The sequence below is a fragment of the Sphingorhabdus profundilacus genome, from assembly GCF_009769755.1.
Lineage (GTDB): Bacteria > Pseudomonadota > Alphaproteobacteria > Sphingomonadales > Sphingomonadaceae > Sphingorhabdus_B > Sphingorhabdus_B profundilacus.
The window spans coordinates 805,326-920,668 of the sequence record NZ_SDWJ01000001.1; the positions used below are offsets into that span (position 1 = coordinate 805,326).

General features: G+C 55.7%; 109 protein-coding genes and 1 tRNA gene (2 of these 110 cut by a window edge). 62 read left to right on the forward strand and 48 right to left on the reverse strand.

The annotated features are described in order from the left end of the window. Together EUU23_RS03690 and miaA are read right to left on the reverse strand one after the other, a co-directional pair. On the reverse strand, window positions 1–792 hold the beginning of the coding sequence (locus EUU23_RS03690) for an acetolactate synthase 3 large subunit (RefSeq protein ID WP_160352747.1). The gene continues 951 nt to the left of window position 1, outside the view; only the first 792 of its 1,743 coding nucleotides appear in the window; the start codon lies at window positions 790–792; the stop codon falls past the left edge of the window. Between the two features lie 122 nt (window positions 793–914). Then, complete coding sequence (miaA, locus tag EUU23_RS03695) at window positions 915–1,847, reverse strand: tRNA (adenosine(37)-N6)-dimethylallyltransferase MiaA (RefSeq protein WP_160352748.1); 933 nt, start codon at window positions 1,845–1,847, stop codon at window positions 915–917. On the opposite strand from miaA, the gene serB reads away from it, so the two are divergent. Next, window positions 1,840–2,733 carry a phosphoserine phosphatase SerB gene (gene serB, locus EUU23_RS03700; protein WP_160352749.1) on the forward strand — a complete coding sequence of 298 codons (894 nt, stop codon included), beginning with the start codon at window positions 1,840–1,842 and terminating at the stop codon, window positions 2,731–2,733. The genes miaA and serB overlap by 8 nt on opposite strands. 98 nt (window positions 2,734–2,831) lie before the next feature. Further along, entirely contained in the window at window positions 2,832–3,359 is a 528-nt protein-coding gene (locus EUU23_RS03705; RefSeq protein ID WP_160352750.1) for a superoxide dismutase family protein, read from the forward strand. Between the two features lie 196 nt (window positions 3,360–3,555). Here EUU23_RS03705 and EUU23_RS03710 read toward each other — a convergent pair whose 3' ends face one another. Further along, entirely contained in the window at window positions 3,556–4,188 is a 633-nt protein-coding gene (locus EUU23_RS03710) for a murein L,D-transpeptidase catalytic domain family protein (RefSeq protein WP_160352751.1), read from the reverse strand. A gap of 89 nt (window positions 4,189–4,277) precedes the next feature. Here EUU23_RS03710 and EUU23_RS03715 point away from each other — a divergent pair, with 89 nt between their 5' ends. The 4 genes from EUU23_RS03715 (at window position 4,278) to EUU23_RS03730 (ending at window position 7,905) form a co-directional block, all read left to right on the forward strand. After that, window positions 4,278–5,111, forward strand: a complete 834-nt coding sequence (locus EUU23_RS03715) for a L,D-transpeptidase family protein (protein WP_343032673.1) — start codon at window positions 4,278–4,280, stop codon at window positions 5,109–5,111. Between the two features lie 76 nt (window positions 5,112–5,187). Further along, window positions 5,188–5,640, forward strand: a complete 453-nt coding sequence (locus tag EUU23_RS03720; protein WP_160352752.1) for a MerR family transcriptional regulator — start codon at window positions 5,188–5,190, stop codon at window positions 5,638–5,640. A 33-nt stretch (window positions 5,641–5,673) separates the two neighbouring features. Then, complete coding sequence (locus EUU23_RS03725) at window positions 5,674–7,473, forward strand: acyl-CoA dehydrogenase C-terminal domain-containing protein (protein ID WP_160352753.1); 1,800 nt, start codon at window positions 5,674–5,676, stop codon at window positions 7,471–7,473. 147 nt (window positions 7,474–7,620) lie between these two features. Beyond that, entirely contained in the window at window positions 7,621–7,905 is a 285-nt protein-coding gene (locus tag EUU23_RS03730; protein WP_160352754.1) for a hypothetical protein, read from the forward strand. 71 nt (window positions 7,906–7,976) lie between these two features. Here the strand turns inward: EUU23_RS03730 and cysK are convergent, their stop codons facing one another. The 4 genes from cysK to EUU23_RS03750 form a co-directional block, all read right to left on the reverse strand. Further along, window positions 7,977–8,897: a cysteine synthase A gene (gene cysK, locus EUU23_RS03735; RefSeq protein ID WP_160352755.1), complete on the reverse strand. Its 921-nt coding sequence runs from the start codon at window positions 8,895–8,897 to the stop codon at window positions 7,977–7,979. Further along, window positions 8,894–10,216: an MFS transporter gene (locus EUU23_RS03740; protein ID WP_160352756.1), complete on the reverse strand. Its 1,323-nt coding sequence runs from the start codon at window positions 10,214–10,216 to the stop codon at window positions 8,894–8,896. Before EUU23_RS03740 ends, cysK begins: the two co-directional genes overlap by 4 nt. Before the next feature lie 360 nt (window positions 10,217–10,576). Next, on the reverse strand, window positions 10,577–11,848 hold the full coding sequence (locus EUU23_RS03745) for a cyclic di-GMP phosphodiesterase (RefSeq protein WP_160352757.1): 1,272 nt from the start codon (window positions 11,846–11,848) through the stop codon (window positions 10,577–10,579). Then, window positions 11,838–12,497: a PilZ domain-containing protein gene (locus EUU23_RS03750; RefSeq protein ID WP_160352758.1), complete on the reverse strand. Its 660-nt coding sequence runs from the start codon at window positions 12,495–12,497 to the stop codon at window positions 11,838–11,840. Before EUU23_RS03750 ends, EUU23_RS03745 begins: the two co-directional genes overlap by 11 nt. 137 nt (window positions 12,498–12,634) lie before the next feature. On the opposite strand from EUU23_RS03750, the gene EUU23_RS03755 reads away from it, so the two are divergent. Beyond that, window positions 12,635–13,096, forward strand: a complete 462-nt coding sequence (locus EUU23_RS03755; protein ID WP_160352759.1) for a globin family protein — start codon at window positions 12,635–12,637, stop codon at window positions 13,094–13,096. Here the strand turns inward: EUU23_RS03755 and EUU23_RS03760 are convergent. From EUU23_RS03760 to EUU23_RS03775, 4 genes are all read right to left on the reverse strand, one after another. Next, a complete protein-coding gene (locus EUU23_RS03760) occupies window positions 13,085–15,373 on the reverse strand; it encodes an ATP-dependent helicase (protein ID WP_160352760.1) in 2,289 nt (762 codons plus the stop codon). The two genes, EUU23_RS03755 and EUU23_RS03760, sit on opposite strands and share 12 nt — an antisense overlap. Window positions 15,374–15,383: 10 nt before the next feature. Then, complete coding sequence (locus tag EUU23_RS03765) at window positions 15,384–16,307, reverse strand: DMT family transporter (protein ID WP_160352761.1); 924 nt, start codon at window positions 16,305–16,307, stop codon at window positions 15,384–15,386. Further along, on the reverse strand, window positions 16,304–16,855 hold the full coding sequence (rsmD, locus tag EUU23_RS03770; RefSeq protein ID WP_160352762.1) for a 16S rRNA (guanine(966)-N(2))-methyltransferase RsmD: 552 nt from the start codon (window positions 16,853–16,855) through the stop codon (window positions 16,304–16,306). The genes EUU23_RS03765 and rsmD overlap by 4 nt, the downstream gene beginning before the upstream one ends. A 106-nt stretch (window positions 16,856–16,961) precedes the next feature. Then, entirely contained in the window at window positions 16,962–17,807 is an 846-nt protein-coding gene (locus EUU23_RS03775; RefSeq protein WP_160352763.1) for a pseudouridine synthase, read from the reverse strand. A gap of 127 nt (window positions 17,808–17,934) precedes the next feature. On the opposite strand from EUU23_RS03775, the gene EUU23_RS03780 reads away from it, so the two are divergent. Continuing rightward, window positions 17,935–19,503, forward strand: coding sequence for an AmpG family muropeptide MFS transporter (locus EUU23_RS03780; protein WP_160352764.1), 1,569 nt, complete (start codon window positions 17,935–17,937; stop codon window positions 19,501–19,503). A 358-nt stretch (window positions 19,504–19,861) separates the two neighbouring features. Here EUU23_RS03780 and EUU23_RS03785 read toward each other — a convergent pair whose 3' ends face one another. The 9 genes from EUU23_RS03785 to purB form a co-directional block, all read right to left on the reverse strand. Further along, window positions 19,862–21,199, reverse strand: coding sequence for a bifunctional folylpolyglutamate synthase/dihydrofolate synthase (locus EUU23_RS03785; protein WP_160352765.1), 1,338 nt, complete (start codon window positions 21,197–21,199; stop codon window positions 19,862–19,864). A gap of 143 nt (window positions 21,200–21,342) precedes the next feature. Further along, window positions 21,343–22,197, reverse strand: a complete 855-nt coding sequence (accD, locus tag EUU23_RS03790; RefSeq protein ID WP_160352766.1) for an acetyl-CoA carboxylase, carboxyltransferase subunit beta — start codon at window positions 22,195–22,197, stop codon at window positions 21,343–21,345. A gap of 2 nt (window positions 22,198–22,199) precedes the next feature. Next, window positions 22,200–22,985: a tryptophan synthase subunit alpha gene (gene trpA, locus EUU23_RS03795; protein ID WP_160352767.1), complete on the reverse strand. Its 786-nt coding sequence runs from the start codon at window positions 22,983–22,985 to the stop codon at window positions 22,200–22,202. Window positions 22,986–23,091: 106 nt separating this feature from the next. Further along, window positions 23,092–24,333: a tryptophan synthase subunit beta gene (trpB, locus tag EUU23_RS03800; RefSeq protein WP_160352768.1), complete on the reverse strand. Its 1,242-nt coding sequence runs from the start codon at window positions 24,331–24,333 to the stop codon at window positions 23,092–23,094. Next, complete coding sequence (locus tag EUU23_RS03805; RefSeq protein WP_160352769.1) at window positions 24,320–24,961, reverse strand: phosphoribosylanthranilate isomerase; 642 nt, start codon at window positions 24,959–24,961, stop codon at window positions 24,320–24,322. The genes trpB and EUU23_RS03805 overlap by 14 nt, the downstream gene beginning before the upstream one ends. 200 nt (window positions 24,962–25,161) lie before the next feature. After that, a complete protein-coding gene (locus tag EUU23_RS03810; RefSeq protein WP_160352770.1) occupies window positions 25,162–25,638 on the reverse strand; it encodes a GNAT family N-acetyltransferase in 477 nt (158 codons plus the stop codon). Between the two features lie 4 nt (window positions 25,639–25,642). Then, window positions 25,643–26,317 (reverse strand): orotidine-5'-phosphate decarboxylase, encoded by a 675-nt coding sequence (gene pyrF / locus EUU23_RS03815; protein WP_160352771.1) that lies wholly within the window; start codon window positions 26,315–26,317, stop codon window positions 25,643–25,645. After that, on the reverse strand, window positions 26,314–26,622 hold the full coding sequence (locus EUU23_RS03820) for a hypothetical protein (RefSeq protein ID WP_160352772.1): 309 nt from the start codon (window positions 26,620–26,622) through the stop codon (window positions 26,314–26,316). Before EUU23_RS03820 ends, pyrF begins: the two co-directional genes overlap by 4 nt. Window positions 26,623–26,916: 294 nt before the next feature. Next, on the reverse strand, window positions 26,917–28,227 hold the full coding sequence (purB, locus tag EUU23_RS03825) for an adenylosuccinate lyase (RefSeq protein ID WP_160352773.1): 1,311 nt from the start codon (window positions 28,225–28,227) through the stop codon (window positions 26,917–26,919). 126 nt (window positions 28,228–28,353) lie between these two features. Here purB and parC point away from each other — a divergent pair, with 126 nt between their 5' ends. Both parC and EUU23_RS03835 read left to right on the forward strand, forming a co-directional pair. Continuing rightward, window positions 28,354–30,678 (forward strand): DNA topoisomerase IV subunit A, encoded by a 2,325-nt coding sequence (gene parC, locus EUU23_RS03830; RefSeq protein WP_160352774.1) that lies wholly within the window; start codon window positions 28,354–28,356, stop codon window positions 30,676–30,678. A gap of 83 nt (window positions 30,679–30,761) precedes the next feature. Next, complete coding sequence (locus EUU23_RS03835; protein ID WP_246156073.1) at window positions 30,762–32,501, forward strand: putative bifunctional diguanylate cyclase/phosphodiesterase; 1,740 nt, start codon at window positions 30,762–30,764, stop codon at window positions 32,499–32,501. On the opposite strand, the gene EUU23_RS03840 is transcribed toward EUU23_RS03835, so the two are convergent. From EUU23_RS03840 to EUU23_RS03860, 5 genes are all read right to left on the reverse strand, one after another. Next, complete coding sequence (locus tag EUU23_RS03840; RefSeq protein WP_160352775.1) at window positions 32,459–33,685, reverse strand: CCA tRNA nucleotidyltransferase; 1,227 nt, start codon at window positions 33,683–33,685, stop codon at window positions 32,459–32,461. The genes EUU23_RS03835 and EUU23_RS03840 overlap by 43 nt on opposite strands. Then, window positions 33,682–34,254 (reverse strand): CoA pyrophosphatase, encoded by a 573-nt coding sequence (locus EUU23_RS03845; RefSeq protein WP_160352776.1) that lies wholly within the window; start codon window positions 34,252–34,254, stop codon window positions 33,682–33,684. The genes EUU23_RS03840 and EUU23_RS03845 overlap by 4 nt, the downstream gene beginning before the upstream one ends. Next, entirely contained in the window at window positions 34,251–34,817 is a 567-nt protein-coding gene (locus EUU23_RS03850) for a DUF1285 domain-containing protein (protein WP_160352777.1), read from the reverse strand. Before EUU23_RS03850 ends, EUU23_RS03845 begins: the two co-directional genes overlap by 4 nt. Before the next feature lie 162 nt (window positions 34,818–34,979). Continuing rightward, on the reverse strand, window positions 34,980–35,465 hold the full coding sequence (locus tag EUU23_RS03855) for a GNAT family N-acetyltransferase (protein ID WP_160352778.1): 486 nt from the start codon (window positions 35,463–35,465) through the stop codon (window positions 34,980–34,982). Window positions 35,466–35,467: 2 nt separating this feature from the next. After that, complete coding sequence (locus tag EUU23_RS03860; RefSeq protein ID WP_160352779.1) at window positions 35,468–36,703, reverse strand: TCR/Tet family MFS transporter; 1,236 nt, start codon at window positions 36,701–36,703, stop codon at window positions 35,468–35,470. A 135-nt stretch (window positions 36,704–36,838) separates the two neighbouring features. Here EUU23_RS03860 and EUU23_RS03865 point away from each other — a divergent pair, with 135 nt between their 5' ends. Further along, window positions 36,839–37,702: a DUF1499 domain-containing protein gene (locus EUU23_RS03865; protein WP_160352780.1), complete on the forward strand. Its 864-nt coding sequence runs from the start codon at window positions 36,839–36,841 to the stop codon at window positions 37,700–37,702. 20 nt (window positions 37,703–37,722) lie between these two features. Here EUU23_RS03865 and EUU23_RS03870 read toward each other — a convergent pair whose 3' ends face one another. Then, the gene (locus EUU23_RS03870) at window positions 37,723–38,862 is read right to left on the reverse strand and encodes a PQQ-dependent sugar dehydrogenase (RefSeq protein ID WP_160352781.1); all 1,140 of its coding nucleotides are present in this window, start codon (window positions 38,860–38,862) and stop codon (window positions 37,723–37,725) included. Window positions 38,863–39,048: 186 nt separating this feature from the next. Here EUU23_RS03870 and rimP point away from each other — a divergent pair, with 186 nt between their 5' ends. From rimP to phhA, 19 genes are all read left to right on the forward strand, one after another. Next, window positions 39,049–39,621: a ribosome maturation protein RimP gene (rimP, locus tag EUU23_RS03875; RefSeq protein ID WP_160352782.1), complete on the forward strand. Its 573-nt coding sequence runs from the start codon at window positions 39,049–39,051 to the stop codon at window positions 39,619–39,621. Next, window positions 39,614–41,224, forward strand: coding sequence for a transcription termination factor NusA (gene nusA / locus EUU23_RS03880; protein WP_160352783.1), 1,611 nt, complete (start codon window positions 39,614–39,616; stop codon window positions 41,222–41,224). The genes rimP and nusA overlap by 8 nt, the downstream gene beginning before the upstream one ends. Continuing rightward, entirely contained in the window at window positions 41,202–41,912 is a 711-nt protein-coding gene (locus EUU23_RS03885) for a DUF448 domain-containing protein (protein WP_246156075.1), read from the forward strand. The genes nusA and EUU23_RS03885 overlap by 23 nt, the downstream gene beginning before the upstream one ends. 21 nt (window positions 41,913–41,933) lie before the next feature. Beyond that, window positions 41,934–44,465: a translation initiation factor IF-2 gene (infB, locus tag EUU23_RS03890; RefSeq protein WP_160352785.1), complete on the forward strand. Its 2,532-nt coding sequence runs from the start codon at window positions 41,934–41,936 to the stop codon at window positions 44,463–44,465. Between the two features lie 28 nt (window positions 44,466–44,493). After that, complete coding sequence (rbfA, locus tag EUU23_RS03895; protein WP_160352786.1) at window positions 44,494–44,895, forward strand: 30S ribosome-binding factor RbfA; 402 nt, start codon at window positions 44,494–44,496, stop codon at window positions 44,893–44,895. A gap of 31 nt (window positions 44,896–44,926) precedes the next feature. After that, entirely contained in the window at window positions 44,927–45,211 is a 285-nt protein-coding gene (locus tag EUU23_RS03900) for an AbrB/MazE/SpoVT family DNA-binding domain-containing protein (RefSeq protein ID WP_160352787.1), read from the forward strand. Continuing rightward, a complete protein-coding gene (locus EUU23_RS03905; RefSeq protein WP_160352788.1) occupies window positions 45,208–45,606 on the forward strand; it encodes a PIN domain-containing protein in 399 nt (132 codons plus the stop codon). The genes EUU23_RS03900 and EUU23_RS03905 overlap by 4 nt, the downstream gene beginning before the upstream one ends. Window positions 45,607–45,609: 3 nt before the next feature. Further along, complete coding sequence (locus EUU23_RS03910; RefSeq protein ID WP_160352789.1) at window positions 45,610–46,188, forward strand: thymidine kinase; 579 nt, start codon at window positions 45,610–45,612, stop codon at window positions 46,186–46,188. Window positions 46,189–46,234: 46 nt separating this feature from the next. Next, a complete protein-coding gene (locus EUU23_RS03915) occupies window positions 46,235–46,663 on the forward strand; it encodes a DUF6491 family protein (RefSeq protein WP_246156077.1) in 429 nt (142 codons plus the stop codon). Window positions 46,664–46,693: 30 nt separating this feature from the next. After that, on the forward strand, window positions 46,694–47,647 hold the full coding sequence (truB, locus tag EUU23_RS03920; RefSeq protein WP_160352790.1) for a tRNA pseudouridine(55) synthase TruB: 954 nt from the start codon (window positions 46,694–46,696) through the stop codon (window positions 47,645–47,647). A gap of 24 nt (window positions 47,648–47,671) precedes the next feature. Then, window positions 47,672–47,941, forward strand: coding sequence for a 30S ribosomal protein S15 (rpsO, locus tag EUU23_RS03925; RefSeq protein WP_160352791.1), 270 nt, complete (start codon window positions 47,672–47,674; stop codon window positions 47,939–47,941). Between the two features lie 169 nt (window positions 47,942–48,110). Beyond that, window positions 48,111–50,447, forward strand: coding sequence for a polyribonucleotide nucleotidyltransferase (gene pnp / locus EUU23_RS03930; protein ID WP_160352792.1), 2,337 nt, complete (start codon window positions 48,111–48,113; stop codon window positions 50,445–50,447). A gap of 194 nt (window positions 50,448–50,641) precedes the next feature. After that, the gene (locus EUU23_RS03935) at window positions 50,642–52,858 is read left to right on the forward strand and encodes a M20/M25/M40 family metallo-hydrolase (RefSeq protein WP_160352793.1); all 2,217 of its coding nucleotides are present in this window, start codon (window positions 50,642–50,644) and stop codon (window positions 52,856–52,858) included. Between the two features lie 97 nt (window positions 52,859–52,955). Beyond that, window positions 52,956–53,750, forward strand: a complete 795-nt coding sequence (locus tag EUU23_RS03940) for an outer membrane protein assembly factor BamD (RefSeq protein ID WP_160352794.1) — start codon at window positions 52,956–52,958, stop codon at window positions 53,748–53,750. A 37-nt stretch (window positions 53,751–53,787) separates the two neighbouring features. Further along, window positions 53,788–54,015, forward strand: a complete 228-nt coding sequence (locus EUU23_RS03945; protein WP_160352795.1) for a hypothetical protein — start codon at window positions 53,788–53,790, stop codon at window positions 54,013–54,015. Window positions 54,016–54,019: 4 nt separating this feature from the next. Continuing rightward, window positions 54,020–55,675, forward strand: coding sequence for a DNA repair protein RecN (gene recN, locus EUU23_RS03950; protein WP_160352796.1), 1,656 nt, complete (start codon window positions 54,020–54,022; stop codon window positions 55,673–55,675). A gap of 35 nt (window positions 55,676–55,710) precedes the next feature. Further along, window positions 55,711–57,726 carry an NAD-dependent DNA ligase LigA gene (ligA, locus tag EUU23_RS03955; RefSeq protein ID WP_160353523.1) on the forward strand — a complete coding sequence of 672 codons (2,016 nt, stop codon included), beginning with the start codon at window positions 55,711–55,713 and terminating at the stop codon, window positions 57,724–57,726. A 209-nt stretch (window positions 57,727–57,935) separates the two neighbouring features. Then, window positions 57,936–58,634: a Crp/Fnr family transcriptional regulator gene (locus EUU23_RS03960; protein WP_160352797.1), complete on the forward strand. Its 699-nt coding sequence runs from the start codon at window positions 57,936–57,938 to the stop codon at window positions 58,632–58,634. Between the two features lie 120 nt (window positions 58,635–58,754). Beyond that, window positions 58,755–59,624: a phenylalanine 4-monooxygenase gene (gene phhA / locus EUU23_RS03965; RefSeq protein WP_160352798.1), complete on the forward strand. Its 870-nt coding sequence runs from the start codon at window positions 58,755–58,757 to the stop codon at window positions 59,622–59,624. Window positions 59,625–59,666: 42 nt separating this feature from the next. Here phhA and EUU23_RS03970 read toward each other — a convergent pair whose 3' ends face one another. The 7 genes from EUU23_RS03970 to EUU23_RS04000 form a co-directional block, all read right to left on the reverse strand. Next, entirely contained in the window at window positions 59,667–60,236 is a 570-nt protein-coding gene (locus EUU23_RS03970) for a fasciclin domain-containing protein (protein WP_160352799.1), read from the reverse strand. 98 nt (window positions 60,237–60,334) lie between these two features. After that, window positions 60,335–61,021, reverse strand: coding sequence for an anti-sigma factor domain-containing protein (locus tag EUU23_RS03975; protein WP_160352800.1), 687 nt, complete (start codon window positions 61,019–61,021; stop codon window positions 60,335–60,337). Then, window positions 61,018–61,602 carry a sigma-70 family RNA polymerase sigma factor gene (locus EUU23_RS03980; protein ID WP_160352801.1) on the reverse strand — a complete coding sequence of 195 codons (585 nt, stop codon included), beginning with the start codon at window positions 61,600–61,602 and terminating at the stop codon, window positions 61,018–61,020. Before EUU23_RS03980 ends, EUU23_RS03975 begins: the two co-directional genes overlap by 4 nt. 49 nt (window positions 61,603–61,651) lie before the next feature. Then, window positions 61,652–62,626, reverse strand: a complete 975-nt coding sequence (locus tag EUU23_RS03985; protein ID WP_160352802.1) for a 50S ribosomal protein L11 methyltransferase — start codon at window positions 62,624–62,626, stop codon at window positions 61,652–61,654. Continuing rightward, window positions 62,623–63,525: a subclass B3 metallo-beta-lactamase gene (bla, locus tag EUU23_RS03990; protein ID WP_246156079.1), complete on the reverse strand. Its 903-nt coding sequence runs from the start codon at window positions 63,523–63,525 to the stop codon at window positions 62,623–62,625. The genes EUU23_RS03985 and bla overlap by 4 nt, the downstream gene beginning before the upstream one ends. Continuing rightward, entirely contained in the window at window positions 63,515–64,207 is a 693-nt protein-coding gene (locus EUU23_RS03995) for an SDR family NAD(P)-dependent oxidoreductase (RefSeq protein WP_160352803.1), read from the reverse strand. The genes bla and EUU23_RS03995 overlap by 11 nt, the downstream gene beginning before the upstream one ends. 67 nt (window positions 64,208–64,274) lie before the next feature. After that, on the reverse strand, window positions 64,275–65,384 hold the full coding sequence (locus EUU23_RS04000; protein WP_160352804.1) for a methyl-accepting chemotaxis protein: 1,110 nt from the start codon (window positions 65,382–65,384) through the stop codon (window positions 64,275–64,277). A 437-nt stretch (window positions 65,385–65,821) separates the two neighbouring features. On the opposite strand from EUU23_RS04000, the gene sdhC reads away from it, so the two are divergent. The 3 genes from sdhC to sdhA are packed head-to-tail and all read left to right on the forward strand — an operon-like array spanning window position 65,822 to window position 68,457. Further along, entirely contained in the window at window positions 65,822–66,262 is a 441-nt protein-coding gene (gene sdhC, locus EUU23_RS04005; protein ID WP_160352805.1) for a succinate dehydrogenase, cytochrome b556 subunit, read from the forward strand. A gap of 3 nt (window positions 66,263–66,265) precedes the next feature. Continuing rightward, the gene (gene sdhD, locus EUU23_RS04010) at window positions 66,266–66,655 is read left to right on the forward strand and encodes a succinate dehydrogenase, hydrophobic membrane anchor protein (RefSeq protein WP_160352806.1); all 390 of its coding nucleotides are present in this window, start codon (window positions 66,266–66,268) and stop codon (window positions 66,653–66,655) included. Beyond that, window positions 66,655–68,457 (forward strand): succinate dehydrogenase flavoprotein subunit, encoded by a 1,803-nt coding sequence (sdhA, locus tag EUU23_RS04015; protein ID WP_160352807.1) that lies wholly within the window; start codon window positions 66,655–66,657, stop codon window positions 68,455–68,457. The genes sdhD and sdhA overlap by 1 nt, the downstream gene beginning before the upstream one ends. Window positions 68,458–68,484: 27 nt before the next feature. On the opposite strand, the gene EUU23_RS04020 is transcribed toward sdhA, so the two are convergent. Further along, the gene (locus EUU23_RS04020) at window positions 68,485–69,471 is read right to left on the reverse strand and encodes an LLM class flavin-dependent oxidoreductase (protein ID WP_160352808.1); all 987 of its coding nucleotides are present in this window, start codon (window positions 69,469–69,471) and stop codon (window positions 68,485–68,487) included. 109 nt (window positions 69,472–69,580) lie between these two features. Here EUU23_RS04020 and EUU23_RS04025 point away from each other — a divergent pair, with 109 nt between their 5' ends. Further along, window positions 69,581–70,162, forward strand: a complete 582-nt coding sequence (locus EUU23_RS04025) for a LysE family translocator (RefSeq protein ID WP_218939496.1) — start codon at window positions 69,581–69,583, stop codon at window positions 70,160–70,162. Window positions 70,163–70,278: 116 nt separating this feature from the next. Next, complete coding sequence (gene creD, locus EUU23_RS04030; protein WP_160352810.1) at window positions 70,279–71,685, forward strand: cell envelope integrity protein CreD; 1,407 nt, start codon at window positions 70,279–70,281, stop codon at window positions 71,683–71,685. On the opposite strand, the gene EUU23_RS04035 is transcribed toward creD, so the two are convergent. Together EUU23_RS04035 and ypfJ are read right to left on the reverse strand one after the other, a co-directional pair. Beyond that, the gene (locus tag EUU23_RS04035; RefSeq protein ID WP_160352811.1) at window positions 71,666–72,814 is read right to left on the reverse strand and encodes an alpha-hydroxy acid oxidase; all 1,149 of its coding nucleotides are present in this window, start codon (window positions 72,812–72,814) and stop codon (window positions 71,666–71,668) included. The two genes, creD and EUU23_RS04035, sit on opposite strands and share 20 nt — an antisense overlap. 5 nt (window positions 72,815–72,819) lie before the next feature. Then, window positions 72,820–73,707 carry a KPN_02809 family neutral zinc metallopeptidase gene (gene ypfJ / locus EUU23_RS04040; RefSeq protein WP_160352812.1) on the reverse strand — a complete coding sequence of 296 codons (888 nt, stop codon included), beginning with the start codon at window positions 73,705–73,707 and terminating at the stop codon, window positions 72,820–72,822. Between the two features lie 88 nt (window positions 73,708–73,795). On the opposite strand from ypfJ, the gene EUU23_RS04045 reads away from it, so the two are divergent. Further along, entirely contained in the window at window positions 73,796–74,581 is a 786-nt protein-coding gene (locus EUU23_RS04045) for a 3-hydroxybutyrate dehydrogenase (protein ID WP_160352813.1), read from the forward strand. A gap of 40 nt (window positions 74,582–74,621) precedes the next feature. On the opposite strand, the gene EUU23_RS04050 is transcribed toward EUU23_RS04045, so the two are convergent. The 3 genes from EUU23_RS04050 to EUU23_RS04055 form a co-directional block, all read right to left on the reverse strand. Then, entirely contained in the window at window positions 74,622–75,047 is a 426-nt protein-coding gene (locus EUU23_RS04050) for a hypothetical protein (protein WP_160352814.1), read from the reverse strand. Between the two features lie 146 nt (window positions 75,048–75,193). Beyond that, on the reverse strand, window positions 75,194–75,352 hold the full coding sequence (locus EUU23_RS13960; RefSeq protein WP_179956505.1) for a hypothetical protein: 159 nt from the start codon (window positions 75,350–75,352) through the stop codon (window positions 75,194–75,196). A gap of 16 nt (window positions 75,353–75,368) precedes the next feature. After that, entirely contained in the window at window positions 75,369–76,970 is a 1,602-nt protein-coding gene (locus EUU23_RS04055; RefSeq protein WP_160352815.1) for an isocitrate lyase, read from the reverse strand. A 154-nt stretch (window positions 76,971–77,124) separates the two neighbouring features. On the opposite strand from EUU23_RS04055, the gene EUU23_RS04060 reads away from it, so the two are divergent. Beyond that, window positions 77,125–78,543 (forward strand): helix-turn-helix domain-containing protein, encoded by a 1,419-nt coding sequence (locus EUU23_RS04060; protein WP_160352816.1) that lies wholly within the window; start codon window positions 77,125–77,127, stop codon window positions 78,541–78,543. 594 nt (window positions 78,544–79,137) lie between these two features. Here EUU23_RS04060 and EUU23_RS04065 read toward each other — a convergent pair. Next, window positions 79,138–80,412, reverse strand: a complete 1,275-nt coding sequence (locus tag EUU23_RS04065) for a bifunctional AfsR/SARP family transcriptional regulator/alpha/beta hydrolase (RefSeq protein WP_160352817.1) — start codon at window positions 80,410–80,412, stop codon at window positions 79,138–79,140. A gap of 228 nt (window positions 80,413–80,640) precedes the next feature. On the opposite strand from EUU23_RS04065, the gene EUU23_RS04070 reads away from it, so the two are divergent. Next, window positions 80,641–81,123 (forward strand): class I SAM-dependent methyltransferase, encoded by a 483-nt coding sequence (locus EUU23_RS04070; protein ID WP_160352818.1) that lies wholly within the window; start codon window positions 80,641–80,643, stop codon window positions 81,121–81,123. A 173-nt stretch (window positions 81,124–81,296) separates the two neighbouring features. Here EUU23_RS04070 and EUU23_RS04075 read toward each other — a convergent pair whose 3' ends face one another. Then, the gene (locus EUU23_RS04075; RefSeq protein WP_425505097.1) at window positions 81,297–82,331 is read right to left on the reverse strand and encodes a mannose-1-phosphate guanylyltransferase; all 1,035 of its coding nucleotides are present in this window, start codon (window positions 82,329–82,331) and stop codon (window positions 81,297–81,299) included. Between the two features lie 154 nt (window positions 82,332–82,485). Here EUU23_RS04075 and EUU23_RS04080 point away from each other — a divergent pair, with 154 nt between their 5' ends. Genes EUU23_RS04080 through EUU23_RS04095 form a run of 4 tightly spaced genes read left to right on the forward strand, consistent with a single transcriptional unit; the run spans window position 82,486 to window position 89,309 of the window. Next, window positions 82,486–83,874: a TIGR03013 family XrtA/PEP-CTERM system glycosyltransferase gene (locus tag EUU23_RS04080; protein WP_160352820.1), complete on the forward strand. Its 1,389-nt coding sequence runs from the start codon at window positions 82,486–82,488 to the stop codon at window positions 83,872–83,874. Next, entirely contained in the window at window positions 83,874–85,967 is a 2,094-nt protein-coding gene (gene prsK, locus EUU23_RS04085; protein ID WP_160352821.1) for an XrtA/PEP-CTERM system histidine kinase PrsK, read from the forward strand. The genes EUU23_RS04080 and prsK overlap by 1 nt, the downstream gene beginning before the upstream one ends. A 2-nt stretch (window positions 85,968–85,969) precedes the next feature. Beyond that, window positions 85,970–87,331: a PEP-CTERM-box response regulator transcription factor gene (prsR, locus tag EUU23_RS04090; protein WP_160353525.1), complete on the forward strand. Its 1,362-nt coding sequence runs from the start codon at window positions 85,970–85,972 to the stop codon at window positions 87,329–87,331. 55 nt (window positions 87,332–87,386) lie between these two features. After that, the gene (locus EUU23_RS04095; protein WP_160352822.1) at window positions 87,387–89,309 is read left to right on the forward strand and encodes a tetratricopeptide repeat protein; all 1,923 of its coding nucleotides are present in this window, start codon (window positions 87,387–87,389) and stop codon (window positions 89,307–89,309) included. Here EUU23_RS04095 and EUU23_RS04100 read toward each other — a convergent pair. Then, a complete protein-coding gene (locus EUU23_RS04100) occupies window positions 89,292–89,633 on the reverse strand; it encodes a GntR family transcriptional regulator (RefSeq protein WP_160352823.1) in 342 nt (113 codons plus the stop codon). The genes EUU23_RS04095 and EUU23_RS04100 overlap by 18 nt on opposite strands. 46 nt (window positions 89,634–89,679) lie before the next feature. Then, complete coding sequence (locus EUU23_RS04105) at window positions 89,680–90,249, reverse strand: nitroreductase family protein (protein WP_160352824.1); 570 nt, start codon at window positions 90,247–90,249, stop codon at window positions 89,680–89,682. Window positions 90,250–90,377: 128 nt separating this feature from the next. Here EUU23_RS04105 and EUU23_RS04110 point away from each other — a divergent pair, with 128 nt between their 5' ends. Genes EUU23_RS04110 through EUU23_RS04125 form a run of 4 tightly spaced genes read left to right on the forward strand, consistent with a single transcriptional unit; the run spans window position 90,378 to window position 95,596 of the window. After that, complete coding sequence (locus tag EUU23_RS04110; RefSeq protein WP_246156087.1) at window positions 90,378–92,183, forward strand: peptide MFS transporter; 1,806 nt, start codon at window positions 90,378–90,380, stop codon at window positions 92,181–92,183. Then, entirely contained in the window at window positions 92,183–93,580 is a 1,398-nt protein-coding gene (locus EUU23_RS04115) for an amidohydrolase (RefSeq protein ID WP_425505101.1), read from the forward strand. Before EUU23_RS04110 ends, EUU23_RS04115 begins: the two co-directional genes overlap by 1 nt. Next, window positions 93,577–94,869: an amidohydrolase family protein gene (locus tag EUU23_RS04120; protein WP_160352827.1), complete on the forward strand. Its 1,293-nt coding sequence runs from the start codon at window positions 93,577–93,579 to the stop codon at window positions 94,867–94,869. Before EUU23_RS04115 ends, EUU23_RS04120 begins: the two co-directional genes overlap by 4 nt. A 49-nt stretch (window positions 94,870–94,918) precedes the next feature. Beyond that, the gene (locus EUU23_RS04125; RefSeq protein WP_160352828.1) at window positions 94,919–95,596 is read left to right on the forward strand and encodes an NnrU family protein; all 678 of its coding nucleotides are present in this window, start codon (window positions 94,919–94,921) and stop codon (window positions 95,594–95,596) included. A 541-nt stretch (window positions 95,597–96,137) separates the two neighbouring features. Here the strand turns inward: EUU23_RS04125 and EUU23_RS04130 are convergent. Both EUU23_RS04130 and EUU23_RS04135 read right to left on the reverse strand, forming a co-directional pair. Then, window positions 96,138–97,133: an aldo/keto reductase gene (locus EUU23_RS04130; protein WP_160352829.1), complete on the reverse strand. Its 996-nt coding sequence runs from the start codon at window positions 97,131–97,133 to the stop codon at window positions 96,138–96,140. After that, a complete protein-coding gene (locus EUU23_RS04135; protein WP_160352830.1) occupies window positions 97,111–98,364 on the reverse strand; it encodes a dicarboxylate/amino acid:cation symporter in 1,254 nt (417 codons plus the stop codon). Before EUU23_RS04135 ends, EUU23_RS04130 begins: the two co-directional genes overlap by 23 nt. Window positions 98,365–98,460: 96 nt before the next feature. On the opposite strand from EUU23_RS04135, the gene glmM reads away from it, so the two are divergent. The 6 genes from glmM (at window position 98,461) to EUU23_RS04165 (ending at window position 104,435) form a co-directional block, all read left to right on the forward strand. Further along, a complete protein-coding gene (gene glmM, locus EUU23_RS04140; protein ID WP_160352831.1) occupies window positions 98,461–99,801 on the forward strand; it encodes a phosphoglucosamine mutase in 1,341 nt (446 codons plus the stop codon). Beyond that, window positions 99,798–100,943 carry a bifunctional hydroxymethylpyrimidine kinase/phosphomethylpyrimidine kinase gene (gene thiD, locus EUU23_RS04145; protein WP_160352832.1) on the forward strand — a complete coding sequence of 382 codons (1,146 nt, stop codon included), beginning with the start codon at window positions 99,798–99,800 and terminating at the stop codon, window positions 100,941–100,943. The genes glmM and thiD overlap by 4 nt, the downstream gene beginning before the upstream one ends. Then, window positions 100,940–101,494 (forward strand): ribonuclease HII, encoded by a 555-nt coding sequence (locus tag EUU23_RS04150; RefSeq protein ID WP_160352833.1) that lies wholly within the window; start codon window positions 100,940–100,942, stop codon window positions 101,492–101,494. The genes thiD and EUU23_RS04150 overlap by 4 nt, the downstream gene beginning before the upstream one ends. A gap of 220 nt (window positions 101,495–101,714) precedes the next feature. Beyond that, window positions 101,715–102,845, forward strand: coding sequence for a site-specific DNA-methyltransferase (locus tag EUU23_RS04155; protein WP_160352834.1), 1,131 nt, complete (start codon window positions 101,715–101,717; stop codon window positions 102,843–102,845). Next, window positions 102,842–103,933: a dihydropteroate synthase gene (folP, locus tag EUU23_RS04160; RefSeq protein WP_343032675.1), complete on the forward strand. Its 1,092-nt coding sequence runs from the start codon at window positions 102,842–102,844 to the stop codon at window positions 103,931–103,933. The genes EUU23_RS04155 and folP overlap by 4 nt, the downstream gene beginning before the upstream one ends. A gap of 85 nt (window positions 103,934–104,018) precedes the next feature. After that, window positions 104,019–104,435: a DUF2177 family protein gene (locus tag EUU23_RS04165; protein ID WP_160352835.1), complete on the forward strand. Its 417-nt coding sequence runs from the start codon at window positions 104,019–104,021 to the stop codon at window positions 104,433–104,435. A gap of 403 nt (window positions 104,436–104,838) precedes the next feature. Here EUU23_RS04165 and EUU23_RS04170 read toward each other — a convergent pair whose 3' ends face one another. Continuing rightward, window positions 104,839–106,266, reverse strand: a complete 1,428-nt coding sequence (locus EUU23_RS04170) for a sigma-54-dependent transcriptional regulator (protein ID WP_160352836.1) — start codon at window positions 106,264–106,266, stop codon at window positions 104,839–104,841. Window positions 106,267–106,420: 154 nt separating this feature from the next. On the opposite strand from EUU23_RS04170, the gene EUU23_RS14265 reads away from it, so the two are divergent. The 7 genes from EUU23_RS14265 to EUU23_RS04200 all read left to right on the forward strand — a co-directional run bounded on the left by EUU23_RS14265 (window position 106,421) and on the right by EUU23_RS04200 (window position 112,486). Beyond that, window positions 106,421–106,555 carry a hypothetical protein gene (locus EUU23_RS14265; RefSeq protein ID WP_281346868.1) on the forward strand — a complete coding sequence of 45 codons (135 nt, stop codon included), beginning with the start codon at window positions 106,421–106,423 and terminating at the stop codon, window positions 106,553–106,555. 1 nt (window position 106,556) lies between these two features. Then, complete coding sequence (locus EUU23_RS04175) at window positions 106,557–107,687, forward strand: Rossmann-fold NAD(P)-binding domain-containing protein (RefSeq protein WP_160352837.1); 1,131 nt, start codon at window positions 106,557–106,559, stop codon at window positions 107,685–107,687. A 10-nt stretch (window positions 107,688–107,697) separates the two neighbouring features. Then, on the forward strand, window positions 107,698–107,979 hold the full coding sequence (locus EUU23_RS04180) for an NAD(P) transhydrogenase subunit alpha part 2 (RefSeq protein ID WP_143775446.1): 282 nt from the start codon (window positions 107,698–107,700) through the stop codon (window positions 107,977–107,979). A 3-nt stretch (window positions 107,980–107,982) separates the two neighbouring features. Then, on the forward strand, window positions 107,983–109,395 hold the full coding sequence (locus EUU23_RS04185; RefSeq protein ID WP_160352838.1) for an NAD(P)(+) transhydrogenase (Re/Si-specific) subunit beta: 1,413 nt from the start codon (window positions 107,983–107,985) through the stop codon (window positions 109,393–109,395). Between the two features lie 82 nt (window positions 109,396–109,477). Further along, complete coding sequence (locus EUU23_RS04190; protein WP_160352839.1) at window positions 109,478–110,185, forward strand: aspartate/glutamate racemase family protein; 708 nt, start codon at window positions 109,478–109,480, stop codon at window positions 110,183–110,185. A gap of 76 nt (window positions 110,186–110,261) precedes the next feature. Then, complete coding sequence (locus EUU23_RS04195; protein WP_160352840.1) at window positions 110,262–111,467, forward strand: parallel beta-helix domain-containing protein; 1,206 nt, start codon at window positions 110,262–110,264, stop codon at window positions 111,465–111,467. Beyond that, on the forward strand, window positions 111,464–112,486 hold the full coding sequence (locus EUU23_RS04200) for an SO2930 family diheme c-type cytochrome (RefSeq protein WP_160352841.1): 1,023 nt from the start codon (window positions 111,464–111,466) through the stop codon (window positions 112,484–112,486). The genes EUU23_RS04195 and EUU23_RS04200 overlap by 4 nt, the downstream gene beginning before the upstream one ends. Here the strand turns inward: EUU23_RS04200 and hspQ are convergent. Continuing rightward, complete coding sequence (gene hspQ, locus EUU23_RS04205) at window positions 112,480–112,830, reverse strand: heat shock protein HspQ (RefSeq protein ID WP_246156090.1); 351 nt, start codon at window positions 112,828–112,830, stop codon at window positions 112,480–112,482. The genes EUU23_RS04200 and hspQ overlap by 7 nt on opposite strands. 131 nt (window positions 112,831–112,961) lie before the next feature. On the opposite strand from hspQ, the gene EUU23_RS04210 reads away from it, so the two are divergent. The 3 genes from EUU23_RS04210 to EUU23_RS04220 all read left to right on the forward strand — a co-directional run bounded on the left by EUU23_RS04210 (window position 112,962) and on the right by EUU23_RS04220 (window position 114,955). After that, a tRNA-Ser gene (locus tag EUU23_RS04210) sits at window positions 112,962–113,051 on the forward strand. Between the two features lie 160 nt (window positions 113,052–113,211). Then, complete coding sequence (locus EUU23_RS04215) at window positions 113,212–113,862, forward strand: polysaccharide biosynthesis/export family protein (RefSeq protein WP_343032691.1); 651 nt, start codon at window positions 113,212–113,214, stop codon at window positions 113,860–113,862. Window positions 113,863–114,016: 154 nt separating this feature from the next. Continuing rightward, window positions 114,017–114,955 carry a crotonase/enoyl-CoA hydratase family protein gene (locus tag EUU23_RS04220; RefSeq protein WP_160352844.1) on the forward strand — a complete coding sequence of 313 codons (939 nt, stop codon included), beginning with the start codon at window positions 114,017–114,019 and terminating at the stop codon, window positions 114,953–114,955. A gap of 4 nt (window positions 114,956–114,959) precedes the next feature. On the opposite strand, the gene EUU23_RS04225 is transcribed toward EUU23_RS04220, so the two are convergent. Then, a protein-coding gene (locus EUU23_RS04225) for an ATP-binding protein (RefSeq protein ID WP_160352845.1) crosses the window boundary here: on the reverse strand, window positions 114,960–115,343 show its 3' portion. It continues 2,130 nt past the right edge of the window; the window shows 384 of its 2,514 coding nt (coding positions 2,131–2,514); the start codon falls outside the window, past its right edge — the gene reads right to left on this strand; it ends in the stop codon at window positions 114,960–114,962.

Genomic DNA, 115,343 nt, shown 5'->3' on the forward strand with positions numbered 1-115,343 from the left:
TTCATAAGTACCGTGCATCCCCAGCATCCCCAGCCATGCGTCGCCAGAGGCAGGATAGGCGCCCAGACCCATCAGTGTCGAGGTAACGGGCGCACCGCACAATTCGGCCAGTTCGCGTAAAGCGGCGCTGGCATGTGGGCCGGAATTGATAATGCCGCCGCCGGTGTAGAAAATCGGGGCCTTGGCATTGGCGAGCAGATCCACAGCCTTGTTGATCGCGACATAGTCCGCTTCACCTGCTGCATGGAAACGATTGGGAACATTGCTTTTGATGTCCGTCCGCGCGGTGGCGACCTGCACATTTTTGGGAATGTCGATGACCACCGGACCGGGACGGCCCTTGGTCGCAATCATGAACGCCTCCCGCACTGTGGCGGCAAGGTCGGCGGGGTCTTTCACCAGATAATTATGTTTTGAACAATGGCGGGTGATGCCGACCGTATCTGCTTCCTGAAAGGCATCGGTGCCGATCAGGGTGGTGGCAACCTGACCGGTAAGGACGATCATCGGTATCGAATCCAGAAAAGCATCGGCGATACCCGTTACTGCATTGGTTGCGCCGGGGCCGGACGTCACCAAAACAACGCCGGGTTTGCCGGTGGAACGCGCATAACCCTCCGCCGCGTGGGCGGCGCCCGCTTCGTGCCGGACCAGTACATGCTTGATCTTTTTCTGTTGGAACAAGGCGTCGTAAATCGGCAAAACCGCCCCGCCTGGATATCCGAATACGGTATCCACCCCCTGTTCAACGAGGCAGTCGATCAATATTTCCGCACCGGATTTTTCGGGCACTTTGTTGTCCTGTTCGATAATGTTCACATCACGGCTTGGCCTATATTTTCGCCATGCTGCGCTGCAATAGATTTAGCAAGAGGGGTGCCACTAGTTATTAGAATATATTGTGTCAACCATTATTATTGTAATAATATTTCAATTTCATCGCTATATTTGCCACTTAAAATATCATTCCGCCTTGCCCATGCCGCTGGTGACTGGTTTCTGAACCAGGTATATTGCCGTTTGGCATATTGCCGTGTCGCTATTTTGCCCAGCGCCACGGCGTCATCCTGCGACAATTGGCCAGACAGAAAGTCGGATATCTCACGAACGCCGATGGCGCGCATCACCGGGGCATCGCCGGGAATCCGCCGCGCCAGCAATGCCGAAACTTCTGCCACCGCACCTGCATCCATCATCGCGTCAAAGCGCCGATCGCACCGCTGATACAGCCAGTCACGCGGCGGCAGTAATATCAGGGGGCGCAATTCCACGGCATCACTTATGCCCCCCACTTTGTCCCGCCGCCAGTCGGCAATGCTGCGCCCCGTTGCCCTAAAAACCTCCAGCGCGCGGGCGATCCGGCTGCTGTCGGATGGTGCCAGCATCGCGGCCATTTGAGGGTCCAGGGACCGCAATTCGGCAAAAGCGGCGGCCACATCTAGGCTGCGGATTTCTGCGCGCAACATAGGGTCGATATCCGGAATTGGCGCGATACCATCCAGCAAGGTTCGCACGTAAAGCCCGGTGCCCCCGACCAGCACCGGCAAAGCGCCCGATTGATGGGCGCGGGTGATTTCCGTTTTTGCATCAGCCGCCCATTGCGCCGCAGAGCAGGTTTTGGTCCCATCCAGATAGCCAAATAGACGATGCGGCGCGCTCGTGAGTTCGTGGGGTGAAGGTTGCGCGCTCAATATCGGTAAATCGGAATATACTTGCGCGCTGTCGGCGTTGATAATCACAATATTACGCTTTTTTGCCAGATGCAGCGCGAGTGCGGTCTTGCCGCTGGCGGTTGGACCCGCAATAAGCGCCAACTTCGGCTTAGTTTCAGGATTCGATATGCCCATCGCCACGTTAATAGCAGCAGATTTGACCGAAAGCGGAGTAATTTCCGAAGCCTGTGACCGTCTGGCGCAGGCAGGCTGCATCCCGGCGGAGATCGAATGGATCGACACCGGCAAAGCCCTGGACATCGGCTTTACCGGAGACATAGCGTCCGCACGACGGGCGCTGTCCCCGCTTGAGGCGGATTTTGACATCATCTGCCAATCCGGCCTCCATCGCCGCAAGATGTTGCTGGTGTCCGATATGGATAGCACGATGATCACCGTCGAATGTATCGACGAACTGGCCGACTATGCCGGGATAAAGGTCGAAATTGCCGCGATCACCGAGCGCGCGATGGCAGGCGAGCTGGATTTTGCCGAGGCATTGACGGCGCGGGTCGCCTTGTTGGCGGGGCTAGATGAAAAAATCATTGCCCGATGCCTTGAAGAACGTGTGCGTCCAATGCCGGGGGCCGGGACTTTGGTAAAGACAATGGCCAATTGGGGCGCGCATCGGGTGCTGGTGTCGGGCGGATTTACGCGCTTTGCCGATGAGGTCGCGCACAATCTGGGTTTTGCCGAGGTTCACGCCAATATATTGGAAATTGTTGATGGCAATCTGACCGGTGCCTTGATCGGGTCGATTGTCGACGCGGCAACCAAGCGCGCGGTTCTGGAGGCTGCGGCGGCCAGACAGGGCATTTTGATGGAGGGGGCATTGGCGGTTGGCGATGGTGCAAACGACCTGCCCATGATCGCCGCTGCGGTTACAGGCGGGGGGATCGGTGCCGGTTTTCGCCCACGACCGGTTTTGGCGACGGCTTCCAATTTTGGGATCCGGCACAATGACCTGACCGCATTGCTCTATGCCCAAGGTGTCGGGCGCGGCGATTGGGCAGATTTTTAGACGATGATGGGAACCCTAAACGGTTTGAACTGGTTAGTGTTTCTGATACCAATGCCAACGTGGCCCTCGGGTCCAATGTGCGAAAATAGGAAAACAGCATGCGTTCATTTTTAACGATGTGTATCCTTCCCCTTGTGGCGGGATGTTCGACAATGGCCTCACCCCCGAACAGTGCGGCAACCGAGATCATATCTGCGGATTTAATAACCGCTGATGGCGTGTCGGTTGGCGTTGCTTCGCTGACAAAACAAAATGACGGGCTATATCTTGCGGTCAGCGCTCAGGCATCGACATCCGGGACATTCGGCATGCATCTGCACAGTATCGGCAAATGTGAAGGCCCTGATTTCGCCACCGCCGGGGGCCATTGGAACCCTGGAATGAAACAACATGGACGCGACAACCCGATGGGCGCGCATGGCGGCGACCTTCCCAATGCGATTGTTGGCGCGGATAACAAGGTGTTGTTGGTATTCCGGATACCCGATATAGTTTTAAAAGGCGAAGGCGGTTTGCTTGATGCAGACGGCGCGGCGCTGATCATTCATGAAAAGCAGGATGATTATAAAACCGATCCAACGGGAAATAGCGGTAAACGCGTGATATGCGGCGTGTTTAAGGGATGATATCTGGGCAGAAGGTGTTGGGAAATTGCTCCTAACGCCCTCTTTTGACGGAGCCGTTGTGAATATTTTTCGTCAGAAGGAATAAGAAAAAAAGGAAGAAGAGGCGCAATTTTTTAAATCACGCCGCCGTTACTTTTTCCTTATTATTCTTTTTCCTTCTGACGAAAAAAACCGGCGCCGCGGGTTAGACCAGAGCCTAAGCCTTGTCGGCGAACAATAACGTCCCCGGAGCGACCTGCTGGAGTATCTGTCCGATATCATTTTGGTCAAAGGCGAAGCAGCCTTGGCTTCTGCCGATTTTGCCCTGTTCCTGAATGAGCGACCTGTTCACATACCAGGCCGGATGAATGACAATCGCCCGCGCTTCCGCCTGGTCATTTTGCGGTTCGAGGCCAAGCAGGCGGCGGGATTCGCCATATTGGCCGAAATAGGTTTCGCCGACCATATAGGCACCCGCCGAGGTCGCTTCTGACCCATGGCTGTTGGAAAAGCTTTGGACCCAACCGCTGTGCGAAGGATCAGAGCCTTTGCCATGGGCGACAAGGAATGAGGTCGCTTTCCCGCTTTTAAGATCAACGATATAAAAACGCGGGTCGCGTGATGGTTTTGAAAAATCGGCAATGGCCAACCGGTCGGTCACATGGATGCGGGACCGGTGCGTGTCCAGGGCGGCCTTGGCCCGTGCGAGCAAAATCGGCGAGGGGCCGTCACCTGCCGGTGTTCCGGTGCCCGACTGGAAAATGACATCGTGCGCGAAACCGGGCGCGGCGAAGGCTGCGGCACCGATGATGGCCGAATGGAAAAACTGTCTGCGCCCAAAATTGATCATGATAGGAGAGATAGTGACTGGCAAGCGTTGCTAAAAGCCTTACATCCGGCATTTGGCCGCAAATTGCGGACGGTTAGGCTCGATTATTTTTGCTGCCACGCGAAAATCCGGTCGAAAGCATCGTCGGCAATTGCTATATGGGCAGAATAACGCAGGTCGCAAAAAGCGTATCCATCTTCATTCGGGGCATTTTCATGCAGTTCCTTGCGATCATTCGCAATTTGTCGGCCAGCCTGATGCTGGTAATCACCGCGCCTGCCTTGGCGCAGGTGGCAGGGGAGGGCGCTGCGACGCAGCAACTGCCGCCGCCGCCTGTTGCGCCGCCAATGCAGCAGGCGGAAACGCCCCCGCCGTCGTTAACGCCCCCGCCGCCCGCCCCAAAACCGGTCCGCAAGAAGGGACCTGTCGACGCGCTCAAACCGGGTCAATTTGTTTGGGAAACGCGGGAAAGTTATGAAGGGCCGATGAAAATTGTGGTCGTGCTCGATATCCAGCGGATCTATGTTTTCCAGAATGACAAGCTGCTGGGTTTCAGCACGATTTCCTCCGGTAAAAAGGGGAAGGAAACGCCGACTGGCTATTTCAATATTCTGCAAAAGAATATCGATCATAAGTCAAATCTCTACAGCAACGCGCCCATGCCCTATATGCAGCGGCTGACCTGGGACGGCATCGCCATGCATGGCGGCCAATTGCCCGGCTATCCCGCTTCCCATGGGTGCATCCGCCTGCCGCATCCTTTTGCAAAGGCCCTGTTTGATGCAACGCAGATGAATCAGGAAGTGGTCGTGCTGCAAAATATTTCGACCCCTGTGAAGCGGCCCGAGCCCAAGGTGGAGCCTGTGGCTGAACCAGCGGTGGAAACGGGGGTCCCTGTTAATCAGCCCGGACCCATAGCACCAATCGCGGTGCCCGGTACCTGAAGGGCGAAAATCCCGATTGACGTTTACGCTAACGTAAAGTAGTGACGTTAGTGCAACGAAGAGGGATAACGTCGCTATGGATCATCTGTCACGAAATGAACGGCATGCCGATGCCACAATTGACACGCCTGATGTATTCAATCGCGATTCCTTTACAATTTCCGATTTGTCGACCGAATTTGACGTCACCGCCCGTGCATTGCGCTTTTATGAGGATCAAGGGCTTATTTCGCCGGAACGACTTGGTCTGGCGCGTATCTATTCGAAGCGGGACCGGGCGAGGTTGGCGTGGATATTAAGGGCGAAGCGCGTCGGGTTCAGCCTTGCGGAAATTCGCGAGATGATCGACCTGTATGACCTGAATGATGGCCGCAATATCCAGCGCCGCGTGACAATCGAAAAATGCCGGGACCGTATCAATTTATTAAAGGCGCAACGTGATGATATCGAAAGCGCGATCAACGAACTGACCGACTTTGTAGCCATGGTCGAACAGGTCGAAGAATCCGAAAAATCGGCTGCGGCCTGAAACTTTTTATCTTTACCCGTCGAAGGACATATCATGCCAAATTATCAAGCTCCCGTTCGTGACACCCAATTTGTTATCAACGAAGTTTTGGGTATTGAACGCTTCGCCAACCTTCCCGGTTTTGAAAATGCCAGCGCCGACATGATCGAGGCGATTTTGGGCGAGGGTGCGAAATTTGTCGAGGGCGTGCTGTTCCCGCTTAATCAGGTTGGTGATTTGCAGGGCTGCACCCGGCACGAAGATGGCAGCGTGACGACCCCTGACGGGTTTAAGGAAGCGTATAAGCAATATTGCGATGCCGGCTGGGGCACCTTGTCCGCGCCTGCCGAATTTGGCGGTCAGGGCATGCCGCACATCGTGTCGATGGCGTTTGAAGAATATATGGCCAGTTCCAACATGGCATTTGCCATGTATCCCGGCCTGACCCACGGCGCGGTATCGGCGATACTGGTCAAAGGCAGCGAAGAGCAAAAGGCCAAATATGCCCCGAACATGATCTCGGGCAAATGGGGTGGAACCATGAACCTGACGGAGCCGCATTGCGGCACCGATCTGGGCCTGATCCGCACCAAGGCGGTTCCCAATGGCGATGGGTCACATTCCATTACCGGCATGAAAATCTTCATTTCATCCGGCGAGCATGACTTGACCGAAAATATCATTCATCTGGTGCTGGCAAAGACACCCGATGCGCCGGACAATGTGAAGGGCATCTCGCTGTTCATCGTGCCCAAATTTCTGGTCAATGATGATGGAACGCTGGGCGCACGCAATGCACTTTCTTGTGGATCGATCGAACATAAAATGGGCATTCACGGCAATTCGACCTGCGTGATGAACTATGACGGCGCGACCGGTTATCTGGTGGGCGAAGAAAATAAGGGCCTTGCCGCGATGTTTATCATGATGAATATCGCGCGCCTTGGCGTGGGGCAGCAAGGTTTGGGCATTGCCGAAGTGGCGTATCAAAACGCGGTGCATTACGCACAGGACCGGCGTCAGGGACGGGCGCTTACCGGCCCGAAGGACCTTGACCAGAAAGCCGACACCCTGTTCGTCCACCCCGATGTCCGCCGGATGTTGATGGATGCCAAAGCCTTTACCGAAGCAATGCGCGCCTTATGTCTGTGGGGCGCATTGCAGGCCGATTTGCTGCATCACGCACAGACCGAGGAAGAACGGCAGATGGCCGATGACCTGCTGTCATTGCTGACGCCGGTTATCAAAGGATATGGCACCGACAAGGGCTATGAAATCGCGACCAACGCGCAACAGGTTTATGGCGGACATGGCTATATTGGCGAATGGGGCATGGAACAATATGTCCGCGATGCGCGGATCGCCATGATCTATGAAGGCACCAATGGCGTGCAGGCGATGGACCTGGTTGGCCGCAAGCTGGCGCAAAATGGCGGCCGTGCGGTTCAGGCCTTTTTTAAGGTTGTCGATGACGAATGCGCTTCGGCAAAATCGGGTGCGCTCGCCGACCTTGCCGGTCGTCTGGAAAAAGCCAATGGCGAATTGAAGGCGGCGACCATGTGGTTCATGCAAAATGGCATGGCGAACCCGGACAATGTCGGGGCAGGCGCACATCATTATATGCATATCATGGGCATTATCGCGCTCGGGCTGCAATGGTTGCGTATGGCCGAAGCGGCGCAGCGGGCGCTTGATGCGGGAACCGGAAACGCGGCTTTTTACGAAACAAAGCTCGTTACGGCGCGCTATTTTGCGGAACGATTCTTGCCCGATTGCGGTTCGCTGCGTCGCAAGATTGAAGCCGGAAGCGAGGCGATTATGGCGCTATCACCCGCGATGTTTGCCGTCGCCTGACGGTCAACGGGGCGTGAATTGCGATGGGAAGAGGCGGGTTTTCGGCCAGCCTCTTTCCCGCCACTTACCGACGCATGATGCTGGCGTGCGGACCATATTTGGCCGATGTTCGGCTTTGACAGGGGGTTGGCTTTTAAGGAGCAACCAATGTCTCAAAAACAAAAATGGGTCGCGAGCACTGTCGTATCGGCAATCGCAGCTTTAACTTTCCACAGCGCGGCTGTCGCGCAAACGGCACCTGCGCCCGAAGGGGCGGTGCCACCACCGACAATCGATTCCAACGAAGATGGCAAACCCGACGCATGGGATCGTGATGGGAATGGTGTGCCCGATGCGTGGGATGTGAATGGAGACGGCAAACCGGACCGATTCGATAATGATGGCGACGGCAAGCCCGACGACCCGATGGAGAAGAAATCCAAAGCTGAATAAGAGCGCCTTCGGGTCGCAAGGGGCGCTCATCAAAGCGGAGCCGGGGCACGATCTGCCCCGGCCCGTTTCATTCATTCCACTGGCAGGAAGTCGGGCACCGACAGATAGCGTTCGCCGGTGTCATAGTTGAAGCCCAAGATTCTGCTTCCGCTAGGCAGATCGGGCAACTTCTGCGCGATAGCGGCCAGTGTCGCACCTGATGAGATGCCGACCAGCATGCCTTCTTCACGCGCTGCACGGCGGGCCATTTCCTTTGCGCTTTCGGGATCAACCTGAATAACGCCGTCGAGCAACGCCGTATGCAAATTGGCAGGGATGAAGCCTGCGCCTATGCCTTGGATGGCATGTGGCCCCGGTTGGCCGCCGCTGATGACGGGGGACAATGTGGGTTCAACTGCAAAAATCTTGATGGCGGGCCACGCCTTTTTCAACACTTCGGCGCACCCGGTAATATGTCCGCCGGTGCCAACACCGGTTATCATGGCGTCAATGGGCGTGTCCGCGAAATCGGCCAATATTTCCTGAGCGGTCGTGTGGACATGTACATCGATATTGGCGGGGTTTTCAAATTGTTGCGGCATCCAGGAATTGGGCGTTCCGGCCACCAGCTCCATCGCGCGTTCGATGGCGCCCTTCATACCCTTTTCACGGGGTGTCAGGTCAAATGTCGCCCCATAAGCAAGCATCAGGCGGCGGCGTTCGAGCGACATGGATTCGGGCATGACAAGGATCAGCCGATATCCCTTGACCGCCGCCACCATGGCCAGCCCGACGCCGGTATTCCCCGAAGTCGGCTCTATAATCGTTCCGCCGGGCTTCAGGCTTCCGTCCTTTTCCGCAGCTTCGATCATGGCAAGGCCGATCCGGTCCTTGATCGATCCGCCGGGGTTTGATCGCTCCGACTTCACCCACACTTCGGCGCCTGCAAACATCCGGCCAAGGCGGATATGCGGGCTGTTGCCGATGGTTTCGAGGATGGATTGCGCTTTCATGGACTTTTTCCTCTATATTGCGGTTCGAATGTGCGGGCATTTTTTAGTTCAGGGAACAGCCATGCCCATAGGCCTGTTACCATTATGGCACCGGCGCCGCCAAAAACAACCGCGCCGACAGGACCAAGCAAAGCGGCAGCCACCCCGGATTGCAGTTCGCCCAGCTCATTGGAGGCCGAAATGGCGAGGCCGGACACGGAACTGACCCGCCCGCGCATGTCATCGGGCGTGTTCAATTGAACAAGTGAGGATCGCACATAGACCGAAAGCATATCGGATGCACCAAGGATGACCAGCATCACCAATGCCACCGCCATGCCAGCGCCCATGTTCAGCCAGTCGATCCGGCCATTGCCAAAGACCCGCGCCCCGATTTCATGGCTGAACCCGAAACCGATGGTCGCCAGACCGAATATGACCACCGCCCAGAGCATCTTGCTGCCCACATTATGGCGCAAGGGGCGCAGGGTCAGGAGTAAGGCAACCAGCGAAGCCCCAACCGCCGGGGCAGCCCGCAATTGCCCCAGCCCATCGGGCCCAACCTGCAAAATGTCGCGCGCATATACCGGCAACAATGCCGTCGCCCCGGCCAGCAGCACGGCAAATAAATCCAGCGTAATCGCGCCCAGTAAAAACCGTTCGCTCCATGTGTATTTGATGCCATCGATCATTTGCCTGACGGGATGTATTTTACGCTCCATAGGCGGCGGAAACACCGGTTTGACGAAGCTGAGGCTGATGGTTGCAAGCAGCAACAGGCCAGCCGACACCCAATATGGCGATGATGGATTGCCCGCAAACAGCAACCCGCCGCTTGCGGGGCCTATGACCGACCCGACTTGCCAGGCAATGGAACTTAACGCGATGGCGCGGGGCAGGGATGCGGCGGGCACGATATTGGGTGCAATGGCCGACATTGCCGGCCCGACAAACACCCGCGCCACCCCGTGCAACGCGGCAAAGCCAAAAAGCAGTGGTAGGGTCAACATATCATGCAAGGTGAACCACCCCAGCGTCAATGCGACCAGCATATCGATGCAGTTGGCCACCCTTGCCACTGTCCGGCGTTCCCACCGGTCCGCGGCCCATCCGGCAACCGGGGTCAGCAATGCTAGCGGGATGAACTGGAATAACCCCAATAGTCCCAGTTGCAGAGATGCTTCGCGGATCGACATCCCATAGTCACTGCGCGCAATGTCATAGGCCTGATATCCAATGACGACGACCATGCCCATGGTCGCCAGGACCGCCATGAACCGGCTGAGCCAAAAATAGCGGTAATCGGGGATGGAGAGCGGATGGACTTCGGCTGCGGTCATCCTTTGTCTCACTATGGACGAATGCGAAGATGTGCAATCAAGTTGATCGGTTATCTTCACCACGAATTCAATCGAATAACAACCCGCGCCCTTTTCTCCGCTTTGTCACCCTGAACTTGGTTCACCTTCGGTGACTGCGTTCCAGGGTCCATCTATCGGTTCATTTCTGTCGTCACTGCGGCAACCCGCAGCGCGACGCGCGGTTGCGCTGCGCTTTGCACCGAGAAGAAATCTGCGGGATGGACCCTGAACCAAGTTCAGGGTGACGGGGGAGGAAAGTATCAGGGTGGCGGGAGTGAGGTATCAGGGTAGCGGGAGTGAGGTATCAGGGTGAGAGGTATCAGCCTGACGGGGTGAGAGCTAACGCGACGTGGCTCTTGCTTTTTCCGCCAACTCCGGCGTCAGGTCATATATGATCTCATGAATCTGCACGGTGCCTTCTATTCTGGAAATGCGGATGTCCTTGGGTACACATGAAACCGGATTTTCAGGATCATGGAATGTCCTGACAATCGGTTGCGAAAAATCTCCCGGGTTTTCGCCGATTACCGTTGCGAATGTACCATCGGTGAGCTGGACCACGGTTCCAATTGGCGAAATGCCGAGGCTTTCAATAAAAATACGGAGCAGCGATTGGTCAAAATGACCTTTCCAGCTTAACATTTTTGATAACGCAACCGCGCCGGACAGCGGCGCATTGTAACTGCGCTGCGACGTGATCGCGTCGTAGACATCGCAGATTGCGGCCATTCGTGCGGCCAGACTTAAATCCTCACCCTTGATTTTATGGGGATAACCTGTGCCGTCCATTTTTTCGTGATGGTGCAGGCACACATCCAATGCGGTTTCGGTCCCGCATTTTGCCGACGATAATATGGCATGGCCTTTTTCCGGATGACTGCGGACAATGCGCCATTCGTCTTCATCCAATTTGGCCGGCTTGTTCAAAATCACATCAGGGATCGCCATTTTCCCAAGATCGTGGAGCATTCCGGCCATGCCCAGATCCTGCACGACAACCTCATCCAGCCCCAGCTTTCGTGCCAGATTTATCATCAAGGCGCAGACTGAAACTGAATGCAGGAACGTATATTCATCCTTTGTTTTCAGCCGTGCGATATTCAGGATTATGGTCGGATCTTTGTTGACGCTGTCCGAAATCTGCGCGACCAGATTTGTTAGCTTGCGCGTCGATATGGCTTTCCCCATGCGCGCATTGCCGAAAAGGGTCATCACCTCGGTCTTGGATCGGTGCAACATTTTTGAAGCGCGCTGCATTTCGGCTTCGCGCGCCGCACCAACCAAGGGTATCGGTTTGCTATTGGGACCATGTGGCGCAGGTGTTGTCGGCACGGGACTGGATTTTACCAGGACCGCTTCGTGGGCGATATCGCCCGGCGGAGCTGGAATGCTGACGACATCAGGAACAGGGTCATGCCTGGGCTGCGGGGCGAGCCCTTTGCTATCATCAATGACAATCACGCGGGTTCCCAACGCCAAAAGCGTCGACAAATCCGCTTCATTATTTATCAGGAATCGCCGCCGCCAAAACGGATGATTGTACCAGGACAGGTCAAGTGAATGGACATACATTCCGACCCGAAGTTGCTCGGCCTCTATTTCAATTAGCATGGCGTTCCGCGTCTGAACGTCCCTCTTGACGAAGTAACCAGGATTCAAGCTCACTATATTTATACGCGTTGACGAGCTTCAATCCGGCCGAATTGGCATTGCACCAGATGACGACGGCGCGGTGGCGGGGCAGTCCATCCGCTTCGATCATTACGGTCGCGCCACTTGGAACGTTTAATAGGTCAATAACGCGTAATCCTGACGCTGAAATATCTATAATCTGGCAAAGCTGGTTGCCGTCTGCGGTTTCAATCGTTGCCGGAGCAAAGCAACAAAAGCGGGGCGGTCTTGGCTTGATCCGCATGATGCTGACTTCGGTCCGTTTCCAGATTTCATTGAGGTCAATTGCGTTTTGAAATTCCACACCCGCCTGCGATTTTCGGACCCAGCGAACAATGCCATGCAGTTTCAGGTTCGAACGAAACTCTATTTCGATCGGCTGCCCGACTTGCAGCTCGATCAGCGTCTCGATGTTCGCGCCTTTGACCGAAATGTTCAGGATACGGCATGGCTGTTGCCGCCCGCCAGCCTCCAGCTTGGCGGTAAGCATCACCGAAACCTGGCGTTCACCCGCACGCCGGTCGCTCACCGGTTGGGCATCGTCCGATATTGGGGTTGAAACTATGTTCAACGAAGGGTTCAGTTCCATGAAATGGTCCATTTCTCTGGCGCGTAAACATTCGCCACTGGTATTTCATGGTTTTACGGCGGTTTGGTGCGGATCTTTAGGGGCGGAACGATATATTTTCCTTTGAACAGGCGTTATTGTGTGAGAGCGTGGAGGACATGATATCGTCCGACGCTGAACTCATGGAAAAGAGCCTGATTGCGGGGGCCAACGCAGGGGTAGAGCTGCGATTTGCCCTGTTCGACAAATTTTTTGCGGCTTGGCCCGAACGGCGTTCCGATTTTCTGAACCTTGATGCTGCGTCCCGGCGCATGACCGATGAAACGCTGGAAATGATGATGGGATTGGCGAGGGGCGAGGAACAATGGGTCTGGCCACTGGTTGCCGAACTGGCCTTCACCCACCGCAATTTCGGGCAATTACCGTGGGTTGAATATGAAAGCTGGATCGCTTTGACCATTGAAACGGTCGCAGAAGCGGCCGGCACGGACTGGAATAGCGAAACCGAAGCAGCGTGGATCCGTCAAGGGGACCGGTTGAAGGCATTCATCGCAGAAGCGCGCACCGGGTGGGATGACGTCATGCCGGGCCATGTCGCTGGCCGCATTTCACCCCGTTGATACGAAACTGTCCATCACCCGTTTACGCCCGGCAGTTTCAAAGTCGATTTCCAGCTTGTTGCCCTCAATTTCCGCGATGCTGCCATAGCCGAATTTTTCGTGGAAAACGCGCATTCCGATTGAAAGGTCGCTGCGGCCTTTATTGCCTAAACTTACCGCGCTCTTTGTATTTTCGGCGATGCGCTGTGGTCTGGGGTTAAATCCACCGCTGGTCGCGGCCCGTTGCCAGCCGGGGCCGCGTGCATTGCTGCGTCCCTGATTGGCGGCGGCGAGATGGGCAAAGGGGTCGGATTGTTCGGACCAGTTTGCCCGCCACAGCGATGCTCCGCCCGTCATCGTCTGTTCGGCCTCGATATGATCTAGCGGCAATTCTTCGATGAAGCGACTTGGAATGCTTGACGTCCATTGGCCATAGATGCGGCGGTTGGCGGCGTGGATGATGGTGCATTTGCGCCGCGCACGGGTAATCGCGACATAGGCGAGGCGACGTTCTTCCTCCAGTGAGGCGAGGCCGCCTTCATCCAGGGCACGCTGCGACGGGAAAATGCCGTCTTCCCATCCTACAAGAAATATATTATTATATTCCAATCCTTTGGCGGCATGAATTGTCATGATGGTGACGCTGGCGCCTGTGTCGCCCCGGTCATTGTCCATGACCAGACTGACATGTTCCAGAAACTCGCCCAATGTTTCATATTCTTCCATCGCGCGCGCAAGTTCGTTCAGGTTTTCGAGCCGTCCCGATGCCTCAACACTGCGTTCGGCCTGTAACACAGCGGTATAGCCGCTTTCGTCCAAGATCAGCCGCGTCAGATCAGCAGGCGTCATGCGCGACGCCTCGTCCCGCCAGCGGGCGATGTCGACGACAAGGTCGGCAAGCGACTTGCGCGCTTTGCCGGAAAGTTCGTCGGTACCCACCAACCGGGCGGCGGCAACGCTGAGCGGGGCTTGGTCGGCGCGGGCAAGGATGTGGATCTTTTCCACAGCCTTATCCCCAATGCCGCGTTTTGGGACATTGACGATGCGTTCAAAGGCGAGGTCATCGGCGGGTTGGTTGACAATCCGCAAATAGGCAATCGCATCGCGGATTTCGGCCCGTTCGTAAAAACGAAAACCACCGATTATCCGATAGTTAAGGCCGATTTGTATGAAGCGGTCTTCAAATTCGCGGGTCTGATGCTGGGCGCGGACGAGGATGGCGATACTGTCAAGGCTTTCCCCCTTATATTGCAGGCTCTCGATTTCTTCACCGACACGCCGTGCTTCTTCAGGACCATCCCACACGCCGATGATACGGACCTTTTCGCCTTCATCCAGCTCGGTCCACAAGGTCTTGCCCAGACGCGCGCTGTTGGCGTCGATCAGGCCGCTGGCGGCGGCCAGGATATGGGGTGTGCTGCGGTAATTTTGTTCCAGCTTGATGATCTTCGCGCCCGGAAAATCCTTTTCAAAGCGCAGGATATTGGCAACTTCCGCCCCGCGCCAGGAATAGATGCTTTGGTCGTCATCGCCCACGCAGCAGATATTCTTCCGCTTTTGCGCGAGCAGACGCAGCCAGAGATATTGGACGGCGTTGGTGTCCTGATATTCGTCGACCAGGATATATTTGAACTGCGCCTGATATTTTTCAAGAATATCGCGATTGTTCTTGAGCAGGTTCAAACCGTGCAGCAGCAAATCCCCAAAGTCGCAGGCATTTAGGGCCAGAAGCCGCGCCTGATACAGCGCGTACATCCGCTGTCCCTTACCATTGGCAAAAGCTTCATTGTCGGCTGCATCGAGGTCCGATGGCGATTTTCCGGCGTTTTTCCACTTGTCGAGCAAGGCCGCAAGGCCGCGGGCAGGGAAGCGCTTTTCATCAAGGTCTTCGGACTGGATCAACTGCTTCAACAGGCGGATCTGGTCGTCGGTGTCGATGATGGTGAAATTGCTTTGCAAGCCGATAATCTCGGCATGGCGGCGGAGGAGTTTGGCGCCGATGCTGTGGAACGTCCCCAGCCACGGCATGCCCTCAACCGCTTCGCCCACCATCGCACCGATCCGTTCACGCATTTCGCGCGCGGCCTTGTTGGTGAAGGTGACCGCCAATATTTCCGATGGCCATGCAAGCCGCATATACAATATCTGCGCCATACGTGCAGTCAGGGCGGCCGTCTTGCCAGTGCCAGCGCCCGCCAACAGAAGCACTGGCCCTTCGGTGGTCAACACGGCCTCACGCTGCGGCGGATTCAGGCCGTGCAACCACGGCGGATCATTTTGTAAACTTGCTTCGGGCATCAGCGAACAGTTAGGGAACGGAACGCCTCGGTGCAAGCTTTGCAAACACCCGTCCGTCGATTGCGACCAAACCCAACCCAATCAACGCCGCACCGATCACTTCTTTTGTCGCAAATGACTCCCCAAGTGCAAGGACGCCAAGGATGATTGCGACAACGGGCTGGATAAAGGCAACAAGCATCGCATTGGATGCGCCTGCGCGGTCGATCAGCCGGAAATAGAGGAAATAAGCAAAAGCCGTTGATGGAATGGCAAGACCAAATGCGCCGACCCATGCATCCCAACGGGCGAAGGGCAGGGTCCATGGCTGGTCAATTATCAGCATGAACGGCAGGATGAGGATCGCCGCGGTGAATACCTGACCTGTTGCAACGACAATCGGCGTCATCGTGGATTGTGATAAGGTGCGCCCGTAAATTGCGGCGACGGCGTAGAGGACGGTCGCAAAAAGACAGGCGATTTGCGCCAGAACATCGCTCGTCATGCCTTTGAGCGCGCCGGTTCCAACCATCACGATGATACCCGCTAAACCTAATAACACGCCTACGATCCGCGACGGTGTGGCCTTTTCATGCTGTGTGAACATATGGGCGAGCACTACGCCCCAAAGCGGCGTAGTCGCATTCAATATCGATCCAAGACCCGTACTGATATGGGATTGTCCCCAGAAAAACAGCATGAAAGGAAAGGCCGCATTCAGCCCGCCCAACACAAATAGCTGTCCCCAGCTTCGGCGGTCGGTCGGCAGTTTCTGCCCCAGATAGGCCAACGCGATCAACATCGGGGGCACCGCAAGCGCCATCCGCAAAAAAGCGAGGGTCGTCGGCGGAAAACTCCGTAATCCCAGCGAAATCATGAAAAAGGCCCCGCCCCAGATGAGCGACAGCAGCATGATAATGCCCCAATCGCCACCTGAAATTCTAGGGTTGGTCATAAAATTTCATCCGGTCGAAGCAATGTCAGGCGCGCCTTGCCGACGTCACGAACCGTATCGATCACAAAGCCTTTGACATCAATGGTCTCCTTGGTGTCTGTCTCGATACTGATCCATGCAGACGGCGCGAACCAGCGCAACCGCGCCAGTTTGTCGAGTGCCACAGATCCCGCGCCGCTCGCATATGGCGCGTCCATGAAGACAAGATCAAAAGGCTTTATGGCCGAACCCAGTGAAAGCACTGAGCCGCGACGAATGTCGGACTGCGCCTTGGCCGCAAGCTTGTCGATATTGGTTTCCAGCGCCTTCAGTGCGTTGGCATCCTGCTCGACAAAAGTGCAATGCGCCGCGCCGCGCGACAATGCCTCCAGCCCCAATGCGCCTGACCCGGCAAACAGGTCCAGTACAGCCAATTCCTCAAAGGAACCCAGGCGACTGTTCAGCATGGAAAACAGCGTTTCGCGGGTGCGATCCGCCGTCGGTCGGGTCGTATCCCCCTTGGGCGCCACTAAAGGCCGCGACCGCCATTGGCCGGCAATGATCCTCATAACTCCCCACCCGCTTGCGGGAGGGGCAGGGGGAGGGTGAGGGTGCGCGAGAGGTGGTGAGGTGCGTGACCCTCCCCTAACCCCTCCCGCAAGCGGGTGGGGGACTTCATTTCAATGTCTTTCGAAACTCGATCAGGTCCACCCTACGCACCTCTCCGACGCTTCCGGGGGCCATGTCACCCAACACAAATTGTCCATATCGGGTGCGGATCAGGCGGCTGACCTCAAGGCCGAGATGTTCCAAAACGCGCCGTACTTCGCGGTTTTTGCCCTCTGTCAAGGTCATTTCGATCCAGCCATTGCGTCCCGTCCGTCGTTCCAGATTGGCGTCGATCTGGCCATAGCGAACGCCTTCGATCTCGATGCCATGGATCAACTCTTCCAACTGCTCCTGCGTGACATCGCCAAAGCAGCGTGCACGATAGGTGCGTTCGATTCCGGTGGAGGGTAATTCCATCTGCCGTTTGAATTCGCCATCATTGGTCAGCAACAACAAGCCTTCGGTATTCAGGTCGAGCCGTCCAATCGGCATCAGACGCGGCAAATCCTTGGGCAAAATATCATAGATGGTTTTGCGCCCGCTAAAATCGCGTTCAGCCGTCAAACATCCTTCGGGCTTGTGGAACAGATAGAGCTGCGTCGGTGCCGGTTGTCCCACAGCCTTGCCATCCACCGCAACGCCATGCAGCGATTTCAGCACCGTTGCGGGCGTTTCGACCTTCTCGCCATTCAGGGTGATCCGTCCATCGGCGATCATCCGTTCAATCTCCCGCCGAGAGGCAACACCGGCGCGGGCGAGCAATTTCGCGATGCGTTCCTCGCCATCAACACGTTCCAATGCACCCTTGGACGGGGCAGCATCGGGCCGTGCTTTACGCACGGGCTTTGTGTCCCAGCGAAGGCGGGGTGGTTTGGCGGGGCGCGCGGGCGCTCTGGTCGGTGGTTTGGCCATGATTGCGCCTTTGACGCATTGCGATTGAAAAGTCACGTCACTGTTAAAGTCACTTCATTGTTAAAGTCACTGGCCATTCAGGAAAATGACGTTAGTCATTCAGACAAAGAATATCGGAGGGGTCCGGATGTCGGTCGATTTAGCACGCTTTTTCATTTTTATCGCGATCCTTGCATCTTTGCCAGTGATCGCGTTGCTCGTTCCCGCATTCCGTCCCTATCTCCGTAAAAATCCGGTCATCACCTTTCTTCTGGGAATATCGAGCGGTTTCCCGCTCACCCTGCTGGTCGCCACCATGACATTCTGGTTGGCAAAAGTCGGCATTGATACCGCGACGATTGGTTTCGCGGTGGCATTGGGCATTCCGTACACGATCAAGTTTCTTTGGGCGCCTTTGGTCGACAAATTGCGTTTGCCATTTTTGACGAAAGCCTTCGGCCAGCGTCGCAGTTGGCTGTTTTTCGTGCAGGCGTTGCTGTTCTTTTCGATATGGCAATTGGGGGCAAGCAACCCGCAACCGGGCAACATGACGCTGTTCGCAATCTGGGCGCTGATTACAGCGTTCCTCTCCGCGACGCAGGATATCGTCATCGATGCCTATCGCATCGAGATATTAGAAGAAGACGAATTTGCCCACGGAACGGCAACCAACCAATTCGGATATCGCACTGGCAATCTGATTGCGGGGGCAGGCACGATCTATTTCGCTTCCCAAGAAGGATTAGGCCTTGGGTGGGCCACTGCCTACGGATTGACCGCTTTCTGTATCATTCCAGCCATTGTCGGTGCGCTTTGGGCGGGTCCGGGCAAATTTGTGGACCGGTTCGCGCATGTGTCCGGCATGAAGCCTGGCCAGTGGTTAACCGAAGCGGTGGTTAATCCGTTCCGCGAATTTCTGACACGGCACGGTGCCTTCATCATATTGGGCTTTGTGCTGGTCTACAAAGTGGGCGATGCCATGGGGCAAGCGATGCTTAGTCCGATGATCGTCGATCTTGGCTTTTCCGATCTGGATTATATTTCCGCGAACAAGCTCTGGGGCTTTGGCGCACTGATTGTTGGTTCTGCCTTAGGCGCACCCTTTATATTGTGGCTTGGCATGGGCCGGGCGCTTCTGATTTCGGGCTTGATGATGATGTTTTCGAACGTCATGTTCATGATATTGGCGGCTTCCGGCAACAATTACTGGATGATGGTTGCCGCGATTTGCACCGAAAATATGACCAGCGGCATAGGCTTGACCGTGTTCACAACCTATTTGTCGGGGCTATCCAGCATTGCTTACACCGCTACGCAATTCGCCTTGCTATCTTCATTTGCGGGTGTTGGTCGCACTTTCATGGCCGGACCTGCGGGCATTGTCGCCGAAAAGGTGGGTTGGGTCGGTTTCTGGGGCTTTACTGTGGTGGCAGCTATTCCGGGAATGATACTGCTATGGGTCCTGTGGAGTAAAGGCTATGTTGTACAGAGTATTCATCAGGTGGAGGCAGTCGACGAGAAGGCACTGAAAGAACCGGTGGGACCTGCCCGCATCTTTGGCTTTGTCCTCGTTGTCGTAGGTCTAATTGGCCTCCTCTTGTCGCAACCCTTGGAACTCGCGAATAGCATAACAGCTATTTTTGCAGCGGTCTTGGCGTTGGGTGGCTTGCTGGCTTGGAAGGGACAGGGAAAGCTCTCAGGTTCGCAAGTTTCGTAATCCTCGAAACAAAGAGATGGTCACCCTGAACTGGTTCCATGGTCCATTTTGCCTCTCTACGTCTGACCTGCGTGGCACGGTTTCGTTTGTATATGCCGAAACCCAGACCCACATTTTGTCATTCCCGCGCAGGCGGGAATCCATGGCGTGACTTTTCGGTTGGAATGGTTCGCGCAAAGACGCGAAGACGCCAAGGGGTTGCTTTGTGCCTTCGCGTCTTTGCGCGAACAATAGGCGTTGTTAGGTGGCAAGGGCAGCCCATGGATCCCCGCCTTCGCGGGATGACAATGTCGGGCGCTTTGGTGACCAAGTCATGAAAACCTACCCGCAAGTTCAGGGTGACGGTATGGAGACAAGTTCAATCCGGGATTTGCTCATTTGCGCGCAAAACTTCGCCCGCAAGATAGAGCGAACCGCAGATCAGCACATCGCCGCTTGGCTCTGTTGCTGTGATCCGGTCCAAAGCCTCGGACACGGTCGCGACTGGGTATGTATTCAATACGCCCATATCGTCCTGGACCAACCGGCATAGATCCTTAGCGTCATGATGCTCATGTCCGGGGATGGGCACAGCATGTAGCGATGCGATCTTATCGGCGAACGGCTCTAGGAAACCAACGGCATCCTTGTTCGCGAGCATGCCGAGAATGACATGCACCGAAGGGCCGTCGGTTAGCAACTTTGCAATAGCTACGCCGGCATCAGGGTTATGGCCTCCATCTAGCCATAATGTGCGGCCTTTTGGCAATTTGGCCTTCAACGGACCCTCCGCCAACATTTGCATCCGCGCGGGCCAACGGGTCCGTTCCATGGCAGCAGACAAAGCTGCCTCGGGGATGGCGAGTGCGGATTGGTGACGGAGCATCGCAACGGCAAGGGCCGCATTATCCGCTTGGTGTGCACCGGACATGCGGGGCAAAGGGAGGGTGAGTTTCCCCTTTTCATCACGGTAGTGCAGGCGCCCTTCATAGACCGCGGCGTCCCAATCCGTCCCGCGCGCGAGCAGTTTGGCACTCGTCCGTCGGGCGGTTGCGGTGATGGTATCAACCATCGATGCCGCGTATTTCTGAATGAGCAGGGGGGACCCGGCTTTCGCAATGCCTGCTTTTTCAAAGGCAATACGGTCGAGCGGTGCGTCTGGCGTGCCGGCCTCGGGCGCAAGCAGAAATGCTTCATGGTCGATGCCAAGCGACGCAATTCCACAAGCGACCGGGCTTGCAAGAACATTGGTGGCGTCAAGCCGTCCACCCAAACCGACTTCAACGATGCAGGCGTCTGCGGGCGTGCGGGCAAAGGCAAGGAAGGCAACGGCGGTGGTGACTTCGAAAAAGCTCGCCTGCAATCCCTCGGCATGGTCGAGCACTTCGGCAAGGAGCGAGGCAAGCATTCCATCGTCAATCAGCTTCCCCGCGACGCGAATACGTTCGTTGAAGCGGACCAGATGCGGGCTGGAATAGACATGAACTGTCATTCCGGCGGCCTCAATCGCACTGCGGAGGAAGGCACAGGTCGACCCCTTCCCGTTGGTACCTGCGACGTGAAATGTCGGCGGCAACTGGTGATGCGGATTGCCAAGCCTGTCGAGCAAGGCGGTAATGCGCTCCAACCCCAGCACATCCCGTCCGGGGGACAGCATGGTCAGCCGATCAAGTTGCGCCTGAACGGCGGGGTGGGTGGAGTGGGCGTGGTCGGGCATGCGACTAATTGGACCAAATTAAGAGGGCGTCACCCTGAACTTGTTTCAGGGTCCATTTTCCGGTCGCGACCGACGTCTTTACTTGCACGATGGATCCTGAAACAAGTTCAGGATGACGGGGAGTAGAAAACAACGTTCTTGCCTCAAGCCGCCTTCTTCTCGGGCGCCAGATAACCGATCAACTGTGACAGCACCCCGCGCAAATCGTGGCGGTGGGTGACCATGTCGATCATGCCATGTTCGAGCAGATATTCCGCACGCTGGAAGCCTTCGGGCAGTTTTTCGCGGATCGTCTGTTCGATCACCCGCTGCCCTGCAAAGCCGATAAGCGCACCCGGCTCCGCGATTTGTACGTCGCCCAGCATGGCATAGGAAGCCGTTACACCGCCTGTGGTCGGATCGGTCAGCACGACAATATAAGGCAGGCCCGCATCGTGGAGCATCTGGATCGCCACAGTTGAGCGCGGCATCTGCATCAGGGACAAAATCCCCTCCTGCATCCGCGCGCCACCAGCGGCAGTGAAAATGATGTAGGGGCATTTGGCGCGGATTGCGGCCTTGACCGCATCGACAAAGGCTTCACCCACGGCCATGCCCATCGACCCGCCCATGAAGGCGAAATCCTGCACGCTGACGACGGCGGTCTGGCCGTTGATTTCGCCTTTGGCGCTGATCATCGCGTCCTGCTCCCCGGTGGCGAGGCGGGCGGCTTTTATGCGGTCGGTGTATTTTTTGGTATCTTTGAACTTCAAAGGATCTTCGCCGACAATGGGTGGCTTGAGAACATCATAGCTGTCGTCATCGAACAGCGCAGCGAAACGCTCAGCCGGTCCGATGCGGCCATGATGTCCACATTTTGGGCATACCGACTGGTTCTCCTCAAATTCCTTGAGGAAAATCATGGCATTGCAGCCCTTGCACTTGTGCCAGAGCGTTTCGGCCGTTTCGCGCTTGGCGATGAAGGGGATGGCGTTGCGGACGCGGGTGACCCAGTTCATATTCAGGCCTTTCTGGCTGCGACGATTGCGTGTTTCAGGGATGCCACATAATCGCGCAGGGCACCAGCGGCATTGCTGCCATGCTCCGCCACCAGTTCCACAAGAGCAGACCCGACCACCACGCCATCGGCGACGCGGGCGATGTTGGCGGCTTGCTGAGGCGTGCGGACGCCGAAGCCGACGGCGACGGGCAGGTCGGTATAGGCTTTCAAGCGGGCAACCGCCTCATCAATGCTGGTCTGGGCCGCCTGTTGCAGGCCTGTTATCCCCGCCACGCTGACATAATAGAGAAAGCCGGAGGCACCATCGAGTACCGCTGGCAAACGTGCCTTGTCAGTGGTTGGCGTGGCCAGACGGATCAGGTCGATCCCGGCCGAACGCAACAATGGTCCGAGTTCGGGGTCTTCCTCCGGCGGGATGTCGACGCATATTACGCCGTCGACGCCTGCCTTGTTGCATTCGGACGCAAACCATTCCCCGCCCCGGATCGTCATCGGGTTGGCATAGCCCATGAGGACAAGCGGCGTATCAGGGTGGCGCGCGCGGAAGGCTGCGGCAATTGCGAAAATATCGGCGGTGGTGGTGCCAGCGTTAAGGCTGCGGATATTCGCCTCCTGAATGACAGGGCCGTCAGCCATCGGGTCGGTAAACGGCATCCCCAATTCAATCACATCCGCGCCACCGGCGACAAGCGCGTCGAGATTGGCCGCTGTGTCGCCATCGCCTGCGGTAATGAAGGTGACGAGCGCGGAGTGTGATTTGGAAAAGGCGGCAGAAAGGCGGGTCATGTGCACCCCTTTCCGTCATGCTGAACTTGTTTCAGCATCTTAGTTTTCTGCGGCTTGCGAAAGTAAGACCCTGAAACAAGTTCAGGGTGACAGGCGCGGGGATTGCTCATATCACCGTCCCCAAAGCCTCGGCCACGGTGAAGATATCCTTGTCCCCACGGCCACACAGGTTCGCCAAGATGATCTGGTCGCGGTCCATTTTCCTTGCCTCGCGCTCCACCGCCGCAATGGCGTGGGCGGGTTCGAGGGCGGGGATGATGCCTTCGGTGCGGCACAGCAACTGGAATGCGCTGAGCGCTTCGACATCAGTCACGCTGTCGTACCGCACGCGGCCAATTTCCTTCAGCCAGCTATGTTCCGGCCCGATGCCAGGATAATCAAGCCCCGCCGAAATGGAATGCGCTTCGGCAATCTGGCCGTCTTCGTCTTGCAGCAGATAGGTCTTGTTACCATGCAAGATACCGGGGCGCCCGCCAGCCAGACTTGCGGCATGTTCTTTTTCCAGACCATGACCTGCGGCTTCGATGCCCAACATCGCGACATCCTTGTCGTCGAGGAAAGGATGGAACAGACCGATGGCGTTCGACCCACCGCCGATGGCGGCGACGAGCATGTCGGGCAAGCGACCCGTCCGGCTCAACATCTGGGCGCGGGCTTCCTTGCCGATGACGCTTTGAAAATCGCGGACCAGTTCGGGATAGGGATGCGGACCGGCGGCGGTGCCTATGATATAAAACGTGTCGTGGACATTGGCGACCCAATCACGCAGGCCTTCGTTCATGGCGTCTTTGAGCGTGCCCGCGCCGCTGGTTACGGGGATAACCTCTGCACCAAGTAAGCGCATACGAAATACATTGGGCTGCTGCCGTTCGATATCTTTCGCGCCCATATAAATGAAGCAGGGCAGGCCAAAGCGCGCGCACACGGTGGCTGTTGCAACGCCATGCTGTCCCGCGCCGGTTTCGGCGATGATGCGCGTCTTGCCCATCCGTATGGCGAGCAAAATCTGGCCGATGCAATTGTTGATCTTGTGTGCGCCGGTATGGTTCAGTTCATCACGCTTGAACCAGATCTGCGCGCCTTTGCCTTCTGGCGCGGTCTTGCGGACTTCGTCGGTCAGCCGCTCGGCATAATAAAGCGGGGAAGGGCGTCCGACATAATGCTCCAGCAAATCGTCAAACTGCGCCTGAAACGCCGGGTCGGTTTTGGCGAGCCGGTAATGCCGTTCGAGATCGAGCACGAGCGGCATCAGTGTTTCGGCCACATATCGTCCGCCAAACTGGCCAAAATGGCCACGCTCGTCGGGCTGGTTGCGGAAAGAGTTCGGGGTGGGTTCAGCTGTTGTCATAATCGCGCACCGCTTTGCAGAACTCGGCAATCTTGTCCATATCCTTGATGCCGGGTGCAGATTCTACGCCCGACGATGTGTCTACCATCGGTGCGTGCGTCTGGCGCAACGCGTCCGCCACATTCGTCGGGGTCAACCCGCCTGCCAGACCCCACGGTAATTCATGGCGGTGATCGGCAAGGAGCGACCAGTCAAACCGCATCCCAGTGCCGCCGGGCAATGCCTGCGCCGGGGCATCGAACAGCAACAGGTCCGCCGCACCGACAAAACGCGCGCTATTTTTAAGCGTTTCTGCGTCTTTTACGCCAAGCGCTTTCCAGATTTCGGCCGATGTCGCGCCTTTCAACAGGCGAAGCCATTGGTGCGTTTCGGTGCCATGAAACTGCACCACATCGGGCTTCACAATTTCAAGTGCTTTGGCCGTATAACCGGGTTCGGCATTGACGAGCAGCAGAACGACCTTCACATGCGCTGGCGTCCGCATGCGTAAGGCCGCTGCCTGTTCAAGGTCCACATAACGCGGACTTGGTTCGTAATTGTTCAGCCCAATATGCGTCGCGCCACTTTTTGCCGCAGCAACGATTTCAGCTTCGGTCTTCAGGCCGCAAATTTTGATCTGGGTTGGCATGGCAACCCCAAACCACATTTGTCATTCCTGCGAAAGCGGGAATCCATGGTCTGATATTTTTTACATGAGACGATTTGGTTTGCACAAAGGCACGAAGCAACTTCTTTGTGCCTTCGTGTCTTTGTGCGAACAATTCCAACCAAAAAGTCAGGCCATGGATTCCCGCCTGCACGGGGATGACAATATTGCTAGGTAAGGCGTTAAGCGGGATTCTGCTTCAGCCATTGCATTTCAAAACGATCAAGACACTGGCCGTCCACATCAACGCTTTCCTTCTTTACGATTTCAAAACCCATCGCGGAAAATGCCGGTTGAGCCATCAGGCTGGCATGAACAAGAATCTTTGAATGACCCTGCGACAGGGCCAATTTGAAGATCATAGCATATAATATTCGAAATATCCCGGTGCCCTGAAACGGGGGCCGGATGAACGCAAAATCAAGATATCCGTCTTGTTTCAGGCTCATCAAACCAACAATCGCAGCGTCATTTTCTGCAATAGCTATCGACTGTTCTGCCAAATGCTTATGCCATTCAGGACCAGATCGCGGCACTTCCATCCAAGCGCGACGCTGGGCTTCGTTGTAAAGGCTGGGACCGTTTCTGACGGCATCAAAGATGACTTCGCCCAAAACATCATAATCGGTTGAATTGGCCCAACGGTAATTTGCAATCATTCCACTAAAGCGTCCCGACGATAGCCCGTGCTGCATCGTCAGGGCTCTCCGCCTTGGTAATCGGACGGCCTATCACAAGGACGCTTGCGCCGTCGTCGCGGGCTTGCCGCGGGGTGACCGTGCGTTTCTGGTCGCCGCTTTGGCCACCTTCGGGACGCAGGCCGGGAACGACGAAAAAGCCGTCTTTCCAAAGCTTTTTGACTGCTTTTACCTCATGACCGGAACAGACGATACCATCCAGCCCAGCGTCCTTTGCCAATGCCGCAAGTCGGGCGACTTGCGCGTCGGGGCTGTCGGGAACCCCGATACGGCTAAGGTCATGGTCATCAAGGCTGGTCAGCACGGTCACCGCAACGACCTTTGTATGCGCCCCTGCGGCCGCCTTGGCATCTTCCATCATCGCCCGTCCACCGGCGGCGTGGATGGTGACAATAGCCGGTTCAAGCGCATGGATCGCCTGCATAGCCTTGGCAACCGTATTGGGAATGTCATGCAATTTCAGGTCAAGGAAGATCGGCAAGCCCAGTTTCTGCACTTCATGCACACCATGATGGCCATTGGCACAAAAAAATTCGAGGCCCAGTTTTACGCCGCCGACATGATGTTTGATCCGCTTCACCAGTTCCAGCGCATTGTCGAGATAAGGCGTGTCGATGGCCACATAGAGCGGGTTTGTCATGCGGCATCTCCCGAAGTGTAGCCAGGTTTGGGCCCGGCAGGTGGCGGAGGAGGCGGGAAGGTAGCGGTCCGCTGGCTGCTCTCCAACGTCAAAATCCGCCGTTTCATGCGCCACATCATGGTGCGGTGGATGGAATAAAGCGGCAAGAAACCGATCAAAAGTGCGGCAATGACGAGCGCCGGCAATTTAGTATCCAACCGCATGCCGCCCCACAGGCTGATCGAGACAGGCACCCAATTGTTCGTTGCGAACACAATCAGGCCGACAATCACGGTCACCCAGATCAGTGTTTTCAAAAATCGCATGGGGGGGTGGCTCCTTTTTCCATACCTTATGGGATGTTTGTCGGCTTGGGTAGGGGGAAGAATTGATTATTGCTCCAGCCCGATCAAAATATCCAACCCGTCACCCTGAACTTGTTTCAGGGTCTATTTAACAGCCCACCCCTTGCTTGTCTTGGCAAGCCAAACGATGCCGCACGGCTACGCTACCTTTCACGTTATGGGTAACTTTGCCCGATGGACCCTGAAACAAGTTCAGGGTGACGGTGGGTGGTTGTGTGAAGTTATTGCGTAGCGGCGCAGTTACCAATCAATAACTTACCCAAAAACCCGGTCAAAAATCGTATGCACATGTTTGAAATGATAATCAAGATTGAACCGGTCTTCTATTTCCTCCGCGCTCATCTTGGCAGCAACATCGGGATCGGCTTTTAGCAGTTCCAAAAGTGACAGCGCCCCATCCGACTCCCATACTTTCATCGCGTTGCGTTGTACGATGGTATAGCTGTCTTCACGGCTGATGCCGGCCTGCGTAAGGGCAAGCAAAACCCGCTGCGAATGAACAAGGCCGCCCATGCGGTCGAGATTCTTTTGCATACGGGCGGGATAAACCAGCAGTTTCTCTACAACTCCGGTCAAACGGCCCAGCGCAAAATCGAGCGTGATCGTTGCGTCGGGGCCGATGTAGCGTTCGACCGAGGAATGGGAAATATCACGCTCATGCCACAGCGCGACATTTTCCATCGCCGGGGTCACCGCGCTGCGGACCATGCGGGCAAGTCCGGTCAGATTTTCGGTCAGGATCGGGTTGCGCTTGTGCGGCATCGCCGAACTGCCTTTTTGGCCCGGCGAGAAATATTCTTCCGCCTCCAACACTTCGGTGCGTTGCAGATGACGGATTTCTATGGCGAGCCGTTCAATCGACGATGCAATGACACCCAAAATCGCAAAAAACATGGCGTGCCGGTCGCGTGGGATGACCTGTGTTGAAACGGGCTCAACCGAAAGACCCAGCTTCGCGGCCACATGCGCCTCAACCTTGGGGTCGATATTGGCAAATGTTCCAACCGCCCCCGAAATCGCACACGTCGCAATCTCGGCCCGGGCCGCGACAAGACGTTCGCGTCCGCGCGCAAATTCCGCATAGGCCTGCGCCAGTTTCAACCCAAAGGTCACCGGTTCTGCATGTATGCCATGGCTACGACCGATGGTGGGCGTGAATTTATGCTCCATCGCCCGGGTTTTCAGGGCCGCAAGCAACGCATCCATATCTGCGAGCAGAAGGTCGGTTGCCTGCGTTAACTGCACAGCGAGGCAGGTATCCAGCACGTCGGATGATGTCATACCCTGATGCATGAAGCGGGCTTCGTCGCCGACCTGTTCGGCCACCCATGTCAAAAACGCTATGACGTCATGCTTCGTGACTGCTTCAATGGCGTCAATTGCAGCAACGTCGATGGCAGGGTTGGTTGCCCACCACGTCCAAAGGGCCTCGGCAGCCGATTTTGGTACGACACCCAGTTCCGCAAGTGCGTCGGTTGCATGCGCCTCGATTTCAAACCAGATGCGGAACCGGTTCTCCGGCTCCCAGATTTTGGTCATGGCGGGGCGGGAATAACGAGGGATCATGGGCGCAGCTTTCAGCAGAATATAAGAGTCGCCGCCCCGTTAGCAGAGCAGGCCTTTGATAACAAATCTGTGGATTGCTGAATTCGCCACTTTGCGCGATGCCTAACCGCCGCTATCGGGGCTGCAATGTCCGATACAGTTGATACATTGCCAGAAGATCCGTTCGACGCCATCGTCGATGCGCCCTTTGATGCGGCCTTATCCGAACGTTATCTGATTTACGCGATGTCGACGATCACCGCGCGGTCCTTGCCGGATTTGCGTGATGGCCTGAAACCGGTACACCGACGGCTGTTGTGGGCGATGCGGTTGCTTAAGCTTGATCCGTCGCAGGGGTACAAAAAATGCGCCCGTGTTGTGGGCGATGTCATCGGTAAATATCACCCCCATGGGGACCAGTCGGTCTATGATGCGATGGTGCGCCTCGCCCAGACATTTTCGCTCCGCTATCCGCTGGTCGACGGGCAGGGAAATTTCGGGAATATCGACGGCGATAATGCGGCGGCTTACCGATATACCGAGGCCCGCCTGACCAAGACCGCCATCGAGTTGATGAACGGTCTGGATGAGAATGCCTCCGATTTCCGGCCGACTTATAATGGCGAGGATGAAGAGCCTGAGGTGATGCCCGGGCTTTTCCCCAATTTGCTCGCTAATGGTGCCAGCGGCATTGCCGTGGGTATGGCGACCAGCATCCCTTCGCACAATGTCGCGGAAATCATTGATGCGGCGACGCTGTTGATTGACGAGCCTTCTGCATCGCATGAACAGATAATGGGGATCGTCCAGGGTCCCGATTTTGCGACGGGTGGCCTTTTGGTCGACAGCAAAGACGTGATCAGCGCCGCCTATGCCAGCGGTCGCGGTGCGATGCGCGTCCGGGCGCGCTTTTCAACCGGGCGTGACGAGGCGGGGAACTGGGAACAAAGCGGTGTTGAAAAACAGTCGGGCGGTACGTGGCAACTTGTGGTGTCGGAAATTCCCTATCAGGTGCAAAAGGGCAAGTTGATTGAGCAGATCGCCCAACTGATTGCCGACAAGAAACTGCCGATATTGGAAGACATTCGCGACGAAAGTGACGAACTCATCCGCATCGTGCTGGTGCCTAAAAGCCGTAATGTTGACCCCGATGACCTGAAAAACGCTCTGTTCCGCCTGACGGATCTGGAAACGCGCTTTTCGCTCAATCTCAACGTGCTGGATGCCGAGCGTACTCCGCGCGTCATGGGCATCGGTGAGGTGCTGCGGCACTGGCTCCACCATCAACTGGAAGTCTTGGTACGCCGTTCACAGCACCGGCTCGACAAGATCGATGCCCGTCTGGAACTGCTCGAAGGCTATATCATCGCCTTCCTCAATCTGGACCGGATTATCGAGATCATCCGTACCGAGGATGAACCCAAGCCGGTGATGATGGAAGAATTCCAGCTCAACGACCGGCAGGCAGAGGCGATCTTAAACATGCGCCTGCGGTCGCTGCGCCGGCTTGAGGAAATGGAGCTGCGCCGCGAACTTGGCGAATTGCAGGCGGAACGCGAAGAATTGGTGAAGTTGATCGAAAGCCCTGCGCGGCAAAAGACCCGGCTGAAGAAGGATCTGGCGGCGTTACGCAAAAGCTATGCCGAGGATACCGAATTGGGCCGACGTCGCACGTCGTTGGAAGAAGCCGGACAGGCGCGGGAAATTTCGCTCGAAGCCTTTGTCGAACGTGAACCGGTGACGGTCATCATGTCGAAACGGGGCTGGATCAAGGCCATGAAGGGCCATGCGGACCTGTCGGCGAAGGCGGATTACAAGTTCAAGGAAGGTGACAGCCTGGCCTTCGCATTCCACACGCAGACGACGGACAAAATCCTGATTGCGACGGCAAATGGTCGTTTCTACACATTGGGTGCGGACAAATTGCCCGGTGCGCGTGGTTTTGGCGAACCGGTCGGGTCGATGGTGGACATCGAAGCGGGCAATGACATTGTTTCCGTCTTTCCCGCCACAGCCAATGGACGGATGTTGCTCGCGGCCTCCACGGGCAAGGGCTTCATTGCGAAGATGGCGGATGTCATAGCCGAAACCCGCAAAGGGCGCGGCGTGGTGACATTGAAACCCGGTGCGCGGCTAAAGGTTGTGCGCCCTGCACCGCCCGAAACGCAAGATGAGGCCTTGTTGAAGGACCAATATCTCGCAGTCGTTGGCGATAACCGCAAGCTAGTCGTCTTCCCGCTGAGCGAGGTGCCAGAAATGTCCAAGGGGCAGGGCGTAACGCTCCAACGCTATAAGGATGGCGGACTTGCCGATGCGATGTGCTTCCTTTTGAGCGAGGGCTTGAGCTGGGCAATGGGTGGTGACAGTGGTCGCACCCGGACAGAAAATGACATGTCGCTGTGGCGCGTGGCGCGCGGAGCCGCTGGTCGGCTTCCTCCACAAGGATTTCCGCGCAATAACCGGTTTGACTAACAACAGAACGTCGAAAAATTAACCAAATATCCACCAAAACATAAGAGACACTTTTTTACGTCTTCTTCTTATGAACTGGTGAAATGAAGCATATTATCCGCAGCGATATTGCCGAGTTATCCCCTTTCAGCGCAAAGCTGACGAAGGGTGCGCCGCCAAATCTGGTCGATCCACGCCTGGAATTTGGCTGGCTGGCCTCACTTCCAATTGCCGGTGCGATTTTTCGGTTGCAGGATGATCGGGTGGAATATGTTCTAAGCAACCCAAAATTCGATGATTTGGCGCTCGGTTTTGAACGGGAAGCCGGACTTGACCTTGGAACATTGGCCGACCGCGCATTCACCATGATCGAGGGTGGCAGGGAAACGCATTTCGAATGCTGGCAATCACCTGACCCTGTCAACAAGCGGGAATTGGAAATCAGCATCGCACGGTTCGGTGCGGAGGGAACCATGATCCTGCTGTCGATGGTCGACCGCACGGCAGAGGCAACCAGCCGCCTTAATCTCCGTCGCGAAATGCTGAGCGACAGCCTCACCGGTTTTTGCAACCGGACCGGATTTGAAGAAGAAATCGAAGGAAGGATTGAAGCGCTATCCGAAAATGGGTCGGACCTGGCCTATGCGATCATCTTGATCGATCTTGCCCGATTCAGCCGGATCAATGAATCCGCAGGCGCGATGGTGGGTGACGAACTTATCATCACCGTCGCCCGCCGATTAAATTCGCGGACGCGCAGCAATGAAATTTTGTGCAGGCTGGGCGGCAATGAATTTGCCCTGTTCGTGCAGTTGGGCGATGATTGTTCGGATGTGCGGCGGATCGCAAACCGGCTGATGGATGCCTTTGCAACGCCGTGCCAGCTGTCCAGTCTTGAAATACAGGTGGATTGCGCCGCTGCTGCTGCGATTGGCAGCGTGGGCAGCGATGATCCGATGGACACGCTGCGCCACGCGCAGATTGCCTTGAAAAAGGCGAAACACACCAAGGCATTCGAACTTTATACCCCGGGCACCGTCGATACGGCCCGTCGCAGATTTAGCATGGAAACCGATTTGCGCCGGGCGTTGCAAATGGGCGAACTTGAACTGCATTATCAACCGTTGGTCGATCTCGATACAGGCTCGCTCAGCGGTTTCGAGGCCCTTGCGCGCTGGCATCATCCCGACCTTGGGGCCATTTCCCCTGTTGATTTCATCCCGGTGGCTGAAGAAAGTGGCCTGATTGTTCCCTTGGGACGGTGGGCGTTGGAAGAAGCGGCCAAGACCATCGCATTATGGGATTCCCGCCTGAGCGGCGATCAGGATTTTCGAATATCGGTCAATATGTCCGCGGTGCAAATTCAACGTGACGATGTCGTCGAAGCTGTATCAGCGGCGTTGCGCGGGGCGAAGATACCAGGCAACCGCCTGACGTTGGAACTGACCGAAAGTGCGTTCATCAACGATCCGATCGGGGCGAAGTTATTGCTCGACAATTTGAAGGCTCTCGACACCAATTTGGCGATGGATGATTTTGGAACAGGCTACTCCAATCTCGCTTATTTGCAGCAATTGCCGATCGATGTGCTGAAAATCGACCGCAGTTTCGTATCCGAAATGATGGTCAACAAGGACAAGCGTGCGATTGTCCGCACTGTGCTGTCGCTGGCCCGCGCGCTGGGCATGAAAACCACCGCCGAAGGCATAGAAAGCAGCGAAATTTCTGAGGTTCTGCGGCGCTTGGGTTGCTCGGTTGGTCAGGGCTATTATTTCGCCCGGCCAATGACGGGTGAGGCGGCCTACGCCTTTTTGGATGCGGACAGAAGCGTTCCGACAAGCTGACGCGCGATTTCCATCTGCCGGGCGCGCGGGGGGAAATCTTCGGAAATCCATGATGTTTCTACGGTGTGAAGGGCCTTGCCGACAACGGTGCCAGCTGGCAGCCCGAGTGCAATTAAATCTCCGCCCTTCAATTCGAATTCAGGCACAGAATTTGTACCCAGCTTTGCCATGCAGTCGCGCAGAATTTCCCCGTCGGCATAAAGCATCGCCGCGTCGGTCGCGCAGTCCATTCCGCTGCGATAGGCGATTTCCCTGATATTCCGAACCGACGGATCAGGGGTGCTTACCCGCTTGGCCAAATTGTCACGCAATTTATTGGACAGCTTCAACCGGGCGGCAACGCGGTCCACAACAATTGCGTCGCGTGGTAACAGGGTGAGCAGGCGTGCGGACAGCGAGATTTTTTGATGATGTGCGACTTCACGCGCATATAGCTGTTCCAAATGCGCCGCCGCGCGATCCTTTAATTCGGGCAGGAACGGCGCGAATATGCCATTATCGATCATCAATTCCACCGCCAATACCGGGTTGGAAAGTGCCATCAATCGCGTTAATTCCTGGGCAATCCGTTCACGCGACAGGGCCGTCAATCCATGAACGCCTTTTGCACAGGCGCGCAATGCCCGCGTATCAATGGCACCATGGCCAAAACGGGCAAGGAACCGGAAATATCTTAATATCCTAAGGAAATCTTCAGCGATCCGCTGATCCGCATCGCCGATAAAGCGAACGGTTCCCGCTGCCAGATCCGATTGCCCGTCAAAATAGTCAAAAACCTCTCCACTGTAGGGGTCTGCATATAGTGCATTGATGGTAAAATCACGCCGCGATGCATCTTCGCGCCAGTCAGTTGAAAAGGCGACGGTGGCACGCCTACCGTCGGTCGCAACATCGCGGCGTAGCGTTGTGATTTCATAATTTCGGCCATCCACAACCGCCGTGACGGTACCATGATCAATGCCGGTCGGTACCGCTTTGATACGCGCCGATTCCAGCCGGTCGATGACTGCTGTCGGGATAAATGGTGTCGCCAGATCAACATCGGTCACGTCGACACCGATCAACGTGTCACGAACGGCACCGCCAACAATGCGGGGGCCGCCCACATCGTCGCGCAACGCATCGACTACTCGGCGCAGGCTGTCGGCACGAAACCAGGCGGCGTTTGATATCTGCGATGTCATGTCAGGCGACGGACCAGATTTGCGATAATCCCGGCCGTAACCCCCCATATTCGCCGGTTCTGCCATTGCATATCATAATAGGTCCGCACTTGCCCGTTCCACATCGTTTCTTTCTTTGTGGCATTGGCCGGGTCAAGCAGGAAAGACAAAGGAACTTCAAACCAGTCTTCAACCTCATCAGGGTTCGCCAAAAGCGGAAGATCGGGCGGAATGATGCCGACAACAGGGGCAATGCGATATCCGCTGCCCGAATAATAGGTGTCGGCGACGCCGATGACGTTCACAACTGCCGGATCGATATTCAGCTCCTCATGCGCCTCACGCAATGCGGCGGAGACTGCATCGGCGTCGGTGGCGTCAATTTTGCCACCGGGAAAAGCGACTTGCCCGGCATGGCTGCGTAGCCAGTCGGGTCTTTGGGTCAGAATGACGCCGGGTTCTGGGCGCTCTGTTATCGGTATCAAGATAGCAGCGGGGCGATGGCTGTCTTGTCCAAGGTCACGCTCATCTTCAATCGCGATGCTGCGTGATGGATCAAGGGCCCCGCCGATATGGTCAATCCAGTTCATGACATCACACCAATGGGAAATGCTGATCCATCGCTCCAGACCTGGGGCATGGTTGAGCTGTCAATCCCCCCCATTTCGTTCAGCGCAATTTCGACCAGTTCATAAAAAACCGGTCGGGCGATTTTTGCCCATAGTCCGGCCCTGACATGCAGATATGGAATCTCATCACGCATCTCGATCATGTTTTCCGGACCGGCCAAAACCAGATCATCGCTGTTCAAACGAAATGCGAGTGAACGGCTTTGCCCTTCACCCTCGCTTTGCATTTCGACTGCCAAAAATGGGGCGTCATCGACCATGATCGACAATTTTTGGTGCGGTGTGACCAACCAGTAAGCGCCGTCGGCTTCGCGGCGCAACAGGCTGGAAAAGGCGCGCACCATCGCGGGCCGCCGGATTTCTCCACCCTGATGAAACCATTTGCCATCGGATGCTATTCGCATGTCGCTTTCGCCGATATTCGTCGGTTGCCAGCTTTCCACCGCCGGCAATTTCCGTGCGGCGACCAGTTCGGCAACTTCGGCAAGGGTCAACATGGCCAGATCTGGCACTTCATAAGGCATAGAAAATCGATAAGGCCAAAGGACGCAGCCGTCAAACCGGGCCGTGAATTTATCACCATCATCGTCCAGAATTGCGCCCATTTGGCGTGGAGCGTTGCCGTAAGCCGCAGGGATATTGGTTTTTCCCAATGCGCCACGACACAGACCCGCTATTTCCTGACCCTAGATGTGGCGTGGTCCCAAATTTGCCCTTGATGGCAGGGGAATTTGCGCCGGATTTCTGAGCAAGAGCCGGTGCGGTTCCCATGGACCGGGCAGTGTCCAGCCAGAGCTATGGTCCGCGCTAAACCCGAAGCGTCCATAATATTCAAGGTCGCCGATCATCACCATTGGCGCATCGTCCGGTACGGCCGATTCCAGCATCGCCTGCATCAGGATTTTTCCAATACCCTGCCTTTGTCTATCGGGGGTTACCGCAACCGGGCCGACTAAAATGAGGGGTGATAACCCCGCGGCAATTGGCCAGCATTGGATGCTGCCAATCAATTCGTCTTTCGCCAATATACCGAATGAAAGCCGGTCAATGACAGGCATTCCCTGACGAAGCAGATAGGCGGTGCGTTGATGTCGGTCACAGCCAAAGGCGGCGTCCAACAGGTTTTCGACCGCAACAGCAGAAACGCTGGAAAGGGGAACTGGCCGCACCATTTTTACAGCTTTGCAGGATCAGGATCGCGCCGGGACAACAGGATGAGCAAGGTTAAAGTCAAAATGGTAAGAGAAGCCGCGATAAGAAAAGGGGCGCCGGGAAAGTGAATTGGCGCGGATTTTCCGGTAAACGTAGAAAGCATATTATTGTACACAAGCTGCGCCATCAAAATGGCGAGCGCCGACATGCTACCGTTCAATCCCTGCAATTCGCCTTGTTGGTTTTGCGGCGTTCTTTGTGACATCATTGCATTGATTGCAGGCATCGCCATTCCGGAAAATCCATTGACGACATTCAGCAGCAATGCAATGGTCCCGTTGGTGAGAAATGCCGTGATTGTGAAACTGGCAAAGCCAAAGGTCATCCCGATAATCGCTGTGGTCCGCTCGCCAAAGCGCTTCACAACTCGGCCAATGACCAGCGACTGGAACAGCAGCATCGATACGCCAACGAGTGTCAGGGATATTCCGACCATCTTGCTGTCCCACCCAAATTGCGCGGGTGCGAAAAAGGACCAGGTGGCGGGATAGATGTTGATCGCGCAGACCCACAGAAAATAGATCAGGGCAATCGGTAAAATGCCCTTTATCTTGCCCAGATTAGCCAGCGCCCCAAAAGGGTTGGCACGACGCCACTCAAATGCGCGTTGCTTGTCTTTCGCCATGGTTTCGGGAAAGATGAAATAGCCATAGATAGCATTTGCAAAGGCAAGTCCGGCCGCAAAGAAAAAGGGGACGCGCGTGCCATATTCCCCGAGCAGGCCGCCGAGGGCAGGACCCATTATGAATCCAAGGCCAAAGGCAGCGCCCACTTTGCCAAAGCTTGCCGCCCGGTCTTCTGCGCTCGACATATCAGCCATGGCCGCATTGGCCGGGCCAAATATCGCACCAAAGCCGCCGGCAATCGACCGGCCCACGAAAAGCCACAGGACCGACGGGGCTAAACCCATCAGCAGAAAATCTGTGCCAAAGCCAAAGAGCGAAAACAGAAATACAGGTCGTCGTCCGAACCGGTCGCCAAGATTGCCCATCATGGGGCCCAGTAAAAACTGAAAAACCCCATAGGCCGCGCCAATCCACGCACCCATGCGGGTCGCTTCCGACAGACTCAAATGGGTAAGTTCACGTATAAGATCGGGAAGCACTGGCATGATGATGCCAAAACCTGCCGAATAAATGAACACCGTCAGCAAGATGAATCGCTTGGCGCGTTTCTGCAAAACAGGATCGGTAAACATGCCGCCTCCTGTCAGTTTGCGGAAATTTTGTCCAATTGAATGTCATGGGGAAACATAATTTAAGTGGTAAATTGCCATCTGAAGGAACTTCGATTAGCATGGCGCGGTTAAGTCGTCATGATAAGGAAACAGGTTTTGAACGAACAGGATAATTCCGCCGAGCAGGCCGAAATGGCGTCGCCTTCCGTGAACCCGTCACCTGCAATGCCGATGGCAGAGAAAAAGAAGTTTGATTATCAGGGTACATTCGTTCTGCTTGCCGGCGTCGGCGCGTTATCATGGGGCCTTGTGTCGGCAATTGGCACAGGGTGGGGCTTTTGGGAATTTACGTCGGGCCTGAAAGGCGTCACCTGGGCGTTCTTTCTGGGCATTGGTGCCTTGCTATTCGGGGCATTATTTGGCTGGCGCGCGCGCAAGTCGATCAATCCTGCGCCACGCGGTCGCCGATGGGCTGGAATGTTGGTTGCCTTGGCTTATGTGGGGTGGGTCGGAACGTTCCTGTTTTCCGCCTTGTCAGTGCCTGCCATTCACGATGTTTCGACCGATCTGGCCGATCCGCCGGAATTTCGGACGCTTCAGCTCAGGGCCGATAATCTCGACAATATTCCGGGCGCGGACGATGCCCAGATGAAGGGCCTGACCCCGCAACAACGTTGGGTCATGGTGCATCAAAAGGCCTATGGCGATATCCGCTCGGTCCGCATCAACGAACCTGTGCCAATGGTTGTTGCAAAGGCCGATCGTCTGGCCAAGGCGCGGGGCTGGACAGTCGCCATTTCCTTGCCAGAAGAGGGGCGGATGGAAGCGACCGTAACCAGCGCATTTTTCAAATTCAAAGATGACGTCGTGATCCGCGTGCGCCCTACCGATACCGGTGAAGGCAGCGTCGTCGACATGCGCTCTGTCAGTCGTGTCGGGGTCAGTGATTTGGGAATGAACGCAAAGCGCGTCCGGTCCTTCCTCGCCGATCTGACGGGCACGGTAACTGCTGCGCCTTGAATGCCGCCGCAGGCCGCCGTCTATTTTTTCGGGGTCAGCTTGATCAGGCGTCCTTCAGACCCGTTGTTGCCATCTTCAAGTAACCAGATGGCACCATCTGGGCCTTGTTCGACTTCCCGGATGCGGGCGCCCATGTCCCACTGATCGCCTTTGGTGGCGTTTTCGCCGTCCAATTTGACCCTGACCAGCGCCTGGGCACCCAATCCTCCAATGAAAGCATCGCCTTTCCATTCCGGAAACATGTCGCCGGAATAAATCATCAATCCACCCGGAGAGATTGCAGGGTTCCAAAATACCTTGGGCGCTTCAAATCCATCACCGGCTTTATGATCGGGCATATCGTCGGTGAATGATCCATAATTGCGGCCATTTGATGCTTTGGGATAGCCGTAATTGGCGGCTTTCTTGACAAGGTTCAATTCGTCGCCGCCCTCAGGTCCCATTTCCTGATTCCATAAACGCCCCTGTGCATCAAAGGCGAGCCCGAGCGGATTGCGATGGCCGTAGGACCAGATTTGCGATGTGACCCGGCCCCGATCGTAAAAGGGATTGTCAGACGGCACCATGCCACCATCGGTCAGGCGGACAATCTTGCCGAGATTCTGGTTCAAATCCTGTGCTGGTTGGAATTTCTGCCGCTCGCCGCTGCTGATATACAGCATGGCGTCGGGGCCAAAGGCGAGGCGGTGGCCATAATGGCCCTGTCCTGAAACTTTGGGTTCCTGTCGCCAGATTATCTGGACATCGCTCAAAGCAGGCTTTGCATCATCCAGTTGCAGCTTCGCCCGGGCGACAGCCGCGCCAAAGCCACCCGCACCCGCTTCGGCAAAGCTGAGGTAGATATATTGGTTATTGGCAAAGTCGGGATGCAAAATAACATCGCCCAGGCCCCCCTGGCCACCATAAGCGACCGCAGGAACCCCCGCAATGTCGACCACCGCGCCGTCATTTTGCCAAAGTTTCAGCTTTCCTTTTTTCTCCGTTATCAACGCATAGGGTGTATCCGGAATGAAGGTCATGGCCCATGGCTGATCGAAATCAGCAACGACGGTAATATCAAAGGGTATGTCAGCAGTGCGGGCTGCTGCGGCGTCGCTGGCGGTTGGTTGACATGCAGCGATCATGAATGTTGCCGATAACAGTAAAGCAGGTTTGTTCATGGGGGCGGTTCCTTTGCTGTGCATCGACACGAATTGGTGTGCCTGCCCCTCGATAGCAAGAGGCTTGCATAATATCCTTATAGGCGATATAAAGCTTCCATCCTTACATCGCGAGATTTTGGAAGCGCTGGCGCCTATCGGGGCCGGCACCTGAAAGCTTTGCAGAAAGCCTGAGAAAGACCGAATTTGCCCGACCTCGACAAATTGTCCGCGTTGATATCGCCCGAAGCGCAAGCGCTCGGCTTTACGCTCGTGCGCGTTGCGTGGTTCGAAAATGGCGCGCAGGGAAGTGATGAGCCGACATTGCAAGTCATGGCGGAGCGTCCCGATACCCGGCAACTCGGCATCGATGACTGCGCTGCCTTGTCGCACCGTATTTCCGACCTGTTTGATGAACTCGACCCGATTGAGGAAGCCTATCGGTTGGAGGTCAGCTCACCGGGCATTGACCGTCCGTTGACCCGACTTGCCGATTTCGCCGACTGGAAAGGGCATGAGGCGAAAATTGAACTTGCCGAGCCAATGGATGGCCGCAAAAATATGCGTGGCGATCTGGCCGGTGTTGATGGCGACATCATTTTGGTGGATGATCGCAAAGCAGGTCGCCTGACTTTTCCCTATTCCGCACTTGGTTCGGCCAAGCTGCTATTGACAGACCGGCTGATTGCGTCGACTGCGCCCATCAACAGTGATGGCGCAGACGAAGTAGAAGCTGACCCCATTCACGACGAAGCACAGGAAGACGAAGACAATGGCTAATACAATCGCCGCGAACAAGGCTGAATTGCTCGCAATTGCCAATGCGGTTGCCTCTGAGAAGATGATCGACAAGGCGATTGTCGTCGAAGCTCTCGAAGAAGCGATCCAGCGGGCAGCCCGTGCACGTTATGGCGCGGAAAACGACATTCGTGCAAAGCTTGATACGCAGACCGGCGATCTTCGCCTGTGGCGCGTGGTCGAGGTTGTTGAAGAGGTTGAGGATTATTTCAAACAGGTCGATTTGAAGCAGGCGGAAAAGCTGCAAAAAGGTTCGGCCGTCGGTGACTTCATTGTTGACCCGCTGCCTCCGGTGGATCTGGGCCGTATCGACGCACAATCGGCCAAGCAGGTTATTTTCCAGAAGGTCCGCGATGCCGAGCGGGAACGTCAATATGAAGAGTTCAAGGAACGTGCGGGTGAAATCATCACCGGCGTTGTGAAGTCCGTGGAATTTGGCCACGTCGTCGTCGATTTGGGCCGTGCCGAGGGCGTCATCCGCCGCGACCAGCAAATTCCGCGCGAAGTCGTCCGCAACGGTGACCGCGTCCGTGCCCTCATCATGAAGGTGCAGCGCGAAAATCGCGGCCCGCAGATTTTGCTGAGCCGCGCGCATCCTGACTTCATGAAGAAGTTGTTCGCGCAGGAAGTTCCTGAAATCTACGACGGTGTCATCGAGATCAAGGCCGCCGCGCGTGACCCCGGCAGCCGTGCGAAGATCGGTGTCATCAGCTATGACAGCAGCATCGACCCTGTCGGCGCCTGCGTCGGCATGAAGGGCAGCCGCGTGCAGGCTGTTGTTCAGGAAATGCAGGGTGAAAAGATCGACATCATCCCCTGGTCAGAAGATACTGCGACGTTCATCGTGAACGCGCTACAACCCGCAACGGTTAGCCGCGTGGTCATCGACGAAGAAGAAGGCCGCATCGAAGTTGTTGTTCCCGACGATCAGCTAAGCCTTGCCATTGGCCGTCGCGGACAGAATGTCCGTCTGGCGTCGCAATTGACCGGCCGCGGTATCGACATCATGACCGAGGCGGAATCGAGCGAGAAGCGGCAGAAGGAATTTGTCGAACGTTCGGAAATGTTCCAGCAGGAACTGGACGTTGACGAAACGCTTGCACAGTTGCTGGTTGCCGAAGGCTTTAGCGAGCTTGAAGAAGTCGCTTATGTCGATCCGTCGGAAATCGCGGCAATTGAAGGCTTTGATGAAGATCTGGCATCGGAGCTGCAAAACCGCGCACAAGAAGCGCTGGAGCGCCGCGAAGAAGCTAACCGCACGGAACGCCGTGAATTGGGTGTAGAGGATGCGCTGGCTGAATTGCCGGTCCTGACCGAAGCGATGCTGGTGGTGTTGGGCAAGGCAGGTATCAAGACGCTGGACGATCTGGCCGATCTTGCAACCGACGAGCTGATCCAGAAAGCCCGCGAACCGCGCCGTAACGAACGCAGTGACCGCGAAGTTCGCCGCAATCGCACCGAAGATAAGGCAGGCATATTGGCTGTGTTCGGCTTGTCCGAAGAGCAGGGCAATGAGATCATCATGGCCGCGCGTGCCCATTGGTTCGAAGAGGAGGACGCGGTTGCAGCGGACGACTCCCAATGAGAACCGACACTCCCCAATAAGGAAGTGCATATTATCGGGTGAGCATGGCGACCGCGCCACGCTCATCCGGCTTGCGCTTGGTCCCGACGGTACCGTCGCGCCGGACGTGTTCGCCAAAGCCCCCGGTCGCGGCGCCTGGATAGGTGTAAACCACGAAGAGCTTGCCAAGGCGCAAGACAAGGGCAAGCTGGCCGGATTGCTGCGCCGCGCGTTCAAGACAGAAAAAATTGCATTGATTGACGATCTGGCAGGGCGGATCGAACGTGGTTTGGAAAAGGCCTTTCTTGACCGGTTGGGCTTGGAAGCACGGGCAGGGCACCTTATCTTGGGTGCAGAGAAAATTGATGCTGCCTCTCGCAGCGGTCAAGTCCGGCTTTTGCTGCACGCATCTGACGCAAGTACCGACGGCAGTGGCAAGCGCGACCAGGCGTGGCGGGTAGGCGAAGATGCAGAAGGAACGGGCAAGGGTGGTGTCAAACTGCCGGTTGACCGTGACGCATTGTCGGCTGCACTGGGACGGCAAAATGCCGTGCATGTCGCACTAATCGACCAAAAAGCAGCCGACAGGGTGACACATCATCTTGGACGCTGGCTAAATTTCAAAGGATGCAGTAATGCGCCCCTCGATTCCGCAAGCAATGCTTCGGAAAAGTGGGGCCCCGATACTGATATCCCCGCAATTGATTGAGTAAGGACGGGTTCTGTTTCGATGAGTGATGATACCAACAACAAGCCGACATTAACGCGCAAGCCGCTCACCTTGAGCCGCTCGCTTGAGTCTGGTGAAGTCAAACAGACCTTTAGCCACGGCCGCACTAACAAGGTTGTGGTCGAGGTGAAGCGCAAGAAACTGGTTGGCAAGCCGGGCTATGCGCCGGAACCTGAAGTCGCTGCACCACCTCCGCCACCTCCGCCACCGCCTCCTGCTGCGCCTGTTGCCGCTGCGCCCGCGCCAAAGCCTATGGCAAATGACATGCTCAGCCGTCAGGAGCGTCAGGCAAAATTGTTGCGTGAGGCCGAGGAAGCGCGCCTGTCGATGCTTGAAGAAAGCCGTCGCCGTGAAGACGAAGCGCGGGCCCGGGCCGCCGAAGAGGAAAAGCGTCGCGCCGAAGAAAATCGTAAGGCTGAAGAAGCCCCGGCACCTGCCATTGCGGAAACCCCTGTAGTTGAGCAGGAACCTGAACCTGCGGTCAGCAATGACGATGGCGCAGCGCCTGCTCCGCGCCGGTTCACACCTGTGGAATCGCCCAAGCGTCCCGCGGCTGCCCCGGCACCGACCGAGCGTGAGCGCGAAGAAGCGAAAAAGGCGCCGCATCGTCCGGCGCGTGATCGCACGGCCGACCGTCGCCAATCGGGCAAGCTGACCGTAACCCGCGCACTTGATGATGATGAAGGCGCACGCGCCCGTTCATTGGCGGCGCTGAAACGCGCCCGTGAAAAGGAAAAGCGGCTGCATGGCGGTGGCAATCGCACCGCCCAACCCAAGCAAAGCCGCGATGTTGTCGTACCTGAAACCATCACGGTTCAGGAACTTGCCAACCGTATGGCCGAAAAAGGCAGCGATCTGGTAAAGGCATTGTTCAAGATGGGCATGCCTGTCACGATCAACGAAACGATCGACCAGGATACCGCAGAATTGCTGGTTGAAGAATTTGGCCACAACATCACCCGCGTGTCCGATGCCGATGTCGACATCGTGCATGACGAAGACGTCGATGCCCCCGAAACGCAAAAACCGCGTCCGCCGGTTGTCACGGTCATGGGCCATGTCGACCACGGCAAAACCTCTTTGCTGGACGCCCTGCGCGGGGCCAATGTTGTTTCCGGCGAGGCAGGCGGAATTACGCAGCATATCGGCGCCTATCAGGTGAAGGCAAAGGATGGCTCGCTTATTACCTTCCTTGATACACCGGGCCACGAAGCCTTCACCCAAATGCGCCGTCGTGGTGCGTCGGTTACCGATATCGTCATATTGGTTGTTGCGGCTGATGATGGCCTGATGCCGCAAACCATTGAAGCGATCAAGCACAGCAAAGAAGCCGGTGTGCCGATGATTATTGCAATCAACAAGATCGACAAGGAAGGCGCCAACCCGCAAAAGGTGCGTGAACGCTTGCTTGAACATGAAGTGATTGTTGAACAAATGGGCGGCGAAGTTCAGGACGTCGAAGTGTCTGCCTTGAAAAAGACCGGGCTCGACACGCTGCTCGAAAAGCTGGCGTTGCAGGCCGAGGTTATGGAATTGAAAGCCAATCCAGACCGTTCCGCCGAAGCAATTGTGGTCGAAGCCCAGCTTGACAAGGGACGCGGCGCGGTCGCGACCGTATTGGTCAAGCGCGGTACGTTGAAGCGCGGTGATATCTTTGTTGTCGGTTCGGAAAGCGGGAAAGTCCGCGCGTTGATCAACGACAAGGGGCAACAGGTTTCCGAAGCGGGGCCTGCCACGCCGGTTGAAGTATTAGGTCTAACCGGCGTACCGTCGGCGGGCGATGTTTTGACGGTTGTTGAAAATGAAGCGCGCGCCCGCGAAGTTGCCCTGTACCGCAAGGAACAGTCGACCAAGGTTCGCACCGCCCAGGTTACACCCAATCTCGAAAACCTGTTCGACAATCTGTCCGCCACACGCGCGATGGAATATCCTGTGGTTATCAAGGGTGATGTTCAAGGGTCGGTCGAAGCAATTGTGACCGCGCTCAACAACATCTCGACAGACGAAATCAAGGTCCGTGTCCTGCTTGCTGGCGTGGGCGGGATAACCGAGTCCGACATGTTGCTGGCAGCGGCATCGAATGCGCCGCTGATCGGTTTCAACGTGCGTCCGAACACCAAAGCAGCGGCATTGGCCAAGCGGGATCGTGTGCGTTTGAAATATTTCGACGTCATTTATCACCTGACTGCCGACATTGCCAAGGAAATGGCGGGCGAACTTGGGCCGGAAATCATCGAAACCGTCGTCGGTCGTGCCGAAGTCAAGGATGTGTTCTCTGCAGGCAAGCGCGACAAGGCAGCCGGTTTGCTGGTGGTCGATGGCTTCATCCGCAAAGGTCTGTCCACACGTCTTACACGCGACGACGTTATCGTCTCGAAAACCACCATCGCTTCGTTGCGCCGCTTCAAAGACAATGTCGACGAAGTCCGCGCGGGCCTCGAATGTGGTGTGGTGTTGGCCGATACCAACGATGTCAAGGCAGGCGATATGCTGGAAATCTTCGAAGTCGAGGAGCGCGAACGGACTTTGTAAGTCTGGCGTCGCCGCCAAAGGAGGCATTATGGCCAAACATAACGATGTCTCGCCCGAAGGTCGCTCGGTCCGGTTGCTGCGCGTTGGCGAGCAGTTCCGGCATATTCTGTCCGAACTGCTGGCGAGGGGCGAAGTGCATGACGATGTACTGACCAGCCACAGCGTCAGCGTCACGGAAGTCCGGATGTCGCCTGATTTGCGCCATGCGACGGCTTTCATCAAGCCGTTGCTCGGTGCGAATGAGGAGGTAGTGCTAAAGGCGCTTCGTACCAACACGGCGTTTTTCCAAAAGGAAGTAGCTACGCGAGTCAGCATGAAATATGCGGCGAAGTTGAAGTTCCTGGCGGATGATAGCTTTGATCAGGCGACGCATATTGAAGGGCTGTTGGCCCAACCGAAGGTGCAACAGGATTTGACCGACGACAATTGACTTCGATTGAAGTAAGATGTATCTTACCGTCATGAACGCTCAAACCCGTATTTCAGCCAAAGGGCAGGTCGTTATTCCAAAAGATACGCGTGATCGGTTGGGATTGACTCAAGGTGTCGTCCTCGATGTCATAGAGACTCCGGATGGTGTTTTGTTGCGCGAACCACGCGCGAAGCAAAAGTTGAGCTTTGAAGAGACCACTGCGCGGATACGCAAGATTGTTAAATATGATGGGCCTATGTTGACGATCGATCAGCTGAGCTGGTCCGCTGAAGCCGAAAGAGAGTTTCGCAAACGGAAGCACATCGACGGGTGATCGCTCTAGATACTAGCGTTTTAGCTCGCTACATTCTCAACGACACAATTGCCGAAGCCGATATCGCCGCGCAGCTTATATCGGAGAACGAATGCTTTGTCAGTTGGACAGTTCTACTGGAGTTGTGTTGGGTGCTCGAATCTCGCGCCGGTTTGCCAAGAAAAGACGTTGTGGACATTCTTACAACGCTTTCCCAATCAAAAATGATCATCATGCCTAATATTATTGCAGTCACCTGGGCTATCGATCGCTACAATGCCGGTGCAGATTTCGCAGATATGATTCATCTTGCCAGTACTTCGGACATCATAACCGAATTCGTCAGTTTTGATCGTAAGTTCGCGCAACAAGCGGGTTCCGAAACGCCTTTGGCTGTCCGCACGTTGCGGTCTTAAAAGATGGCCAAGCTCTATTTCTATTACGCATCGATGAACGCCGGAAAATCGTCGACCCTGCTGCAGGCGGCGTTCAACTATGGCGAGCGGGGGATGAAGGTCATGCTTTGGACCGCCGCACTGGATGACCGTCCCGGGTTTGGCGCGATCAGCTCGCGGATCGGGCTTGCGGGGGATGCCAGCAGGTTTGAAGCGGCGACGGATATAGAATGGGCGGTACTCGAAAGGCATCGGGAAGCGCCGCTTGCTTGTGTATTGATTGACGAAGCCCAGTTTCTGTCGAAAGAACAGGTATGGCAGTGCGCCCGACTGGCCGATGAATATGCAATACCGGTCGTCTGCTATGGATTGAGGACCGACTTTCAGGGCGAATTATTTCCTGGCTCAGCTGCGCTACTTGGCATTGCCGATAGTCTGGTCGAACTGAAAGGCGTGTGCGACTGCGGTCGCAAGGCAACAATGAATCTCCGGGTGGACGAGTTCGGCAAAGCCGTCATTGATGGCGCGCAGACCGAAATTGGGGGGGATGATCGCTATGTTGCGATGTGCCGGAAACATTTTATGGCGGCACGGTCGTTATGATAAATTTTAATCGCCCGTTCAGGTTCGCCAATTTATCATCGCCGACATGAAAAGCTTCTTTATCATCGCCTTAGCCGCAGCAACCCTGGCTGCCCCTGTTGAAGCAAAAAGGCCGGAACCCTATGTCTGGCCCGAACTTGGCGTGGAAAGTAAGATCATCTTTCCGCACCACGACGCCATTCGCAATTTCGAAGCCGACGGCAGCGACGGCGTCTGGCTTGAGGATCGTCAGCGCCGTTGGTATTATGCGGAGCTTATGGGTGGCTGCCATGATCTGGATTTTGCCCAAGCCATTGGGTTCGATACTGGCGGATCACCGCATTTTGATAAATTCAGTTCGATCATTGTGCGGGGTCAGAAATGCCCGTTGATCAGCCTGCAGACTTCGGAAAAGCCTTTGCCGCGCAAGGAAAGGCTGAAATTGCGGAACGCTGCGAAAGTTGCCGCCAAGGATGTGGTCGCGCCTTCAAATTGACTAAAGCGTGGACGGCCTTAAAGGCAGGCCATGCATGGCTGGATCATATTGGATAAACCATTGGGTTTGGGCTCCACCCAGGCCGTGGCCGCGGTTAAGCGGAACCTGCGTCAGGCTGGCTTTGGCAAAGTTAAAGTGGGCCATGGCGGGACCCTCGATCCCCTGGCAACGGGGGTGTTGCCGATAGCATTGGGTGAAGCGACAAAGCTCTGCGGGCGAATGCTCGATGCATCGAAGACATATGAGTTCACCATAAGTTTCGGAGCCGAAACAAGAGGCCTTGATGCCGAGGGCAAGGTCGTAGCGACTTCGGACCTTCGGCCGACCATATCAGAAATAGAGCTGGTTTTGGGCGAGTTCACCGGTGCCATCGCGCAAATTCCACCGGCATATTCAGCTATCAAAATCGATGGCAAGCGTGCGTATGAACGGGCCAGAGCAGGCGAAGATGTGGAGATGAACGCGCGGTCAATATTCGTCCACAGCCTCACACTCCATCACCCTGAACTTGTTTCAGGGTCTTATTTTGACGAGCAGAATAGTACGACCCTGAAACAAGTTCAGGGTGACGAGACTTTGAGTTCGGTGACCTTTTCGGCCCATGTTTCCAAAGGCACCTATATCCGTTCACTTGCCCGCGATATCGCTTATGCTGTGGGTACCGTGGGTCATGTGACCATGCTCCGCCGGACCCGCGCCGGACCATTTGACTTGGAAAGCGCGATTTCGCTGGACAAACTGAATGCTTTCGGCCAAGGGGCGGCCCAAGAAGACATTATCTTGCCGATAGAGGCAGGGCTGGTCGACATCCCGGCTCTTGATCTCTCCCCGGAACAGGCAAGGGCGATCCAACAGGGTCGCGTCTTGACCGGGATTGCCATGAAAGATGGTCTACATTGGGCGAGGGACGCGGAAATGCGGCCTATTGCGCTGGTGGAGAGCATCGACGGAGAATTAAGATCCGTCCGTGGCTTTAACCTTTAAAACCATGATGTTCGAAGGAAAAATATGTCTATTACTGCTGAACGTAAAGCCCAGGTTATCAAAGAGCATGCTCGTGAGCCTAATGATACCGGATCGCCTGAAGTGCAGGTTGCCATTCTGACCGACCGGATCAACGCCCTGACGGGTCATTTCAAGGATCACCACAAGGACAACCATTCGCGTCGTGGTCTTTTGATGATGGTCAACAAGCGCCGTTCGCTTCTGGACTATTTGAAGAAAATTGATGCGGACCGTTACGCCGCACTCATCGCGAAGCTCGGTCTTCGCAAGTAATTATGCGAAAGCGGCCCCCAAACGGGCCGCTTTTTGCTTATGGGGCGATCCGGCAATGAGGCTGGTTTGCCATAGGGGCGCTTTTTAGCCCCACCCGCAGCGGATCGGTATTTCCGCAATCAAGAGGCCTCACACCGCAATAGGGCGGTGCTGAGTCAAAGGAAAATCTATGTTTAATACGAAAACTGTATCAATCGAGTGGGGCGGACAAACCCTGACACTCGAAACGGGCAAGGTTGCCCGTCAAGCCGACGGTGCTGTCATGGCGTCGCTGGGCGAAACTGTTGTTCTTTGCGCGGTTACCGCTGCGAAGTCAGTGAAAGAAGGTCAGGATTTCTTCCCGTTGACCGTTCACTATCAGGAAAAATATTCCGCAGCCGGTCGCATACCCGGCGGCTTTTTCAAGCGCGAACGTGGCGCCACGGAGAAGGAAACACTGGTTTCGCGTCTGATCGACCGTCCGGTCCGTCCGCTTTTCCCCGAAGGTTTCTATAATGAAATCAACGCTATTGCACAGGTTCTAAGCTATGACGGCCACAATGAGCCCGACATTCTTGCGATGGTTGCAACTTCGGCTGCTCTGACCATTTCGGGCGTTCCTTTCATGGGCCCGATCGGCGCGGCACGTGTTGGTTATGTGAACGGCGAATATATCCTGAACCCCACCGACGAACAGGTTGCCGAAGGCGACCTCGATCTGGTGGTCGCGGCAACTTATGATGCCGTGATGATGGTTGAATCCGAAGCCAATGAGCTTTCGGAAGAAATCATGCTTGGCGCCGTCCTGTTTGCACATGATGCATGTAAGGAAATCGTCAAAGCCATCGTGAAGCTTGCCGAGCAAGCCGCCAAGGAACCTTGGGCAATGGCAGAGCAGGCCGATCTTTCGGCTGCAAAAGACAAGCTGAAGAAGCTGATCGGCAAGGATATTGCCGCAGCGTACAAGCTGACCGACAAGTCGGCGCGCAGCAACGCCCTGAACGAAGCGCGTGCAAAGGCGAAAGAAGCCTTTGCCGATGCAACCCCGCAGGACCAGATGGCTGCTGGCAAGCTGATGAAGAAGCTGGAAGCCGAAATCGTTCGCGGCGCCATCCTGAAAGACGGCACCCGCATTGACGGACGCACCACCACGCAGATTCGTCCGATCCTCGGCGAAACGCACTTTCTGCCGCGCGCACATGGTTCCGCCCTGTTCACCCGTGGCGAAACCCAGACCATCGCGACCTGCACCTTGGGCACCAAGGACGCAGAGCAGATGATCGACGGCCTTGGTGGCCTGCATTACGAGCATTTCATGCTGCACTATAACTTCCCGCCCTATTCGGTTGGTGAAGTCGGCCGCTTCGGCGCGCCGGGTCGTCGTGAAGTCGGCCATGGCAAGCTTGCATGGCGCGCTTTGCACCCTGTTCTGCCAACCAAGGACGAGTTTCCCTATACCATCCGTCTGACCAGCGACATTACCGAATCCAACGGTTCGTCGTCGATGGCATCGGTATGCGGCGGAAGCCTCGCCATGATGGACGCCGGCGTCCCGATCAAGCGTCCGGTCAGCGGCATTGCCATGGGCCTGATCCTCGAAGGTAAGGATTTTGCAATTCTGTCCGACATTCTGGGTGATGAAGATCATCTGGGCGACATGGATTTCAAGGTTGCAGGTACTTCCGAAGGCATCACCACGATGCAGATGGACATCAAGATTGCCGGGATTACCCGCGAAATCTTCGAAGCCGCATTGACCCAAGCCAAGGAAGGCCGCGCGCATATCCTGGGCGAAATGGCCAAGGCATTGGGCGAAGTCCGTGGCGAACTGTCGGCACATGCACCGCGCATTGAAACGATGCAGATCGACAAGGCGAAGATCCGTGACATCATCGGCACCGGTGGCAAGGTTATCCGCGAAATCGTGGCAACGACCGGCGCCAAGGTGGACATTGATGACGAAGGTCTGATCAAGATCTCGTCGAGCGACCTGACCCAGATTGAAGCGGCTCGCAAGTGGATCAGCGGCATCGTTGAAGAAGCTGAAGTCGGCAAGATCTATGACGGCAAGGTTGTAAACCTCGTCGATTTCGGTGCGTTCGTGAATTTCATGGGCGGCAAGGACGGCCTCGTCCATGTCAGCGAAATGCGGAACGAACGCGTTGAAAAGGTAACGGACGTTGTCAGCGAAGGCATGGACGTCAAGGTCAAGGTTCTCGAAATCGATCCGCGCGGCAAGGTTCGGCTGTCGATGCGCGTTGTTGATCAGGAAACTGGCGAAGAACTGGAAGACACACGTCCGCCCCGCGAAAAGAGCGAGCGCAGCGATCGTGGTCCCCGTCGTGACGGCGGCCGCGAAGGTGGTCGTGGCGAAGGTCGCGGTGATCGTGGTCCACGCCGGGATGGTGGCCGGGGCGAAGGCCGCGGCGACCGTGGCCCGCGTCGTGAACGCTCCGAAGGTGGCAATGAAGGCGGCAATAATGGCGGGGGCGATCCCGACCATGTACCGGCCTTCCTGAAAGACTAAGCCTGTAAAGGCACTGGAGAGGAAAGGGGTCGCTGCGGCGGCCCCTTTTTTGTTTGAAGCAGCCTGATTTGTATCAGAATGTGACGCATCAAGTTTTACATGGTATCGCAAAATTTGTTTTATGGTTAAAATTCAGTATAGCTGATTATTCTCCTTCAATTGTGGTCGCGACGGGTCTGGGGGGACCCTTTTTAATGCGTCGATATTTGTTTCTACCTTTTGTTGTAGCTGCTGCAATTGCGATAGCCCTCATCACGCGCGTGCCACCTTCACATGATGGCGGCACAGGATATTCCGTACAGTCCGCACAGGCCACATTGCGCGCAATCGCAAGTGAACCAAGACCCGTCGGCTCGCCCGGCCATGATAAAACGCGAAATTGGCTTGTCTCACGCTTTGCTTCGATGGGGCTTGAAGTGAGTACGCAGACAGGTGTCGGGGTACGGCAGGCAAATTTTGACCGGCGGAGAAACGGGTCAGTTAACGTTGCGCCTTATGAAAATATTATCGCAGTGCTACCGGGGCGTAATCGCGCCGACAAGGCTGTGGCATTGATGGCGCATTATGACAGTGCGCCATGGGCCAATGGCGCTGCGGATGATGGCGCGGGGGTTGCGGCGCTTATCGAAACTGCGCGGGTTATGTCAACCGGTCCAAAGCCGACGCGGGACGTGATTTTTATCGCCACTGATGCAGAAGAGCTAGGTCTGATTGGCGCACATGAATTTTTTGACCGCCACACTCTGGCGCAAAGGATCGGCGCAGTCGTCAATGTCGAAGCGCGCGGTTCGCGCGGTCGGGCTATCATGTTCCAGACATCGCCGGGCAATGCTGGCTTGATTGAAACTTGGGCAAGCAATGCGATTTCCCCGACTGGCAACAGCCTTGCCAATGATGTCTATAAAATGCTTCCAAATGACACCGATCTCTCGGTCCCGTTGGCAAAAGGCGTAACGGGTATCAACGCAGCCTTTATTGACCGGTTGCTCGACTATCATATGCCCACCGACAATATCGAGAATCTGGACATCGGCGCTTTACGGCATTTGGGTAATTTTGCACTGACCACGACGCGGGCACTTGCCAATGCAAATGCATTGCCAGCGCAAGGGGCGGATTCAGCCTATTTCGATTTTTTCGGTCTTTTCGTCGTGCGCTATCCGCTGTGGATGGGGTGGGTACTGGTGGCGATCGGCTTCGGTTTCCTGCACACGGCCCAGGTGCAACGGCTGGGTGTAGGGTGGCGTCAGGCGCTCTATGGCACTGCCGGCATGCTAGCTCTCACCGTCGGGGTCGGTGTCATAAGCCATTTGGTTGCGAGTTTTGCCTATGGCAACGGCATGATTCCCTTGCGTGAACGCATCAATGAAATGGGTGCGGTTTTATGGATATATGTCGCATTCGCGGCTGGTTCCATATTGGTGGTCAAGCCGCGCGCCGCAATGTGGACAGGTTCGGTCATATTGATGCTGCTTTGTGCGCTTGCCGCACAAATATGGATGCCGGGGGCAAGTTGGCTGTTCGACTGGGGCGGGTTGATCGGTGCAATTTTACTGAATCTGGCGGCGAGGACAGGGTGGCAAACGCCTGCTGTTCTGTGTGCAAGCGCGATAGTTGGGGGGCTATGGGGGGCATTATTGCTGATTGGGGTCATTGTTACCTATGTGTCGGTTGCACCCATGACACCTGCGCCCATTGCTTTGATCATTCCGTTTGCCGTGACCCTTATCGGACCGGTGATTATGGACTTTGGCAATTTGCGAAGGTCAACCCGCATAGGCACAGGGTTGATCGGCCTTGCTATCGTTGGCGGAATTTTTTTTTCCTTTCATGCCAGCTTTTCAGAACGCAAACCTAAACCGGGCGACCTTTTTTACTATAGTGACCGGCAAAGTGGCAGAAATTTCTGGGCAACCAGTTCGACCGCGCGCGAGTTGCCCGATGGCAATGTAGTTTCCATATCGCCCAAAGGATTTGAAAGCCTGAAATGGAAGGCGGTAAGCGCTCCTTCTGCTCCCATGCCACCACCCAACATCAGCATGGTCGAACAAGGCAATCAGGTAACAATAAATATGGAAAGCAAGGTCGCACCTCGGTTGATGAACTTTACAATTCGCCCGGTTGCAGATTTGGACAACATCCGGGTAAATAACCGGAAGGTGAGGATTCCCGCAGGGCAAGCGACGCGGATTGGCTGGCGTGCCGAGACCCCGAATGCAAAACTGTCGCTTCAATTTGAGCGAAAGCAAGCGGGTCTATTATACATTGATTATCTTTACGCGGTTGAAAAAATGCCGACAGGATCACCCGCGCCAGTTGGCCCCAATACCGACTGGGCACAGTTTAACGGCACAAGGGTAATGAGTGACTCGCTCGTTTTAAGATATGGCGATGACGTTCCCGGCCCATGATGACAAAATTCATGTGCGATACAGGGTGAAACAGGCATCTGGGGACAAAATCAGCAAAGCACTTGGCGGCGCGCTCAAGATTAACTAGGGAATGGTCATGAACAAAAAACTGCTTGTGTCTGTGGCATTGCTTGCCGCCTCTTCGATGCTTTCTGGCTGCGCCGCCCTCGGGCTTGGCGGCGGCGGTGCAAAACCGGGTAGCAACACCCGCTACGTCGCGCGCGATGTAAACACGCTGTACGCGGCGGCAAAAGAGAAGCTGGATAACAAGCAATATCCTGTGGCGGCGGCCCTGTTTGATGAAGTCGAGCGCCAGCATCCCTATTCACCATGGGCGCGCCGTGCCCAGCTGATGAGTTCTTTCAGCTATTATATGGCGCAAAAATATAACGAATCGATCCAGTCATCTCGCCGGTTCCTGTCTATTCACCCGGGAAACAAAGATGCGGCCTATGCCTATTATCTGATTGCGCTTAGCTATTATGAACAAATTAGCGATGTGACACGTGACCAAAAGATTTCGGAACAGGCCTTGGCCGCTTTGGGTGAGGTACAGCGTCGTTACCCGACTTCGCGCTATGCCGCTGATGCTACCTTGAAAGTTGACCTTGTCCGTGACCATTTGGCCGGCAAGGAAATGGAAATTGGCCGCTTTTACCAGCGCCGCGCACTGTGGCTGGCGTCTTCGCTGCGCTTTCGTGAAGTTGTCGACAAATTTGATACGACAACCCACGCGCCTGAGGCTCTATATCGCCTGACTGAATCCTATCTTGCTATGGGCGTTCCAGAAGAGGCAAAGAAGGCGGCGGCTGTTCTTGGGGCCAATTATCCCGGCAGCGAATGGTACAAACGCGCTTATGACTTGATGCAGAAGCACGCGCCCAGCGCTTAGGCCGGGAACCCATAAATATTATCGTCGAGGCTTCAAAATGGCGAAGATATCGGACCAAAATGCGCGCAGTCAGGCAGTCATTTTGCCTGCAAGTGTATTTTGGTTCGAGATCGAAGCCATTATGACGTCCGAAGGATTTGACCCATTTTGCCCATCGCTGCGTCAGAAAGCCTTGAGATATATCCATATCCCGGCGGCTTCCTTCCTTGCTCTGAACAAAATAGCCTCAAACCTCGACGATAATATTTATGGGTTCACGGCCTAATGCCATGCTAACGGGGCTTTCGATCCGCGATGTGGTGCTGATCGAGGCGCTGGACCTTGAATTTGCAGGTGGATTGGGCGTCCTGACGGGCGAGACCGGTGCGGGTAAATCGATATTGCTCGATGCACTGGGCTTGGCGCTAGGGGCAAGGGCCGATAGCGGCCTTGTGCGTAACGGCGCCGAACGGGCGCAAGTGACGGCGAGTTTTGATGCACCCGACAATGTCGTGAGTCTGCTGGCGGATAATGATATCGAAATCGATAAAAAAGAGCCGCTGCTGATCCGGCGTTCAGTCAAGGCCGACGGAGGCAGCAAGGCCTTTATCAACGATCAGCCCTGTTCTGCTGCATTGTTGCGGGATGTCGGTGCGGCTCTGGTGGAAATTCACGGGCAGCATGATGATCGTGGCATGCTCAATCCGCGCGGACACCGACTTTTGCTCGATAGCTTCGGACGGTGCGATACCGCCTTGGTCGCCAGTCACTATACCGCCTGGCAAGAGGCTAAGTCCCGGCTTGATGTCGCACGCGAGGCGCTTGAAAATGCGGCGCGTGACCGGGAATGGCTGGAACATGCCGTTGCCGAACTGGCAAAATTTAATCCGCAACCCGGCGAAGAAGAGCAACTGGCCGGTGAACGCTCCGACATGCAAAAGGGGGAGCGTATTGCCGAGGATTTGAAAGCGGTTCTTGAAAGCTTTGACGGTCCAAAAAGCGGTTTGGCCTTGATCCGCTCTGCGGCACGCAAATTGGACCGGTTGGCCGATGCACATCCCTTACTGGCCGAGGCGCTTACCGCACTTGATCGCGCGGTTATCGAGGCGAGCGAGGCAGAAGACAAATTGAACGCTGCGGCACGGGCGATCGAGTTTGAGCCTGCGCGTCTGGATGAAATTGAAGAGCGCCTGTTCGAACTGCGGGCATTGGCGCGCAAGCATAATGTTGCGCCCGATGCGATAGTGTCGTTGCAGGAAAATCTGAATGCCCGGCTCGATTCCATTCAGGCTGGTGGGGAAGGGCTCGCGAAGCTGGAGGCGGAGGTCAGGGCCAAGCACAGCGCCTTTGTTGACGCCGCCGAAGCAATGAGCGCGGCGCGCTCGCAAGCCGCTGCAAAGCTGGACGCGGCGGTCAAAGCCGAACTCGCACCGTTGAAACTGGATGCGGCGCAGTTCCAGACCGTCGTTGAGCGTCTGCCTGAGGATCGTTGGAGCAGTACCGGTATGGACCGGGTGGAGTTTCTTATCTCCACAAACCCGGGCGCGCCATTTGCGCCCTTGGCGAAAATCGCATCGGGCGGCGAATTGTCGCGCTTCATTCTGGCTTTGAAGGTTGCCTTGGCCGAAGAGGGTGGGGCGGCCACGATCATCTTCGACGAAATTGACCGGGGTGTTGGCGGCGCGGTTGCCGCGGCCATCGGTGAGCGGCTTGCCCGGCTTGCCCGCCATACGCAATTGCTGGCGGTGACGCACAGCCCGCAGGTCGCGGCCAAGGGGCAGGCGCATTACTTCATTGCCAAGTCCAGCCACGGGACAGTTACCCGGACCGGTGTTGTTCTGCTTGATGCAGAAGCAAGGCGGCAGGAAATCGCGCGGATGCTTTCGGGCGCCGAAGTGACTGATGAGGCAAGGGCGCAAGCCGAACGGTTGCTGGAGGGTGTGTGACAATTCCGAATGAAGCAGATGCCGCCAATGAACTTATGCGGCTTGCCAAGCAGATCGCCTATCACAACAAACGCTACCATGCCGAAGACGCGCCGGAGATATCCGACGCGGAATATGACGCATTGGTCCGCCGCAACAATGAACTTGAAACGGCGTTCCCTCACCTGATCCGTCCCGACAGCCCGAACCGCCAGGTAGGCGCCGCGGTCGATGGCTCCGGCCTCAAGAAAGTCACCCACGCCAAACGCATGATGAGCCTAGATAATGCCTTCAATGCCGAAGACGTCGAGGACTTTGTAGGACGGATCCGCCGGTTCCTGAATTTGCCTTCCGAAGCTTCAGTGGAATTAACAGCCGAGGATAAAATCGACGGATTGTCCCTATCACTGCACTATGAAAATGGCGTTCTGAAACAGGCTGCAACCCGGGGTGACGGTACTGTCGGTGAAGATGTCACTGCGAATGTGGCAACCATATCCGATATACCGCAGCATCTTTCAGGCAACCCGCCTGCACTGTTAGAAATCCGCGGCGAAGTTTACATGGCCAAGTCAGACTTTGCGGCCCTTAATTCCGAGCAAGAAACAAAAGGCGGAAAGATTTTCGCCAATCCGCGCAACGCGGCCGCCGGGTCATTACGCCAGAAAGATGCGAGCATCACAGCATCTCGCCCTTTACGTTTTCTGGCCCATGGCTGGGGCGATGTGAGTGGATTGCCTGCCGATAGTCAAATGGGTGTTATGACTGCGATTGCGGAATGGGGCGTTCCGGTATCGCCTCTATTGATTCAGGTCGATAATGCGACCGGCGCATTGGCGCATTATGCCAACATCCAGCGTCAGCGGGCAGAGTTGCCTTATGATATTGATGGGGTGGTGTATAAGGTTGATCGGCTGGATTGGCAGGAACGGCTTGGCTTTGTGGCGAAAGCACCCCGCTGGGCAATCGCGCATAAATTCCCGGCAGAGCAGGCCGAAACAACCTTGGAATCGGTTGATATCCAGGTTGGCCGGACCGGTAAGCTGACACCCGTCGGCCGTTTGAAACCGGTCACGGTCGGGGGTGTTGTCGTATCCAATGTTACCTTGCACAATCGCGACGAAATTGCCCGGTTGGGCGTAAGGCCCGGCGACCGGGTCATCGTTCAGCGGGCAGGGGATGTTATTCCCCAAATCGTGGACAATTTGACCCGCGATATTGATCGGCCCGCCTTTGATTTTCCCGACCACTGCCCCGAATGCGGATCTGAAGCGGTGGCGGAAGAGGGTGAGGTGGATGTTCGCTGCACCGGCGGTTTGATCTGCCCTGCACAACGTGTGCAGCGGCTTATCCATTTCGTTAGCCGTGCAGCGCTTGATATCGAAGGGCTGGGCGAAAAATCAGTGCAGGAGTTTTTTGCGGCCGGCTGGCTGGAAAGTCCTGCGGATATCTTTCGCCTCCACGCCCGCCGACAAGAGATTTTGGCGCGTGACGGGTGGCAGGATAAGTCTGTGGATAATCTGTTGGCAGCCATACAGGCAAAGCGCGCGCCCGATCCTATGAAGTTGCTTTTCGGTTTGGGAATCCGGCATGTCGGGGCAGGGACATCAAAAGATCTGGTCCGCAATTTCGGAACACTCGACGCGATTGCCGAGATTGGCAAGCGCGTTGCTGCGGGCGATGTTTCGGCGGTGGCCGAGCTAACGAGTATTGACGGGATAGGCCCGACAGTAGCCGAAGCGCTGGGAGACTTTTTCCACGAACTGCATAATCGGGATGTATGGGACGATCTGATGCGGGAAGTTGATCCGCCCGCCTATGTGTCTAACATCCGGGAAAGTGAGTGGACTGGCAAAACCATTGTGTTCACCGGAAAGCTGGAAACCATGAGCCGCGACGAAGCAAAGGCTCAAGCGGAGGCACTAGGTGCAAAGGCCGCAGGTTCGGTAAGTGCCAAAACCGATCTTGTTGTGGCAGGGCCCGGCGCGGGTTCGAAGTTGAAGCAGGCGACAGCCTTGGGTGTTAAGATCGTTAACGAAGCGGAGTGGGCCGCAATCATGGCTGCTAGCTAGGGTCAGGACCCAAAGAAAGCTTGGCGGCGTACTGGCTAAAAGGAGCAGCCAGTACGCCGCCAGAACCGCAGCGATCCCCCTCGTGCCGCGCGGTCCAAAGCTTTATCCCTTCAATTTTTGACCAATATCGGCATTATGCCTGACACCAGATCCCGCGACTCCGAAAGGTCTTGCTTCATAACTTTTATATGACGGTTAGTGTCACAATAATGTCAACAACTTTACAATCGGATCATCTGTCTGAAAACATTGGCCGGTCGGTCGATGCTCCGGCACTCTTTGCCAGTTTTCCAGAAGCCCTTCGAACAGAATTGCGAAGTAAAGCGGTTCGCCGGAACTTCGAATCGGGTCAGTTTTTGCATCAACGTGGCGATTCTGCGGGTGGATTCTGGATCATCGATAAAGGACAGGTCAAGTTGGGGCATCAGGACAAGCAGGGTATGATGCACGTCTTGTTCATTTTGGGCCCAGGGGATAGTTTCGGCGAATTGGCTTGCCTGGGCCAATTTAGAAGGGTGCTGGATGCGGAGGCATTGGGCAAAACGGAAATGCTTTGGGTAAGTGAGGCGATTTTGTCAGATATCATTGCAGGTTCAACTGAAATATCCCGCGAAATGCTCAAAATCTTGGCAAAACAATTGCAGGAGGCCCTCGACAATCTTTTGGTATTCAGGAACATGCCTGCACCCAAAAGATTGGCGCAGCGTTTGTTGGCTTTTGTTGCAGACCGGGAACCGCCCGTAACGTTAGGAATAAAGCAACAGGAACTGGCTGAATTGGTCGGTGTGTCCCGTATGACCATAGCCTCTGCCTTGGCTGAACTTGAAGGCCTTGGCTTTGTTTCGAGACATTATGGACATTTGGTAATTGAAGATCCCGCAGCCTTAAAGCGATGGATGAAAAACTAGGCCATAAACGCCTACTTATCTTTGACGAGGTTTGAGGTCATTCTGCTCGTAAGCACATTTAAATCGTTCTGACCTTAAGGGTTGTTGATGTAAAACAGTTTCAAGTGTAACCACTTTCCTATGGCCGATTTCCAGCATGTATATGAAACGCCACCTGATGGTGCCAATGCCGATTGGACGGTTTCCCAGAATTGGGATGCATTCAGCGCGGATGAACATGCCATGTGGGATTTGCTTTTTGCGCGACAATCCGAAATGTTGCCCGAACGCGCAGCCGACGCTTTTATGCGTGGGTTGGATGTGTTGAAATTATCTAGGCCGGGAATTCCTGACTATCGCGAACTGAATGCGCGTTTGTTGGCCGCGACAGGTTGGGAAGTTGTTGCGGTGCCAGGACTGGTTCCTGATGACATTTTTTTCGACCATTTGGCAAATCGCCGCTTTCCCGCTGGGAATTTCATAAGAAGGCCAGACCAGCTCGATTATTTACAGGAGCCGGACGTGTTCCACGACGTTTTCGGCCATGTTCCAATGTTGGCCGATCCTGTCTTTGCGGATTTTATGGTGGCATATGGAAAAGGCGGTTTGCGGTCGCTGGAATATGGTGCACTCGACCATTTGGCGCGGCTATATTGGTACACGGTTGAATTCGGTTTAATCCAGCAACCTGACGGATTGAGAATATATGGTGCGGGTATCGTATCGAGCTTTGCCGAAAGCGTCTTTGCCCTGGATGATTCCAGTCCCAATCGGATAGAATTCGACCTGATGCGCGTTATGCGAACGGAGTATCGGATTGATGATTTTCAGCAAAATTACTTCGTAATTCCCAGCTTGGAGCAGCTACGCCATGTGACAGTGAATACAGATTTTGCGCCCTTATATCGAAGCCTCGAGAAGCTTCCCGATATTGCAGTTGCCGATATCTTGACCAATGATGTTATACTTACGCGCGGAACGCAGGCCTATGTGCAAGGGGCCGGTCGCTAAAAGGGAGGGGGAAAAGCAACCGGCCCCCGCATTCACTGCCGCTTAAGGCAGCAAAACCGAGTCGATGACATGGACGACGCCATTTGATTGCATGACATCAGCGGTGGTGACAGCGGATTGGCCGCCTTTTCCATCGGTAATGACGACGCTGTTTCCTGACATGCGCGCGGTCAATTTTTCGCCCGCAACCGTGGTCAAGGTTGCGCTACCGCCGCCCGATTTAATCGCGGCAATAATGTCGCTGGCGGTCAACTTGCCGGATACAACATGATAGGTCAGGATCTTGGTCAACGTTGCTTTGTTTTCTGGCTTTACCAGCATTCCGACCGTGCCTTCTGGAAGCTTTTCAAATGCGGTGTTTGTTGGGGCAAACACGGTAAAGGGGCCGGGGCTGGCGAGTGTTTCTACCAGGCCCGCTGCCTTGACCGCTGCAACCAGCGTGGTCAAATTAGGCGCTGCCGAGGCATTTTCAGCGATTGTCTTCGCAGGGAACATTGCTGCACCGCCTACAGTTGGGTTGGCCATCTTGTGGTGATTGGCAAAGGCTGCCGTGCCGCCAATTGCGGATGATGCGAGGGCGAGTGCTAAAATAAACTGTTTCGACGTGTACATGGTTTCTACTTTCCTGTTCTGTGCACGTCCGGGGGGTGGCGTGCTACGTACAGGTACGAAGGCATGATGAGGCCGGATGCAGCATGTCGAAAATAATTTTATAAAGTCGCGATTTTTCCGCTCGCAATAACAGGGCCGGTCGCTTTTCCACCGGGTGCGCCACCTTCGGGTTCGGGTGTGATCGCTAAAGTGCCACCTGAACCGAGATATTGTCGCAAATCCGCAGGGACGATAATGGCAGTTGCTGATTTGCTGCCGACAATGCCCAATGACCGCGCCGTCCCATCTGCCGGGATAATCCAAAGCTCTGGATAGAGTTTTCCGGTATCGAGCGAAACGGGCGTGACGATCATACGACCGGTATTTGCGTCATAACTTGCGGTCAAAGAGGCAGAGCCGGTTTCACTGCCCAATGCGGCAATTAAGGGAGCTTCGGGCGCTGGTAACGGTGCGCCGTCAGGCCTTTGTAATAGCAAAATGCCCAATATGGCGGCGGCGCTGACCGAAATGCCGGTCAACGATCGCCAGAATAGCAGTTTACCAGCGCCGACATCCTGATCGGTTGGCAGGGGCAGGGCGCTTTCTATGGCGCGCCACATATGTGCCGGAGGGGCTTCATCGCCGCCCAACATCGGCTGCAAGCGCAGCCGCCAAGCCTCAATTTCCGCGGCAAAACTGGAGTCGGTTGCCATGCGGGCCTCGACTGTTGCACAAGAAGCTGCATCGAGAAGACCCAGTACATATTCACCGGCCAAAGCCATATCATCTTCATGTAGTATAGTCACGACGCCACCTCCATACAGGTGCGTAATTTCATCAAGGCCCGCCGTATCCGGCTTTTGATAGTGCCTAATGGTTCGCCTTCATGCGCGGCAAGATCGGCATAGGTTGCGCCACCAATAAATGCGCTACGAATAAAATGGGCGTCACGGGGGTCAAGACCGTCAATGCAACCATAAAGGAGATCATCTTCACCTTGCGCGAGAAGTTGTGCATCGGCCAAAGGTGATTGATCTGCGATTTCCGCAGCCTCATCGAGCGGAGCCAGCCCTGCTTTTCCTTTTGAACGCAGACGGTCGATCGCGCGGTTTCGTGTTACCGTCACGAGCCAGCTTATTGGACTTGCACGGCCAGCTTCGAAACTCGCGGCCCTGTTCCAGATTGTGATATAGGCGTCCTGCAATGCTTCTTCCGCTTCATTTCTATCGGAGAAGATACGCAGGCACACCCCAAATAGTTTCGCAGAAGTCGCTTTATAAACGGATTCAAAGGCAGAACGATCACCTTTTCCACAACGCAATAACGCGTCGGTGAGCGACGCACGACGGGCCGCATCAAAATCTACCAATATAGAATCTGTTCCCATTACCAGGTGATATGACCCAAGCGGCGGCGTGATGCAATTGGCCAATATCTCACCATGTACCAAAATCCCCTGGTGGTTGGCTGGTTCTCCCATCGGCCCGCAATGGTCGTTGCCAGCCATAACGGGTTCGTTTGACAAATATCAGGCACGGCCAATCGCCGGTGTTCTGGCGCCGTTGCAAACGAAAGCCCAGTTTGCGGTAAGCGCTGACTACGGCACAGGCCTGACTATCCAGCAATCCGGCCACCATCAATGTGCCGCCTTCACCCAAAATCTGTGCAAGCGAAGGGGCCAGTTCGATAAGCGGCCCGGCTAAAATATTGGCAATCAAAAGGTCATAGGGCGCGCGCTGCCGAATGAGAGGGTGATCTGTTCCGGACGCCGTGCACAGGGCAATTTCACCTTGTCTCGCGCCCAGCAGATATCCGTTCAATCTGGCGTTTTCAGCGGTAACGTCAACGCTTACAGGGTCGATGTCCGATGCGGTAAGATAGGCGCGAGGCCAAAGATGGCAGGCAGCAAAGGCCAGCAATCCGGTGCCCGTGCCGATATCAGCGATCAGCTCATATCGTTTGCCCTGACGCTTTAGTTTATCCAGCATTGTGAGGCATCCACTCGTGGTTTCGTGACCACCGGTGCCAAAAGCGCGACTTGCCTCGATATGAATTGAAATTGTGTCTGCGGGGACCTTGCCTTTATTGGCATCGGTATGGATATAGAAGCGTCCCGCGCGCACCGGTTTCAACCCTTGCTGGCTTAACACAACCCAATCTTCGTCGGGCAGTTTTGCAAGTATAGGCTTTGCCTCGGCAGCACTGGGAAGACGGCTTTGGATCAAGGCCACGATTGAAGAGTCAGGTTTTTTTGCGAAGTAAACTTCAATCCGCCATTTCGCGTCGTTGAACGCTTCCACTTCGTCGGCGACGATCGATGGTACAGGGTCCATAGTGGCCAGCCATTCGTCCTCTTCATGCAAAGCTTCTGCTTCTTGCCGCGTGCAAGGCAGGGTAACCTTCCAACTCATTTCAATTTCTCGCTAACAAGGCGCTTGTCGAGCTTGTCACGCGCCGCATTTGCGTAATTTTTGCACCCGTTGGTATCGACCAACATTTTGACACCCGACAGACGTTCCAAAAACTGGCTTTGGGAATTATGCGGCGCGATCAGTACGTCGCATGGATGGAGCGCAGCGACTTTTTCGATAGTAGCGCGAAACATGGACACATATTCGGGATGGTCTGTGAACCTATAATCATCCGCCGACACAGCACCCAGACTGTCGACATAGACAAATTGCAAGCACTTGCCGGCCTTACATGATTGCCATGTCCAGCTCGTACCGCCCGGGCTATGTCCTGGCGTGGCCAAGGCGCGAAGGCGCAAGGGGCCCAGCGTGACTGTTTCACCGTCTTTTATAACCTGGTCGACTTTAATCCCGGGAAATGCCGGGAAAACACCCCTTTGTGGGTCATCGGAATGATATTGTCCGCTTTCCAGACTGGCTTTCGCCTCGGCTCTTGCGATCATTTGAGCGCCCGTGATCCGTTTTAATTCGGCCAGACCGCCGACATGATCCATATGTTCATGGCTGCTAAGTAGGTATTTTACGTCTGCTGGATTGAATCCCAGCTTACGAATATTTTCGGCAATGGACGCAGCGGCTTCTTCGGTTGCCCCGTCGATTAGTATATGCCCGGTGGGTGAAGTGATCAGCAGAACGGTGATGCCACATGTTCCAACCATATAAACATTGCCAAATACCGATGCAGGCGGTGCCTTATCGCTCCAGCCATCCTTGCCTTCGCATTGCTGGGCAATATATTGGCCACTATATTTTTGGTCAGCCTTTATTTGCGTCAGGCTTTGGCCAGGGGCGCATCCCGCCAATAACAACATGGCCAGCGCCATAAGCTTACCGGACATAACTGGCTCCGTTCACGTCCAGAACAGCGCCGGTCATCGATGGCGGGGCATTGACCGCACAGAATTTTGCAATGGCAGCGACCTCTTCAGGGTCCGCAACTTTGCCAAGAGGAATATCCGCCAGGAGCTTGTCGCCGCCTCTGCTTGCCAAATAATCTTCCGCCATTCCGGTCATGGTAAAGCCCGGGCATATCGCAAAGGCAAGAATTCCTTCAGAAGCATAGCCACGGGCAATTGTCTTCGTCATCGCGACCATGCCCGCCTTGGATGCGGCATAATGCCAATGCTCCGGGCTATCCCCGCGATAGGCGGCGCGGCTAGCAATATTGACGATACGGCCGGACCGTTGCGTTTCTTTCCAGTGCAACACCGCCAAACGGCAGAGCACAGCGCTCGCCGTGAGGTTTATCTGCATCGTCCGGTTCCAGCTCTCCAGCCAATCCGCCTCCGATGAATCGAGCAGGTTGGCATCAAAGATACCGGCATTGTTGATGAGGACATCAATTTGGCCATCAAACCGTTGCACCGCGCTGCGCCATAAATGCGATGGCACAAGTGGATCCGCCAGGTCACCATCCCGGCTGGAGAGGCCAACAACATCAAACAGATCCGGGTCAAACGCATTGACGATGGCGGCACCGATTCCACGCGAGGAACCAGTTACTAATATTTTGGTTTTCATTCCCGCTGCTTTTCACAACGGGCCGGGAAATTCAATGTCCGTTATCGTAAATCATCGCGGTTTTGAGTTATCCGAGGCTGCCGGCAAATTTACTCGCATTATGACGAAGCGACGATAATTTGGAATTCACTTCGTTGAAACCTTGTTCCAATGCAGTAATTTCGGAAACGACATTTTCGGTGTCGGACCTAATGGCGGATATAGTGTTCGACATTAAATCAGCAGCAAGCGCGGTTTCATCGACCGATGCTGTAATCATTGTGACTGTCTGGGCTTGATCTTCCATCGCGTGCCGGATTCGTTCCGCAGAGTGCTGAACTTCGCCAACAATTGAGCGAATTGCCGCATTGGATTCGACCGACGCTTTGGTTGCATTTTGAATGGCAGAGATTTTTTGCGCGATTTCGTCGGTTGCCTGGGCTGTCTGGTTGGCCAGACTTTTGACTTCCTGTGCCACCACGGCAAAACCGCGACCGGCATCGCCTGCGCGCGCCGCTTCGATTGTGGCGTTGAGCGCCAGCAAATTGGTTTGCCCGGCAATTTCGCGGATGAGTGCGAGTATTGAATCAATGGATTGCGACTGTTCGGATAGCGTGTCAGTTGCAATCACACTTTGCGTGGCCTGGGCTGCGGCGCGTGTGGCAACGTCCGACGCGGTTTCCACTTCGGTGCGCGCATCTTCAATAGCGCGGATAAGTCCTGCCGCAGTTTGGGCAGCCTCTCGCATGGCAACCGCAGATTGTTCTGACGCAGCGGCAACTTCCGAGGTTTTAGCCAGCATACCGTGGGCCATTTGTGAACTGTTTGCGGCCTGATATTTCAACATGGTGGTTTGCTCCGAAATCGCTGAAGTCGCGTTTCCGATATCAGTTTCAAAATTGGCTGAATTCGCGGCTTTAGCCTCATAATGGCGCTTTTGTTCATATTCGCGATAGATGACTGCAAATGTAGTTAGTTCAATCGCGTTGAGTTTTGAAATGGTATCAACAAGTATCCGAATTTCTTCAATCGACAATCCGGTCTGGCTTAAAATCATCCCTGTGGATCGTGCATTGGCGGTACCGGTTGCGGCCAGCACAGCGTCCAGGGGAATGCCGCGTTCAAAGGAATCGACAATAAGTGCCCTGCTTATATTAAGCCATTTGCGTTCTTCAAATCGCGCGGTTCGCATTTCCATGTAGGTGGTTAGCAAATCCCTCGATTTCGTATAGGTTTCGCCTTGCAAACTTGAACCGAATTCTGGGGAGTTTCGCCAATAGGACCAATAATCCTCGCTAAGCTCAACATAACGACCTTCGAAATAGACCGAAAGTTTCCGGCAATTTTCTGACAGGGTTCTGTCACTATCATAGGGAGCTATAATAGCTTCGATATTCAATCGATGCCCGTGTTTATCTTGGTCCATTCATTCGCTCCAAATCCACATTCAGCCAAATCCTGTCGATGCTGGTACGTTTTTACATGTGCAATGGTTAACGGCGGGTTATGTATTACTGGTCTTTGCAAAATAGACCAGGCGCGTCAGAAGCCTTGCGCGCAGCTACTAAAGCGGTAAAGAGCGACACATAATTGCGATTGAGGGTTCCACCCGATCTATCTGAAGGACCGCAAATCATGGGGCATAAAACGACACGGCCTTTGTCGCCGCATTTGCAAATCTATCGCTGGTCGCCACAAATGGCGATTTCAATTATGCACCGCGCGACAGGTTTTATTCTTGCCACCGCAGGCATGCTGACTCTTCTTTGGTGGCTTTCGGCGATTGGCGGCGGAGCATCAAGTTACGCGGTTTTCCAGAAATATGTTGTTTCGGCAGGTGATGACGGATCCGGCTTCGAATTGGCGTGTAACTGGTTTTTCAGGTTAGTCGCTCTGACGGTAACGTTCAGCTTTTTTCAGCATCTTTTTTCTGGATTGCGCCATTTTGTCCTCGATATGGGGGCTGGATATGAACTCAAGACGAACAGGACATGGGCGCTTGCTGCATTCGTAGCGGCCATTTTTGCAACTGCATTGGTTGCGCTGGTCGTGGCATCACGCGTTATCGGAGTTTGAAGCATGGGTAGCGGAACAAATATCGGTAAAGTGCGGGGCCTTGGTTCCGCGAAACACGGTGGCTCACACTGGATCAGCCAGCGCACGACTGCGGTTGGCAATTTATTGCTGACCACTTGGTTGGTCGCATCGTTGCTGTTGATGCCTAATTTTGATCAGGCGACACTGGCGCTTTGGCTCGCAAAGCCATCGGTTGCCGTTCCCATGATATTGATGCTGGTCAGCATCTTCTGGCACGCCCGCTTGGGTCTTCAGGTATTGATCGAAGATTATGTCCATGACGACGCGTTGAAATTCGGTGCCATGACTTTGCTCAATTTCTACGTAGTTGGCGGTGCCGTCTTCGGAATTTTTACCGTCGCTAAACTAGCATTCACCGGAGCTGCCGCCTGATGTCAGACGCTTACAAGATTATTGACCACACCTATGACACCGTAGTTGTTGGTGCGGGCGGCTCTGGCCTGCGCGCCACCATGGGAAGCGCGGAGGCCGGTTTGAAAACTGCCTGCATTACAAAGGTATTCCCGACGCGTAGCCATACGGTAGCTGCACAAGGCGGAATCGCGGCGTCGCTTGGGAACAACAGTCCTGACCATTGGACATGGCATATGTACGACACCGTCAAGGGGTCGGACTGGCTGGGCGATCAGGACGCCATTGAATATATGGTGCGTGAAGCACCTGCTGCTGTGTATGAGTTGGAGCATGCTGGCGTTCCGTTTTCGCGGAACACGGACGGAACAATTTATCAGCGTCCCTTCGGTGGCCATATGCAGAATATGGGTGAAGGGCCTCCTGTTCAACGCACATGCGCTGCTGCTGACCGCACCGGCCATGCGATGTTGCACGCCTTGTACCAGCAAAGCCTGAAATATGACGCAGACTTCTTCATTGAGTATTTTGCGCTCGATTTGATCATGGAAGACGGCGAATGCCGGGGTGTGATCGCGCTGTGCATGGAAGATGGCAGCATACACCGGTTCAAAAGCCATGCCGTGGTTCTTGCCACTGGCGGTTATGGCCGTGCCTACTTCTCGGCAACCTCGGCGCATACCTGCACAGGTGATGGCGGCGGCATGGTGTTGCGCGCAGGATTGCCGTTGCAGGATATGGAATTCGTGCAATTCCACCCGACCGGAATTTATGGCGCTGGCGTGCTCATTACCGAAGGCGCACGCGGCGAGGGTGGTTATCTGACCAACAGCGAAGGCGAACGCTTTATGGAGCGATACGCACCGTCGGCCAAGGATCTTGCGTCACGCGACGTGGTGAGCCGTTCGATGGCGCTCGAAATGCGCGAAGGACGTGGCGTCGGGCCTGGCAAGGACCATATTTACCTGCACCTCGACCATATCGATCCTAAAGTGCTGGGTGAACGGTTGCCGGGTATTACCGAAAGCGGAAAGATTTTCGCCGGCGTTGATTTGACGCGGCAACCACTGCCGGTCTGCCCGACCGTCCATTATAATATGGGCGGAATTCCGTGCAATTATCATGGCCAGGTTGTGACCAAAAAGGACGGCAATGACGATGCGGTCGTGCCCGGACTCTATGCTGTGGGCGAAGCCGCGTGCGTTTCGGTCCATGGCGCGAACCGTTTGGGTTCCAACTCCCTGATCGACCTTGTCGTGTTCGGCCGTGCAACTGGATTGCATCTTAAAGAAACTTTGAAGCCCGGCGCATCGCACCGTCCGCTTCCCAAAAGTGCAACCGACCTGCCGCTGGCGCGCGTGGAGAAATTCCGTAACGCCAAGGGTGGTTCGCCGACGGCCAAAATCCGGTTGGAAATGCAGCAGACAATGCAAAAGCACGCCGCTGTTTTCCGCGACACAGAACTTCTCGCGGAAGGCGTCCAGTTGATGCAGAAGGTCAACAAGCGGATGGAAGATGTCGCCGTTACCGACCGCAGCCTAATCTGGAACACCGACCTCATCGAAACGCTCGAGCTCGACAATTTGATGGCGCAGGCCGTCTGCACGATGGAAAGCGCGAACAACCGCAAGGAAAGCCGCGGTGCCCACGCGCATGAGGATTTCCCAAATCGTGACGATGCGAACTGGATGAAGCATACCGCGTCATGGTTTGACGGATGGGGTGGTTCAGGCGGCAATGTGACCTTGGATTACCGCGCGGTGCATGATTACACGCTCACCGACGAGGCTGAGTATATCAAGCCGAAGGCTCGGGTTTACTAATCGCTCGCCTGTTTTTAGGCGGACAATTTATCGCTGGCTTAGAATCTCGGTTGCTATTGAGAGACTGCGCTTGCGCATCTCATGATCAAATATGGAACAGGCAACAATGATTTCGTCGGCCTTGGTGCGATCAATGAAAGCGATTACGGCAGTCTTAACGCTGTCGGGTGCGCCGATTGCGCTACAAGACAGGACGTGGTCCAGCATGCCCTGAAACTGCGGGGGCAGGGACTCGTAATAGCCTTCAATAGGTGGCGGCATTTGACGCGGATTGCCGGAACGCAGCGACACAAAACTCTGTTGCATTGACGAGGCGAGAAACGCTGCTTCTGAATCGGTCGGGGCAGCAATTATATTGAGCGCGGCCATCGTATAAGGTGCATCAAGTACAGCGCTGGGTCTAAAATGAGTGCGGTAAATTTGCAGCGCCTCGTCCAGCATGTCCGGCGCAAAATGGCTGGCGAAAGCAAACGGCAAACCGAGCGCAGCCGCCACTTGCGCTCCATAAAGGCTGCTGCCTAGAATATAGAGTTGAACATCGGCCCCAGCGCCGGGTGTTGCTGCAATGCCGGTTTGGCCATCATCCGCGAAGTAGCTTTGCAACTCCATTACGTCGCGCGGGAAGGCGTTTGGGTCGCTATCAAGTGTACGGCGGATCGCAGTCGCCACCCGCTGGTCGCTGCCCGGCGCACGGCCAAGGCCGAGATCAATGCGTCCGGGATGCAAGGCGTCGAGCGTTCCAAATTGTTCGGCAATTACCAAAGGCGCATGATTGGGCAGCATGATACCGCCTGATCCCACACGGATCGACTGCGTTGCAGCAGCAATATGGGCGATGACGACGCTGGTCGCCGCGCTGGCGATGCCACGCATGCCGTGATGTTCGGCTACCCAGTAACGGGTAAATCCAAGCTGTTCGCAATGTTTGGCGAGGTCTGCAGCATTCGCCAAAGCGGCAGCTACAGTTCCGCCTTCGATGACGGGCACAAGATCCAGAAGCGAAAATTTGGTCATCCCGTCTACATGGTTATCGAAGCTGCTAAAGCCAAGCGCAATCGACTATCCCATGCGGGCGTGCCATAGACCATTGATGGTGACCGCTCTGTATGTACCGTTTTTGATCATGGCATTGCTCATTGAGCTAACCCCGGGACCTAATATGGCATGGCTGGCATTGACGAGTGCGAGCAAGGGACGCGAATCCGGGTTTGCAGCGGTGGCGGGTATTGCTTTGGGGCTCGTACTTTTGGGCGGTGCTTCTGCCTTTGGCTTGTCTGAACTGGCAACAAGTTCGCCCATTATATTCAGTTTCCTGCGCTATGCCGGTGTTGGGTATCTTTTGTGGTTGGCTTGGACAACCTGGTCGAGCGAGACAGAAACATCCGATCCTGCCATGGACCATAGCCGATTGGTGGACTGGTTCCGGCACGGCTTGTTGCTGAATTTGCTCAATCCCAAGGCAGCGATCTTTTTTATCGCTGTGCTTCCCGCCTATATCGACACGGGTTTTCCGGTTGGTCCACAAACAATTCTTCTGTCTTTCAGCTATGTCGGAATCGCGACGGTCATCCATCTTGTCATCGTTATTTTGGCGGGATCGGCGCATGATTGGCTGACCCAAGGCGACTGTCAGCACTTGATCCGACGGATATTTGCGGTGATGATCGCGCTTATCGCACTTTGGTTTTTACGCAGCACAGCTTGATCCCGGTTGTGTTGAACGGGTTACGCGGACCGTTAATCTGGGGTTCATCGCATAATATATAGACGAAACGTGCTATTTCGTAGATGAACCGTTCGGTGGTGAAAGGAAAGCATATCATGACATCTGAACGAAGTCCCGGCTGGAAACTCTTCTTTGCCGGTATCATTGGTCTTGTCCTCATCATTCCACTGATGATGGTCTACGCGTTGCTGTGGGATCGGCAGGAGCAATCCAATATTGCCCAAAATGCCATTGCGGCGGGGTGGGGCGGACCTCAGGTCGTTGTCGGGCCAGTGCTTGTCTTACCCTATACCGCGAGTAGCGTGGAAACAGTCGACGAGAACGGAAGGCAAACCACGCGGACGGTTCAGGTGAAGAAAGAGCTTTTTCTTTCGCCCGAAACAAATGCGATCCGTACCGTGCTGAAACCGGACCGGAAAAAGAAATCCATTTATGAAAGTGTGCTGTTCGTTGCGGCAAACAGCGGAAAGGCGCGCTTTGCGTTGCCGGATGATTTTGCCCGTTACGGCATTCCGCGCGAGAATATCGACTTTGCCGGGGCTGAACTGCGCTTCGGCGTGTCGGATGCGCGCGGGCTTCAGAAAGACAGCAAGGTTCAGGTGAATGGAGCAACGCTAGGACTGCAGCCGGGTAAGGGCTTGGCGGCCTCTAACAATTCGGGCTTTTTCAGCTTTGTCGACTGGACAGGCGCCGTACCGCTGGACGTGGAATATAGCTTTGCGATACGCGGCAATAAGTCGCTGACGATGGTGCCGCGCGGTGGCGAAACGACGTGGGATGTAAAGTCCACCTGGCCCAGCCCAAGCTTTGCGGGTGATTTTCTGCCTGTGAAGAGGGACGTGAAATCCAGCGGGTTCACGTCGACCCATGCGGTGACCAATCTGGCGCTGGGGCAGGCGATTGTCGCGACCGACGACAACGCGCCGCCGTTGACGACTGAACAATATAGTACCGTCACTCTATCCTCGGCGCGGAATGTCCCAGCGGTTGGCGGGCCGAGCCAGGCGGCGACGATTGGCTTGATTGAGCCTGTTGATCTGTACAGCCAGGTTGATCGGTCGGTTAAGTACGGCTTCCTGTTTATTGGCTTTACCTTCCTAGCCTATCTGATGTTCGATGTGATTGCAGGGGCACGCGTTGCTGCGGCGGAGTATCTGCTGACCGGAGCCGGGCTGGTGCTATTCTTCGTGCTCCTGCTGGCCTTTGCCGAGGTGGTGGGCTTCATGTGGGCATATCTTATCGCGGCTGGCGCAATAACCGGGCTTTTGACGGCTTACTCTGCCGCCGTGTTAAAAAGTTGGTTGCGTGCGCGGTTCATCGGCGGGTTGCTCGTCGGGCTTTATGCAACGCTTTATGTGCTGCTGAACCTAGAAGCATATTCGCTGATTATCGGATCGCTGCTGCTCTTCGTAGCCCTCGCGGTTGTCATGTGGGCCACCCGTGCGATTGACTGGGGCGCCCGGCGTGAGACGGCGGAGGTACCTACCGCCAGCGCAGCTTAGACGCATCAAGTTCCGGGACGGATCGGACACCCATGAGCTTCATGTCGCGCTCGATTTCGTCTCGCAGCTTGCCGACCACACGCTGGACGCCCGCCTCGCCAGCTGCGGCCAGCGCGTAGAGATATAATCGTCCACCAGAGCAGGCCGTTGCCCCGGCGGCGATTGCTTTCAGGACATGGCTGCCACGACGCACTCCGCCGTCACAGATGATGTCGATCTTGCCGCCCACCGCATCGGCGATTTCCGATATTTGGTCAAAAGGTGAGCGCGAGCCGTCAAGTTGCCGCCCGCCATGGTTGGACACCATGATCGCCGTCGCACCGATATCGACCGCCCGTTTGGCGTCCTCAACCGACATAATCCCTTTCAGGCAGAATTCGCCGCCCCAGTCCGACCGGACCTTTTCCGCCATGGCCCAGTCCATCGATGTATCGAGCATCGTGTTGAAATATTCGGCGACCGAAACCGCCACATTGGTGCCCGCATCGACATGCGTTTCGAGATTAGGCAACGCAAATTTCTCGCGGAACAGGTAGTTGATCGCCCACATGGGGTGGATCGCGTAACTGAACACAGACGCCGGCGTGAACCGCGGCGGTGAAGTAAAACCGCTTCGCAGACAGCGTTCCCGGTTGCCCGAAACAATGGTATCAACGGTCAAGGCAATGGCATCGAACTTCGCTGCCTTGCAGCGTTCGATCATCGACTGATTGAGGCCCTTATCTTTATGAATGTAGAGCTGGAACATCTTCGGAGACGCTATGGTTTCCCCGATCTCCTCGATGCTGACGGTCGCGAGAGAAGAAATCCCGAACCATGTGCCAAATTTCTGCGCCGTCGCGGCCACCGCGCGTTCACCTTGCCAGTGGAAAAGCCGCTGTAATGCCGTCGGCGACAGCATCAACGGCATGGCGATGGGCTTGCCCATGACTGTCACGCCCATGTCGATTTCGGAAACCCCGGCAAGGACATTGGGAACCAGATCGCAGTCGTCATATGCCGATATGTTGCGGTCTTTGGTCCGCTCGTCATCCGCAGCGCCGTCAATATAATTGAAGATCGGTGACGGCAGGCGTGCCTTTGCGAGGCGTCGGAAATCCTCGACATTATGGCAATCGCTAAGCTGCATGCAAACTACTGCACGCCTTGGAGATAATTGCAGGCACTGGGGTTCTTGCTACGGATACCCCGTTGCAGCGCCTCCATACGCTGTTCCGATGTGCCGTGGGTGAACATGCTTTCGACGGGCGCGCGCCCGGCTTGCTGCATAAGGGTATCGTCGCCAATGGCATTGGCTGCGCGCATTCCTTCTTCAATGTCGCCTGGCTCGATACGGTCAGAGTTAATCCCGGCCCAAACTCCAGCAAAGCAATCTGCTTGCAATTCCATCGCGACTTGCAGGCGGTTCCCGTCTGTCTGGCTCGATTGTGCCTGAAGCTTCCGCACCTGGTTTGCGATTCCCGCCAGATTCTGGACATGGTGTCCGACTTCATGTGCCACGACATAGGCATAAGCAAAGTCGCCGCCAGCACCCATCTGCTTTTCCATCTGCTGGAAGAAACTTGTGTCCAAATAAATGCCTTCATCCGAAGGACAATAAAATGGCCCCATGGCCGACTGCGCCGGACCACAGCCGGATTGGCCGCCGCCCTGATAGAAATTGAGTTTCGTGGGGCGATAGTCGCGCAAGAGTTTGCCCCAAGTGTCTTCCGTGGATTTGAGAACGCGGCATGCGAATAACTCTTCTTGCGTATCGCACGCCACATTGCCCGTACTGGATTGCTGACTGGTACCGGGTGCAGATACAGGTCCGCCCATAGTCAGCATCCCGCTGGAGACGACAAAATACCCAACGACAGCAATCAGCAGGACGGAACCGCAGCCCATTTTGCGACCAAGGAGCATGGGTAGCAGACCGAAGATAAGCCCGAGCATGCCGCCTCCGCCACCGCCGCCAAAGCCACCGCCTCCCGATCCTTGATCGCTGACATTTCCGCTCGGGTCTAAATCATCGAGGCGCATAAGATTCTCCCCTGTTGCCGGAACCTAGCATTGCCGTTAGCGGTGAAAAGAGCAAGTAAACTTCCCCAATAAGCAAAGGTGTTCTGTCATGTTTCTAAAAGGCAAAACTGCACTCATCACGGGATCAACATCTGGTATCGGCTTAGGATATGCCAAAGCACTTGCCGCGCAAGGCGCTAATATCATGATAAACGGTTTCGGTGAAACGGAGGAAATCGCCGATATAATAAAAGAGCTGCAATCGTCTAGTGGGTCAGGTGCGGTTTATAGTGCGGCGGATATGACTTTGCCTGGGCAAATCCGGGCGATGGTTGCTGATTGTAACCGTGAGCTGGGCGGTCCGGACATCCTTATCAACAATGCCGGCATCCAGCATGTTGCTCCGGTTGACGAGTTTTCGGAGGATAAATGGGATGCCATTCTGGCAATCATTCTATCATCGGCGTTTCACACCACAAAAGCGGCGCTGCCGACCATGAAATCTGCGGGATGGGGACGGATTATTAACACCGGTTCCATGCACAGCCTTGTCGCAAGCCCATATAAGTCGGCATATAATGCGGCCAAACACGGGTTGGCGGGTTTGACGAAAACCATTGCACTCGAAGTGGCCACTCAGGGCATCACCGTCAATTGCATTTGCCCCGGCTATGTCTGGACCTCTTTGGTCGAAAACCAGATTCCGGATACTATGAAGGCGCGCGGGTTGACTCGCGATGAAGTTATAAATGATGTTCTATTGGCCAACCAGCCTCAAAAGAAGTTTGTCCAGGTTGATCAACTGGCTGCTCTTGCATTGTTCTTGTGTCGGGATGAAGCCAGCGCAATTACCGGAACAAATCTTTCGGTCGATGGTGGGTGGACCGCGCAATAGAGTGTTTTGACAAGTTTCCTTCTTGCTGTTTCGCCATCGCCTATTGTCCGGTCAGCGCGGGGTCGTAATTGCCAGCTGTCTGCTGAGGTACATTATATTGAGGGGCGACATAGGCCTGCGATGGAACCTGGCCATAATAGGGTGTCGCGTTAGGTACCTGTTCTTGCGGGACCTGGACTTCACTTTGAAGTGATTGCTGGTTACTGCTGCCATAAGGATTACCATCGATGACAGGCACGCCGATCGCGAGAATATCCTCGCCATCTTCTTCTGGCGAGCTGTTATCGGTCACGTCTTCGAGCGGAGTTTCGCCATTGTTTTCATTAACCGGCGGCGTCGGATTCGCGACGGGCGCGGCCTGGGCGACGGCGAGGGGTTGCTCGTCATATGTAAGGCTTGAGGTTACAAATGTGATGAGCGCGGCTACACCGAGCACGCCCAATAGCAATTTCAAGATATTGTCCATACTCAATCCCGACCTGTTTCCGCTTCTGCAGTTACCCCAAGCCTGTTAATAATATATTAGCGATGCGAGCCAGATCCCGGGAAAAAAGGCCGCCGACATCTCTGTCAGCGGCCTAGGTGTTTTCCTCCCCAGGAAATTGTAAAAGCTTACTTCCCTCCGGCGCTACCCAAACGATGGTAAAGCCTTGCGAATTTGACCGATTCCGGCTTGTCCTTGATCGCCTCCAGATAGAAAACCAATGCTTGACGCAGCAATGTCAGATCTTCGGTAGAAAGCACTGCCCTTGCGCGTTGTGGTTCGCTCATCTGAATTCTCCCAATATCAAGCGGCGTTGGCGAACTGGTTCATGGTGTTATCTTTACCGCCCGCCTTCAACGCGGCTTCACCGGCAAAATATTCCTTATGATCGTCACCAATGTCCGATCCCGACATATTCTGGTGCTTTACACAAGCGATGCCTTGGCGGATCTCCTTGCGCTGGACGCCGGCAACATAACCCAGCATGCCCATTTCGCCGAAATAATCCTTGGCCAGATTATCCGTGCTGAGTGCCGCGGTGTGATATGTCGGCAAAGTGATGAGATGGTGGAAGATACCAGCCCGCTTCGCCGAATCCCGCTGGAAGTTCTGAATTCGGGTATCAGCTTCTTCACCCAGTGCGGTTTCGTCGTAGGATGCGCTCATCAAATTGGCGCGGTCATAGGCCGAAACATCCTTACCTTCGGCGCTCCAGGCGTCGAATACCTGCTGACGGAAATTCAACGTCCAGTTGAAGCTAGGCGAGTTGTTATAGGCAAGCTTTGCATTGGGAACGACCTCGCGAATACGGTCAACCATGCCTGCAATCTGCTCGATATGGGGCTTTTCGGTTTCGATCCAGATCAGGTCAGCGCCATTTTGCAGGCTGGTGATGCAATCGAGAACGCACCGGTCTTCGCCAGTGCCAGAACGGAACTGAAACAGGTTGGACGGCAAGCGCTTGGGACGCAGCAGCTTTCCGTTGCGGTTGAGGATGACGTCGCCATTGCGCGCCGTTGCCGGATCGATTTCCTCGCAATCGAGGAAGCTATTATATTGATCGCCCAGATCACCCGCTTCTTTTGAAACAGCGATTTGCTTCGTCAAGCCAGCGCCCAGCGAGTCGGTACGGGCCACAATGATACCATCCGGCACACCCAATTCCAGGAAGGCGTAGCGGCAAGCGCGGATTTTTTGGAGGAAATCTTCGTGAGGTACGGTAACTTTACCATCCTGATGGCCACACTGCTTTTCGTCGGAAACCTGGTTTTCGATTTGCAGGGCGCAGGCTCCCGCTTCGATCATCTTCTTGGCGAGCAGATAGGTGGCTTCTGCATTGCCGAAGCCTGCATCGATATCAGCGATGATGGGCACGACATGGGTTTCGTAATTTTCGATTTTACCAAGCAGCTCGGTCTCTTTTGCGGTTTCGCCATTCTCGCGTGCTTTGTCGAGGTCGCGGAACAAGATGTTGAGTTCGCGGGAATCGGCCTGCCGCAAGAATGTATAGAGTTCTTCGATAAGCGCCGGAACGCTGGTTTTTTCATGCATCGACTGGTCGGGCAGGGGGCCGAATTCGCTGCGGAGAGCCGCGATCATCCAGCCCGACAGATACAGATAGCGCTGCTTGGTTGTGCCAAAATGCTTTTTGACGGCAATCATCTTTTGCTGCGCGATGAACCCGTGCCAACAGCCGAGCGACTGCGTGTAATAAGACGGGTCCGCATCATAAGCAGCCATGTCCTGCCGCATGATATTGGCGGTGTAGCGGGCAATATCAAGGCCGGTTTGAAAGCGGTTTTGGATCTGCATTCTGGCCACGGATTCGGGACTGATGGAGTCCCAAGTTCCATTTTGCGCTGCGATCAGCTTGCTGGTTTGCGCTATTTGATCTTTGTACGACATTTACAATTCCTTCGAGGTTATTAACTCGGCTGAAGCATGGGGTCGCAGAAAATGCCGGAAAAAGCGAGTCGAGATTGTAATATTTGTTGTGTGTGCGTCGCACAAAATAAGATTAACGTTGTCATGTTGTAAATAATGTGACAAATGCCTCTCCATGTCCGAGCAAAAGCTTTTTGCGGGCCACGCCGTCCGCCGTATCCGCAGGGCCAATGGCCTGACCCAGGCCGCAATGGCCGAAGCGCTCGATGTTTCCCCGTCTTATCTGAACCTGATCGAGCGCAACCAGCGTCCGTTGACGGCGACATTATTGCTGAAGCTTGCCGAGCGCTATGATTTTGACCCGCGCACCTTGACCGGATCAACCCCCGGCGGCGGGGTTGAGGCCATTCGCCGCCGTCTGTCCGACCCGATGTTTGCCGACCTGACGATAGAAAGGGTGCAAATCGAAGACTGGATCGCCGCCAGCCCCGACGCCGCCGAAGCCTTCGCCCGTGCCTTTGATCGACTATCGGGCGGTTCGCATGGCAGCAGCGGCGAAAGCAGTGCCGCACGTGGTTCGACCATAGAGCCCGAAGCCATCGCCTCGGCAAGGGCCGAGATCGAACGGTGGCGCAACCATTTCGCCGACCTTGACGTCGCCGCCGAAAAGCTGGCCGATGAATTGCGCCTTGCCAATGCTGATCTTTATGGCGCGATTACCGAACGGCTGCGGGTCAAACATCAACTCAGCATCCGTATCCTGCCCTTTGACGTGATGCCCGGCCATTTGCGAAAGCTTGATCTTCATGCCCGCCAGCTTCAGCTTTCCGAACTGCTCGACCCCGCCAGCCGCACCTTTGCCGCCGCGTTCCAGCTTGCGTTGATCGAGGCAAAAGCCGAAATCGATGCGCTGGTGGCAGGCGCCAGCTTTGCCGAACGCGCAGGCGAGCGACTGTACCGCCGCCATTTGACCAGCTATTTCGCCGCCGCTGTCATGATGCCCTATGCCCGTTTCCTGCGCGCATGCGAGGCAACGGGGTATGACATCGTCCTGTTGCAACGCCGCTTTGGCGCAGGCTTTGAACAGGTCGCCCACCGGCTGACGACGTTGCAGCGGGTCGGCCAACGTGGCTTGCCCTTTTTCATGCTGCGGATTGATCGCGCCGGCCAAAGCAGCAAGCGTTTTGCCGGTGCCAGCGCGTCGCCGCTCGTCGGGACGGAACGGCGGTGCCCCTTGTGGCAGGTACATAATGTCTTTGCCCGTCCAGGTTCGCTGCTGCCGCATCTGGTCGAACTGGAAGACGGCGACCGGTGGTTCACCTTGTCGCGAACGGTTCACCCGCAAACCGCGGTGAGTGGATCGGTTGAGGCGGAATTTGCAATATGCCTTGGCCTTGATGCAAAGCTTGCGTCACCTTTGGCGGCCGCGCGCGGAATTGACCTTAATTTAGCGCCCGCAACCCCGATCGGCCTTGGCTGCCCCGCCTGCACCCGCCCCGAATGCCCCCAACGCAGCGCGCCGCCTGCCGGTAGGGTGCTCGTATTCAACGAACGCGAAAGAGGTCTGTCGCCATTTTCTTTTGATATGGAGTGACGGGGAATTTTTTTCGTCAGAAGGAAAAAGGGAAAAAGGAAGAAGGGAGAGCAAAAGGTATCAATCCCCCTCCCGCTTGCGGGAGGGGTTAGGGGAGGGTGCGGGCCGTTAGGTCCGCCTTGCGACCTCACCGACACACCCTCCCCCAGCCCCTCCCGCACGCGGGAGGGGAGTGAGCGGGCCGAAATCTCGCTCGCTCCACCCTGAACCCCAATCCCCAACCCCCGCCACCCTGAATCCCCCGTCCCGTCACCCTGAACTTGTTTCAGGGTCCATCGCGCCGCAGATCCTGTGCAAGAGAGCAAACCCAACCGCACGTCGCCACTTGGCGTGCCACGACAAGGCAGAAACGGGCTGATAGATAGACCCTGAACCAAGTTCAGGGTGACGGGTAAGTAGGATTCAACGGGAAGGGAACTGAGGTTCAGGATGAAGTCTGCCTGCTCCGCGCACTCCGCGAACTCCGCGTGAACCTAATTAGCGCTGTGTTTTTGGTTCACGCGGAGTTCGCGGAGAGAGTAGAAATTGGGCCAGTCAATGAACGCGCCAATCCCCCTCCCGCAAGCGGGAGGGGAGTAGGGCGCGCTCATCCACCTAAGTTCCCAAAAATTCCCTGATCCGTTCCAGCACGACCTCCATTGCGGGTTCCTGTGCGCGCAAGATATGGTTGTCGGTATCCAGCGTGACCAGCGAAGCCCCCTTGATGGATGATGCAAGTTCAATGGCATGTTCCATGCCGACCCGCTTGTCACCACGGGCGTGGAAGATAAGGGTTGGGACATCCAGTTCAGGCAAGCGGTGGCGCACATCCAGGCGGCTGAATATTTCAAGAAAGGCAACGGCATTTGACGGGGACACTGTCTGCCGCTGAAAATTGTTAAACCATTCCAATTCTTCCGTCGTGGCCGACGGCGTGAAGGATTCCGAAAAAATCTGGCGATAGAGCGGCGTATCCTTGCCCCAGCCGTTTTTCACCAAGGTCATCACCGCTTCACGTTCGGCTGCATCATCCTTATCGGCCCAGTGACGCCAGCCGCTGCTATAGCCACCCAAAAGGATCAGGTGCGATACCCGTTCAGGATGCCGTGCGGCATATTCGATGCTGACCGCCGCACCTTGGGACAGGCCGAAAAGGGGAAAGCGCTGAAGACCCAATGAATCGACCACAGCCTCCAGATCGCTGACCAACGCCTCGAATGTCAGTTCATTGACGTCCCAATCGGAAAGGCCGTTGGCGCGTTCATCATAGCGCACAAGTCTGAAATCTTCTGACAGGCCACCGACCATGCGCCCCCATAAGGGGCTTCCCCAATCCAGTTCCAGATGGTTTAGCCAATTCGCGGTTTTGACCAAAACCGGGCCGGTACCGGTAACAGCATAAGCGATACGCGCGCCATCTTTGGCAAAGCAATAGCGTATTGACTGATGCGCGACGGGCTTGACTTCGGGTTTGATGTCATCGCTCAGGGCGTCTGCGGCTGCGGCAAATCTTTTACGTTCGGCGTCGGAATGCCGCCCGTTGCGGGCGGCCTCATCCAACCGACGGGCGCGTTTTCGGTCGATGGCGGCCCGTTCTGCGCCAAGCCACAAGGAATATTCCTCCAGCCCGGGCAAATCGATCCCCGGTAAAGGCATTTCCATGGCCTGTTCTGCATCCAGATGGTCAATGTCCAGAATGAAACCGGACGCATCGAGCGACACACGTTCACGGTCGGCATCAAGACGATGGGCATCCTGACCGAGCATCAGGCGCAATTTGGACAGGGACCAGCGCAGGGCGGCACGCGGATCATCTGGGATATCAAAGAAAATTTCGCACAATCGTTCGCGGCGCACCGGCTTTTCGTGCAGCAGAAGATAAATAAACAACGCACGCGTTTTGCGTGAAGCAGGCAGTTCAAGTGGCTGACCGCCGCGGGATAACGCTATTTCGCCGAGGAGGTTGGCATGAATTTGCTTCCCAAGCGGCAAATAACTCTCCTTTGCTTAAAATTTACACGCTAAATTATAAAATTACAACGGTGGTTCACACGGTGAAACAAACGGTCTCAATTGTATAGAATAGTACGAGGCTTTCGCCTTGTAAAGGAGCGACCCATGTTCAACAAGCTTTACGATTCAAATCGGGCTAACGTCATAAACGAGCAAGATATGGCCAAACGCGCCCGCTTTGAAGGCACTTTTTCTTATGATTATATTGCGGACGAAAACAGTCGTACCGCAGTTATGGCTTTGGAAGATCATATCATGCGACTGCAACCTGGGCTCGTCGACAAATTGGAACGTGGAATAGATGTTGCTGACATTAGCTGCGGCACAGGTCAGGCGATCAATCAATTAGCCAAACTCTATCCCAATAGCCGCTTCACCGGTTTTGATGCCTGTGCAGAGGACATTCTTGTCGCCCGGATGGAAGCCGAAGAAATGGGTCTGACAAACATCCGTTTCGAAGCCGTCGACGCGTCGACATTAGGCAGTGATGTTGTGTTCGATCTGATCCTGCCGTCGACCCGCTATATGATCCGGCGCTTTGATTGGCAGAATGCGCACACCGAATTAAAGGTCAACGTCTCCAATTAAGGCGCGACCGGGGTATCGAGGCTGGCATTGCGCCAGTCGATGTAGGCACCAATCCCCCTCCCGCCTGCGGGAGGGGTTAGGGGAGGGGGCGGGCCGTAAGGCACGCCTTACAACCTCACCGACACACCCTCCCCCAGCCCCTCCCGCAGGCGGGAGGGGAGTCAGCGGGCGCTTTAATCTTTGGCAAAATCCCGGACTTTCTGGCTTTTCCCCCTTGGCAAGATCATTACTTCGGTGCCGTTGGCCACGACAATCAGGTCGTTGACTCCATGCAAGGATATCCGAATGCCGTCGGCGTGGACCAGATTGCCGGTGCTGGCGTCAATGCGGACTGCTCCCGACAATGCATTATCGTCTCCGTCTTTGTCCCTGATTTCGTGCAGCGAATCCCAGCTGCCCACGTCGGACCACCCCATGCTGACGGGGGCGACGGCAACGCGGTCGGCTTTTTCCATTACGGCATAGTCGATGCTGTCCGACGGGCATTGTTCAAAGGCCGCGAGCTGGGGATAAATCCGGTGGCCTTGCATTGTTGCCAGCGCCATAGAAGATTTTGCCGCCGCCAGCATATCGGGGGCATGGGCCGATAATGCTTCAAGAAAATTGTCTGCCCGGAACAGGAAAATACCACCGTTCCAGACATGGTCGCCGCCGGCAATCATTTCCGTGGCGCGGGCGATATCCGGTTTTTCGACGAACCGCCTGACGGCGTGAACCCCCGGCGCCTGGGCTGCGTCCAGCTGGATATAGCCATAGCCTGTTTCAGGGGCCGTCGGGCTGATCCCGTATGTTGCCAGCCAGCCATTTTCGACCAGCGGCAAAAGGGCATCGGTTGCGGCATCGAAAGCCGCCAGATCTGCAATGACATGGTCGCTGGGCATGACCAGCATGGCCGTTTCTGCGTCGGGGCAGGCTAATGCTGCCAATGCGATGGCAGGTGCCGTATTGCGCGCGCACGGTTCCAGCAAGAGGATGGCATCATTGATTCCTACCGCCGCCAACTGCTCTTCGACAATTTGGGCGTGGGCGACATTGGCGACCACGATGGGCGCGGTGAACCGGGTGCGGTCCCTGACGCGCATGGCGGTGAGCTGGAACATCGTGTGCACACCGGTCAGCGCCAGAAACTGTTTGGGTGAAACCGGTGTGGACATCGGCCACAATCGCGTGCCTCCGCCACCGGATAGAATGACAGGAGTGATAGTCACCGGTTGCTCCATTTCATTGCTCGGGTAAAGATGAGCCGCTTAATACTTCCGAATTGGGCCCCGTCAAACATCAAAAAAAAGAAATTTTCCAGAATGTTGTAACAAATGTGTAAAGTTAATCGACACTTTACTTTTGGTTGTTAAAAATCCCGACATGATCCGGCTTTTCAAGCATTATATACCTTATGCGGTGTTGTTTCTCGCGATAATCGATTTTTGTCTGCTGATCGCGGCGGCAGAAACGGCGTGGGTGATCAGGGCCAACCAGATCGGTATGCATGTCGATTATATCGGCAACCGTTTCGGGCAGTTATTCACCTTTGCCGCATCGGTCCATGTCGCGGCCATGGCCGTCGGCGTCTATGGCCCTGATGCCCTGCAGTCCCTGCGCTTTGCAATTGCGCGCCTGTTGGTCGCGGTTTCGCTGGGTGTTATTTTCCAGTCAGTCATGGCCTTTGCCTTTCCGGGCATGACGCTTTGGCGGTCCAACTCACTTTATGCGATGATTTTGGCCTTCGTCTATCTGGCTGCAAGCCGGGCGATATTGGGCAGCTTGATCGGCGGAGAGAGTTTCAAGCGGCGGTTGCTCGTGCTGGGGGCCGGGCGACGGGCGCAACGGATCAAGGATCTGGAGGCAAAGGCCGGGTCGGGATTTGTCGTCGTCGGCTATATCGCCATGGACGAAAACAAGCGCGTCATCCCCGAAGCGATCAACCGCAGTGCAATCTATAATTTGTCGGATTATGTCGTGAAGCTGGGGACGAGCGAGGTCGTTCTGGCGCTTGAGGAAAGGCGCAATGCCTTGCCGCTTGACGATTTGTTGCGGATTAAAACGACAGGTGTGCATGTCAACGACATTTCGACCTTTCTGGAGCGGGAGACAGGCCGGGTCGATCTGGACAGCGTCAACCCGAGCTGGCTGATTTTCTCGGACGGTTTTTCTTCGGGCAGGCGGTTGTCGGGGCTTTCCAAACGTATGTTCGATATCGTGGCGAGTTCCGCCTTATTGTGCCTGACCGCCCCGATCATTTTCCTGTTCGCGCTTCTGGTGAAATTTGAGAGCAAGGGCCCCGCCTTTTACCGTCAGACACGGGTCGGCCTGTTTGGCCAGCCCTATACGGTCGTGAAACTGCGGTCGATGCAGGAGGATGCGGAGATTGGCGGAAAGGCACTTTGGGCGGAACAGGATGACCCGCGGATTACACGGGTTGGCCGCTTCATCCGCAAAGTAAGGATCGATGAGCTTCCCCAGACGTGGAATGTGCTGAAAGGTCAAATGAGTTTCGTCGGGCCGCGCCCGGAGCGCCCCGAATTTGTCGCCGATCTGGAGCAACAGCTTTCATATTATGCCGAACGGCACATGGTCAAGCCCGGCATAACCGGGTGGGCGCAGATCAATTATCCTTATGGTGCATCGAAAGAAGATGCGCGGCACAAGCTGGAATATGATCTTTATTATGCCAAAAACTACACGCCGTTCCTTGATTTGTTGATCCTGCTGCAAACCATCCGCGTTATTTTATGGCCAGAGGGTGCGCGGTGATGGACGGGGTCTTGCCCACTATCGGCTTTTGGGGACATGCTGCTGTTGCCTTTGCCTATGCGGCTCTGGCGATCTGGCTTTTCCACAAATATGGAACCCGCAACCGTCAGCAGATCTGGCTGATCTGTTCGATGGCGGTGACGTCTTTATGGGGCGTGGCTGCTATTGTTTCAGGGGCGCTAAGCCTGCCGGCCTTGTGGGCCGAAAGCGCACGCAATCTGGCTTGGCTGGGCTTCATGTTCTTTTTGCTGAAAAGCGGTGAGGGCAGGGAACAGCCGCGCACCATCAATATGATCTACGTGGTCCTGTTGGTGATATTGCTGTTGCAGCCGATGATCGATGCCGTGGGCGCGATGTTCGGCTTTGGCAGTTTCAACGCCAATATCGTGATGCAGTCGGCAATGACAATGCGGATGATCTTTGCCGTGGGCGCGCTTGTCGTGGTGCATAATCTCTACACCGTGTCGGCGCCAGAGGCCCGCTGGGGCATCAGCCTGCCCATGGCCGCGCTGGCCGCAATGTGGACCTATGACCTGAATCTGTACACGATCGGATATATCACCGCAGGGCCTTCGGACGAATTGATCGAGACCCGCGGCTTTGTGACGGCGTTGCTGGCGCCGGTGTTTGTGATGGCGGCTCGGCGCAACAGCAATTGGGGGTTCCGCCTGTCACGCTCCGTCGCGTTTCAGTCCGTCTCGCTTGTCGCAATTGCGGTTTACATGCTGGGCATGGTCATCCTTGCGACCGCGCTGGAGATTGTCGGCGGCACCTATGTCCGTCTGGCGCAGATTACGCTGATCTTTGGAATGTCACTGGCCGCGTTGCTGGTGCTGCCGTCGGGCCGGTTCAAAAGCTGGCTGAACGTCATCATCGCCAAGAATTTTTTCCAGCACCGTTATGACTACCGGTCCGAATGGATGCGCTTTGCCGATACCATCGGTTTCCCGTCCAAAGAGGCCGCGCCTTTTTATGAACGGGTGATAAAGTCGCTGGCCGATATATTCGACAGCCCCGGCGGCCTGCTTCTGGTGCCGGATGAGGAAGGGCGGTTGACGCTTCAGGCGCGGTGGAACTGGGCCACGGCCAATGTACCCGCACATTGCGTGACATCAATGACGATGCCCTTTTTTGAGACCACAGGCCATATTGTATCGATGGACCAGGTCCGGGCAGGAACCGACGACAGGAGCGACCCGCGGGCGATTCCGCAATGGCTATATGATGAAACCCAGGCCTGGGCCGTCGTTCCGCTTGTGCATTTTGGCAAGCTTGCAGGGCTGGTCATATTGGCCCGCCCCCGCCTGCCGCGCGCGCTGGATTGGGAGGATCTGGATATGCTGCGCGTCGTCGGGCGGCAATTGGCGAGCTATCTGGCCGAAGCTGCCAGCCAGCAGGCGCTTGCCGAAAGCCAGCAATTTGAACAGTTCAACCGCCGCTTTGCCTTTGTCGCGCATGACATCAAAAATCTGGTCAGTCAGCTAAGTATATTGGCCCGCAACGCCGAACGCCATGCCGAAAAGCCGGAATTTCGGGTCGATATGATCGATACGTTGCGGTCATCGGTCGACAAGATGAACGAGCTGCTGGCCCGCCTGTCGCAGCATAACAAATCACGGCAGTCCGCGCCGATTATCTTCGATATCGGTGAAGCGGTGATGAAAGCGGTGCATGACAAGCGCCTGATCTACCCGATCGATGCCGAATTAAAGCCTGGAATGTTCGCAACGGCCGACCCTGCGCGAGTGGAAACGATTATCGGCCATCTGGTGCAAAATGCGATTGAAGCCAGCGAAGATGGCGCACCGATCCGGATTAGCTGCACCATTCAGGACAAGGATATCGCGATCCATATTAGCGACCAGGGTGTGGGCATGTCCGAAATGTTCATTTCCAAAATGCTGTTCAAACCGTTCGAATCCACCAAGGAAGGCGGATTTGGCATTGGCGCCTATGAGGCAAAGGCATTGGCAATGTCGATGGGCGGTCAACTTCGCGTTACCAGCAAGCCGGGGAAGGGAACAATCTTCACCCTGTTATTGCCCAAGGCAACTGAAATCAAACCCCCTGTTAATATGGACGAAGCGGCATGAAGATCATGGACACACGCCAAAAATTGCTCATCGTCGAAGATGATCTGGGGCTGCAAAAGCAACTGAAATGGTCATATGAGGATTTCGAGGTATTCTGCGCCGCCAATCGCGATGAAGCAATGGCGCTATTGCGGGCCGAAGAACCCGATGTGGTGACGCTGGATCTTGGCCTGCCGCCTGATCCTGATGGCGTGACAGAAGGCTTTGCCGTTCTGGACGAAATGCTGAAGTTAAAGCCTGATACCAAGATCATCGTGGCATCGGGCCATGGCGCGCGCGAAAGCGCGTTGCGGGCCATATCAGCAGGCGCATGGGATTTTTACCAAAAGCCGGTCGATATTGATGAGCTGCACCTGATCGTCAAACGCGCATTCCATGTCCGCCAACTGGAAATGCAGAATGAACAATTGCAACAGCCCAATGCCGAGGGCGAATTGCTGTTGGGAAGCATCATTTCGGCGTCGCCCGAAATGGTAAAGGTTGCACGGACCATCGAACGGGTCGCGCCGACAAATGTGTCGGTATTGCTGCTGGGGGCGAGCGGGACAGGCAAGGAACTGCTGGCGCGCGGCCTGCACAATGCCAGTGACCGCGCCGACAAGCCATTTGTCGCGATCAATTGCGGGGCCATTCCCGAAAATCTTTTAGAATCGGAACTATTCGGCCATGAAAAAGGTGCATTTACAGGGGCCGTAAAGACAACCGAGGGCAAGATAGAAATCGCCAATGGCGGGACCCTGTTTCTGGATGAAGTTGGCGACATTCCCTTACCGTTGCAGGTCAAGCTTCTGCGTTTTTTGCAAGAACGCACGATTGAGCGCATTGGCGGACGCAAGCCCATTGCGGTTGATGTGCGCGTGGTATGCGCCACCCATCGCAATTTGAACAAGATGATCGCCGATCAGACTTTCAGAGACGATCTCTATTACCGTCTGGCAGAGGTCACGGTGCCCATTCCGTCCTTGATCGAACGCACCGGTGATGCGCTTTTGCTGGCGAAATATTTTGTCAGCCGCTTTGCCCGCGAAATGAATCCGTCGATTAAAGGCATGTCGAGCAGTGCCTTGACCGCTATCGATCAATGGAAATGGCCGGGTAATGTGCGGGAATTGGAAAACCGCGTCAAAAGGGCGGTCATCATGGCCGATGGCAAATTTGTAACGGCGGACGATCTGGATTTCGGCGATGAGGATGATGATGAACTATTGCTCAACCTGAAAGCCGCACGAGAGGCCGCAGACCGCAAGGCCATCAAGCGTGCAATCGCGCGGACCGAAGGCAATATATCCGGCGCGGCCAAATTATTGGGCATTAGCCGTCCGACCTTATATGATCTGCTAAAGCAATATGATCTTCAGGTCTGACTGATCGTCATCCATGTCGCGCCGAACGTCCTTATTCTTCCTGACGGCTATATGTATGCTGATTGCAGGTGGCGCGTTTCTGGTCACGGATATGGGGGGTAAAACCGCCGCATCATCTTATCAAGAGGCGCAGCAATATATAAAAACGGGCGATCTGCGCGCCGCCCGTGTGGCGTTGATGAACGCGGTGAAAGAAGACCCGAAATTCGGGCAGGCCTTGCTGGCACAGGCGCGTGTCTGCCTTGATCTTTTTGATGCGCCGGCGGCGCAGGACGCGCTGGAACGGGCGCAATTGGCAGGGGTTAACAAGGACCAGACGGCGCATTTGCTGGGACATGCCTATTGGTTGCAGGGGGAATGGGATGCCGCCGAGCGCCTATTGAAATCACCCTCCATTCCGCAGGCCAATCGGCCTTATGCGTTACGTATATTGGGACGCGTGCAGATGGATCGTGGCGATCTGGCAGCCGCACAGGGCAGTTTTGACGAGGCGATCCGGCTGTCCCCTAACGATAGCCAGATATGGACAGATGTGGCGCGGTTGCGTTTTGTACAAGGCGATCAGAGAGGCGCGATTGACGCGGTTGAATATGCGTTCAAACGCGACCCGCGCAATGTGCGTGCGCTCGAATTTCGTGGACGTTTGATGCGAACCCAATTTGGCGTGGTCGCCGCACTGCCCTGGTTTGAACGCGGGCTTCAGATCAACCCCAACGACATCCCGTTGCTTGAAGAATATGCCCTGACGCTTGGCGATGCAGGGCGTTATCGCGATATGTTGGCGCAAACACGCGCCCTTCTTGCGCTCGACCCGAATAATGCAAAGGCATATTATGCACAGGCGGTGCTGGCGGCCCGTGCCGGTAACTATGCCTTGGCCAGCCGCATATTAGCAAAAACAGGCTCCACGCTAGGCGACATGCCCGCCGCCATCTTGCTTGGGGCGATTTGCGAATTGGAATTGGGCAATTTTAATCGTGCCGTTGACCAGTTGCAGATATTGCTTGGCCGACAACCGCGCAACCGGCAGGTCCGGACATTACTCGCATTGGCGATGTACCGCGCAGGGGATCCTTTGGGTTCGCTTGATATCATCCGCGAAATTGCATCCCGACCGGATGCCGATACATATAGCCTGAAACTGACTGCCTTGGCCTTTGTCGCCAGCAATCAGCCAGAACGGGCGACCAATCCGATCGACGATGCCGCTATTGCCGCGATCCGTACTTCTTTGCCTTTGCCCGAACCTGAAACATTGGACAGCGCCGCCCGGGCAGCGCGGCAAGACCCTGATAATGCCCAAACTATATTGCCTTATATCCGGCTTTTGGCGGCGCAGGGCGATATCGAAACCGCATTGAACGAAGCATTGCGGCTGCAAGCCGGCAATGGCGGTGTTGCCGACGCCCATATCATCGTGGGTGATCTGGAAATGGCACGGGCGAACCTGCCTGCGGCGATTGTTGCGTTTCAAAAGGCAAGGCAGATCAGCTTTACCGAACCTGTGATGCTGCGTCTGGTCGATGCCCTGTCCATGACCGGGCGCGAAGATGAGGCGCGCGAGACGCTTGCGGCCTTTCTGGCTTACAACCCGACCAATTTATCGGCGCTCCGTCTGGCAGGCTATCGCAATCTTGATGCCCGTAATTGGGATCAGGCGATTATCCTGCTTGAACGGGTAAGGGGGCGTCTGGGCAATAATGATGCGATTCTTTTGGCCAATCTGGCGCGTGCCTATTCTGGTGCGCGGCATCATGCCAAAGCGGTACATTTTGCCGAGATTGCGTATCATATTGCGCCTGCCAATGCGATGGTCACCCATATTTATGGGCAGGCTTTGTTGCAACAGGGCCGACGGCCCAAGGCTGCGAAGGAATTGCTGCAAAAGGCGGTTATTTTGATGCCTGAAAACACACAGGTAGCCGCGGCATTTAGGCGCGCGCAGGCCGCCTATCGAATGTCAGCAAAGCGCCAGTAATTCCGCAGGGCTGACACCGGCGCGCTGCATTTGTGCCATGACATCGGGCCAGACATTTTTGACGAAATGATCGCGTTCGAAATGGCGCAATTTGGCAACCGCACCACTGGCCACGAAAAGCCCGACGCCGCGTTTGACATCGACCAGTCCGCTATCTTGAAACAATTGATACGCCTTTGCCACCGTCAGGGGATTGGCCCCTTGATCTGCCGCAAAAGCGCGGACCGAAGGCAACATGTCGCCTTCTTTATATTCGCCGTCCAAAATTGCGGCCGCAATCACGTCGCGCAATTTCATATAGACAGGTTTGGCATCACTTTTCATCGCAACCTTACTGCCATAATACAGTAGAGCGCGTCAAGGTTTCACTTCAGGGCCATTGCCGCAAAATAAGGGAAAGTTCGGGCCTTGGCCGTTCCTCCAGCTGCTGCCCGGCGGAACCGATGTAGAAGAAACCGGCAAGTTGTTCGTCGCCCGGGCAAAAGGCAAGGCTGACCATCGGATCATAACAGGCCCATCCGGTAATCCAGCTGCCGACAAATCCATGGGCGTGCGCGGCGTGCAGCAGGTTCATGCCGACCGCGCCGACGCTCATCTGCTGTTCCCACAGCGGAATTTTCGCGCTGGGTTGCGGGGCATAAATCAGGGCGATCAGCGTCGGTGCCATGAAGGCAGGCGCGATGGCGGCTTCGATCTGGGCCGTGCGTGCGTCCGGATTTGCGGCCAGAAAGGCGTTTTCCAGCAGTGTGGCAAATGCCTTGCGGTCGGCAATATGGGTCAGACGCCACGGGAATAACTTGCCATGATCGGGCGTGCGCGTTGCCAATGCCACGATTTCAGCCAGCGTCGATGCGTCCGGGCCGGGCGCGACCATGTCGCGTGGCTTGCCCGAACGGCGCGTGGCGAGATAGGCTTGTACAGAGGATAGATCGTTAAACATGTATCCGCCATTCATCGGAATCTGCAGGGCCGCGCAACAAAATTCTTCACACACGCAATTTTTCCGTTAGGGTTTAATGATCTGCCCCCGGAGAGGGGTTTAGCAAAATTCGAGGGGTTCTTTCCAGCATGACCACAGTTATGGACGATTCAGCGGCCGAACCTGGTGCAATTCCAGGCAATTACACACAGGCCAGCACGCAAGGCAAAGACGGATGGTTTGGTCACCCCAAGCAACTTGCGCGATTGTTCACAACCGAGATGTGGGAACGCTTTGGCTATTATGGCATGCGGGCGTTGCTCACGCTGTATCTGGCGCAGCATTTCCTTTTTGATGATACGACGACGGCGTCGATCTATGGCGGCTTTACCGCTTTGGTGTACCTCACGCCGCTGATCGGCGGGTTGATCGCGGATCGGTATCTTGGCTCGAAACGTTCGGTGAAATTTGGCGCCATTTTGATGGCGCTTGGCTATTTCACGCTCTGTTTCGGCGGTGAAGCGGCCAAGCCCTATGCCACAATCGATGGTCAGCGATATGAAGTGACCGTTGAAGGCAAGGGCGAAGCCCAACGGCAATTTGTCACTGACGATGGCCAGAAACTGCAAATCAAGGGCAATGACGACAAGACCGTGTCGCTGCTGGGGGCCGATGGCACCGAGGTTCGCAAGGTTGACGCAGGGAATTTCAAGGCATCGGGCGAGCGTTCGTCTTTCTACACAATGTTGCTGCTGATCGGCCTGTCGATGGTTACGATTGGCAATGGTTTCTTCAAACCCAATATCTCGACCATGGTCGGCTCGCTCTATGACCAGGGCGACCAGCGCCGCGATGCCGGTTTCACCATATTCTATATGGGTATCAACTTAGGCTCTCTGCTATCGCAACTTGCATGTCCGTTTTTGGCGGACGCCTATGGATGGTGGGCCGGGTTTGGCCTTGCCGCGATTGGCATGCTCGCATCATGGGCGCTGATCCAGTTCGATGGCGGTCGTCTGGACGGCTATGGCGAACGTCCTGCAGATGCAACGTCGAGCCGCGACTGGCTGATCTATGGTGGCGCATTGCTTGCGGTACCTGTTGTCTGGTTCCTGTTTTCCAACCTCATGGGTTATGTAAAGCCCGAAGCGGGAAGCGGCATATTGGGTTATATCGCGACGCTGCCCATCATGGGCAAATTGCTGTTCGGCACCTTCCTGATCGGCGTGCCGGCGATTTTGTTCTGGTCCTATCTCAAAGGGTCCAAGGTCGAATTCCAGATGATGATCGCCGCCATGGTGCTGATCATCTTCAACGTTGTATTCTGGACCTTGTTTGAACAGGCGGGTTCATCGCTGACCTTGTTCGCCGACCGGAACACCGACCTGTCGGTCTTTGGTTGGTTCAGCATTTCCGCCGGTCAAACGCAATTTTTCAATGCGTTTTTCATCGTTGCCCTGGCCCCTGTATTTTCCATTTTGTGGAATGCAATGGCAAAGCGCGGGATCGAACCGGGCATTCCGATCAAATTCGGCATCGGCCTGATGGGCGTTGGTTTCGGCTTTCTTTTCCTCGTCTGGGGATCGCAATTTGCCGGGGATGATTTCAAGGTTGGCCTGTGGTGGCTGGCAGGGCTGTATCTGATCCATTCGATTGCCGAACTGTGCATTTCGCCGGTCGGCCTGTCGATGATCACAAAGCTGTCCATTGCGCGCATTGTCGGCATGATGATGGGCGTGTGGTTCCTGTCGATATCGGTCGCGCAATATGTCGCCGGTGTCGTCGCGCAAGTTGCCAGCGTCGAAACGGTGGGCGGGCAAGTGACGAACCTGAAAGTCAGCCTTAACACCTATGTCGACGTGTTCACGACCATCGGCTGGATTTCGGTCGGCATCGGTGTGCTGCTGATGCTCATCGCCTATCCTCTCAAGCGTTTGATGCATGGTGTGAAATGATGAATATGAACAAATTGGCGCTGCTCTTTCTGGCCGCGGCGGTGGCCGGGTGCGCCGCGCAAGGGGATGGGCCTGCAACCGCGACAAGCAAGGCGGCGGAGAAGCCTGCGGCAAAGGTCGAAGCGCCTTTTGCGTCGACATACAAGGCCTATCCCGGCACCGCCACGGCGATCCGCAATGTCACCATCTATGATGGTGAGGGCGGCAGGATCGACAATGGCGTGGTGCTGATGTCCGGCGGCAAGATCAGCGGCATTGGCGGGCCGGATATGGCAATTCCCGACAATATGCTGGTGGTGGACGGGCGCGGTAAATTTGTGACACCGGGGATCATCGATATCCACTCGCACCTTGGCGATTATCCGACGCCATCGGTGGAGGCGCATGATGATGGCAATGAAGCCACATCGCCCACGACGCCCGAGGTTTGGGCCGAACATAGCGTCTGGCCCCAAGACCCGGGTTTCAGCCGCGCGCTGACCAATGGCGGGATTACATCTTTGCAGATTTTGCCCGGCTCAGCGAATCTGATGGGCGGCCGTTCCGTCGTTCTGAAAAATGTCTATTCCCGCACCGTGCAGGGAATGAAATTTCCCGGTGCGCCTTATGGATTGAAGATGGCCTGCGGGGAAAATCCGAAGCGGGTTTATGGCAGCAAGGGGCGAATGCCCTCCACCCGCATGGGCAATCTGGCGGTCAATCGCCAGACTTGGATCAAAGCGCAGGAATATAAGAAAAAACGCGATAGCGGCAAGGAATTCACCCGCGATTTGGGCATGGAAACGCTGGCAGGCGTGCTCGATGGCGATATCCTGATCCAGAACCATTGCTACCGCGCCGACGAAATGGCCATCGTCCTCGATATGGCGAAGGAATTCGGCTATAAGGTCACCGCGTTCCACCATGCGGTTGAAAGCTACAAGATTGCAGACCTGTTGCGTGACAATGGCGTCTGCTCGGCTGTCTGGGCCGATTGGTGGGGCTTCAAGATGGAGGCCTATGACGCGATTCCCGAAAATGCGGCAATCCTGCATAATAGCGGCGCCTGCGTCATTATCCATTCCGACGATGAAAACCAGATTCAGCGTTTGAATCAAGAGGCGGCAAAGGCGCAGGCAGATGGGCGGCGCATGGGGTTCAAGATATCCGACGCCGATGTCATCACCTGGCTGACCTATAACCCGGCAAAAGCGCTGGGCATTGCCGACAAGACGGGCAGCTTGAAGCCCGGCAAAATGGCCGATGTCGTCTTGTGGAACGGCAACCCGCTCAGCGTGTATTCGCGGCCGGACAAAGTGTGGATCGACGGGGCAATGATGTATGATGCGGCCAATCCCAGGCTTCGCCCGGTGAGCGATTTCGAACTGGGCCAACCCGGTGAAGGAGATGTGAAATGAGGCATTTCCTTTACGCAGCGGCCGCAATGGCGGCTTTGACATCGCCATCCTATGCCGAAACGATTGCCATTACCGGCGGCAAGCTGGTGATTGGCGACGGCAGCGCGCCTATTGATGGCGGTACCGTCGTCATTCGCGAAGGCACCATCGTGGCGGCCGGTGCGGGTGTCGCTATTCCTGCGGACGCGCGGAAAATCGACGCCAGCGGCAAATGGGTCACACCGGGCATATTCGCAGGTTTCACCCGGCTCGGCCTCGCGGAGGTGGATGCGGTTGATGGCACCAATGATAAAAGTGGCGGCAAAAGTGGGTTTTCAGCCGCGATTGACATTGCGCCCGCCATCGATCCATTCCGGACACCATTCGCCGTGAACCGTTCTGCCGGAGTAACCAGAGCGGTCGTCGCCCCCGAACCATCGGGCAGTATTTTTGCAGGGCAGGGTGCCATAGCCGATCTGGGTGCAGACAGCGACAGCGTCACGAAAGCCCGCGCATTCCAGTTCGCCATTTTCGGCGAAGACGGTGCCGCCAATGCCGGAGGTAGCCGTGCTGGAACGCATCTGCATTTCCGGGCGATGCTGCGCGAGGCGCAGGAATATGCCACCGGACGCGATAACTTCGATGATGACTTGCTAAAAGCGGAAGATGCCAAGGCATTATTGTCGGTTCTTCGCGGTGAGACACGCTTGTTAATCCACGTCGAAGGGGCCAATGACATGTTGCGCCTGATCGAATTGAAACGCGAATTTCCGGCGATTAAAATGGTTTTCGTCGGGGTAACCGAAGGGTGGCGCGTGGCCCGGCAATTGGTTCAGGCCGGTATTCCGGTCATAGCATCCGCCTTGAACGACTTGCCGGTCACATTCGAAATGCTGGGCGCGACGCAAAGCAATGTCGGGCGCATGAAAGATGCAGGCGTTAAAGTCGCCATCGGCATGATCAATGACCGTGATGCCCATCAATTGCGATATACCACCCAATATGCCGGAAACCTTGTTAGTCTGGAAAAGGTACCGGGTGCCACCGGCTTGACATGGGATGAAGCTTTTTCCGCCATCACTTCGGTTCCCGCCGAGATCATGGGTGTCGGCGAAACGCTGGGCAGCCTGAAATCCGGAAAAGCAGCCGATGTTGTTCTGTGGGATGGCGACCCGCTTGAATTGTCCAGCGCGGCAACGACCGTTATCATCGACGGTGTTGAACAACCGTCGGGCAATCGTCAGCAACGATTGCGCGATCGTTATGCCCGCCCGACAGAAGGGGATTTGCCAAAAGCCTATGACCGGTAGATAATCTGCACGTGAAATTGCGCGTTTTTCGGGGGCGGGAGAGTGTGAAATGAACGAATATCTGCTTCTCGTTTTTGCCTGTGTTTCATTTGTCGGGACGCATTTTTTAATGTCTCACCCTTGGCGTGCAACGCTTGTTCGCGGGTTTGGTGCCAATGGATTTTTACTCGCTTATTCGGCAGTATCATTGGCGTTGTTCGTGTGGATGGTGATCGAATTTGGCCGCGCGCCAAAGGCGGATCTATTCTGGCCCGTCAGCGACATCATCTGGGCGGTGGCCAGCGTGTTAACTTTATTGGCCGCTATCTTGTTTGCAGGCTCTTTCATCCGCAACCCGTCATTGCCCGGCATGCCCGACGCCATGGCCGCACAAACCCCGTCCGGTGTTTTCAAAGTCACGCGGCACCCGATGATGTGGGGATTTGCCCTGTGGGCAATGGCCCATATCCTTGTCGCACCGCGCACCGACAATTTCATTTTTTCCGGCAGTATCCTGTTCCTCGCGCTTGTCGGGTCCAAGGGGCAGGAGATCAAGAAATTGAAATTGACCGGTGTCGAATGGGAAGCATGGTTGCGACGGACACATTTCTGGCCGCGCCTGTCCGCGCTGCTTTCGGTGGGCTTGGGGCCGTGGATTGCGGGTGTTGTACTGTGGCTGGCGGCGACATGGAGCCATCCTTATATGGGTGTTGCTGGTGCGGGTATTTTCCGCTGGTTGGCGGTTTAGGGTTGGATACAGGCTAATTTTCAGCCCAATTTTGTTATACCCAGCCGTCACCCTGAACTTGTTTCAGGGTCCATTTGTCAGTCCTAGCCTGCGCTTTAGTGACAAGCCATGCTGCGACGCACGGTTGCGTTTAGCCCCTGCAGATAGAGCCGCTGCACGATGGACCCTGAAACGAGTTCAGGGTGACGGGTATAGTTCAGGGTGACGGGTATAGAAGTGCTGAAATGTTGGGTTGTTTCATTGCTTTTTGGGGCTGCATACCGAGATTCAACAACCGTCCTTTTCTTCACCGTCACCCTGAACCTGTTTCAGGGTCCATTTGTCAGTCCTAGCCTGCGCTTTAGTGACAAGCCATGCTGCGACGCACGGTTGCGTTTAGCCCCTGCCGATAGAGCCGCTGCACGATGGACCCTGAAACGAGTTCAGGGTGACGGGTATAGTTCAGGGTGACGGGTATAGTTCAGGGTGACGGGTATAGTTCAGGGTAACGACGTGTTGGCTCAGGGTGACGGCGTGTCAGCTTGAAATTGGGCGATGTTCCTTACAACCGCACCATCTTCATCCCCCGCTCGCCGTAGCGCGGACCGGCGGTTCCGCCGCGGGGGGCTGCGGCTTCGAGTTTAGCAAGATCTTCCGCGTCCAGTTGGATGTCCGCCGCCTTCGCGCTGTCTTCCAAGGTGGCGCGCCGTTTGAAGCCGGGAATGGGGACAATGTCTTCCCCCTGTGCCATCAACCAGGCGAGCGCAATTTGTGCGTTGGACGCGTCATGTTTAGATGCAACCTCAGCCACAATGCCCACCAGCTTCAGGTTGGTCGCGAAATTCTCGCCCTGATAGCGCGGGTCCTGACGGCGCCAGTCATTTTCGGGCAGGTCATCAAGGCTACGGATCGAGCCGGTCAGAAAGCCGCGTCCCAAGGGGGAGTAAGGCACAAAACCGATACCGAGTTCGCGGCAAGTGGGTAAAATCTCATCCTCAATGTCACGTTCCCACAGCGAATATTCGCTTTGCAGGGCAGAGATCGGCGCGACCGCCGCAGCACGGCGCAAGGTTTCCGGTCCGGCTTCGGACAGGCCGATATGCTTGATTTTGCCTTCGGTAATCAGGTCGGCCATCGCGCCGACAGTTTCCTCGATCGGTACAGCAGGGTCGACACGGTGCTGGTAATAAAGATCAAGGCAATCAATGCCGAGGCGCTTCAAGGTTCCTTCGACGGCCGATTTTGCATTGGTCCCTGATCCATCGACGCCGACAATATTGCCGCCGTCGAATTTGAACCCGAACTTGCTGGCGATGACCAGCCCGTCGCGTTTGCCCTTGATCGCTTCGCCCACCAGCTCTTCATTGGAAAAGGGGCCATAGATTTGGGCCGTGTCGAAAAAGGTGATGCCAAGGTCTATGGCGCGGTGGATGGTCTTGATGGCTTCATCGGAATCGGCTTCCTCACCATAGGTGATGTTGCCGCCCTTGATCATCGGCATGCAGCCAACGCCAATGGCGCTGACGTTCAATCCGTTACCCAGCGTGCGATACTGCATCCAACTTCTCCTTTTCGGGGGCCTCAATGGCGGTGGCAAGTGCGACATCCATTTGGACATTGCCTGTCGTTCTGAAAATATCGGGAAGCGTTTCGACGGCGATCAACAAGGCCAGCGGTTCAACTGGAATGCCTAGCGCCAGACAGATTGGCGCGATCGAGGTGACGAAGCTGACCGTGCCAGGCAGGCTGACTGCGCCCATGGATGTCAGGGCGGCGATGAAAATGGCAAAGGCATAATCAAAAGCATCGAGTTCGATATTGAACCAGTTGGCGACATAAAGCGCCACCGCAAGATTCATCGCGGGGCCGGTGACGCGCAACAGGGCGACTGCCATGGGCAACACCAGACCGGCGGTGGATTCCCGCACACCCAATGCTTCGGACTTTTGCAGCATCAACGGCAGGCTGGCGAGCGAGGATTGCGTCGATACGGCAAAGGCCTGCACCGGCGCGATCTGGCGGGCATAGTCGGTGAATCGGACCTTTCCGGCAAAGACGGCAACGGGATAGGCAAAGGCACCGACCACGATACCAACCATCGACACGATTCCGATATAGTGCAGAACCGCACCCAGCGCGGCAAAGCCCGAGCGCGCGCCAACGACGAAGGCGAGGGCGAACACGCCGATGGGCGCGAGTTTCAGCACCCATTCAATCACGATCACCATGGCATCGGCCAATGCGCTGAAAAAACCGGCCATTTGCTGGCGCGGATCGGGGGCTAGCCGCGTAATGGCAAAGGCGAAGGTCATGGTGAAGATCAGCAGCGGCAGGATGGAATCGCTGGCCGCCGCCGCAATCGCATTGGTCGGAACAAGCGCGACGATAAAGTCCCGCAAGCCGGGTTGCTCGCCAACCGCAGCGGCGGTTGTCAACGCGGACCGCAGGGCATCGGCGCTTTCCTGCGGCATTGGGACGAGGGCAAGGAAGGTCGGCGTAAGGATCGCGCCCATGCAGGCGGACAGGCCCATCATCACAACGATCCATGTGACCGTGCGCGCGGCCATGGGACCTGCGCGTGCGGCTTCTGCGCTTTTGACGATCCCAGTTATGACGAGCGCGACGATCAACGGTACGACGGTCATGCGGAGCGCGTTCAGCCACAATGTGCCGAGGATATCGAATGCAAAATCGAGCTGCTTGGCAACGGCAGGTATTTGCGAGGTCAGAAGGATACCGAGCAGGAGACCGGCAACCAAAGCGATAAGGATACGTGTTGCGTTAGACATGACGAGAAGTCTTGCCAGCCTGCCGCCCCCTATGCAAGGGAGAGGCTTCGCGGTTGCATTTTTTGTCGTAATTCCGCCCGGATATCAGGAACTGGCATGGCGCGTAAATATTTCGGAACCGACGGGATCAGAGGCCGCACCAATGCAGGCGCGATGACGCCCGAAATGGCGATGAAGGTCGGGCAGGCTGCAGGCGCGCATTTCCTGCGTGGCGCGCACAAGCATCGCGTCGTGATCGGCAAGGATACGCGGCTTTCGGGTTATATGATCGAAAATGCGCTGGTCGCCGGATTTACCAGCGTGGGTATGGATGTGGTGCAATTTGGCCCCATCCCGACACCGGCGGTCGCTCTGCTGACCCGGTCGATGCGCGCCGATCTGGGCGTGATGATTTCGGCGAGCCATAACCCTTATGAAGATAACGGCATCAAATTGTTTGGACCGGACGGTTTCAAGCTGTCCGACACGGATGAAATTGCGATTGAAGCCTTGCTCGACAAGCCTGCAAAACTTGCCAATGCGCCAGACGTGGGCAGGGCGCGGCGGATCGAGGACAGCCGGGGCCGCTATATCCATGCAGTCAAGGCATCGGTTCCCGAACATATCCGATTTGATGGACTTCATGTTGTTCTCGATTGCGCGCATGGCGCGGCCTATCAGGTCGCCCCCACCGCAATCTGGGAATTAGGCGCGCAGGTCACGCCGATCGGGGTTAGCCCCAATGGTAAGAACATCAACGACAAGGTCGGTTCGACCTATGTCACCACCTTGCAGGAAACGCTCGTTTCGGCAGGCGCGGATATCGGTATTGCGCTTGATGGCGACGCCGACCGGCTGATCGTTGTCGATGAAAAAGGCCGGGTTGTGGACGGCGATCAGATCATGGCGCTGCTCGGCACGGCGATGAGCCGTGCGGGCAAGCTGACGGGGGATGGCATCGTCGCCACGGTCATGTCCAATCTGGGGCTGGAACGGTATCTCGAAAGCCAGCATCTGAAGCTGGTGCGCGCCAAGGTGGGCGACCGCTATGTTCTTGAAGAGATGCGGAACCATGGCATCAATGTGGGGGGGGAGCAATCGGGGCATATGATCCTGCTCGACCACGCCACGACCGGCGATGGCACGATCGCTGCGCTGCAAGTGTTGGCGCAACTGGTCGAAAGCGGGAAGCCTGCCAGCGAGGTGCTGCACCTGTTCGATCCTGTGCCGCAGCTTTTGAAAAACGTCCGCTTTTCGGGCGGCAAGCCGCTGGACAATCCGGCGGTGCAGGCCGTCATCGCGCAGGCCGAAGCTGAACTGGCGGGCAAGGGCCGTCTGGTCATCCGCCCGTCGGGGACGGAACCTGTGATCCGGGTTATGGCCGAAGGCGACGATGCGGCGCAGGTCGAAAAGCTCGTCGATGCGATCTGCGATGCGGTAAAGGTCGCGGCAGCTTGAACAGCGACGGCAAACCTGTCCGTGTCCTCATCATAGCTGGCTCAGACAGCGGCGGTGGCGCGGGTATTCAGGCGGACATAAAAACCGTCACCATGCTCGGCGGCCATGCGATGACATCGATCACCGCGATCACCGCGCAGAACAGCTTGGGTGTCGATGCGGTCCATATGGTGCCGACCGACATGGTCATTGACCAGATTGCTTCGGTCGTCAGCGATATTGGCGTTGATGCCGTGAAGATCGGCATGATCGGTAGCGCGGATACGGCCCATGCGGTTGCCGACAGCCTCGCCGAACTATCCTGCCCGATCGTGTTCGACCCCGTCATGGTCGCGACAAGTGGCGCGGTTTTGGCCGATGCCGACACCATCTCCGCCTTCGAACGGCTGATGCGGCTCGCCACGATTACGACGCCCAATTTGCCGGAGCTGGAGGCACTGGGCGGCAAGAACGCGCTGTTGGCGCGGCATATTCCTGTGCTGATCAAGGGTGGCCATTCCGATGATGATTTGATCGTTGACGAACTCCATCTGGCAGAGGAGCAATGTGTTAGCTGGTCCGACGAACGGATCGCGACCCGCAGCACGCACGGCACCGGCTGCACGCTCGCCACGGCGATTGCCACCGGCTTGGGGCAGGGGATGGATCTGGTCCCCGCCATCGAACGCGCGCGCCTGTTCGTGCGCCTTGCCTTGCACGACGCGCCGGGGCTTGGGCAGGGACATGGGCCGATGGGGCACCAATCGGTGCGCGAAGATGCGATGGTCGCAGGACCTTCGCTCAATCAGGTGACGGTCGGATGCCGCGACTATAGCGCGTCAGTGGATTTTTACCGCACATTGGGTTTGCAGCAAATTGTGGACAGCCCATCCAACGGCTATGCCCGTTTCGAAATGCCCAATGGTGTGACCTTTTCGGTCCACCAAAGTGATGCGTGCTCAACATCGACCGTGGTCTATTTTGAAAGCAAGCGGCTCGACGCCTGGGTCAGCGAACTGCTCAGCCAGGGCTATATGTTCGACCAGATGCCGCAGGACGAAAGCTGGGGCTGGCGTGAAGCGCGGTTGCTGGATCCGGCGGGCAATATGGTGTGCCTCTATAGCGCAGGCGAAAACAGGCGCTATCCAGCCTGGCGGATATGATTGTCGGTGTAGACGAAGCCGGGCGCGGTCCACTTGCGGGGCCTGTCGTGGCCGCCGCCGTGGTACTCTGTGAAGAGGGGATCGACGGGCTGGACGACAGTAAAAAGCTGTCGCCCAAGAAACGCGCGGCCTTAGAAGAGCAGATAAAGGCCAAATGCCGATGGGCCGTTGGCCTGTGCAGCGTCGAGGAAATCGACCGGATCAATATCCTGCAAGCGACGCTGCTGGCGATGACACGCGCGGTCGAGGCGCTGGCGATTACGCCCGCGCTGGTCATGGTCGATGGCAATCGTCTGCCCAAATGGACCTATCAGGCGCGGGCGGTCGTGGGGGGCGATGCCATCCACCCCTGTATTTCGGCGGCGAGCATCATCGCCAAGGAACATCGTGACCGCCTGATGGTCGAGGCGGATCGGGAGTTTCCCGGCTATGGATGGGCATCGAATAAAGGATATGGCGCGGCGATCCATATGGAGGCGCTCCGCCGCTTGGGGCCCACACCCTTGCACCGCCGGAGCTTCGCGCCTGTTGCACAGATGGTTTTGATGTAACGATATGTAAAATCTTCGGATGTGAGTCCTTCGCGCAACACCACCACCCGTTGAGTCCCCCATGAATCCGGAGACTCTACATCTTGTGTCGGACTCGTTTCGTTCCCGCCAGATAAGGCAATTTGTGGCCCCGTCCGCGCGATTCGCGGCGGATTAATTGGCTTGACGTTAACTCCGTCGCGACTCACTGCGGGCTAAACAGGGTTCGGGAGTATCGCATATGGGTGTCATTGAAAAAATTCGGCCAGCGACGGTAAAGACCGCAGCGCCACAGGCCGATTTGCCTTTGAACCAGATTTTGAAAATGGACTGCATCGAAGCGATGCGGTCGCTACCCGATGCGTGCATCGATATGGTCTTTGCCGATCCGCCCTATAATCTGCAGCTTGGCGGCGACCTGCTGCGTCCCGACAACAGCAAGGTCGATGCGGTCGATGATGACTGGGACAAGTTCGACACCTTCGCAACCTACGACGCCTTTACCCGCGCTTGGCTCGCCGAAGCGCGCCGGATATTGAAGCCGAACGGCTCGCTCTGGGTCATTGGCAGCTACCACAATATATTCCGCGTCGGCACAGCAGTGCAGGATGCCGGTTACTGGATTTTGAACGACATTGTCTGGCGTAAGTCGAACCCGATGCCCAATTTCAAGGGCACCCGCTTTACCAACGCGCATGAAACGCTGATCTGGGCGTCGAAAAGCGAGAAATCGAAATATACGTTCAACTATCGCGCGATGAAAACGCTGAACGACGAACTTCAAATGCGCTCGGACTGGCTGATCCCGATTTGCGGCGGTCAGGAACGGTTGAAGCGCAACGGCACAAAAGCCCACCCGACGCAGAAGCCCGAGGCATTGTTGTACCGCATCCTGTTGGCCTGCACCAAACCCGGCGATGTCGTGCTTGATCCGTTTTTCGGAACAGGCACCACCGGGGCTGTCGCGCGACGTTTGGGTCGGGACTGGATCGGTTGCGAACGCGAAGATGTGTATTGCGAAGTCGCCGAAGAGCGGATTGCCGCAGCATTGCCTCTGGATGAGAGCGCGTTGAAGACAATGCAATCGCCCAAGTCCGCCCCCAAGGTCGCTTTCGGGCAATTGGTCGAGGCGGGCTATCTGACACCCGGTGCGAAGCTGTTTGACCGCAAGCGGCAGTTCGAAGCAGTCGTGCGCGCCGATGGGTCAATTGCCTGCGGTGCCGTCGATGGCTCCATCCATAAGGTCGGTTCGACCATTCAAAATGCGCCGAGCTGCAATGGCTGGACCTATTGGCATTTTGCGGCATCCGACGGCGCGATGAAGCCCATTGACGATCTGCGCCAAACCTATCTTCTTGCAACCGAGCCGTGATCGACCTTTACCTTCGTCCGACGGCCTTTGTTGAAAGTCCGCAGCGGCATGACGGCGCGGCTTTTCGGCTTGCGGGCACAATGCTGTGGTTCTCGCAGATTGAGGTCATCGACCGCACAGGCGCCAGCACCGTGCGGCAGCTTGTCGATATGCGGCAATGGGAGGAATATCTTGCCGGGATCCCGGCGGAAAAGCAGGCGCGCTGTGTCCAGCTTTATACCCGGCTGACAATGCCACGCGCGGCCCTGCAATTGGGGGACCGGACCATCCGCCTCGATCAACCGCAGGTGATGGGCATCATGAACATGACGCCGGACAGTTTTTCCGATGGCGGCAAAAATGCGGATATTGAAACAGCGGTGGAAGCGGCATTTGCGATGACGAGTGCCGGTGCCGCCCTTATCGATATTGGCGGAGAATCCACACGCCCCGGGGCACCGCTGGTGTGGGAAGGGGACGAGATTTCGCGGGTCGAACCGCTGATCCGCCGCCTCGCCGCTTCGGGAACGGCCATATCCATCGACACGCGCAAGGGTGCCGTGATGGAAGCTGCTGTGATTGCGGGCGCGGCCATGGTCAACGACATATCGGCATTGCTGTTCGATGACCGGTCGCTGGAGATCGCAAAGACCCTTAATGTGCCCGTCGTCCTGATGCACGCGCCCGGCCATGGTACCGATCCGCACAAGGGCGGCGACTATGATGACGTCGTCACCAACGTGTTCGACTGGCTGGAAGAGCGGGTTGAGGCCGTCGAAGCCGCGGGCATATCGCGTGACAAGATATTGGTCGATCCCGGCATCGGCTTTGGCAAATCGCTAACCGACAATCTGTCGCTGATCAACAATATGTCGGTATTTCATGGTTTGGGCTGCGCCTTGCTGTTCGGGGCCAGCCGGAAACGGATGATTGGTGCGCTGTCAAATGAAGCCCCCGTGGAACACCGTCTCGGCGGATCGCTTTTCCTCGCCATGAAAGCGGTGGAGCAAGGCGCGCATATCATCCGTGTCCACGATGCCGCCGAAACCGTTCAGGCTGTCCAGGTCTGGCGGGGGCTTCGCGATGCGGCTTTGACGGCAAGGGCATAAGCCCAACCTTACAGGGCTTTGACCGCATTGCTCCTTGGCCGCCGGTGGCCGACAATGTGACCAACAGCTCGAAAAAGGAAATGCCATGATTGCCAAATATATCGTCGGGTACATCGCAACCGGAATTGCCTTTGCGGTGATCGACAGCTTCTGGCTCCGCACCATGTATACCCGGCTGTATCAGCCCGAAATCGGCGAATTGATGATGAAAAACGGATTCCGTCTGGGGCCTGCTATCGTCTTTTACCTGCTCTACATATTGGGCATGATGATCTTTGCGGTTGGTCCTGCGCTGCTGAGCGGCAAATGGCAAACAGCCCTGATCTGGGGCGCATTGCTAGGCTTCTTTTGCTATATGACTTATGATTTGACGAACCACGCGACGATGAAAGTGTGGAGCACAAAAGTGACGGTGCTGGATATCATTTGGGGCACCGTGCTGACGGGATCGGCGTCAGTTGTGGGGTATTGGATTACGACTGCGATTTTGGGGAAGAATTAGGGGGCGGCGTAAAGTCGTTATCGAAACCGACATGTAAAAAATCAAGCCGTCACCCTGAACTTGGTTCAGGGTGCATCGCACCATGGCAACTTCAGTTTGAAAGCAAATGCAGCCGTGCGGCGCGATATGGCTTGTCACTCACCCGGAGGAGTTTCGCTGATAAATGGACCCTGAAACGAGTTCAGGGTGACGGGAATGGAAGGGTTGTAGTGTCAGGATGTTTCGCTGCTTTTTGAGTCTACAAACCAAGTTTCAACAAATGCCTCTCTCTTCACCGTCACCCTGAACTTGTTTCAGGGTCCTAGTCGGCGACGGTGAAAAATAAGACCCTGGAACGCAGTCACCGAAGGTGAAACAAGTTCAGGGTGACGGGATCGAAAGGCGGGGAGTCTGCCCGATCCTCTCAAGCCACGTCGCTAATCCCCAGATCCGCCAGCTTGCGATACAAGGTCGACCGTCCAATGCCCAAACGGCGCGCGACTTCGGTCATGCGGCCGCGATAATGTCCGATGGCGAGGCGAATGACGTCGGCTTCAATTTCTTCCAATGGCCGCATATTGCCGTCGGCTTCGTAGAGGGTAACACCGATACCGTCGTTCGCGCCCGCACCAGTCGAGCCGCCATTGCCCGGCACGCCAACAGCAGCTGAGATCTGCGGAAATTCTCCGGGCGTCAGCGCATCGCGTTCGCACAGGACGGCGGCGCGGAACAGGGCGCTTTGCAATTGGCGGACATTTCCTGGCCAGCTATAGCCGCGCAGCACGGTCAAGGCTTCGTCAGTGATGCCAAGGCTGCGTAAACCGGGCTGGCTAGCCAGACGGCCAAGGAAGTGGCGGGCAAGTGCGGGAATGTCGCTGGTCCGTTCGCGCAAGGGCGGAATGGTCAGTTGAACGACGTTCAACCGGTAAAACAGATCTTCACGAAATTCGCCCAGCGCCAGTTTTTCAGCCAAATTGGAATTGCTCGCAGATATCAGCCGGACATCTATTCGAAAGCTATGCGCCGCGCCCAAGGGCTGTATTTCATTCTGGGTGAGCAGCCGCACAAGCCGGACCTGCGTTTCCTGGGGTAGATGGTCAACCTCGTCCAGAAATACAGCGCCTCCTTCGGCCTGTTGCAAGATACCAATCCGCCGATCAAATGCCCCGGCAAAAGCATCTTTTTCATGCCCGAATAGTACTGAATCGAGCAGGTTGGGCGATATCGCGCCGCAATTAACTTTCAGCAACGGCAGCTTGGATCGGGGGCTGGCGGCGTGAATCGCGTCGGCAACCACCTCTTTGCCCACGCCTGATTCCCCCTCGATAAAGATAGGTGCGCGGCTGCGTGCAGCCTTGGCGGCGATCGCAAGCGCGGCGCGAAATGCCGGCGCAGAACCGATGATTTCTTCAAAGGCCAAGGGCTGGGTAATTTTTTCGGTCAACGGGTGGAGTTCGCCAAACTCCTTGCTCTTGTCAGATGCGAGGCTGAGCGCCGCGATCAGCCGTTCGGCGGCAACGGGTTTGATGATATAATCCGATGCACCTGCGCGCATGGCTTCAATGGCTGCTTCGTTCGACCCAATAGCGGTCATCAACAATATGGGAAGCGCAGGACGGCGTGATTTGAGTTCTGCGATCAAAGATGCGGCGTCGGAACCGGGTACCCACTGATCAAGGATAATTGCGTCCAGCATCATACCATCCTGCGTGCCCAGCATGGCAATGGCGGTCTCGGCATCGCGCGCGAAAACCGTGCGCCAACCGGCACGTGAAGCTATCGCCGACACCAGCCTGCACTGGGCAGGCTCGTCGTCGACAAGCATCAACAATCGGGTCTCTTGTTCTAGCATTCACCATCCATGAACAGGGTCAAGGAAAGTTGTGGTAACGCAAATGAGTAAAGAGCCGATTAAGCACGGCGCATATTTTCTTTGGTCGTGCGTCTTGAGCAATGGAAAATCACAGGTTAAGGCAGAAAGAGAGAAATCGTAAAAGGAGGCAGCATTGGCACATAATCAGGATTTGGGACCGGCTAAGGAAGCGTACAGCGGATTTATCACATTGTTCAAATGGGGCGCTATTGTTGCGGCTTCGGTGACTGCACTGGTTGTGTTGATTATCGCCAGCCGCGCCGCCTGACGTGGTAAAAATCGCTGTATTGAAAGAAACCGCCGCTGGCGAATCCCGCGTTGCTGCATCACCTGAAACAGTAAAGAAATTTATTGGCTTGGGCGCGCGTGTTTCCATTGAGAAAGGCGCAGGGGTTGCTGCTTCGGTCAATGATGCCGATTATGAAGCGATGGGTGCATCGGTCGGTGATCTTTCCGCGACCATCAAGGATGCCGATATCATATTAGGCATTCAAGGTCCCGACCCGAAGGCGTTGAAAGGCATGAAAAGCGGCGCCTGGCTTGTCGCTGGGCTTGACCCTTTCGGCCAACGTGCGCGCATCGACGCTTATGCCAAGGCGGGGGTCGAGGCGCTGGCCATGGAATTTATGCCGCGTATCACGCGTGCACAGTCCATGGACATATTGTCGTCGCAGTCCAATCTTTCCGGTTATAAGGCGGTGATCGAAGCTGCTTCGGTCTATGGTCGTGCTTTTCCGATGATGATGACGGCGGCAGGGACGGTTAGCGCCGCCAAAGCGTTCATCATGGGAGTTGGTGTTGCAGGTTTGCAGGCCATCGCCACGGCACGCCGTCTGGGCGCGCAGGTATCTGCAACGGACGTTCGTTCGGCAACCAAGGAACAGATCGAATCGCTCGGTGCCAAAGCCATTTTCGTTGAAAATGTCGCCGGTATCGAAGGCGAGGGCGCCGGTGGCTATGCGACCGAAATGTCGGATGAATATAAGGCTGCACAGGCCGAACTTGTCTCGGCACATATCGCCAAGCAGGATATCGTCATTACAACGGCGCTGATACCCGGGCGTCCTGCACCGCGGCTCGTATCCGACGCCCAGATTGCGACGATGAAACCGGGGTCGGTCATCTTTGACCTTGCCGTCGCGCAGGGCGGGAATGTCGAGGGATCAAAGGCGGACGAAGTCGTCATCAAACATGGCGTCAAGATTATCGGCTATGCCAATACGCCCGCCCATCTGGCAGCGGATACGTCTGCGCTGTTTTCGCGCAACCTGTTTAACTTCCTTTCTGCCTTTTGGGACAAGGAAGCTGGTAGGCCGGTGCTGCCCGATGATGACGAAATAACCGCCGCAATCCGTCTGACCAAGGACGGCAAAGTCGTGAATGAACGCCTTTTGGCGTGAGGGGGGCATAATGGACTTCATATCAATCCTATCCATCTTTGTGATGGCCTGTTTCGTGGGCTATTATGTCGTTTGGTCAGTTACGCCCGCCTTGCACACGCCGTTGATGGCGGTCACCAATGCGATTTCTTCCGTCATCATCGTCGGTGCGCTGATCGCGTCGGCGGCGGCGGGGTCGCCAAGTGCCAAATGGCTGGGGTTGATTGCGGTGGCATTGGCCAGCGTCAATATCTTCGGTGGCTTCGCCGTGACGGCGCGCATGCTGGCCATGTATAAGAAAAAGGAGCGTTAAGCCATGGAACATGCTGCTCCTCCTGCATGGGTTATGCTCGCCTATCTGATATCGGGCGTTTTCTTCATTCTTGCGCTGCGTGGGCTTTCCTCACCTGCAACATCGCAGCGGGGTAACCGCTTCGGCATGGCCGGTATGCTGATTGCCGTGGTGACGACGCTGGTGACGCATGAAGTAGCTTCTCTGCCCGAGATATTGGGCGCGATCGCCATCGGTGGCGGCATTGGCTGGGTCATCGCCCGCCGCATCGCCATGACCGATATGCCGCAACTTGTGGCTGCATTTCACAGTCTGGTGGGTATGGCGGCGGTACTGGTTGCCGCTGCGGCGTTTTTGAATCCGGTTGCTTTTGGTATTACCGGTGCGGATGGCCTGATCAATCCGGTCAGCCGCGTCGAAATGGGTCTGGGTATCGCCATTGGTGCGATCACCTTTTCAGGGTCGGTCATCGCCTTCCTGAAACTGGCGGGCAAGATGTCGGGCGCGCCGATATTGTTGCCGCTGCGGCATTTGATAAATCTTACGACATTGGCCGCGATTGTCGGTTTGGTGGGCTATTTTACCATTGACCAGTCGCCCTGGATATTCTGGACGATAACCGGATTGAGCTTCCTGATCGGATTTTTGCTGATCATCCCCATCGGTGGGGCGGATATGCCGGTGGTGGTATCCATGCTCAACAGCTATTCAGGCTGGGCGGCGGCGGCGATGGGCTTTACCTTGCACAATACCGCAATGATTATCACCGGCGCATTGGTCGGCTCGTCGGGTGCGATACTGTCCTATATCATGTGCAAGGCCATGAACCGCAGCTTCATCAGCGTGATCGCGGGCGGCTTTGGGGCAGAAGCGGCGGCGTCAGGTGGCGAGGCCAAGGAACAACGCCCATGGAAGCGCGGCTCTGCCGAAGATGCCGCCTATATGATGCAGCAGGCCGAAAGCGTGATTATCGTCCCCGGTTACGGCATGGCGGTGGCGCAGGCCCAGCATGTCTTGCGTGAAATGGCTGATGTTCTCAAAAAACAGGGCGTGAAGGTGAAGTACGCCATTCACCCGGTTGCCGGCCGTATGCCGGGGCATATGAACGTCCTGCTGGCAGAAGCATCGGTTCCCTATGACGAGGTATTCGAGCTGGAAGATATCAACAGCGAATTCGCACAAGCCGATGTCGCGTTCATCATCGGCGCGAATGATGTGGTGAACCCCGCCGCGAAGACCGACAAGACATCGCCCATTTACGGGATGCCCGTGTTCGATGTGGATAAGGCGAAGACCGTTTTCTTCGTCAAACGTTCGATGGGCGGCGTCGGCTATGCGGGCGTCGATAACGACGTCTTTTATATGGACCAGACCATGATGCTCCTCGCCGATGCCAAGAAGATGTGCGAAGACATCGTCAAAGCCTTGCAGCATTAGGTCACTTCACGCTAACGAAGGTCAAAAGGCCGCCTCGAGATATTTCGGGGCGGCATTTTGGTTTTGAAAATGGGAATCTGATATGCGTAAAATGGGACTTATCGGTGGCATGAGCTGGTATTCAACCGAGCTCTATTATGCACGGATCAACAAGCAGGTTTTGAAGCGGACCAACGGGTCGTGCAACGCCCCATTGATAATCGAAAGCCTGAATTTCTGCGACATTGCCAAGGCGAACAGCGAACAGGATTGGGGCCATGTCGCCGAAGTCCTGACAGGGTCGGCGCAACGCCTTGAACAAGCCGGGGCCACTGCGATCCTGATCGGCGCGAACAGCATGCACAAGGTCTATGACCGCGTTGCCCAATCCGTCTCTGTTCCAATCATCCATATTGCCGATGCGGTGGGTGAGAAGATGAAGGCAGGTGGCGTCCAGTCCGCCGCCTTGCTGGGCACGGCCAATGTCATGGCGGAAAATTGGTATCGCCAACGCCTTGTCAAACATGGCGTTACGTTGATGCCGGCGGAAATGGATGATGTCAAAGATCTCGACCGGATCATCTATGACGAGTTGATGCTTGGTCAAGTAAGGCGCGAGTCCGAACGCACCTTGAAAACCATCATCACTGAAATCGATCAGGAAGGCATTAAGGCGGTCGTTCTGGGCTGCACTGAATTGTGCATGATCGTGGATACAAAAGCCAATGTCCTGCCCATTTATGACAGCACGGAAATTCATGCCGATGCCGGCGTGGACTGGATATTGGGTGATGCAGGGAACAGCCCCTAACGCTAATTGAAAGCGCGTATTCCGGCCCCTTTTAATCTCCCTTGGCTTTTTGATTTTCATCAGGCATCTTATCCGCATGAGGATGAGGAACATTGGAATCGTTGGCGCTGCCATGTGCGCGCTTGTGCAACCTGCTTTTGCAAAAACAATCGCTGTCGCGCCCGGTGACGGCGCGCAGGCGCGTTTGCAAGAGGCTTTGATCGCCGCCGAACCCGGCGATGTGGTCGAACTCGGGGCGGGGCGATTTAGTCTTACCGACGGATTGTCGCTCGATGTGAACAATGTCACGGTGAAGGGGATGGGCGCCAAGCTTTCGATCCTCGATTTTTCAGGACAGCAAGGCGCAGGTGAGGGGCTTTTGGTCACATCGGATGATGTGGTCTTGCGAGATTTCGGTGTGGAAAATAGCAAGGGTGACGGCATAAAATCCAAGGGTGCGGACCGGATCGTTTATTTTCAATTGCGGGTTGAATGGACAGGTGGTCCGAAGGAAACCAACGGCGCCTACGGCATTTATCCGGTTGAAAGTAAAGATGTCCTGATTGATAGCGTTATCGTGCGTGGCGCATCGGACGCCGGAATATATGTCGGACAATCGAGAAACATCATTGTCCGGGAATCAATCGCCTCGGAAAATGTTGCGGGTATCGAAATCGAAAACAGCTTTGATGCCGATGTGCACGACAATATCGCGACGCACAACACCGGTGGTATCCTGGTGTTCGATTTGCCAAATTTACCGCAGATGGGCGGTCATAATGTACGGATTTTCGACAATATCATTGTCGATAACATGACACCGAATTTTGCGCCAAAGGGCAATATCGTGGCGAATGTGCCGACCGGCACCGGGGTCATGGTCATGGCCAATCGCAATGTCGAAATTTTCGATAATGTGTTGGGCGAAAATGGCACGTCGAACATCATGGTCGTTGGCTACCGTTTCCCCCACAATGACCCGAAATATGACCCTTTGCCCCGCGATGTGGTGATTTGGGATAATCAGCATGGCCGCGCAGGATGGGACCCCAAATTTCGCGGCGGCAAGGAAATCGCAGCAGCGATGGGCGGCAGTTTTCCGGCGATTTTCTGGGATGGCGCAGGTGGCCCTACCAAAGCACCGATAGTATCGGATACCGTATCTGCGCTTTCGCTTGGATTGACTGATATTTTGGCTGATCCCGCAACGGCATCGCCTGTTCCGCTGGCGGTCTCGACCACGCGCCCTGCTGCATTACCAGCGATTAAATTGCCTGATTCGATGGAGGCTGTGGTCCGATGATGCGCTGGCTGTTGCCGCTTCTTGCGTGTTTCGCAACAGCCGTCGCGACATCGGCCAACGATCCAGAAATCGCCGAAAACATGATCGCTGGCGAACAAAATCCGCCTACATTGTCCGAATTCGGCTTTTTCAAGGGCGGCGCGGCGCATCCGTCATCGCAGATGATTCCCTATACGTTACGCACGCCGTTATTTTCCGATTATGCCGAAAAACAACGTTTCATCTTCATTCCCCGCGACGGCGTCGTAACCGCTGATGCTCAGGGCAAGCTGGTTTTTCCCGTAGGAACCGCTTTGGTCAAAAGCTTTGGGTATCAGGATGTTGAAACAGGCAACCTCAACATTTTGGAAACCCGGCTATTGTTGCACAGGGCCAATGGGTGGGTGGCTTTGCCCTATGTGTGGCGCGCCGACGGCAGTGATGCCGACTTACGTGTCGGCGGCACCCGGATCCCGGTCAGCTTCGATCTTCATGGGGCAAAAACCTCAATCAGCTATGCCGTGCCCAATAAAAACCAGTGCAAACAATGCCATTCATCGGCCGAACAGATTACGCCCATCGGCCCGATCTGGCAAAATATGGAATTTCCGCGTTCCGGGGACGCGGCGCGCTTCACGCGGCAAATCCCGACGCTGGCAAGTTTTGCAAAATGGGCCAGATGGGACGATCGCGATCCACACAATCTGCAAGATCGGGCGCATATTTATCTCAAGGTGAATTGCGGCCATTGCCATGCCCCGAAAGGAGCCGCGAGCAATAGTGGGCTGTTCCTCGACGGCTCAGCCACCGATGCAGCCTCCGCCGGAATCGGGAAAAGGCCAGTGGCCGCCGGACGGGCGAGCGGAGATCTGGATTTCATCATCGAGGCCGGACATCCGGAACGCTCGATCCTGATTTCACGCATGAAAAGCACGGATCCTGGCATTGCCATGCCCGAACTGGGCCGGGCGTTGCATCATGCAGAGGGGGTGAAGGTGCTGGAAGACTGGATCGCGGCCATGCCGCCAACAGTTCACTGACGCATCAGCCTTTTCATTTCATACCGTTTGCCGGTCCAACCTTCAAAAACGGCTTTTATACCCGGATGTGTAATTGGCCCATGTTCATCATCGGCCAATAGATTTTGCTGGCTGACATAGGCGATATAGCTGCTGTCCGCATTTTCGGCGAACAGGTGATAAAAGGGCTGTTCTTTTGACGGACGCACGGGTTCGGGTATGGATTCATACCATTCGTCGCTGTTGGAAAAAACCGGATCAATATCAAACACCACACCGCGAAAGTCGAAAATACGGTGCCGTACAACATCGCCAATCGCAAATTGGGCAATCGCTACTTCGGGAATCAAAACCTTGTTACGCATATAGCCCATATCAGCGCATTATATGGGCAAATCAACCTTGCCGCTTGGCAAAGCGAAAAACTTCGGTTAATGGCCCCGCTCTGTCTTCAGGGCGCGCCGTTTTGCGGCACTGACCAGCCCTGCGGATTTGCGGAGAGATGGCTGAGTGGTCGAAAGCACCGCACTCGAAATGCGGCGTGCTCGTGAGGGTACCTAGGGTTCGAATCCCTATCTCTCCGCCATTTACCTTTGCACTGTGAAAGCCAAAAATGGTGGCTTTAATATTCGGTGTTCGCTAGCAGGACTGCTTATAAATTCTGGGATGTTAAAATGTTTTACCGATTCTTGATGCTTCTTTTGTCATTTACCCTGGCTTCTTGCGGAAGTTCGCAATTGGGTAGTGTGGGAAGTGCATCGGATATAAAGATCGTAGACAGCAATGTTTTACCTGAACCGACCCGTCTGGATTTATTTGAGCAGAATCGGCCCTATTTGATTGGTCCCTTTGATAAACTTGTCATCGATGTTTTCGGCATTGAAGAATTGAGCAAACAGGAAGTGCAAACTGATGCCGGGGGGCGAATTTCCTTTCCGCTGGCAGGGATCATCACTGCCGCCGGCAAGACCCCAGGTGAACTTGAAGAGGAAATTGAAGGCCGGTTGCGCGGGCAATATGTGCGTGACCCCCAAGTCACCGTGAATTTAAAAGAAACGGTTAGCCAGGTCGTCACTATCGACGGACAAGTGCGCGAACCGGGCCTTTATCCTGTCATCGGCCGCATGACGTTGATGCGGGCGGTGGCCGTGGCAAAAGGCACTGCCGAATTCGCCAAACTGGATGATGTCGTCATTTTTCGAACTGTTAACGGCCAGAAAATGGCAGCCTTGTATAATTTGAAGGCGATAAGGCGCGGCAATTATAATGACCCGGAAGTGTTCGCAAATGACGTCGTGGTTGTTGGAGATTCGCAGGCACGCAGACTGTTTAAGGACGCCCTCCAGATTGCACCGACTTTGTTGACACCGCTCGTTTATATTTTGACCACCAATTGATCGTTTCGAACGGCAAAGCCTGAAAAGGCTTCGTTTAGAATATCTAGCATCTCAATTATATCCGCAACCGATGAAATTCGTCTTGCAGTTTAGAAATTTATGCTATGCAAAGCTACTGGTTGGGGTGGCCGGACACTGATTTATCGGGGGCTTTATGGCATTCCACTCTCGCGTTATTGATGGCGCAGTTGAAAAACCGGTTCTCGCTTTGCAGGAACGTGTTCTGGGTATTCCGATAACCGAACGCAATTTTCGTGAAATCTCGCTCCGGCATGATCGGGAAGATAAGATCTTTTGGTGCTTCATGGATCAGACGGGCCGCCCCAGTTATACCTATAGCCTGGGCGCTGAAATCCAGCAGGTGCAGGACTGGATCGCGAACAATTATACAATTCCGGCAAATAGCGCGCATGATGATTTACGCTATTTCGTATGCGGTTCTAAAACACCGGGCATCTATAATTTGGGCGGCGATCTTCGGCATTTTGCCGAATGTATCCGTAACCGTGATTTGGCGGCCATGCGGAGTTACGCCGAAACCTGCGTGCGGATGCAATATGCCAATGCCAACAGCTTTGGCGCGCCGATCATCACAATGGCTCTGGTTCAGGGTGATGCGCTCGGCGGCGGGTTTGAACATGCGCTGGCTTTCGATATTCTTGTCGCCGAACGCAGCGCGCGGATGGGGCTGCCGGAAATCATCTTCAACCTCTTTCCGGGAATGGGGGCCTATAGCTTCCTGCTGCGCCGGGTCGGCCGCAAGACAGCGGAAAGCTTCATATTAGAGGGCAAAATCCATAGCGCAGAGGAATTATACGACCTTGGTATCGTCGACATATTGGTCGATGACGGGCAGGGCGAGGCCGCCATTGTCGAATATTGCCAAAAAGGTCAGGCGCGTTTTGCCGCGGAACGGGCGGTCTATTTGGCGCGCAGAGCTGCCGATCCGGTGGAATTGGAGGAATTGCTCCGGATCACGAATATCTGGGCGGAAACTGCCATGACCTTGACCGAGGCTGACGTTCGAAAAATGGAACGGCTCGCCGACGCGCAAGAGCGCCGGATTCAGCGCAGCCTGAAGGCTGCTGTCTAGGCCGTCACGGCCTAGCCGTGCTGCTGGATTGTCGTTCGTAAGATTGCTCTTCACTCAGCTCTCTTAACGCGCACAGGACCATATCCAGTTCCTGTTCGATTTTCCGCAGATAGTGGAAACGGTTCTCTTCAAATTCGGCTTCGGTAACACGTTCCAGTTTTCCGCAGAGTTCTGCCAGTTTTTTGGCACCCATATTGTTGCTCGAACTTTTGATGGCATGGGCGCAAAATCTGAAATCGTGAACTTTTCCATCATGAACCGACCGCCGCAACGGTTCGAGCGTCTGTTCGGTGTCTTCAAAAAATCCGTCGATCATGCCCGAAACAAACACCCCGTCCCCGATTGACATGAGATATTCAATTTGGCTCGGGTCTATCGCCGCATGGGA

Coding starts and splice junctions, on each gene's coding strand:
- serB (WP_160352749.1), top strand. CDS start 1,840: ATGCCCATCGCCACGTTAATAGCAGCAGATTTGACCGAAAGCGGAGTA.
- miaA (WP_160352748.1), bottom strand. CDS start 1,847: ATGGGCATATCGAATCCTGAAACTAAGCCGAAGTTGGCGCTTATTGCG.
- EUU23_RS03705 (WP_160352750.1), top strand. CDS start 2,832: ATGCGTTCATTTTTAACGATGTGTATCCTTCCCCTTGTGGCGGGATGT.
- EUU23_RS03710 (WP_160352751.1), bottom strand. CDS start 4,188: ATGATCAATTTTGGGCGCAGACAGTTTTTCCATTCGGCCATCATCGGT.
- EUU23_RS03720 (WP_160352752.1), top strand. CDS start 5,188: ATGGATCATCTGTCACGAAATGAACGGCATGCCGATGCCACAATTGAC.
- EUU23_RS03725 (WP_160352753.1), top strand. CDS start 5,674: ATGCCAAATTATCAAGCTCCCGTTCGTGACACCCAATTTGTTATCAAC.
- EUU23_RS03730 (WP_160352754.1), top strand. CDS start 7,621: ATGTCTCAAAAACAAAAATGGGTCGCGAGCACTGTCGTATCGGCAATC.
- cysK (WP_160352755.1), bottom strand. CDS start 8,897: ATGAAAGCGCAATCCATCCTCGAAACCATCGGCAACAGCCCGCATATC.
- EUU23_RS03740 (WP_160352756.1), bottom strand. CDS start 10,216: ATGACCGCAGCCGAAGTCCATCCGCTCTCCATCCCCGATTACCGCTAT.
- EUU23_RS03745 (WP_160352757.1), bottom strand. CDS start 11,848: ATGCTAATTGAAATAGAGGCCGAGCAACTTCGGGTCGGAATGTATGTC.
- EUU23_RS03750 (WP_160352758.1), bottom strand. CDS start 12,497: ATGGAACTGAACCCTTCGTTGAACATAGTTTCAACCCCAATATCGGAC.
- EUU23_RS03755 (WP_160352759.1), top strand. CDS start 12,635: ATGATATCGTCCGACGCTGAACTCATGGAAAAGAGCCTGATTGCGGGG.
- EUU23_RS03760 (WP_160352760.1), bottom strand. CDS start 15,373: ATGCCCGAAGCAAGTTTACAAAATGATCCGCCGTGGTTGCACGGCCTG.
- EUU23_RS03765 (WP_160352761.1), bottom strand. CDS start 16,307: ATGACCAACCCTAGAATTTCAGGTGGCGATTGGGGCATTATCATGCTG.
- rsmD (WP_160352762.1), bottom strand. CDS start 16,855: ATGAGGATCATTGCCGGCCAATGGCGGTCGCGGCCTTTAGTGGCGCCC.
- EUU23_RS03775 (WP_160352763.1), bottom strand. CDS start 17,807: ATGGCCAAACCACCGACCAGAGCGCCCGCGCGCCCCGCCAAACCACCC.
- EUU23_RS03780 (WP_160352764.1), top strand. CDS start 17,935: ATGTCGGTCGATTTAGCACGCTTTTTCATTTTTATCGCGATCCTTGCA.
- EUU23_RS03785 (WP_160352765.1), bottom strand. CDS start 21,199: ATGCCCGACCACGCCCACTCCACCCACCCCGCCGTTCAGGCGCAACTT.
- accD (WP_160352766.1), bottom strand. CDS start 22,197: ATGAACTGGGTCACCCGCGTCCGCAACGCCATCCCCTTCATCGCCAAG.
- trpA (WP_160352767.1), bottom strand. CDS start 22,985: ATGACCCGCCTTTCTGCCGCCTTTTCCAAATCACACTCCGCGCTCGTC.
- trpB (WP_160352768.1), bottom strand. CDS start 24,333: ATGACAACAGCTGAACCCACCCCGAACTCTTTCCGCAACCAGCCCGAC.
- EUU23_RS03805 (WP_160352769.1), bottom strand. CDS start 24,961: ATGCCAACCCAGATCAAAATTTGCGGCCTGAAGACCGAAGCTGAAATC.
- EUU23_RS03810 (WP_160352770.1), bottom strand. CDS start 25,638: ATGATTGCAAATTACCGTTGGGCCAATTCAACCGATTATGATGTTTTG.
- pyrF (WP_160352771.1), bottom strand. CDS start 26,317: ATGACAAACCCGCTCTATGTGGCCATCGACACGCCTTATCTCGACAAT.
- EUU23_RS03820 (WP_160352772.1), bottom strand. CDS start 26,622: ATGCGATTTTTGAAAACACTGATCTGGGTGACCGTGATTGTCGGCCTG.
- purB (WP_160352773.1), bottom strand. CDS start 28,227: ATGATCCCTCGTTATTCCCGCCCCGCCATGACCAAAATCTGGGAGCCG.
- parC (WP_160352774.1), top strand. CDS start 28,354: ATGTCCGATACAGTTGATACATTGCCAGAAGATCCGTTCGACGCCATC.
- EUU23_RS03835 (WP_246156073.1), top strand. CDS start 30,762: ATGAAGCATATTATCCGCAGCGATATTGCCGAGTTATCCCCTTTCAGC.
- EUU23_RS03840 (WP_160352775.1), bottom strand. CDS start 33,685: ATGACATCGCAGATATCAAACGCCGCCTGGTTTCGTGCCGACAGCCTG.
- EUU23_RS03845 (WP_160352776.1), bottom strand. CDS start 34,254: ATGAACTGGATTGACCATATCGGCGGGGCCCTTGATCCATCACGCAGC.
- EUU23_RS03850 (WP_160352777.1), bottom strand. CDS start 34,817: ATGCCTTATGAAGTGCCAGATCTGGCCATGTTGACCCTTGCCGAAGTT.
- EUU23_RS03855 (WP_160352778.1), bottom strand. CDS start 35,465: ATGGTGCGGCCAGTTCCCCTTTCCAGCGTTTCTGCTGTTGCGGTCGAA.
- EUU23_RS03860 (WP_160352779.1), bottom strand. CDS start 36,703: ATGTTTACCGATCCTGTTTTGCAGAAACGCGCCAAGCGATTCATCTTG.
- EUU23_RS03870 (WP_160352781.1), bottom strand. CDS start 38,862: ATGAACAAACCTGCTTTACTGTTATCGGCAACATTCATGATCGCTGCA.
- nusA (WP_160352783.1), top strand. CDS start 39,614: ATGGCTAATACAATCGCCGCGAACAAGGCTGAATTGCTCGCAATTGCC.
- infB (WP_160352785.1), top strand. CDS start 41,934: ATGAGTGATGATACCAACAACAAGCCGACATTAACGCGCAAGCCGCTC.
- rbfA (WP_160352786.1), top strand. CDS start 44,494: ATGGCCAAACATAACGATGTCTCGCCCGAAGGTCGCTCGGTCCGGTTG.
- EUU23_RS03900 (WP_160352787.1), top strand. CDS start 44,927: ATGAACGCTCAAACCCGTATTTCAGCCAAAGGGCAGGTCGTTATTCCA.
- EUU23_RS03910 (WP_160352789.1), top strand. CDS start 45,610: ATGGCCAAGCTCTATTTCTATTACGCATCGATGAACGCCGGAAAATCG.
- EUU23_RS03915 (WP_246156077.1), top strand. CDS start 46,235: ATGAAAAGCTTCTTTATCATCGCCTTAGCCGCAGCAACCCTGGCTGCC.
- truB (WP_160352790.1), top strand. CDS start 46,694: ATGCATGGCTGGATCATATTGGATAAACCATTGGGTTTGGGCTCCACC.
- rpsO (WP_160352791.1), top strand. CDS start 47,672: ATGTCTATTACTGCTGAACGTAAAGCCCAGGTTATCAAAGAGCATGCT.
- pnp (WP_160352792.1), top strand. CDS start 48,111: ATGTTTAATACGAAAACTGTATCAATCGAGTGGGGCGGACAAACCCTG.
- EUU23_RS03935 (WP_160352793.1), top strand. CDS start 50,642: ATGCGTCGATATTTGTTTCTACCTTTTGTTGTAGCTGCTGCAATTGCG.
- EUU23_RS03940 (WP_160352794.1), top strand. CDS start 52,956: ATGAACAAAAAACTGCTTGTGTCTGTGGCATTGCTTGCCGCCTCTTCG.
- EUU23_RS03945 (WP_160352795.1), top strand. CDS start 53,788: ATGGCGAAGATATCGGACCAAAATGCGCGCAGTCAGGCAGTCATTTTG.
- recN (WP_160352796.1), top strand. CDS start 54,020: ATGCTAACGGGGCTTTCGATCCGCGATGTGGTGCTGATCGAGGCGCTG.
- ligA (WP_160353523.1), top strand. CDS start 55,711: ATGCGGCTTGCCAAGCAGATCGCCTATCACAACAAACGCTACCATGCC.
- EUU23_RS03960 (WP_160352797.1), top strand. CDS start 57,936: ATGTCAACAACTTTACAATCGGATCATCTGTCTGAAAACATTGGCCGG.
- phhA (WP_160352798.1), top strand. CDS start 58,755: ATGGCCGATTTCCAGCATGTATATGAAACGCCACCTGATGGTGCCAAT.
- EUU23_RS03970 (WP_160352799.1), bottom strand. CDS start 60,236: ATGTACACGTCGAAACAGTTTATTTTAGCACTCGCCCTCGCATCATCC.
- EUU23_RS03980 (WP_160352801.1), bottom strand. CDS start 61,602: ATGGGAACAGATTCTATATTGGTAGATTTTGATGCGGCCCGTCGTGCG.
- EUU23_RS03985 (WP_160352802.1), bottom strand. CDS start 62,626: ATGAGTTGGAAGGTTACCCTGCCTTGCACGCGGCAAGAAGCAGAAGCT.
- bla (WP_246156079.1), bottom strand. CDS start 63,525: ATGTCCGGTAAGCTTATGGCGCTGGCCATGTTGTTATTGGCGGGATGC.
- EUU23_RS03995 (WP_160352803.1), bottom strand. CDS start 64,207: ATGAAAACCAAAATATTAGTAACTGGTTCCTCGCGTGGAATCGGTGCC.
- EUU23_RS04000 (WP_160352804.1), bottom strand. CDS start 65,384: ATGGAAATGCGAACCGCGCGATTTGAAGAACGCAAATGGCTTAATATA.
- sdhC (WP_160352805.1), top strand. CDS start 65,822: ATGGGGCATAAAACGACACGGCCTTTGTCGCCGCATTTGCAAATCTAT.
- sdhD (WP_160352806.1), top strand. CDS start 66,266: ATGGGTAGCGGAACAAATATCGGTAAAGTGCGGGGCCTTGGTTCCGCG.
- sdhA (WP_160352807.1), top strand. CDS start 66,655: ATGTCAGACGCTTACAAGATTATTGACCACACCTATGACACCGTAGTT.
- EUU23_RS04020 (WP_160352808.1), bottom strand. CDS start 69,471: ATGACCAAATTTTCGCTTCTGGATCTTGTGCCCGTCATCGAAGGCGGA.
- EUU23_RS04025 (WP_218939496.1), top strand. CDS start 69,581: ATGGCATTGCTCATTGAGCTAACCCCGGGACCTAATATGGCATGGCTG.
- creD (WP_160352810.1), top strand. CDS start 70,279: ATGACATCTGAACGAAGTCCCGGCTGGAAACTCTTCTTTGCCGGTATC.
- EUU23_RS04035 (WP_160352811.1), bottom strand. CDS start 72,814: ATGCAGCTTAGCGATTGCCATAATGTCGAGGATTTCCGACGCCTCGCA.
- ypfJ (WP_160352812.1), bottom strand. CDS start 73,707: ATGCGCCTCGATGATTTAGACCCGAGCGGAAATGTCAGCGATCAAGGA.
- EUU23_RS04045 (WP_160352813.1), top strand. CDS start 73,796: ATGTTTCTAAAAGGCAAAACTGCACTCATCACGGGATCAACATCTGGT.
- EUU23_RS04050 (WP_160352814.1), bottom strand. CDS start 75,047: ATGGACAATATCTTGAAATTGCTATTGGGCGTGCTCGGTGTAGCCGCG.
- EUU23_RS13960 (WP_179956505.1), bottom strand. CDS start 75,352: ATGAGCGAACCACAACGCGCAAGGGCAGTGCTTTCTACCGAAGATCTG.
- EUU23_RS04055 (WP_160352815.1), bottom strand. CDS start 76,970: ATGTCGTACAAAGATCAAATAGCGCAAACCAGCAAGCTGATCGCAGCG.
- EUU23_RS04060 (WP_160352816.1), top strand. CDS start 77,125: ATGTCCGAGCAAAAGCTTTTTGCGGGCCACGCCGTCCGCCGTATCCGC.
- EUU23_RS04070 (WP_160352818.1), top strand. CDS start 80,641: ATGTTCAACAAGCTTTACGATTCAAATCGGGCTAACGTCATAAACGAG.
- EUU23_RS04080 (WP_160352820.1), top strand. CDS start 82,486: ATGATCCGGCTTTTCAAGCATTATATACCTTATGCGGTGTTGTTTCTC.
- prsK (WP_160352821.1), top strand. CDS start 83,874: ATGGACGGGGTCTTGCCCACTATCGGCTTTTGGGGACATGCTGCTGTT.
- EUU23_RS04095 (WP_160352822.1), top strand. CDS start 87,387: ATGCTGATTGCAGGTGGCGCGTTTCTGGTCACGGATATGGGGGGTAAA.
- EUU23_RS04100 (WP_160352823.1), bottom strand. CDS start 89,633: ATGAAAAGTGATGCCAAACCTGTCTATATGAAATTGCGCGACGTGATT.
- EUU23_RS04105 (WP_160352824.1), bottom strand. CDS start 90,249: ATGTTTAACGATCTATCCTCTGTACAAGCCTATCTCGCCACGCGCCGT.
- EUU23_RS04110 (WP_246156087.1), top strand. CDS start 90,378: ATGACCACAGTTATGGACGATTCAGCGGCCGAACCTGGTGCAATTCCA.
- EUU23_RS04115 (WP_425505101.1), top strand. CDS start 92,183: ATGAATATGAACAAATTGGCGCTGCTCTTTCTGGCCGCGGCGGTGGCC.
- EUU23_RS04120 (WP_160352827.1), top strand. CDS start 93,577: ATGAGGCATTTCCTTTACGCAGCGGCCGCAATGGCGGCTTTGACATCG.
- EUU23_RS04125 (WP_160352828.1), top strand. CDS start 94,919: ATGAACGAATATCTGCTTCTCGTTTTTGCCTGTGTTTCATTTGTCGGG.
- EUU23_RS04130 (WP_160352829.1), bottom strand. CDS start 97,133: ATGCAGTATCGCACGCTGGGTAACGGATTGAACGTCAGCGCCATTGGC.
- EUU23_RS04135 (WP_160352830.1), bottom strand. CDS start 98,364: ATGTCTAACGCAACACGTATCCTTATCGCTTTGGTTGCCGGTCTCCTG.
- glmM (WP_160352831.1), top strand. CDS start 98,461: ATGGCGCGTAAATATTTCGGAACCGACGGGATCAGAGGCCGCACCAAT.
- EUU23_RS04150 (WP_160352833.1), top strand. CDS start 100,940: ATGATTGTCGGTGTAGACGAAGCCGGGCGCGGTCCACTTGCGGGGCCT.
- EUU23_RS04155 (WP_160352834.1), top strand. CDS start 101,715: ATGGGTGTCATTGAAAAAATTCGGCCAGCGACGGTAAAGACCGCAGCG.
- EUU23_RS04165 (WP_160352835.1), top strand. CDS start 104,019: ATGATTGCCAAATATATCGTCGGGTACATCGCAACCGGAATTGCCTTT.
- EUU23_RS04170 (WP_160352836.1), bottom strand. CDS start 106,266: ATGCTAGAACAAGAGACCCGATTGTTGATGCTTGTCGACGACGAGCCT.
- EUU23_RS04180 (WP_143775446.1), top strand. CDS start 107,698: ATGGACTTCATATCAATCCTATCCATCTTTGTGATGGCCTGTTTCGTG.
- EUU23_RS04185 (WP_160352838.1), top strand. CDS start 107,983: ATGGAACATGCTGCTCCTCCTGCATGGGTTATGCTCGCCTATCTGATA.
- EUU23_RS04190 (WP_160352839.1), top strand. CDS start 109,478: ATGCGTAAAATGGGACTTATCGGTGGCATGAGCTGGTATTCAACCGAG.
- EUU23_RS04195 (WP_160352840.1), top strand. CDS start 110,262: ATGAGGATGAGGAACATTGGAATCGTTGGCGCTGCCATGTGCGCGCTT.
- EUU23_RS04200 (WP_160352841.1), top strand. CDS start 111,464: ATGATGCGCTGGCTGTTGCCGCTTCTTGCGTGTTTCGCAACAGCCGTC.
- hspQ (WP_246156090.1), bottom strand. CDS start 112,830: ATGCGTAACAAGGTTTTGATTCCCGAAGTAGCGATTGCCCAATTTGCG.
- EUU23_RS04220 (WP_160352844.1), top strand. CDS start 114,017: ATGGCATTCCACTCTCGCGTTATTGATGGCGCAGTTGAAAAACCGGTT.